110 protein-coding genes and 8 pseudogenes (1 of these 118 cut by a window edge) are annotated in these 113,045 nt (G+C 43.4%); 62 read left to right on the top strand and 56 right to left on the bottom strand.

What is annotated here, in order from left to right; genetic code table 11:
• The 4 genes from LEPTO7376_RS24865 to LEPTO7376_RS14230 form a co-directional block, all read right to left on the bottom strand.
• Nucleotides 1-391: the 5' end (the start) of a M48 family metallopeptidase gene (locus LEPTO7376_RS24865; RefSeq protein WP_015134867.1), read on the bottom strand. The gene continues 485 nt to the left of window position 1, outside the view; the window shows 391 of its 876 coding nt (coding positions 1-391); its start codon is at nt 389-391; its stop codon lies beyond the left edge, outside the window.
• A gap of 39 nt (nt 392-430) precedes the next feature.
• Complete coding sequence (locus LEPTO7376_RS14240; protein WP_015134866.1) at nt 431-853, bottom strand: M48 family metallopeptidase; 423 nt, start codon at nt 851-853, stop codon at nt 431-433.
• An 86-nt stretch (nt 854-939) separates the two neighbouring features.
• The gene (locus tag LEPTO7376_RS14235) at nt 940-1,293 is read right to left on the bottom strand and encodes an iron-sulfur cluster assembly accessory protein (RefSeq protein WP_015134865.1); all 354 of its coding nucleotides are present in this window, start codon (nt 1,291-1,293) and stop codon (nt 940-942) included.
• Between the two features lie 104 nt (nt 1,294-1,397).
• A complete protein-coding gene (locus LEPTO7376_RS14230) occupies nt 1,398-3,323 on the bottom strand; it encodes a sodium:proton antiporter (RefSeq protein ID WP_015134864.1) in 1,926 nt (641 codons plus the stop codon).
• Nucleotides 3,324-3,585: 262 nt separating this feature from the next.
• Here LEPTO7376_RS14230 and LEPTO7376_RS14225 point away from each other — a divergent pair, with 262 nt between their 5' ends.
• The 7 genes from LEPTO7376_RS14225 (at nt 3,586) to LEPTO7376_RS14205 (ending at nt 7,852) form a co-directional block, all read left to right on the top strand.
• Entirely contained in the window at nt 3,586-3,933 is a 348-nt protein-coding gene (locus LEPTO7376_RS14225) for a rubredoxin (RefSeq protein ID WP_015134863.1), read from the top strand.
• Nucleotides 3,934-4,008: 75 nt separating this feature from the next.
• Nucleotides 4,009-5,034 (top strand): photosynthesis system II assembly factor Ycf48, encoded by a 1,026-nt coding sequence (locus LEPTO7376_RS14220; protein WP_015134862.1) that lies wholly within the window; start codon nt 4,009-4,011, stop codon nt 5,032-5,034.
• A gap of 99 nt (nt 5,035-5,133) precedes the next feature.
• Entirely contained in the window at nt 5,134-5,379 is a 246-nt protein-coding gene (psbE, locus tag LEPTO7376_RS14215; protein WP_015134861.1) for a cytochrome b559 subunit alpha, read from the top strand.
• A 43-nt stretch (nt 5,380-5,422) separates the two neighbouring features.
• The gene (gene psbF, locus LEPTO7376_RS24860) at nt 5,423-5,557 is read left to right on the top strand and encodes a cytochrome b559 subunit beta (RefSeq protein WP_015134860.1); all 135 of its coding nucleotides are present in this window, start codon (nt 5,423-5,425) and stop codon (nt 5,555-5,557) included.
• A 9-nt stretch (nt 5,558-5,566) separates the two neighbouring features.
• Nucleotides 5,567-5,686, top strand: coding sequence for a photosystem II reaction center protein L (locus LEPTO7376_RS24855; RefSeq protein WP_015134859.1), 120 nt, complete (start codon nt 5,567-5,569; stop codon nt 5,684-5,686).
• A gap of 67 nt (nt 5,687-5,753) precedes the next feature.
• A complete protein-coding gene (locus tag LEPTO7376_RS14210; protein WP_015134858.1) occupies nt 5,754-5,873 on the top strand; it encodes a photosystem II reaction center protein J in 120 nt (39 codons plus the stop codon).
• A 245-nt stretch (nt 5,874-6,118) separates the two neighbouring features.
• Nucleotides 6,119-7,852, top strand: coding sequence for a ShlB/FhaC/HecB family hemolysin secretion/activation protein (locus tag LEPTO7376_RS14205; protein WP_015134857.1), 1,734 nt, complete (start codon nt 6,119-6,121; stop codon nt 7,850-7,852).
• Between the two features lie 102 nt (nt 7,853-7,954).
• On the opposite strand, the gene LEPTO7376_RS14200 is transcribed toward LEPTO7376_RS14205, so the two are convergent.
• The 3 genes and pseudogenes from LEPTO7376_RS14200 to LEPTO7376_RS24850 all read right to left on the bottom strand — a co-directional run.
• The gene (locus LEPTO7376_RS14200; protein ID WP_015134856.1) at nt 7,955-8,098 is read right to left on the bottom strand and encodes a high intensity light-inducible lhc-like protein; all 144 of its coding nucleotides are present in this window, start codon (nt 8,096-8,098) and stop codon (nt 7,955-7,957) included.
• Between the two features lie 171 nt (nt 8,099-8,269).
• A complete protein-coding gene (locus LEPTO7376_RS14195; protein ID WP_015134855.1) occupies nt 8,270-8,899 on the bottom strand; it encodes a precorrin-8X methylmutase in 630 nt (209 codons plus the stop codon).
• A gap of 388 nt (nt 8,900-9,287) precedes the next feature.
• Nucleotides 9,288-9,578 (bottom strand): annotated as a pseudogene (locus LEPTO7376_RS24850) (transposase family protein); the annotation flags it as partial.
• Between the two features lie 78 nt (nt 9,579-9,656).
• Between LEPTO7376_RS24850 and LEPTO7376_RS14185 the strand changes: the two are divergent.
• Complete coding sequence (locus LEPTO7376_RS14185; RefSeq protein WP_015134854.1) at nt 9,657-10,514, top strand: IS982 family transposase; 858 nt, start codon at nt 9,657-9,659, stop codon at nt 10,512-10,514.
• A gap of 23 nt (nt 10,515-10,537) precedes the next feature.
• Here the strand turns inward: LEPTO7376_RS14185 and LEPTO7376_RS29115 are convergent, their stop codons facing one another.
• Nucleotides 10,538-10,684 carry a transposase gene (locus tag LEPTO7376_RS29115; RefSeq protein WP_398337978.1) on the bottom strand — a complete coding sequence of 49 codons (147 nt, stop codon included), beginning with the start codon at nt 10,682-10,684 and terminating at the stop codon, nt 10,538-10,540.
• Nucleotides 10,636-10,881, bottom strand: coding sequence for a transposase (locus tag LEPTO7376_RS14180; protein WP_398339571.1), 246 nt, complete (start codon nt 10,879-10,881; stop codon nt 10,636-10,638). Before LEPTO7376_RS14180 ends, LEPTO7376_RS29115 begins: the two co-directional genes overlap by 49 nt.
• Nucleotides 10,882-11,045: 164 nt before the next feature.
• Between LEPTO7376_RS14180 and LEPTO7376_RS24845 the strand changes: the two genes are divergently transcribed.
• The 10 genes from LEPTO7376_RS24845 (at nt 11,046) to bchI (ending at nt 19,077) form a co-directional block, all read left to right on the top strand.
• Nucleotides 11,046-11,755, top strand: a protein-coding gene (locus LEPTO7376_RS24845) for an IS1 family transposase (RefSeq protein ID WP_225901104.1) whose coding sequence is annotated in 2 segments (ribosomal slippage) — nt 11,046-11,325 and nt 11,325-11,755 — 711 coding nt in all. Because the reading frame shifts where the segments join, the coding sequence is not laid out codon by codon here.
• Nucleotides 11,756-11,762: 7 nt separating this feature from the next.
• On the top strand, nt 11,763-12,620 hold the full coding sequence (locus LEPTO7376_RS14165; RefSeq protein ID WP_015134853.1) for an IS982 family transposase: 858 nt from the start codon (nt 11,763-11,765) through the stop codon (nt 12,618-12,620).
• A 367-nt stretch (nt 12,621-12,987) separates the two neighbouring features.
• Nucleotides 12,988-13,497, top strand: coding sequence for a bifunctional nuclease family protein (locus LEPTO7376_RS14160; RefSeq protein ID WP_015134852.1), 510 nt, complete (start codon nt 12,988-12,990; stop codon nt 13,495-13,497).
• A gap of 38 nt (nt 13,498-13,535) precedes the next feature.
• Complete coding sequence (locus tag LEPTO7376_RS14155; RefSeq protein WP_015134851.1) at nt 13,536-14,831, top strand: recombinase family protein; 1,296 nt, start codon at nt 13,536-13,538, stop codon at nt 14,829-14,831.
• A gap of 62 nt (nt 14,832-14,893) precedes the next feature.
• Nucleotides 14,894-15,088 carry a DUF2862 domain-containing protein gene (locus tag LEPTO7376_RS14150; RefSeq protein ID WP_015134850.1) on the top strand — a complete coding sequence of 65 codons (195 nt, stop codon included), beginning with the start codon at nt 14,894-14,896 and terminating at the stop codon, nt 15,086-15,088.
• A 244-nt stretch (nt 15,089-15,332) separates the two neighbouring features.
• The gene (locus tag LEPTO7376_RS14145; RefSeq protein ID WP_015134849.1) at nt 15,333-15,689 is read left to right on the top strand and encodes a hypothetical protein; all 357 of its coding nucleotides are present in this window, start codon (nt 15,333-15,335) and stop codon (nt 15,687-15,689) included.
• Between the two features lie 158 nt (nt 15,690-15,847).
• Entirely contained in the window at nt 15,848-16,219 is a 372-nt protein-coding gene (locus tag LEPTO7376_RS14140) for a hypothetical protein (RefSeq protein ID WP_015134848.1), read from the top strand.
• 129 nt (nt 16,220-16,348) lie between these two features.
• The gene (locus LEPTO7376_RS14135; protein ID WP_015134847.1) at nt 16,349-17,194 is read left to right on the top strand and encodes a pentapeptide repeat-containing protein; all 846 of its coding nucleotides are present in this window, start codon (nt 16,349-16,351) and stop codon (nt 17,192-17,194) included.
• Nucleotides 17,191-17,952, top strand: a complete 762-nt coding sequence (locus LEPTO7376_RS14130) for a DUF429 domain-containing protein (RefSeq protein WP_015134846.1) — start codon at nt 17,191-17,193, stop codon at nt 17,950-17,952. Before LEPTO7376_RS14135 ends, LEPTO7376_RS14130 begins: the two co-directional genes overlap by 4 nt.
• 45 nt (nt 17,953-17,997) lie before the next feature.
• Complete coding sequence (gene bchI / locus LEPTO7376_RS14125) at nt 17,998-19,077, top strand: magnesium chelatase ATPase subunit I (protein WP_015134845.1); 1,080 nt, start codon at nt 17,998-18,000, stop codon at nt 19,075-19,077.
• A 368-nt stretch (nt 19,078-19,445) separates the two neighbouring features.
• Here the strand turns inward: bchI and LEPTO7376_RS14120 are convergent.
• The 3 genes and pseudogenes from LEPTO7376_RS14120 to LEPTO7376_RS14110 form a co-directional block, all read right to left on the bottom strand.
• Nucleotides 19,446-20,395 (bottom strand): annotated as a pseudogene (locus tag LEPTO7376_RS14120) (IS982 family transposase).
• A 611-nt stretch (nt 20,396-21,006) separates the two neighbouring features.
• Complete coding sequence (gene mltG, locus LEPTO7376_RS14115; RefSeq protein ID WP_015134844.1) at nt 21,007-22,071, bottom strand: endolytic transglycosylase MltG; 1,065 nt, start codon at nt 22,069-22,071, stop codon at nt 21,007-21,009.
• Between the two features lies 1 nt (nt 22,072).
• A complete protein-coding gene (locus tag LEPTO7376_RS14110; protein ID WP_041765599.1) occupies nt 22,073-22,654 on the bottom strand; it encodes a DUF3727 domain-containing protein in 582 nt (193 codons plus the stop codon).
• A 136-nt stretch (nt 22,655-22,790) separates the two neighbouring features.
• Between LEPTO7376_RS14110 and LEPTO7376_RS14105 the strand changes: the two genes are divergently transcribed.
• The 7 genes and pseudogenes from LEPTO7376_RS14105 (at nt 22,791) to metK (ending at nt 28,123) form a co-directional block, all read left to right on the top strand.
• Nucleotides 22,791-23,141: a hypothetical protein gene (locus LEPTO7376_RS14105; protein WP_015134842.1), complete on the top strand. Its 351-nt coding sequence runs from the start codon at nt 22,791-22,793 to the stop codon at nt 23,139-23,141.
• A gap of 61 nt (nt 23,142-23,202) precedes the next feature.
• Entirely contained in the window at nt 23,203-24,204 is a 1,002-nt protein-coding gene (gene galE / locus LEPTO7376_RS14100) for a UDP-glucose 4-epimerase GalE (protein WP_041765598.1), read from the top strand.
• Nucleotides 24,205-24,268: 64 nt separating this feature from the next.
• Nucleotides 24,269-24,949, top strand: coding sequence for a hypothetical protein (locus LEPTO7376_RS14095; protein ID WP_015134840.1), 681 nt, complete (start codon nt 24,269-24,271; stop codon nt 24,947-24,949).
• A 220-nt stretch (nt 24,950-25,169) separates the two neighbouring features.
• Nucleotides 25,170-25,448, top strand: a pseudogene (locus LEPTO7376_RS26470) (IS982 family transposase); the annotation flags it as partial.
• A gap of 57 nt (nt 25,449-25,505) precedes the next feature.
• Nucleotides 25,506-26,377 (top strand): annotated as a pseudogene (locus LEPTO7376_RS29110) (IS630 family transposase).
• A 23-nt stretch (nt 26,378-26,400) separates the two neighbouring features.
• Nucleotides 26,401-26,715 (top strand): annotated as a pseudogene (locus tag LEPTO7376_RS14080) (transposase); the annotation flags it as partial.
• A 166-nt stretch (nt 26,716-26,881) separates the two neighbouring features.
• On the top strand, nt 26,882-28,123 hold the full coding sequence (gene metK / locus LEPTO7376_RS14075; protein ID WP_015134839.1) for a methionine adenosyltransferase: 1,242 nt from the start codon (nt 26,882-26,884) through the stop codon (nt 28,121-28,123).
• 60 nt (nt 28,124-28,183) lie between these two features.
• On the opposite strand, the gene LEPTO7376_RS14070 is transcribed toward metK, so the two are convergent.
• Entirely contained in the window at nt 28,184-29,503 is a 1,320-nt protein-coding gene (locus LEPTO7376_RS14070; protein ID WP_015134838.1) for a YihY/virulence factor BrkB family protein, read from the bottom strand.
• A 146-nt stretch (nt 29,504-29,649) separates the two neighbouring features.
• Here LEPTO7376_RS14070 and LEPTO7376_RS14065 point away from each other — a divergent pair, with 146 nt between their 5' ends.
• Nucleotides 29,650-30,102, top strand: a complete 453-nt coding sequence (locus LEPTO7376_RS14065; protein ID WP_015134837.1) for a hypothetical protein — start codon at nt 29,650-29,652, stop codon at nt 30,100-30,102.
• Between the two features lie 72 nt (nt 30,103-30,174).
• Nucleotides 30,175-30,486 carry a DUF2499 domain-containing protein gene (locus LEPTO7376_RS14060; protein WP_015134836.1) on the top strand — a complete coding sequence of 104 codons (312 nt, stop codon included), beginning with the start codon at nt 30,175-30,177 and terminating at the stop codon, nt 30,484-30,486.
• 17 nt (nt 30,487-30,503) lie between these two features.
• On the opposite strand, the gene LEPTO7376_RS14055 is transcribed toward LEPTO7376_RS14060, so the two are convergent.
• Nucleotides 30,504-31,985 carry a carotenoid oxygenase family protein gene (locus LEPTO7376_RS14055; RefSeq protein ID WP_015134835.1) on the bottom strand — a complete coding sequence of 494 codons (1,482 nt, stop codon included), beginning with the start codon at nt 31,983-31,985 and terminating at the stop codon, nt 30,504-30,506.
• A 259-nt stretch (nt 31,986-32,244) separates the two neighbouring features.
• On the opposite strand from LEPTO7376_RS14055, the gene LEPTO7376_RS14050 reads away from it, so the two are divergent.
• Nucleotides 32,245-33,747, top strand: coding sequence for an adenosylcobyric acid synthase (locus tag LEPTO7376_RS14050; RefSeq protein WP_015134834.1), 1,503 nt, complete (start codon nt 32,245-32,247; stop codon nt 33,745-33,747).
• Here the strand turns inward: LEPTO7376_RS14050 and LEPTO7376_RS14045 are convergent.
• The 6 genes from LEPTO7376_RS14045 to LEPTO7376_RS14020 form a co-directional block, all read right to left on the bottom strand.
• On the bottom strand, nt 33,744-34,205 hold the full coding sequence (locus LEPTO7376_RS14045; RefSeq protein WP_015134833.1) for a rhodanese-like domain-containing protein: 462 nt from the start codon (nt 34,203-34,205) through the stop codon (nt 33,744-33,746). The genes LEPTO7376_RS14050 and LEPTO7376_RS14045 overlap by 4 nt on opposite strands.
• 12 nt (nt 34,206-34,217) lie before the next feature.
• Nucleotides 34,218-34,982, bottom strand: coding sequence for a sterol desaturase family protein (locus tag LEPTO7376_RS14040; protein WP_015134832.1), 765 nt, complete (start codon nt 34,980-34,982; stop codon nt 34,218-34,220).
• A 1-nt stretch (nt 34,983) separates the two neighbouring features.
• Entirely contained in the window at nt 34,984-35,634 is a 651-nt protein-coding gene (locus LEPTO7376_RS23645; RefSeq protein WP_015134831.1) for a type IV pilin-like G/H family protein, read from the bottom strand.
• Between the two features lie 114 nt (nt 35,635-35,748).
• On the bottom strand, nt 35,749-37,110 hold the full coding sequence (locus LEPTO7376_RS14030; protein WP_015134830.1) for a hypothetical protein: 1,362 nt from the start codon (nt 37,108-37,110) through the stop codon (nt 35,749-35,751).
• A 513-nt stretch (nt 37,111-37,623) separates the two neighbouring features.
• Nucleotides 37,624-38,016 carry a hypothetical protein gene (locus tag LEPTO7376_RS14025; protein WP_015134829.1) on the bottom strand — a complete coding sequence of 131 codons (393 nt, stop codon included), beginning with the start codon at nt 38,014-38,016 and terminating at the stop codon, nt 37,624-37,626.
• Between the two features lie 88 nt (nt 38,017-38,104).
• Nucleotides 38,105-38,668 (bottom strand): hypothetical protein, encoded by a 564-nt coding sequence (locus LEPTO7376_RS14020; protein WP_015134828.1) that lies wholly within the window; start codon nt 38,666-38,668, stop codon nt 38,105-38,107.
• A gap of 145 nt (nt 38,669-38,813) precedes the next feature.
• On the opposite strand from LEPTO7376_RS14020, the gene LEPTO7376_RS14015 reads away from it, so the two are divergent.
• The 3 genes from LEPTO7376_RS14015 to LEPTO7376_RS14005 are packed head-to-tail and all read left to right on the top strand — an operon-like array spanning nt 38,814 to nt 43,090.
• A complete protein-coding gene (locus LEPTO7376_RS14015; RefSeq protein ID WP_015134827.1) occupies nt 38,814-39,749 on the top strand; it encodes a MoxR family ATPase in 936 nt (311 codons plus the stop codon).
• Between the two features lie 9 nt (nt 39,750-39,758).
• Nucleotides 39,759-41,084: a DUF58 domain-containing protein gene (locus tag LEPTO7376_RS14010; protein ID WP_160148463.1), complete on the top strand. Its 1,326-nt coding sequence runs from the start codon at nt 39,759-39,761 to the stop codon at nt 41,082-41,084.
• Nucleotides 41,081-43,090 carry a transglutaminase family protein gene (locus LEPTO7376_RS14005; RefSeq protein WP_015134825.1) on the top strand — a complete coding sequence of 670 codons (2,010 nt, stop codon included), beginning with the start codon at nt 41,081-41,083 and terminating at the stop codon, nt 43,088-43,090. The genes LEPTO7376_RS14010 and LEPTO7376_RS14005 overlap by 4 nt, the downstream gene beginning before the upstream one ends.
• 13 nt (nt 43,091-43,103) lie before the next feature.
• Here the strand turns inward: LEPTO7376_RS14005 and LEPTO7376_RS23640 are convergent, their stop codons facing one another.
• Nucleotides 43,104-48,230 (bottom strand): CHAT domain-containing protein, encoded by a 5,127-nt coding sequence (locus tag LEPTO7376_RS23640; protein WP_015134824.1) that lies wholly within the window; start codon nt 48,228-48,230, stop codon nt 43,104-43,106.
• A gap of 497 nt (nt 48,231-48,727) precedes the next feature.
• Here LEPTO7376_RS23640 and LEPTO7376_RS13995 point away from each other — a divergent pair, with 497 nt between their 5' ends.
• From LEPTO7376_RS13995 to LEPTO7376_RS13985, 3 genes are all read left to right on the top strand, one after another.
• A complete protein-coding gene (locus LEPTO7376_RS13995) occupies nt 48,728-50,179 on the top strand; it encodes a phosphoglucomutase/phosphomannomutase family protein (protein WP_015134823.1) in 1,452 nt (483 codons plus the stop codon).
• Nucleotides 50,180-50,316: 137 nt separating this feature from the next.
• Nucleotides 50,317-50,979 carry a peroxiredoxin-like family protein gene (locus tag LEPTO7376_RS13990; RefSeq protein ID WP_015134822.1) on the top strand — a complete coding sequence of 221 codons (663 nt, stop codon included), beginning with the start codon at nt 50,317-50,319 and terminating at the stop codon, nt 50,977-50,979.
• A gap of 197 nt (nt 50,980-51,176) precedes the next feature.
• A complete protein-coding gene (locus LEPTO7376_RS13985) occupies nt 51,177-52,139 on the top strand; it encodes a glycosyltransferase family 2 protein (protein WP_015134821.1) in 963 nt (320 codons plus the stop codon).
• 1 nt (nt 52,140) lies between these two features.
• On the opposite strand, the gene LEPTO7376_RS13980 is transcribed toward LEPTO7376_RS13985, so the two are convergent.
• Entirely contained in the window at nt 52,141-53,082 is a 942-nt protein-coding gene (locus LEPTO7376_RS13980) for a putative selenate ABC transporter substrate-binding protein (RefSeq protein ID WP_015134820.1), read from the bottom strand.
• Between the two features lie 95 nt (nt 53,083-53,177).
• On the opposite strand from LEPTO7376_RS13980, the gene LEPTO7376_RS13975 reads away from it, so the two are divergent.
• Entirely contained in the window at nt 53,178-54,848 is a 1,671-nt protein-coding gene (locus LEPTO7376_RS13975; protein WP_015134819.1) for a rhomboid family intramembrane serine protease, read from the top strand.
• A 13-nt stretch (nt 54,849-54,861) separates the two neighbouring features.
• Here the strand turns inward: LEPTO7376_RS13975 and LEPTO7376_RS13970 are convergent, their stop codons facing one another.
• The 3 genes from LEPTO7376_RS13970 to rsfS all read right to left on the bottom strand — a co-directional run bounded on the left by LEPTO7376_RS13970 (nt 54,862) and on the right by rsfS (nt 57,005).
• Entirely contained in the window at nt 54,862-55,293 is a 432-nt protein-coding gene (locus LEPTO7376_RS13970; protein WP_015134818.1) for a VOC family protein, read from the bottom strand.
• 112 nt (nt 55,294-55,405) lie between these two features.
• Entirely contained in the window at nt 55,406-56,176 is a 771-nt protein-coding gene (locus LEPTO7376_RS13965) for a pentapeptide repeat-containing protein (RefSeq protein ID WP_015134817.1), read from the bottom strand.
• A gap of 445 nt (nt 56,177-56,621) precedes the next feature.
• On the bottom strand, nt 56,622-57,005 hold the full coding sequence (rsfS, locus tag LEPTO7376_RS13960; protein WP_015134816.1) for a ribosome silencing factor: 384 nt from the start codon (nt 57,003-57,005) through the stop codon (nt 56,622-56,624).
• A 280-nt stretch (nt 57,006-57,285) separates the two neighbouring features.
• Here rsfS and LEPTO7376_RS13955 point away from each other — a divergent pair, with 280 nt between their 5' ends.
• Nucleotides 57,286-58,353: an ABC transporter ATP-binding protein gene (locus LEPTO7376_RS13955; protein WP_015134815.1), complete on the top strand. Its 1,068-nt coding sequence runs from the start codon at nt 57,286-57,288 to the stop codon at nt 58,351-58,353.
• Nucleotides 58,354-58,357: 4 nt separating this feature from the next.
• On the opposite strand, the gene LEPTO7376_RS13950 is transcribed toward LEPTO7376_RS13955, so the two are convergent.
• Complete coding sequence (locus LEPTO7376_RS13950; RefSeq protein ID WP_041763624.1) at nt 58,358-58,711, bottom strand: hypothetical protein; 354 nt, start codon at nt 58,709-58,711, stop codon at nt 58,358-58,360.
• Between the two features lie 125 nt (nt 58,712-58,836).
• Nucleotides 58,837-60,594, bottom strand: coding sequence for an adenylate/guanylate cyclase domain-containing protein (locus tag LEPTO7376_RS13945; protein ID WP_015134813.1), 1,758 nt, complete (start codon nt 60,592-60,594; stop codon nt 58,837-58,839).
• Nucleotides 60,595-60,808: 214 nt separating this feature from the next.
• On the opposite strand from LEPTO7376_RS13945, the gene LEPTO7376_RS13940 reads away from it, so the two are divergent.
• The 4 genes from LEPTO7376_RS13940 (at nt 60,809) to LEPTO7376_RS13925 (ending at nt 63,646) form a co-directional block, all read left to right on the top strand.
• Entirely contained in the window at nt 60,809-61,060 is a 252-nt protein-coding gene (locus LEPTO7376_RS13940) for a DUF3146 family protein (protein ID WP_015134812.1), read from the top strand.
• 230 nt (nt 61,061-61,290) lie between these two features.
• The gene (locus LEPTO7376_RS13935) at nt 61,291-61,854 is read left to right on the top strand and encodes a cyclic nucleotide-binding domain-containing protein (RefSeq protein WP_015134811.1); all 564 of its coding nucleotides are present in this window, start codon (nt 61,291-61,293) and stop codon (nt 61,852-61,854) included.
• A 5-nt stretch (nt 61,855-61,859) separates the two neighbouring features.
• Nucleotides 61,860-62,666 carry an aminotransferase class IV gene (locus LEPTO7376_RS13930; RefSeq protein WP_015134810.1) on the top strand — a complete coding sequence of 269 codons (807 nt, stop codon included), beginning with the start codon at nt 61,860-61,862 and terminating at the stop codon, nt 62,664-62,666.
• Nucleotides 62,667-62,833: 167 nt separating this feature from the next.
• Nucleotides 62,834-63,646: a TPM domain-containing protein gene (locus LEPTO7376_RS13925; RefSeq protein WP_015134809.1), complete on the top strand. Its 813-nt coding sequence runs from the start codon at nt 62,834-62,836 to the stop codon at nt 63,644-63,646.
• Between the two features lie 72 nt (nt 63,647-63,718).
• On the opposite strand, the gene LEPTO7376_RS13920 is transcribed toward LEPTO7376_RS13925, so the two are convergent.
• Nucleotides 63,719-64,168, bottom strand: a complete 450-nt coding sequence (locus LEPTO7376_RS13920) for an MOSC domain-containing protein (RefSeq protein WP_015134808.1) — start codon at nt 64,166-64,168, stop codon at nt 63,719-63,721.
• Nucleotides 64,169-64,369: 201 nt separating this feature from the next.
• Here LEPTO7376_RS13920 and LEPTO7376_RS13915 point away from each other — a divergent pair, with 201 nt between their 5' ends.
• The 3 genes from LEPTO7376_RS13915 to LEPTO7376_RS13905 all read left to right on the top strand — a co-directional run bounded on the left by LEPTO7376_RS13915 (nt 64,370) and on the right by LEPTO7376_RS13905 (nt 66,902).
• On the top strand, nt 64,370-65,020 hold the full coding sequence (locus LEPTO7376_RS13915) for a hypothetical protein (RefSeq protein ID WP_015134807.1): 651 nt from the start codon (nt 64,370-64,372) through the stop codon (nt 65,018-65,020).
• A gap of 121 nt (nt 65,021-65,141) precedes the next feature.
• Nucleotides 65,142-66,107, top strand: coding sequence for a cysteine synthase A (gene cysK, locus LEPTO7376_RS13910; RefSeq protein ID WP_015134806.1), 966 nt, complete (start codon nt 65,142-65,144; stop codon nt 66,105-66,107).
• A gap of 27 nt (nt 66,108-66,134) precedes the next feature.
• Complete coding sequence (locus LEPTO7376_RS13905) at nt 66,135-66,902, top strand: hypothetical protein (RefSeq protein ID WP_015134805.1); 768 nt, start codon at nt 66,135-66,137, stop codon at nt 66,900-66,902.
• Nucleotides 66,903-66,928: 26 nt separating this feature from the next.
• Here LEPTO7376_RS13905 and LEPTO7376_RS23635 read toward each other — a convergent pair whose 3' ends face one another.
• The 3 genes from LEPTO7376_RS23635 to LEPTO7376_RS23630 are packed head-to-tail and all read right to left on the bottom strand — an operon-like array spanning nt 66,929 to nt 70,745.
• Nucleotides 66,929-68,431, bottom strand: a complete 1,503-nt coding sequence (locus tag LEPTO7376_RS23635; RefSeq protein WP_015134804.1) for a serine/threonine-protein kinase — start codon at nt 68,429-68,431, stop codon at nt 66,929-66,931.
• Nucleotides 68,432-68,474: 43 nt separating this feature from the next.
• Nucleotides 68,475-69,434: an ankyrin repeat domain-containing protein gene (locus LEPTO7376_RS13895; protein ID WP_071880693.1), complete on the bottom strand. Its 960-nt coding sequence runs from the start codon at nt 69,432-69,434 to the stop codon at nt 68,475-68,477.
• 42 nt (nt 69,435-69,476) lie between these two features.
• A complete protein-coding gene (locus LEPTO7376_RS23630) occupies nt 69,477-70,745 on the bottom strand; it encodes a serine/threonine-protein kinase (protein WP_015134802.1) in 1,269 nt (422 codons plus the stop codon).
• Between the two features lie 440 nt (nt 70,746-71,185).
• Between LEPTO7376_RS23630 and LEPTO7376_RS13885 the strand changes: the two genes are divergently transcribed.
• A complete protein-coding gene (locus LEPTO7376_RS13885; RefSeq protein ID WP_015134799.1) occupies nt 71,186-72,076 on the top strand; it encodes an alpha/beta hydrolase in 891 nt (296 codons plus the stop codon).
• 11 nt (nt 72,077-72,087) lie between these two features.
• Here the strand turns inward: LEPTO7376_RS13885 and rimK are convergent, their stop codons facing one another.
• The 9 genes from rimK to LEPTO7376_RS13840 all read right to left on the bottom strand — a co-directional run bounded on the left by rimK (nt 72,088) and on the right by LEPTO7376_RS13840 (nt 80,845).
• Nucleotides 72,088-72,993 carry a 30S ribosomal protein S6--L-glutamate ligase gene (rimK, locus tag LEPTO7376_RS13880; RefSeq protein WP_015134798.1) on the bottom strand — a complete coding sequence of 302 codons (906 nt, stop codon included), beginning with the start codon at nt 72,991-72,993 and terminating at the stop codon, nt 72,088-72,090.
• Nucleotides 72,990-73,448 (bottom strand): RimK/LysX family protein, encoded by a 459-nt coding sequence (locus LEPTO7376_RS13875; RefSeq protein WP_015134797.1) that lies wholly within the window; start codon nt 73,446-73,448, stop codon nt 72,990-72,992. Before LEPTO7376_RS13875 ends, rimK begins: the two co-directional genes overlap by 4 nt.
• 26 nt (nt 73,449-73,474) lie before the next feature.
• Nucleotides 73,475-74,257, bottom strand: coding sequence for an ABC transporter permease (locus LEPTO7376_RS13870; protein ID WP_015134796.1), 783 nt, complete (start codon nt 74,255-74,257; stop codon nt 73,475-73,477).
• Between the two features lie 21 nt (nt 74,258-74,278).
• On the bottom strand, nt 74,279-74,812 hold the full coding sequence (locus tag LEPTO7376_RS13865) for a DUF4330 domain-containing protein (protein WP_015134795.1): 534 nt from the start codon (nt 74,810-74,812) through the stop codon (nt 74,279-74,281).
• Between the two features lie 91 nt (nt 74,813-74,903).
• Entirely contained in the window at nt 74,904-75,722 is an 819-nt protein-coding gene (locus LEPTO7376_RS13860) for a hypothetical protein (RefSeq protein ID WP_015134794.1), read from the bottom strand.
• Between the two features lie 199 nt (nt 75,723-75,921).
• Nucleotides 75,922-76,512 carry a DUF4126 domain-containing protein gene (locus LEPTO7376_RS13855; RefSeq protein WP_015134793.1) on the bottom strand — a complete coding sequence of 197 codons (591 nt, stop codon included), beginning with the start codon at nt 76,510-76,512 and terminating at the stop codon, nt 75,922-75,924.
• A 361-nt stretch (nt 76,513-76,873) separates the two neighbouring features.
• Nucleotides 76,874-77,671 carry a hypothetical protein gene (locus LEPTO7376_RS13850; protein ID WP_160148462.1) on the bottom strand — a complete coding sequence of 266 codons (798 nt, stop codon included), beginning with the start codon at nt 77,669-77,671 and terminating at the stop codon, nt 76,874-76,876.
• Nucleotides 77,672-77,968: 297 nt separating this feature from the next.
• Nucleotides 77,969-79,090 carry a heterocyst differentiation protein HetZ gene (gene hetZ / locus LEPTO7376_RS13845; RefSeq protein ID WP_264308901.1) on the bottom strand — a complete coding sequence of 374 codons (1,122 nt, stop codon included), beginning with the start codon at nt 79,088-79,090 and terminating at the stop codon, nt 77,969-77,971.
• 495 nt (nt 79,091-79,585) lie between these two features.
• Entirely contained in the window at nt 79,586-80,845 is a 1,260-nt protein-coding gene (locus LEPTO7376_RS13840) for an aspartate aminotransferase family protein (protein WP_015134790.1), read from the bottom strand.
• A 192-nt stretch (nt 80,846-81,037) separates the two neighbouring features.
• Here LEPTO7376_RS13840 and LEPTO7376_RS13835 point away from each other — a divergent pair, with 192 nt between their 5' ends.
• A complete protein-coding gene (locus LEPTO7376_RS13835; RefSeq protein ID WP_015134789.1) occupies nt 81,038-82,117 on the top strand; it encodes a TrkA family potassium uptake protein in 1,080 nt (359 codons plus the stop codon).
• A 162-nt stretch (nt 82,118-82,279) separates the two neighbouring features.
• Nucleotides 82,280-82,969 (top strand): ribulose-phosphate 3-epimerase, encoded by a 690-nt coding sequence (rpe, locus tag LEPTO7376_RS13830; protein WP_015134788.1) that lies wholly within the window; start codon nt 82,280-82,282, stop codon nt 82,967-82,969.
• Between the two features lie 124 nt (nt 82,970-83,093).
• Here rpe and LEPTO7376_RS13825 read toward each other — a convergent pair whose 3' ends face one another.
• Nucleotides 83,094-83,975: an ABC transporter permease gene (locus LEPTO7376_RS13825; RefSeq protein ID WP_015134787.1), complete on the bottom strand. Its 882-nt coding sequence runs from the start codon at nt 83,973-83,975 to the stop codon at nt 83,094-83,096.
• Between the two features lie 1,036 nt (nt 83,976-85,011).
• Between LEPTO7376_RS13825 and LEPTO7376_RS13820 the strand changes: the two genes are divergently transcribed.
• On the top strand, nt 85,012-85,842 hold the full coding sequence (locus LEPTO7376_RS13820) for a PTPA-CTERM sorting domain-containing protein (protein WP_015134786.1): 831 nt from the start codon (nt 85,012-85,014) through the stop codon (nt 85,840-85,842).
• Nucleotides 85,843-86,263: 421 nt separating this feature from the next.
• Here LEPTO7376_RS13820 and LEPTO7376_RS25760 read toward each other — a convergent pair.
• Nucleotides 86,264-87,143: pseudogene (locus LEPTO7376_RS25760) on the bottom strand (IS630 family transposase).
• Between the two features lie 117 nt (nt 87,144-87,260).
• On the opposite strand from LEPTO7376_RS25760, the gene rlmN reads away from it, so the two are divergent.
• Entirely contained in the window at nt 87,261-88,295 is a 1,035-nt protein-coding gene (gene rlmN / locus LEPTO7376_RS13805; RefSeq protein ID WP_015134785.1) for a 23S rRNA (adenine(2503)-C(2))-methyltransferase RlmN, read from the top strand.
• Nucleotides 88,296-88,558: 263 nt separating this feature from the next.
• On the opposite strand, the gene glmU is transcribed toward rlmN, so the two are convergent.
• Together glmU and LEPTO7376_RS13795 are read right to left on the bottom strand one after the other, a co-directional pair.
• On the bottom strand, nt 88,559-89,908 hold the full coding sequence (gene glmU, locus LEPTO7376_RS13800) for a bifunctional UDP-N-acetylglucosamine diphosphorylase/glucosamine-1-phosphate N-acetyltransferase GlmU (protein ID WP_015134784.1): 1,350 nt from the start codon (nt 89,906-89,908) through the stop codon (nt 88,559-88,561).
• A gap of 162 nt (nt 89,909-90,070) precedes the next feature.
• The gene (locus LEPTO7376_RS13795) at nt 90,071-90,973 is read right to left on the bottom strand and encodes a lipase family protein (RefSeq protein WP_015134783.1); all 903 of its coding nucleotides are present in this window, start codon (nt 90,971-90,973) and stop codon (nt 90,071-90,073) included.
• A 142-nt stretch (nt 90,974-91,115) separates the two neighbouring features.
• Between LEPTO7376_RS13795 and LEPTO7376_RS13790 the strand changes: the two genes are divergently transcribed.
• Both LEPTO7376_RS13790 and LEPTO7376_RS13785 read left to right on the top strand, forming a co-directional pair.
• The gene (locus tag LEPTO7376_RS13790; protein WP_015134782.1) at nt 91,116-92,189 is read left to right on the top strand and encodes a DUF3326 domain-containing protein; all 1,074 of its coding nucleotides are present in this window, start codon (nt 91,116-91,118) and stop codon (nt 92,187-92,189) included.
• Nucleotides 92,190-92,200: 11 nt separating this feature from the next.
• Complete coding sequence (locus tag LEPTO7376_RS13785) at nt 92,201-92,785, top strand: CPBP family intramembrane glutamic endopeptidase (RefSeq protein WP_015134781.1); 585 nt, start codon at nt 92,201-92,203, stop codon at nt 92,783-92,785.
• A gap of 47 nt (nt 92,786-92,832) precedes the next feature.
• On the opposite strand, the gene LEPTO7376_RS13780 is transcribed toward LEPTO7376_RS13785, so the two are convergent.
• On the bottom strand, nt 92,833-93,666 hold the full coding sequence (locus tag LEPTO7376_RS13780) for a DNA-formamidopyrimidine glycosylase (protein ID WP_015134780.1): 834 nt from the start codon (nt 93,664-93,666) through the stop codon (nt 92,833-92,835).
• 51 nt (nt 93,667-93,717) lie between these two features.
• A pseudogene (locus LEPTO7376_RS25755) lies at nt 93,718-94,227 on the bottom strand (IS1 family transposase); the annotation flags it as partial.
• On the opposite strand from LEPTO7376_RS25755, the gene LEPTO7376_RS13770 reads away from it, so the two are divergent.
• Complete coding sequence (locus LEPTO7376_RS13770) at nt 94,228-94,434, top strand: transposase (protein ID WP_041765580.1); 207 nt, start codon at nt 94,228-94,230, stop codon at nt 94,432-94,434.
• Between the two features lie 163 nt (nt 94,435-94,597).
• Here LEPTO7376_RS13770 and LEPTO7376_RS23625 read toward each other — a convergent pair whose 3' ends face one another.
• Entirely contained in the window at nt 94,598-95,560 is a 963-nt protein-coding gene (locus tag LEPTO7376_RS23625) for a RodZ family helix-turn-helix domain-containing protein (protein WP_015134779.1), read from the bottom strand.
• Between the two features lie 335 nt (nt 95,561-95,895).
• On the opposite strand from LEPTO7376_RS23625, the gene LEPTO7376_RS13760 reads away from it, so the two are divergent.
• The 7 genes from LEPTO7376_RS13760 to LEPTO7376_RS13730 are packed head-to-tail and all read left to right on the top strand — an operon-like array spanning nt 95,896 to nt 101,823.
• Nucleotides 95,896-96,741, top strand: coding sequence for an alpha/beta hydrolase (locus LEPTO7376_RS13760; protein WP_015134778.1), 846 nt, complete (start codon nt 95,896-95,898; stop codon nt 96,739-96,741).
• Between the two features lie 9 nt (nt 96,742-96,750).
• Nucleotides 96,751-97,653 (top strand): methyltransferase FkbM, encoded by a 903-nt coding sequence (locus tag LEPTO7376_RS13755; protein ID WP_015134777.1) that lies wholly within the window; start codon nt 96,751-96,753, stop codon nt 97,651-97,653.
• 9 nt (nt 97,654-97,662) lie between these two features.
• Nucleotides 97,663-98,772 (top strand): glycosyltransferase family 4 protein, encoded by a 1,110-nt coding sequence (locus LEPTO7376_RS13750; protein ID WP_015134776.1) that lies wholly within the window; start codon nt 97,663-97,665, stop codon nt 98,770-98,772.
• A 9-nt stretch (nt 98,773-98,781) separates the two neighbouring features.
• Complete coding sequence (locus tag LEPTO7376_RS13745) at nt 98,782-100,026, top strand: folylpolyglutamate synthase/dihydrofolate synthase family protein (protein WP_015134775.1); 1,245 nt, start codon at nt 98,782-98,784, stop codon at nt 100,024-100,026.
• Complete coding sequence (locus LEPTO7376_RS13740; RefSeq protein WP_015134774.1) at nt 100,010-100,396, top strand: hypothetical protein; 387 nt, start codon at nt 100,010-100,012, stop codon at nt 100,394-100,396. Before LEPTO7376_RS13745 ends, LEPTO7376_RS13740 begins: the two co-directional genes overlap by 17 nt.
• Entirely contained in the window at nt 100,397-101,356 is a 960-nt protein-coding gene (locus LEPTO7376_RS13735) for an ADP-ribosylglycohydrolase family protein (protein WP_015134773.1), read from the top strand. It begins immediately after the preceding gene.
• Nucleotides 101,275-101,823 (top strand): hypothetical protein, encoded by a 549-nt coding sequence (locus LEPTO7376_RS13730; protein WP_160148461.1) that lies wholly within the window; start codon nt 101,275-101,277, stop codon nt 101,821-101,823. The genes LEPTO7376_RS13735 and LEPTO7376_RS13730 overlap by 82 nt, the downstream gene beginning before the upstream one ends.
• Before the next feature lie 33 nt (nt 101,824-101,856).
• Here the strand turns inward: LEPTO7376_RS13730 and LEPTO7376_RS23620 are convergent, their stop codons facing one another.
• From LEPTO7376_RS23620 to LEPTO7376_RS13715, 3 genes are all read right to left on the bottom strand, one after another.
• A complete protein-coding gene (locus LEPTO7376_RS23620; RefSeq protein WP_015134771.1) occupies nt 101,857-102,858 on the bottom strand; it encodes a D-Ala-D-Ala carboxypeptidase family metallohydrolase in 1,002 nt (333 codons plus the stop codon).
• A 122-nt stretch (nt 102,859-102,980) separates the two neighbouring features.
• A complete protein-coding gene (locus LEPTO7376_RS13720; protein WP_015134770.1) occupies nt 102,981-103,238 on the bottom strand; it encodes a hypothetical protein in 258 nt (85 codons plus the stop codon).
• A 113-nt stretch (nt 103,239-103,351) separates the two neighbouring features.
• Nucleotides 103,352-103,609: a VOC family protein gene (locus tag LEPTO7376_RS13715; protein ID WP_015134769.1), complete on the bottom strand. Its 258-nt coding sequence runs from the start codon at nt 103,607-103,609 to the stop codon at nt 103,352-103,354.
• 97 nt (nt 103,610-103,706) lie between these two features.
• On the opposite strand from LEPTO7376_RS13715, the pseudogene LEPTO7376_RS24825 reads away from it, so the two are divergent.
• Nucleotides 103,707-103,850 (top strand): annotated as a pseudogene (locus LEPTO7376_RS24825) (PHP domain-containing protein); the annotation flags it as partial.
• A 91-nt stretch (nt 103,851-103,941) separates the two neighbouring features.
• Here LEPTO7376_RS24825 and LEPTO7376_RS23615 read toward each other — a convergent pair.
• Nucleotides 103,942-104,859 carry a PTPA-CTERM sorting domain-containing protein gene (locus LEPTO7376_RS23615; RefSeq protein WP_015134767.1) on the bottom strand — a complete coding sequence of 306 codons (918 nt, stop codon included), beginning with the start codon at nt 104,857-104,859 and terminating at the stop codon, nt 103,942-103,944.
• A gap of 385 nt (nt 104,860-105,244) precedes the next feature.
• Between LEPTO7376_RS23615 and LEPTO7376_RS13705 the strand changes: the two genes are divergently transcribed.
• Nucleotides 105,245-107,917: a trans-splicing intein-formed DNA polymerase III subunit alpha N-terminal partner DnaE-N gene (locus tag LEPTO7376_RS13705; RefSeq protein ID WP_015134766.1), complete on the top strand. Its 2,673-nt coding sequence runs from the start codon at nt 105,245-105,247 to the stop codon at nt 107,915-107,917.
• Nucleotides 107,918-107,944: 27 nt separating this feature from the next.
• On the opposite strand, the gene LEPTO7376_RS13700 is transcribed toward LEPTO7376_RS13705, so the two are convergent.
• The 3 genes from LEPTO7376_RS13700 to LEPTO7376_RS13690 all read right to left on the bottom strand — a co-directional run bounded on the left by LEPTO7376_RS13700 (nt 107,945) and on the right by LEPTO7376_RS13690 (nt 110,623).
• On the bottom strand, nt 107,945-109,078 hold the full coding sequence (locus LEPTO7376_RS13700) for a hypothetical protein (RefSeq protein WP_015134765.1): 1,134 nt from the start codon (nt 109,076-109,078) through the stop codon (nt 107,945-107,947).
• 3 nt (nt 109,079-109,081) lie between these two features.
• Nucleotides 109,082-110,008, bottom strand: a complete 927-nt coding sequence (locus LEPTO7376_RS13695; RefSeq protein WP_015134764.1) for a hypothetical protein — start codon at nt 110,006-110,008, stop codon at nt 109,082-109,084.
• 63 nt (nt 110,009-110,071) lie between these two features.
• The gene (locus tag LEPTO7376_RS13690; protein ID WP_264308899.1) at nt 110,072-110,623 is read right to left on the bottom strand and encodes a Uma2 family endonuclease; all 552 of its coding nucleotides are present in this window, start codon (nt 110,621-110,623) and stop codon (nt 110,072-110,074) included.
• A gap of 149 nt (nt 110,624-110,772) precedes the next feature.
• Between LEPTO7376_RS13690 and LEPTO7376_RS26465 the strand changes: the two genes are divergently transcribed.
• Complete coding sequence (locus tag LEPTO7376_RS26465; protein ID WP_160148460.1) at nt 110,773-110,946, top strand: hypothetical protein; 174 nt, start codon at nt 110,773-110,775, stop codon at nt 110,944-110,946.
• A gap of 166 nt (nt 110,947-111,112) precedes the next feature.
• Here LEPTO7376_RS26465 and psbH read toward each other — a convergent pair whose 3' ends face one another.
• The gene (gene psbH, locus LEPTO7376_RS13685; protein WP_015134762.1) at nt 111,113-111,316 is read right to left on the bottom strand and encodes a photosystem II reaction center phosphoprotein PsbH; all 204 of its coding nucleotides are present in this window, start codon (nt 111,314-111,316) and stop codon (nt 111,113-111,115) included.
• An 80-nt stretch (nt 111,317-111,396) separates the two neighbouring features.
• Here psbH and psbN point away from each other — a divergent pair, with 80 nt between their 5' ends.
• Nucleotides 111,397-111,528, top strand: a complete 132-nt coding sequence (gene psbN / locus LEPTO7376_RS13680) for a photosystem II reaction center protein PsbN (RefSeq protein WP_015134761.1) — start codon at nt 111,397-111,399, stop codon at nt 111,526-111,528.
• Nucleotides 111,529-111,715: 187 nt separating this feature from the next.
• Here the strand turns inward: psbN and LEPTO7376_RS13675 are convergent, their stop codons facing one another.
• Complete coding sequence (locus LEPTO7376_RS13675; RefSeq protein WP_015134760.1) at nt 111,716-112,876, bottom strand: cupin-like domain-containing protein; 1,161 nt, start codon at nt 112,874-112,876, stop codon at nt 111,716-111,718.
• Between the last annotated feature and the right edge of the window lie 169 nt (nt 112,877-113,045).

The following is a 113,045-nucleotide window of genomic DNA, read 5'->3' as shown; positions in this document are numbered from 1 at the left end:
CATGCGCCATTACCGCCTGAATTTCTTTGTCATCCAACATCTCCACCAAGGAAGTGTGAATCACCATAAATGGCTTTTCTCCACGCATCGCAAAGGTGTAAGCATTGGGAACAGGATTTTGCTGGATATATAAGTCTGGTGCCTCAAGATCTAGAATGTCGCAGGCTTCTTTTAGAAGATTATGGAGGTGAGGCAGTTGGCGATCGCCCACCAGAATACTCGACGCAAGATTATTAAACTGGAACACCTGTTCAGCAGTAGAACCCAGCACCGAACGGATTAACAGATCTAACCCCGGCAATTGCCGCAAATTATTCGTCGCTTCACGGTCAAGGGGATGACGAAACTGATCTGCATTTAAACCGACAAAATAGTACTTTGTCCCAGTCATAATCTTAAATTAAGTTCAGAGTAAAAGTTGTTGGAGAGCTTACTCAGAAAGCCACTTTTTCACTTTCTGTAATTCCTTCCAATCTGGCTTGCGCTTTAGACCATCTTCAATATTTTCGTTAATATCAACCTTCACTTCATCGCTAAAGTCCATCACCTTTTGCACGAGCTCAATATGCTTGCGTACTCCTTTACCGCCAGTGCTAAGTAAAGCGATCGCCAAATTGACATGGGCTTGGGGATTACGGTGATCAATCTTCACACTACGTTGGGCTGCAGGGAGCGCAAGATCTGGCTTATCCCTTAAAAGATGCAACCATGCGACACAACTCCAAGCTGCGGCATTTTTCGGATCGAGACGACAAATCTCTAAAAATTCAGGCAATAAAACTTCAGGAGCTTCCCCTGCATCGTAACGTTCAAAGCCTTTTTCAAAACGCTGTTCAATAGTGAGTTCAGTCATAACCAAATATGCGGAATATTAAATAGAAATCGCGATCGCCTGCAAAAAACTAGCCATTACAATCGCGACTCTCTATTAAACCAAAATTAAACCCCAAAGGATTTACCGCAACCACAGGTTTGGTTTGCATTAGGGTTTGTGAATTGAAAACCACCACCAATCATCGCTGTGCTGTAGTCGAGCACCATGCCATAGAGATAGAGCAGGCTTTTCTTATCGCAGATGATCTTAAAACCATCGGCATAGTCAAACACATCATCATGCTCATTAACACTCTCAGGAGAGTCAAAATCCATCATATAGGACATGCCAGAGCAGCCGCCTTGACGTACACCGACACGGAGCCAGAGATCTTTGCCTTGTTGTTCACGCAGTGCTAAGACGTGTTGTAAGGCAGTGTCAGTCAGTTGAATGCCGGGAGTAGTAGTCGCTTGAGTCATAGTTTTATAGGTATTAAACGCGTTTACGAAACTCAGTTCTTAAATAGAATTAATTTCCATCACAGGGCGATCGCCCCAACATTGGTATTTTACGTGCCTTTATTTTAGCTGTTCTCTTCCGACTCTGAAGAGGATTCGGGAGTCAATTGATGTTTAAAATTTTCGACTTCCGGCAATTCTTCTAAAACCAACCTTGAAGATTGCATTCCACCAGAAAGACGTTTTAGGAGCTGAGGACGCGGATCATGGAGCAAATAAATCAACTCATCCGCCGTCTGCAACTCATCCAGCGATCGCATCACCATCAAAGTATCTTCCCGCCTAATCAATAAAGGCAATAATTCGCCTGAATCGATGAGTGATTGAAAATAAAATGTTTTCTTTTCAGCTTTTTCGGTTTCTCCAATTGTTGATTTACCCAATTTCACTTGCTGATCACGAATGTATTGGTTCCAAGTTTTAACGGAAAAACCACTAGTAAATGCCCGATCGATTTTTGAGGTGTTGGCGATCGCATTATTTCCGTCACCTTCTTCAAAAAACGCCACAACCCTAGGCGGCTGAAACTCTTCTACAGCACGCTGTGCGAGCACTAAATTCACTTCGCCATTGCTCGTTAGAGATAAAAACGTTCCCATTGAGCTAATCCCAATCTCTTCTAAAACCTCAGCATTTAGAGCACTACTTTGGTACACCTCTAATTTCTGAGCCTTCGCTTCCTCACAAGCTTTGGCATCCGTATCAACAATAACGACGGATTCCCCTTGGTCTTGGAAAATCCTTGCCACAACCCGGCTCAAGGGATTGGAACCAACAATTACAGCACCCTTCGCACTCGAAGACGTAATTTGTAATTGTCGCGCCATCCACTTGGCTGTTAAACCCTGAATAAATACCGTCATCAAAATTGTCAGAAAGACCAATGCTTTAATTGAAGCACCACCGTTAAATCCTTGTTCCGTCAAAATAATTGCGAACAAAGATGCGATAGAAGCAGAGACAATCCCTCTCGGTGCAACCCATGCAACGAAAAACTTTTGGCGCCAGTTCAAATCGCTATTTGCAGTGCAAAGCGCAACACTGATTGGCCGCACCACAAACATTAATGCGGCCACCGCCAAAAAACTTCCCCAGCCCAAGGCAACGATACTTGCTAACGATAAATCTGCGGCCAACAAAATAAATAGAACCGATACACAAAGAATCGTTAATTGACCTTTAAATCGCAGTAAGAGACGTTCTTCTGGCAGTGAGAGGGTGCGTAATACAATCCCTGCAACCACGACAGCCATCAAACCAGACTCTCGGCTAATGTACTGGGCAAAACCAAAAAGTCCCCAAGTACTCGCTAAAACCAATAAATTCTTTAGATCTTCAGATAGAAAAGTGGTTAATCGAATGAACTGACCCAGTAACCAACCACCTATAGCACCGATTAAGGTACCAATCCCGAGACGCACCATCAAACCACTGGCAATTTCGAGGAGTCCAGCGTCAACATTCAAAATGGTATCTAGCACCACAACGGCGAGGATGGCTCCCACCGGATCAATTAGTACACCTTCGCCTTCAAGTAATGTGGCAACTTTCTTTTCAACGGCAACTTGTTTTAATAATGGTCCCACGACAGTCGGGCCAGTAACGACTACCAATGCGGCATATAGGAAGGCGATCGCCCAAGGAAATTCCGCGAGATAGTGGGCTGCGATACCACCGCCAGCCAAAGTAATTAACGTACCAAAAGTCACGAGATTTCGGAGGCTACCGGACACCTCACTCAATTCTTTGAGACGGAGATTTAATCCCCCTTCAAACAAAATAATCGCAACGGCGAGGGAAACTAAGACCTCTAAACCAGCCCCAAATTCACTGGGATGCAATACCGCAAAGCCGTCAACACCGAGGGTAATCCCAAAAATCAAAAGCAGAACAATACCAGGAACCTTCAGGAATTCGCCTAGCACTTGCGCGGAAATCCCGGCAAAAACCGCAATGATAATTTGCAACGTGAGGTTAAATGAATCTGCCATGCGAAAGTCTAAAAAAGAGATAGCAAGTTGACGCCAAAATAAGGCTGCTATCTTACAAATTAATCAAAGTATAGCCTTTTGCCTGTAGCGGCCTTCAATCTAACCTGCGAGTTAGATTGCCACCCCAAAAGAATCAAATTTGGCTTCGTTTGATGAAGAGAAAGGAGCGATCGCCGCGTCGATTTAAAGAAAGTTTACAGTTTGTGTCATAATTTTTCATATTCCCTAAATATTGATTAGCAAGTTCACCCCCCACCGAACGATGAGCGATCGCCCGATAGAAAAGACATTAGCTGAACTCGCCCCCGCCAGCTACGAATGCCCCAGTTGCGGTTACATTTATAACCCTACCCAGGGCGAAAGCCGGACGAAAACCGAGCCAGGCACGGCATTTGAAGACTTGCCTCTCATCTGGAATTGTCCCGTATGTAGCGTCGATAAAAGCCAGTTCCGCAACATTGGTGCTGCGGATGCCCCATCAGGTTTTGAAGAAAATCTTAAATATGGCTTCGGCTTCAATACCATGAGCTCAAACCAAAAAAATCTCATAATCTTTGGAACATTAGGGCTATTTATTCTCTTTTTCCTCAGTTTGTACGGCTTGGATTAATAGACAGTTTGCTGTTGTCGCATCCCATTGCCTCAACACATCCCCATTATTTTTACTGCTTTAACCCTTTAACCTATGTCTTTATTTTCAAAATTATTTAAACCCTTACGAACCATCATTTTGGCGATCGCCGTCTTGTCCCTATGTATGGGTTGCGTCGAAGCACCAACCATGGTTAGTGAAAATCCTTGGCAAGAAATCGACCTTGACACAGATGCCACCTTTGCAAACATCGCCTTTACCGATGACCTCAACCACGGTTGGCTCGTCGGCACAAAAGAAACCCTATTTGAAACAACCGATGGTGGAGAAACATGGGAAGAACGCATTATTAATCTCGGCGAAGAAAAAGAAAGCTTCACTGGCGTAAGTTTTAATGGCGAAGAAGGCTGGATTACAGGTCGTCCATCCATTCTGCTCCACACCAATGACGGTGGTGCAAACTGGTCACGCATCGCCCTTAGCAATAAGCTGCCTGGCGCGCCTTACAACATCACAGCCCTTGCCCCTAATACCGCTGAGATGGTTACAGACCTAGGTGCAATCTACAAAACAACCGATGGCGGCAAACACTGGAAAGCCCTTGTTGAAGGCGCAGTAGGCGTCGCGAGAACCATTGAACGTTCCGACGATGGCAAATACGTTGCAGTATCTGCCCGTGGTAACTTCTACTCCACATGGTCCCCTGGCGATAGCGAATGGACACCCCATAACCGCAACTCTTCACGTCGACTACAGAGTATGGGTTTCGATGGTAATGATCATCTCTGGTTGCTCGCTCGTGGTGGTGTTGTTCAATTTAGCGATAGCACTAACCCTGACAATGCAGAAGCTTGGGGCGATGCAATAACCCCTCAATACCGTAATAGCGTTGGCTTATTACACATTGGTTACCGCACTCCTGATGAACTTTGGGCTGTCGGCGGTAGTGGTAGCTTAGTTGTCAGTGAAGATGGTGGAGAAACTTGGTTTCGCGATGCTGAGATCGAAGATGTCCCCACAAATTTCTATCGTGTCGTCTTTTTGAATGAAGAAAAAGGCTTCATCCTTGGTCAACAAGGGGTGATTTTACGGTACGATAATTCCACTAAAGCGGCTTGATTCCCACTTTCTGGTTGTGGTAATGCCTGTTCATTTTTTATGATATAGGCTAGCTTATTTAACAATATTTTTTTCATCAAACACTAGAGGAGAACTCGCATGGCAGGTACTACCGGAGAACGCCCGTTTTCTGACATCGTCACCAGTATTCGTTACTGGGTAATTCACAGTATTACAATCCCAATGTTGTTCATTGCAGGTTGGTTATTTGTAAGTACTGGCTTGGCTTACGATGCTTTTGGCACACCCCGTCCTGACCAATATTTCACGGACAGTCGCCAAGAAATTCCGATCGTCACTGATCGCTACGATGCGGTTAACGAAATTTCTGATTTTAATAAGTAAGTTTTAATTACTGTTTTTACTCTATTTTGCAAGGTTTTAAATCATGACAACCGGCCCAAATAATCAACCTATTTCCTACCCCATTTTTACTGTCCGTTGGTTGGCAGTTCACACCCTCGCTGTTCCTTCGACTTTCTTCGTCGGAGCGATCGCCGCTATGCAGTTCATTCAACGATAGGTATTGTCAATGGAAAGAAAGCAAAATCCCAACCGACAGCCCGTTGAGCTAAACCGTACTTCTTTGTACTTAGGTCTACTCCTCATCGCTGTACTCGGTATCCTTTTCTCGAGTTACTTCTTTAACTAAATCTTATTTGGTTAGAAGTTTTAGTATTACCCATTTATTCAGTCGTTATTAATCGGAGGTTGTTTCCATGTCTGAAGGCGGAAGAATTCCCCTGTGGATCGTTGCAGTTGTTGCTGGTATGGGCGTTATCGCTGTTGTCGGTATCTTTTTCTACGGCGCTTACGCTGGTGTTGGATCAGCAGTCTAGACTAAAGATAATCTGAGGCAAAATACTACTATTTTTTGATTCTCAAATCTTTTTAATGATTGAAGCCATCTGCAATTTATGTGGGTGGCTTTGTCATTAGATATTCATTTAGGCATCCGTAAATGATTATTGGACAGGTATTCCTGCTGCATTTTTGTAAAAAAAGTTGGTTTACACGGAAATCTTATATAGGATGTGAAAGAAAAATATAACCTTGTTATTTAGAAAACGCACGAGTGGCTTTTATGGTTCTTTCCTATCGACATTTCCATGATCTTGCCCCCTATAAGCGCGGCGTTTTTTCTCTCCTAATCATTTGTGGAGGGCTGATACTAGGACAAACAGTCCTAGCACAAACCAACTTAAATGAACAGGAAAGGCTGCCAGAACCGGAGTTAAGAGAGTCACTCCCTCCCTTAGATGAACTTTTACCTGAGCTAGATACGCCAAGTAGCTCGCCAGACACAGATGCTTTTGATGTCCCAGAAACAATTGTTGTACAAAAATTTCGCGTTGTTGGCAGCACAGTCTTTGAGTCAGAAGAATTTGATGAACTCTTAGCTGAATTTACAGGCGAGCCGATTTCATTTGCGCAGTTACTTCAAGCGCAAGAAGCAATCACTCAAAAATATGTTGAAGCTGGCTACATCACCTCTGGGGCTTACATCCCACCACAAACTTTGGAGAATGATGTTGTAGAGATTCAGGTTATCGAAGGATCAGTCGAAGAAATTAACATCAGTGGTTTGCAACGGTTGCGTCCTGGTTATGTGCGTAATCGTTTGGCGATCGCCGCCAAGACACCCGTTAATCGCGATCGCCTTTTAGAGGATTTACAGGTTTTACAGCTTGATCCGTTAATTCAGAATTTATCAGTTGAGCTGGCCGCTGGGATTCGTCCAGGGTCTAGTATTTTAGATGTGACCGTTGTTGAGGCGGATGCTTTCAATGCGATCGCCCGTATCGATAACCAACGATCACCAAGTGTTGGTTCCGTTCGTCGTCAAGTCGGCTTTACCCACCGCAATTTACTCGGATTTGGTGATCGCCTCAATTTTTCCTACATCAACACAGAAGGCAGCGATTCTCTAGATAACCTCGGTTATACCTTTCCAATCAATGCCCGCAATGGCACCCTCGGCTTCCGCCATAGCCGCACCGACAGCAGCATTATCGAAGATCCCTTTACTCTGATTGATATCGTCTCTGAATCGCAACTCTACGAAGTAAGCTTTCGTCAGCCAGTCCGGCAAACCCCAACGGAAGAAATTGCCCTAGGGTTAAATTTCACCCACCAAAATTCTCAGACTTTTATTTTGGGTGATATTGGTTTCCCATTGTCTAACGGCGCAAATGACGATGGCATCACAAAAGTATCAGCCCTACGTTTCGTACAGGAATATACCAAGCGTAATGACCGACAAGTTTTTGCGCTGCGTTCTCAATTCAATGTAGGTGTTGATGTTTTTAACGCAACGATCAATAGTGGCAACGAGCCTGATAGTCAGTTTTTATCTTGGCGGGGTCAAAGCCAGTATTTACGTTTGCTAGCGCCGGATACGACTTTATTGGTGCGAGGTGATGTCCAATTTGCAGGGGAGCCTCTAGTTCCTTTAGAGCAATTTAGTATTGGTGGGGCAGCCAGTGTGCGGGGCTATAGACAGGATGCCCTCCTCGCTGACAATGGCGTGTTTGCCTCTGTGGAACTCCGTAAGGCGATCGCCACCATCCCCAACTGGGATACGACCCTTGAACTGACACCTTTCCTTGATTTTGGCTCCGTCTGGAATCACGACGACAATGAAGCTACGGTAACAACCAATCAGCTCTGGTCAGTAGGTGTCGGCTTACGGCTCCTCGTTGGGGATGACCTCAATGCCCGCATCGATTGGGGTATTCCATTAAACGACCTCGAGACGACGGGCAATACTCTCCAAGAAGACGGCGTATACTTTTCTGTCGAATACAATTTCCTATAAATCCAATCAAAACTTTTACGCACAAAAAAAGAGGGCGATCACCCTCTTGAAATACCATTATTTACAATATGACCTCATAGCGTTATAAAGTCTTTGAAACGATTACATTAAGCCCAACTGAGCAAGAATTCCCTTACCAGTTAAAACTTCAGTCAAAATACCAATAACGAAACCGAGCATTGCGAGGCGGCCATTCCAGTTTTCAGCGAAGAGACTGAAACCAAATTTGCTGTCTTGATTTTCCATGATGATAAAACTCCCAGTTGAGATGAGATGTGTATAGCTGCGTTCTGGTCAACCAGTCGATACTTAACGTAACAAAAGTCCCCGAGGAATTGCAACGTTTTGTAAACAACCAAGAGTATTTCTCTATCTAAAGATAGAGCTGAGGCTTTGAATTTAGCAGAAAACCAGGTGTTATGGCGTTGCTGTCATGTCTTGTCCATAGGCTTGCCAAGACAAATCAATTAAAGCGTTTGTAATCGCCACAGCAACAACACAACTCCCTTTGCGACCATTGATATAGATGTAGGGAATTGAGGAATCATGAAGTTGCAAACGAAACTCATCCCCAGTCAAGAAATTTGCAGGAGTAATAATCACCAAAGCAGGCCGAATTTCCTCTGCATTGATCAAAGAAACGAGGCTTGATAGAGAAGTTTGGGATTGCCCAACGACAAAAATAGCTTCAGGGTAGCGCTTTGCAAGGGTTTCAATGCCCCATGCTGTTCTCGTTTTTCCTTTTTGAGGGCGAGTTAACGTTTCGGAGCTGCAATAAACGGGGTTTGCAAAAGTCTTTTGTAAATTACTAACAACGCCAACTTGTACCATCGGTACATCGACAACAATAGTGCTGCGGGCAGCAAGGGCAGCGGCTCCAGCCTGAAGAGCGCGATCGGAAAAACGAATCAGATTGCGATAGTCAAAATCAGCAGTTTCGTAAATCACACGACGCACAATTTCGTATTCTGCAGGGGAAAAGGAATGTTCTCCGACCTCTTGGTCAATAATGGATAAGCTTTGGGCGTCTGTGATGTGCCATTCCATGGTGCTTGGGATACTCGCTGAATCGGTAGGGAAACCTGCGAAATAGAGTCAGATTGCTCTCATTTTGGCATATTCTGAATTTTTCAAGATGATTCTTGTTCAAATTTAATCGTTGTACAAAGAATTGATATTAATTACCTGAGATTAGGACAATTTAAGGAATTAGGCGATCACATCGAAGAAGACTTTGAGCCCTCAGGACTCATGTAAAATAGACAAGGTCGAAGTGCTGGGATGAGACCATTGGATTGTTTGGATTACTTTTAATATATGCTCAACAGCCCAATGAATTACACATGAGCGAATCTAGCAGAGTATCTTGAGGGAAGCGCGGTCATAACTGACTCCTTCGAGCGCAACCTGTAAGGATTTGACCTCTTGCAAAAGGTTATGGCAATTCAAAATTGTAGAGACCAGCAATGAGATTAAATCTTAATCCCCATCTCCGACGGCGGTTACGATATCGACTGGATAAGATGCGGAATCTTTTGAGCATTCTGAATACCATCTCAATGATGATTCTTTGAGCTGCTAAGAGCTGATTCTCCTGTTTCTGTTCCGCAGTCAACTCTCCTCCTCTAGGCTTCTTGTGAGGAGTGTGACTCCGCTGATGCCGCTTGTGTAGACCTTGATATCCAGCGTCGGCAAGGCAGAGTTGTCCCTGCTGAAAATGCACTCTAACGTGAGTTCTGGATAAGGAAGAAAAAGGAGAAAGTGCATATCGTGGAAGTTGATAAACAGCCCACCATCTTCTCCCATGACCAGTCTAGAGGCTCTGTTTTGCCATGTTGATGATTTCTGCCAAGTCTTTGAACCCTTATGGCATCAAGCGTTACTCAGCTCTGGCAAAAAATACCGTCGCCGTCAGAGAAGCCTCAGTCTGAGTGAGGTGATGACTATTCTCATTGCTTTCCATCAATCTCACTATCGAAATTTCAAGCATTTCTATCTCATCAAGGTGAAATGCGATTGGCAACAAGAGTTTCCTCTAGCTGTGAGCTATCAACGCTTTGTGACATGGATACCTTCGAGCTTGATTCCTCTCTGTACATATCTGCGACGATGCTTCGGACAATGCACTGGTATTAGCTTCATTGATGCCACCAGCATCAAGGTTTGCCATAATCGCCGTATCTCTCAACACCGTGTTTTTGAAGGTTGCGCGGCAAGGGGCAAGACTTCGGTGGGATGGTTCTTCGGCTTCAAACTACACCTGGTCATCAATGAGCGAGGAGAATTACTCAACGTCCAAGTGACGCCCGGAAATACCGATGACCGCCAACCTGTAGTGGAGTTATGGCAAGACTTATGGGGTAAAGTCTTTGCCGATAAAGGCTATGTCTCACAATCTTTAGCCCAGCATCTTCAAGAGGAACATGAGGTGACCCTAATGGCTAAACCTCGTCGAAATATGAAGCATCATTTGATGGTTTATCAAGATAAACTTTTTGCTCGTAAGCGGGCTTTGATTGAGACAGTTATTGACCAACTGAAGAACATCTCACAGATTGAACATTCCCGACATCGCAGTCCCACAAACTTTTGTGTGAACTTGCTGTGTGGGCTGATTGCTTACTGCCATCAACCCAAAAAACCTTCTTTACAGCTTGATTAGACCTATCATTCCTTATCCAGAACTCACGTTAAATAAGGAGGTAGATACCATAGCTCAAACTTCGCCTGTGCCAGAATGTCTGCGATTCTTCCCCCCTTATGAAAAGTAGCATTATCCAAAATTAAGACCTGATGAGGTTTTGTTCTGACAGTAAACAATTCTCTAGCCACAGTTCAAACACATTATGGTTACAGGAGCCTTCTACTGTAAAGGGTGCAAACAGTTTGCCCTGACTCCATGCCGCAATCATATTGACTCTGCCGCGACGATTTCCGGACTTGAGGTCATAGAGCCGTTCACCTTCGGGGCTATAGCCATAATCGTAGTTTCCATCTCGCTCATCCATTCCCGACTCATCGCAATAAATAACGTGAGTTCGGGATAAGGAAGAAAAAGGAGAAAGTGCATATTGTGGAAGTTAATAAGCAATCCACCACTTTCTCCCATGACCAGTCTAGAACCTTTGTTGGTAGTGGTGCACTAGTAATGGTTGTGGAAGAATAGGGGCAAGATTAAACGTCAAGTCTCACCGTGCTCACTTGCCCTCAATGTCAGTCTCCCAGCACCATTAAATATGGTCACACCCATTCGGGAAAGCAGCGCTATCGTTGCCATGAATGTGGTCGCCAGTTTGTGGAACATCCTGCCCACCCTCCCATTGCAACTGACACTCGTCAATTGATTGACCGTCTCCTATTAGAACGTCTCTCTCTCGCTGGTATCACTCGTGCCACAGGGGTCTCTCTGCGCTGGCTACAGTACTATGTCAATGCCAAATTAGAGACTGTGCCTCACGAGTTACCTGTGACTCAAAAAAAAGAGGGCAACTGACCATCGAAATGGATGAATTGTGGTCTTTTGTCGGTAGTAAAGGTGAGAAAGCATGGATTTGGCTGGCTCTTGACCGAGACACCCGAGAGGTGGTGGGATATGCCATCGGAGACCGTAGTCAAAAGACTGCGAAACAATTATGGGATTCTCTGCCTCCTGTGTATCGTCAGTGTGCGCTGGTCTACACCGATTATTGGGATGCCTATGGCTGTGTCTTACCGAGTAAACGTCATCGAGTTGTGGGCAAGGAGACTGGACAAACAAATCATATTGAGAGATTCAACAACACTCTACGTCAGAGAACGTCCCGCTTAGTCCGTCAGGCACTTTCCTTCTCGAAGAAGTGGGAAAACCACATTGGAGCAGTGGTCTATTTTCTCAGACACTATAATCTCTCTCTTCAGTTATGACCATTACTTGTGCATCACTACCCCTTTGTTTTGTTCCATTGATGATTTCTGCCAAGTCTTTGAACCTCAATGGCAACAACAATTACTGGCCTCGAAACAACGGCGGCGACGTCGCCCTAGAAGCCTTAGTCTCAGCGAGATAATGACGATATTGATTGCATTTCATCAATCTCACTATCGTCACTTCAAGTATTTCTATCTCATCAATGTGCGTCATCACTGGCGAGGAGCCTTTCCCAGAGCCGTGAGTGACCAACGTTTTGTGGAGTGGATGCCTTCAACATTAGTACCGCTGTGTGTCTATTTGCGTCACTGTTATGGTCAATGCACAGGAATCAGTTTCATTGATGCCACCAGTATCAAGGTTTGTCACAATCGCCGCATCTCTCCACATCGCGTTTTTGAAGGTCATGCTGCTCGAGGTAAAATCTCTGTGGGTTGGTTCTTTGGTTTCAAACTACATCTGGTTATCAATGACCATGGCGAATTACTCAATGTTAAAATCACGCCTGGCAACACCAATGATAGAAAGCCGGTAGTGGAGCTTTTGAAAGGGTTATCGGGAAAAGTCTTTGCCGATAAAGGTTACGTCTCTCAAGCTCTGGCACAGTATTTACAAGAAGAATATGATGTGAGGCTTCTAGCTAAGCCTCGTCGCAATATGAAGAATCACCTGATGCTTTGGCGTGACAAAGTGCTGGCTCGTAAGCGAGCTTTAATTGAGACCGTCATTGACCAACTGAAGAATATTTCTCAGATTGAACACTCTCGCCATCGCAGTCCAGCGAACTTTTGTGTCAACTTGCTTTGCGGTCTCATTGCCTACTGTCATCAGCCTAAGAAACCCTCTCTTCAGCTTGATTAGAACCTCATTTCCTTATCCCGAACTCACGTTAAATAGATTCATGAATTTCGAATATTTGGCGATCGCCAAATATCCAAACCATAGCTATTCGTTCATATCGATGGCGGTCAGATTGCGATTGATTCTTAATCTTGATGTCTTTTTCAGCTGAACTATGAAAAAGACAGATTAGATTTTGAAAATTTCATGGAAAACACATGGAACTTGAGCAGGAGATTTTTCAGACTTGTAGGATACTGGTAAGAGACGAAATACCAGTGCAGCTATGTTGTTGGGTGTTTGTACTTAGTAGCCTCTATGATCAAAAGAACTTGATAACTTTCTTTCTTGATCCATCGCCAAATCACTAACTTCCTAGGTCAGAGCCATGATTGAAATGAACGTTGCAGGCATCGCCCTTGATGCGATTACGCGCAGTCCGATTGTTCTTTTAAAGGATGCCACTGAGCGTCGTGCTCTACCTATTTATATCGGTCAGGATCAAGCTCGTTCGATCATGAATGTGATTGACAATAAAACACCGCCACGTCCTCTAACTCATGACCTTCTGGCAAATTTTGTCGATGTTTGGGATATTGTGCTGGAAAAAGTAATCATTCATGCCTTAGAAGACAATACATTTTATGCGGTGCTCTGTACGAAGCAAGGCACTGTCACAAAAGAAATTGACTGCCGTCCAAGTGATGCGATCGCCCTAGCTTTGAGGACAAATAGCCCGATTTGGGTCTTAGAGGAAGTGATTTCAGAAGCCTCGATTCCCGTTGACCGTGATGCTGATGAGGAAGAACGCCAAGCATTTCGTGAGTTTGTCGATAATCTCAGCCCCGATGAATTAATTCGCAACAGTAATTATTCGGCGAATCCTGAAGAAAGCTAATATTGCACCTTCTGACCTGATCCTCAATTTTTTTGTGCATGGCGATTTTTGCTTATACCTACACAGATCCCCTTTTAGATGAACCTGTGGATACGGCAATTTGGGGAGTAGAGGTTGATCGCATCTATACAGATATTGGGCAACGTCGCGAACTCAATAGGTTTCTGCAAACTTTGCCCCATAAATCACCAAGTTATTTGTTGCTCCGGAAGTTAGATGAGCTGGGAGATACTCTCACAGAGATTGGCGATCGCCTCCAGCAGTTAGAAGATTCTGGGCTGATTATCATTACGACAGAGCAGGATTACCATTCGAGTCAGTGTGAAAAGCCACAATATTTAAGTCAACTGTTGCAAGGGATCGGCGATCGCCAAAGAAGCCGCAAACTTCAGCAAGGACACGCCAAAAACCGCCACAACTGTTTACCCCCACCCGGACGTGCACCCTACGGCTATAAACGCGGCCAAGACAGATATCTTCTCGATCGGAGCACTGCCCCCATCGTGCAATCTTTTTGCGAATATTTTTTGCTCTATGGCTCTTTGCGAGGAGCTGTTCGACATCTTGAGCGGCGCTTTGGCAAAAAAATTGCGGTGTCCACCGGACGGAATTGGCTAACAAATCCCACTTATCGCGGCAATCTCCAGTACAAAGACGGTACAACTATTCCCCAGACCCACGCTGCCATCCTCAATGAAAGTGAAGGTGCGCAAATTGATCGTCTCCTCCGCCGTAATCGTCGCCTTGCACCCCGCAGTGCCAGTGCACCCCGTTGTCTTGCTGGCTTAGTATCTTGCGAGCAGTGCCAGCAACCGCTAACCGTTTCTCGTGTCACTCAACGGCGCAAAACCCAAGAGTATCTTTACTTGCGATCGCCCCGTTGCCCTCAAGAAAATAAATGCCCGGCGATCGCCTACCAAAAAGTCTTTGAAACAACAATTGAAGCCATCTGCCAAGAATTCCCCAAACTGATCGCTCAGCAACAAGCTCCTCCTCTAGCGGCAATCCAAGCGCAACTAAAACAGACCATCGCCCAAAAACAAGACCTAATCGCCACGTTACCGAGCCTTATTGACCAAGGTATTTTCGACCCAGAAACCGCCAAGCTCCGCCGCTATACTCTCCAGAACGATATTGCCCAGCTCCAACAAAAACAGAACCAATTGCCTCCCGCCGACCTAGAGGCGATCGCCAAAACAATTACCCTTAAACAATTTTGGTATGACCTCTCCGAAGCCGAACGACGCTTTTATCTGAGAGAATTTTTGGCCCAGATCCAAATCACCCCAAACCCCAATAAACCGTGGAAAATCCAGCTAAAATTCATTTTTTAGACCAGTTTCCGATAAACTGAGGAATGATTTAAACCCCTATAAGTACAACACAAATAAACGGCATGGAAATTGGGCAAAAAGTACAAATATATCGCTTACGTGACCGCGTGGAAAAAGAGGTCGCAGACAAACTCGGCAAAGTCGGTACAATCAAAGACTTTCGCGTTACAGACGGCAGTGGCATCGGTGCATTCGTAGCTTTCGATGACAGCACGACCGCATGGTTTTTCGGCGATGAAATCCGTCCAGCATCCTAAACCTTGCCACAGACAAGATTTTTATTTTTCTAGATTTATATCCAAGCGTCTCAATATTAGGGACGTTTTTTTATTTCTCAAATTTTTTTCAGTGCATCAACAAAATTGCAGTAGTCATTAGAGATTAAGTATCCAAGCATTGAAATTCGTTCTCTACCACAACCAGAAACTTTTTTAAGGCACAATAGTCATCAAGTACGAAGGATGAAGTTGCAAACATTTAGAGAAGCAAACTTAGAAAACCATGACTAGATTTCCAAAAATTTCTTTTGCTATTGGTCTTAGCTTGGCGATCGCCAGTAGCCTTACTCTACCGAGTTTGGCTCAAACCAGTGACGATGACGTTTACCAAGACAACGAGAATTCAACTATTTTCGGAGGCGATGACAACTTTAACCCCTTCGACCTCATCCACAACTCGCGGTTGAACAGTGGCCAAAGCTCCGAGCAATTTCAAGCCGCATCCGATGAAAAGATTGATGATGCTGCCGCAAACTATAGAGAATCCCTCTTACAATATTTCCAACAACAAAAAGCAAACAGCGCACCAGATGCCGAAGTAAATAGCGACAATGTTGAAGTAGATGTGGATAAACCATAACAACAACGCATCAATCCTTTGATTTTCTAAATCTACAAAGAAATAAAAAACCGAGATAAAAGCCTTTTAAGAAACATTTCAGTTTCATAAATATCGCCTCTATCTCCAATCACTGCCCATACACTCGAAGCAACGTCAACTACGGTAATCCTTGAGTGATGGGTAAATTTATTTTGGGCAGTGTGTTGCTGAGTTTAACGCTGCTCACGGCCTGTGGCAAAAAGACAAAACTAGAAGCCTGTACCTTTATCGAAATCGAGAAACCAGAAGCTGAAGTAGAAGTCGGTGATGTGGATATTGAGGGTGGTGAAGTAGAAATGGTTTGTGGTGACAAAATCATTGATGTGCCTTGGCCAGAATTTAAAAAACACATGAATCTTGACCCCGAAGAGTACCTTGGTAATATCGAAGGATTTAGGGAGCAAGTTAGCTGTCTGCGTGACGAAAATGCAGATGGCAAACAGGTTTCATGTAATACGCCCTCTAATCCGAATGACTATGTTTCACTAAAGTTTAACTACGATGATTAGGTCAAATGGCTAAATTTTTTTTTGGATCACTCCTAAGTGTTGAGAGTCTGTTTATGATAAAAGGGTGATCTAACAGTCATCTATCGCGGAATCACAGGTGTCATAGAGAGGGCAGCAACATTGAAACGTATGGACGCAGGGGAACTACTAGAACGTTATGCAGCGGGAGAGCGCGATTTTCGTGAAGTCGATCTTGAGGGAGCATTTTTAGGCGGTGCTCGCTTGAATGGGATTAATCTCCGTGAAAGCAGCCTATCCCGTGTCATTTTTACTGGTGCGACCCTCGACCAAGCGAATCTCCGTGAGGCAGATCTAAGCTACGCGAGTTTGCAGGGCAATCTGAGCCAAGCAAACCTTATTTCCAGTAATCTAACCGAAGCAAATCTGACCGCTGCCAAAATGGCGTATAGCGGCATGCGGGCCGCAAATTTAACCCGTGCCAAGCTGACTTCTGCGGATTTATCCTATTGCATCCTCAATGAAGCAATTATGCGGGAAGCTAATCTGAGTAAGGCAACCCTCGTTGATGCCTTTATTGGGCGGGCAAATCTCACCCAAGCAAATCTTGAAGGAGCCAATCTCCAGGGAGCCAATCTGACGAGTGCCATTTTGATTGGGGCTAATCTCCGAGGTGCAAATTTAGCAAATGCGACGTTACACGGCATTAATGCAACAGGTTCGACAGCGGATGATGCGGATTTAAGTAAGAGTAAACTGAATAGTGCCAACTTAACGAATGTGAAATTGCGGGGGACAAACCTCCGGGAAGCGCAATTAGCATGGACAACTATGCGAGGGGCTGACTTAACTGAAGCAAAGTTATTTCGGGCCAAGCTTTATTGGTCTAACTTTACTGGAGCCAATCTAACGCGCACGATGTTGATGGATGCGACGATGGATCAGGTTAACTTCCGGAACGCGATCCTAGACGGTACAATCTTCCCCAGCAATATGGATATGGCTAAGGCAACGTGAAGTTTGCTGGTATTGATTTTGGCTGGACTTCTGGTGCAAGTGGTCTATGCCTTTTAGATTTGTCACAACCAAATAAAAGTTTGGCGATCGCCGCCTTTGATCTCATTCTTGACCCGGATGAGATTGTGTCATGGGTAGATCAAGTTTTGCCGAATCCAGAGGTAGGTTTAATTGCAGTTGATGCGCCAACAATTATTCCTAATGAAACAGGAACAAGATTGCCGGATCGTCTTACCCACAAGTATTTTGGGAAATATCATGCGGGCTGTTATCCTGCGAATTTGAATCGTCCTTTTGCACCACGCACAACTAAACTGGGCTTTGATCTAGAGGCACAGGATTTTATCCATGCACCGGAGATAATGGCAAAGAAACTGGGACGCTATCAAATTGAAGTGTTTCCCCATCCAGCAATGGTGCAGCTTTTTGGGCTGGACAGAATTATTAAATACAAAAAAGGGCGATTGGGCGATCGCCGCAAGGAATTGCAGAGGTTAATTGGGTACATCGAAACCATTTTGCCGAATTTAGAACCGAGCCTTGAGATAAATGAGCTGTGGCGAGAATTGATTGCCGATGTAAAAACCGTTAAAGGCACTGTACTCAAAGAAATCGAAGATCGGATTGATGCCCTTGTCTGTGCGTATGTGGGTGCTTATTGGTGGTATTGGGGAAGTGAGAAAAACCAGACCCTCGGCGATCGCCATTCCGGTTACATTATCGTGCCTGCACCTGTTACGATAAATGACCAGCAATGATTGTGAATTTATAAAAAAATTTCTAAATAAATCCCTATTAACAACATGACAGTGGCAGAAGCTCCTACAACGACAAAACTGAAGCGACGTGTTGTCTTTCCGTTTACCGCAGTGATCGGTCAGGACGAGATGAAGCTTGCCCTTAAACTCAATATTATCGACCCAAAAATCGGTGGTGTGATGATTATGGGCGATCGCGGCACAGGTAAATCCACCACAATCCGTGCTCTGGCAGATCTCCTCCCCGATATCGATGTTGTTGCCAATGACCCTTTCAACAGCGACCCAAAAAATCCTGAGCTCATGGGTGACGAAGTTCGTCAAAAAATCGAGAATAACGAACCCATCGAAATCGCAAAAATGAAGGTTCCGATGATTGACCTTCCCCTCGGTGCAACAGAAGACCGCGTTTGCGGCACAATCGATATCGAGAAAGCATTATCCGATGGCGTAAAAGCATTTGAACCTGGCCTCCTCGCCAAAGCTAATCGTGGTGTGCTTTACGTTGACGAGGTTAACCTCCTTGATGACCACCTCGTAGATGTTCTCCTTGACTCCGCAGCAGGTGGTTGGAACACTGTAGAGCGCGAAGGTATTTCGATCCGCCACCCAGCTAATTTTGTTCTTGTTGGTTCCGGTAACCCTGAGGAAGGGGAACTTCGTCCTCAGCTTCTTGACCGTTTCGGTATGCATGCAGAAATTCGTACCGAGCGTAATCCAGAACAACGCGTTCAAATAGTTGAACGTCGTTCAGAGTTTGACCAAAGCCCCAACGAATTTTTAACCCAATACGATTCTGAACAGAAAGCAGAGCAAGAGCGTTTGGTTAAAGCCCAACAACTTTTGCCTCAAGTCACGATTGATCGCGATTTAAAAGTGAAAATTTCTGAGGTTTGCTCCGAAGCAGATGTTGACGGTTTGCGAGGTGATATCGTCACTAACCGTGCAGCCAAAGCATTAGCTGCTTATGAAGGTCGCACTGAAGCTACTGTTGATGATATTCGTCGCGTTGTAACTCTCTGTCTTCGTCACCGTCTCCGCAAAGACCCTCTTGAATCCATTGATTCTGGCTATAAAGTTCAAAAGATTGTAGCTCGTGTCTTTGGTCTTGAAGAAGAAGAGTAAAATTTAGAAGAATAAATCATTTGATTAGTAGAGGTGTTTTAGAGGATATCGGAAAAGAGACTGACCGTAACTTTTGTCGAAATGAGTTGCACGTAAAAATAAGCACTTCAGGCGATCAACCTGGCGGAATTTACGCAGCATTTATCGAACATAAAGACTTTTCAGACATCCTCTTAGATAACGCCTTTACTTTTTTAGTATTTTAAGTCACTTTATTGATTCTACCCAGATTGCATATCGTGGTAGTGGCCCAGAACATGGGGGACAAAGGTAACGCTGAGACTGATCTGCTTTCTTCATTAGTTTAAGAGAATCTGTATCAATTTCTTCACTAAGATAACGTGAGTTCGGGATAAGGAAATGAGGTTCTAATCAAGCTGAAGAGAGGGTTTCTTAGGCTGATGACAGTAGGCAATGAGACCGCAAAGCAAGTTGACACAAAAGTTCGCTGGACTGCGATGGCGAGAGTGTTCAATCTGAGAAATATTCTTCAGTTGGTCAATGACGGTCTCAATTAAAGCTCGCTTACGAGCCAGCACTTTGTCACGCCAAAGCATCAGGTGATTCTTCATATTGCGACGAGGCTTAGCTAAATGACGGTCTCAATTAAAGCTCGCTTACGAGCCAGCACTTTGTCACGCCAAAGCATCAGGTGATTCTTCATATTGCGACGAGGCTTAGCTAGAAGCCTCACATCATATTCTTCTTGTAAATACTGTGCCAGAGCTTGAGAGACGTAACCTTTATCAGCAAAGACTTTTCCCGATAACTCTTTCAATAGCTCTACCACAGGCTTTCTATCATCAGTGTTGCCAGGCGTGATTTTAACATTGAGTAATTCGCCATGGTCATTGATAACCAGATGTAGTTTGAAACCAAAGAACCAACCCACAGAGGTTTTACCTCGAGCGGCATGACCTTCAAAAACGCGATGTTGAGAGATGCGGCGATTGTGACAAACCTTGATACTGGTGGCATCAATGAAACTAATTCCTGTGCATTGACCATAACAGTGCTGTAGGTAGACACATAGAGGTACTAACGTCGAAGGCATCCACTCCACAAAACGTTGGTCACTCACGGCTCTGGGAAAGGCTCCTCGCCAGTGATGACGCACATTGATGAGATAGAAATACTTGAAGTGACGATAGTGAGATTGATGAAATGCAATCAATATCGTCATTATCTCGCTGAGACTAAGGCTTCTAGGGCGACGTCGCCGCCGTTGTTTCGAGGCCAGTAATTGTTGTTGCCATTGAGGTTCAAAGACTTGGCAGAAATCATCAATGGAACAAAACAAAGGTTCTAGACTGGTCATGGGAGAAAGTGGTGGATTGCTTATTAACTTCCACAATATGCACTTTCTCCTTTTTCTTCCTTATCCCGAACTCACGTTATATTATCCAGTCGATATCGTAACCGCCGTCGGAGATAGGGATTAAGACTTAATCTCATTGCTGGTCTTTACAATTTTGAATTGCCATAACCTTTTGCAAGAGGTCAACTCCATAATGGTTTTGCAGACAGGCTCAGAATTGAGGTTCACATGACGTATCAAACTAAATGACCACTGCTATATCATTAATCGTCGCTAAAAATACCGGTAGAAAAAATACCGAAAAAGTCACTTTTGGTCATGTTTGAGATGGAAAACATGACCTCTCAAAAAAAGCTTTGTGTTCTGTCGTTGGTCATATGCTCAAATCAATTGGAGCGATCGCAAAATATCTTCTCCCTCTCGATCATTGTCAATGGAGGAAATTAAAGAGAGGTGTTTCCCCACAAGCCTGTGTAAATGCCAAGCAACATTAAAAGACGATCCTCCAAGGACTTGATTGCTATCCGGACAACAATCCTAAAGAACTACCCCAAAGATGGTACTTGTTTGAGGTGGCATTGATGATGTAGTACTGGATATGATCGTCAAAGCTAAGGAATAGAAGCACGAATTTCTTTAGTTGCAGACTCATGTTCAGCGAGGGTTTTGCTGAAAACATGGGTGCCATCATACCGTGCAACAAAAAATAAATAATCTGTGGCAGCTGGTTCGAGGGTTGCTTTGAGACTGGCTAAACCTGGTGCGGCGATCGCCGTGGGGGGCAAGCCCGTATAGCGATAAGTATTGTAGGGAGAATCAACCTTAATTTGTTCAAAGGTTAAAGGTTGCTCTTTAGTCTGACGAATATTGAGAGCATATTCAACTGTCGGATCCGTTTCGAGTTTCATACCCCGTTGGAGACGATTCGCAAAAACGCCGGAAATAGTCGTGCGTTCATCAGCCACTACCGCTTCTTTCTCAACAATACTAGCCAGGGTGACCCATTCATTCAAAGATAAATCGAGAGGAACATCTGCGTTGTTATAGAGCGGCAAAGCCACCTCTTCAAAGCGAGTCAGCATTTGTTCGATAATCGCTTGGGGTTCTGGATCGTCTTTATTGAGAAAATATGTGTCAGGATACAGAAATCCTTCTAAATAGGGGATATTTGGAGGGAGCCATCCAAACTGATCACGGGGAATTTGTTTGGTGGCGGCAAGAAAATCTTCGGCAGCAAATAAACCTTCACCTTCGAAGTATTCAGCCATCTGTTGCAATGACCACCCTTCAGGAATAGTGATACTCGTCTGTACTACGTTTCCCTGCCAAATCGTTGCGGCGATCGCCGGCAAATCATCATTAAAATCGAGCAGATAAGTACCAGCCTTAAAACTGCCACCCTGCTGCGAAAACCTTAACCATAGTGACCAGATCTTCCATGCTTTTTGTGAGCGAATGAGACCGAGACTCTCTAGATTCTGACCAATTTTTTGAGATGAAGTCCCCTGCGGAATCTGTAATTGTACAGACTTATCTAGAGCAGTGGTCGGTGAAATACTCCAGCGCCACCAAGCCCAACTCTGCCAAAAACTCACACCAGTCACCACAATTAACCAAAAGAAAAACCATGGAACGCGGCGACGGCGACGACGGACTGGGGTTGTTTTCGGGGGCATTTTATTCGTCATCTTGAATAATTAAAAGATCAACCAAGTTCTTTACCTTGGGGTCACTGAGATCAAGCATCTCTAACTCGTCATTCGCAGTAGTGTGGGCAAAAAAGAGATAGGGATCAATCGGCGTATAAATACTATAGTGCTGCTCTAAATGGTAAAAATCTGTCAGCAGTTGTAATTCTTCTGGTTCGAGGCGAGACTCTTCATCATCTTCAATCTCGAGGGATAAAATATCTTCTTCCTGCAAAGGAGGAATTTCACCACTGATTGTCATCACATAAGCCGTATCTTTGAGAGTCAATTCTCGCTCACTCAGAACTGCTTTTGCATCAAGGAAAATCTCAGCTAACTCTTCTGGATCTTCCACCATCTCAGTTTCTGGGATTTCTGCATCCTCTTCATCGTCATCCCAAGCCAAAATTACAATGGGTAAATCAACAGGTTGCAGTAAAACATAGTCCACTCCATCGCTGGCGACTTCATTCTCGACATAACAATCTAGCGATCGCCCAGTGGAGTCGGTCAAGGTCACAATTTCCTGAGCATCAAGCTCCCGTCCGGAATCAAAAGAAGGCGAAGACATAGACAGTTTTTTTATGGAAAAAGAACAAGACAAAACAATGATTTTCAGAATATCACGCTGGGGAGTCATGTTTTGCAGTACCTTTGCTCACGAACTACTTCTATGATGTTTTTATGGCAACGTTTTTCTAATCCACATGTCTAAAGCTCCCATTACCGTCAAATCTGAAGATGCTTCAGGCCCTTTAGCAAAAACTGCCGAAGAGTTACAGGCAGAAGAAAAACGCTTACAAGATTTGTTTTTGTTAATTGAGACAATGTTTTTGCGGGAAGAGACTACTGTCAAATTAATTTTGGATTGTCTCTACGATATTGGCTCCGTTAACCTCATCAACAAAAAGGTCCGCACACGCCCCCTCAACGGCATCATGAAATCTATCGCCCGGCTCTCGAAACCGGTCTTTCGTCTTGTCGCTTGGCGTTGGTTTATGAAAAACTGCCCCAAACTCCTCGTTAATTGGCTCCATGGTAAAGTCTCAAAAATTTGAGATTTTCAGATACTCTTATGCTGGACAGTTTCGTGATGCTAGTGGTCTAAGCATAAAGTTGATGGCAAATTCCCAAAAAACGATTTTAGTGAGTGGTGGCGCTGGTTATATCGGCTCCCATGCAGTGCTAAGCCTGCAGCAGCAAGGCTATAAGGTCATTATTCTCGATAATTTGGTTTATGGTCATCAAGATTTAGTTGATTCAGTTCTCAACGTAAAGTTGATTGTCGGTGACACTGGCGATCGCCCTTTATTAGACAAGATTTTTCGCGAGTATAGTATCGATGCAGTAATGCACTTCGCCGCCTATACCTATGTCGGTGAATCCGTTACTCAACCGGATAAGTACTATCGCAATAATTTTATTGGCACTTTTACCCTCCTCGAAGCAATGGTGGCCGCAGGCATTAAATCATTTGTTTTCTCCTCCACTTGTGCGACCTACGGTGAACCCCAAACTATTCCCATCCCAGAAGATCATCCCCAAAATCCCATTAATCCTTATGGCATGAGCAAATTAATGGTGGAGCATGTCCTCAAGGATTTCGACAAAGCCTATGATTTTCGCTCCGTCATGTTCCGATATTTCAATGCCGCTGGTGCAGATCCTCAAGGACGACTTGGCGAAGATCACGATCCAGAAACTCATCTCATTCCATTAGTGCTCATGACAGCTCTGGGTAAACGGGAAAGTATTTCTATGTTTGGCACAGACTATCCAACCCCCGACGGCACCTGCGTGCGAGATTATATTCACGTCAATGACCTAGCCGATGCTCATGTGCTCGGTATTGAATATCTCCTCAATGGCGGCAAAACCGATGCCTTCAACCTCGGCAATGGCAATGGATTTTCAGTAAAAGAGGTCATCGAAGCCGCGCGGGAAGTCACAGGGAAACAGATTAAGGCGATCGCCGCCGATCGTCGAGAAGGAGATCCCCCAGCTCTCGTGGGTAGTAGCGAGAAAGCGCGCAAGCTTCTGTGCTGGCAACCCAAATACGCGGATCTTAAGACGATTTTGACCCATGCATGGCAATGGCACCAAAAACGACACCAAGCCTAACTCAATTCAGTTATGATTAGCGGGAAAGTGATTATTTTGCCTTATCTCTACAGGCAAGTTTCTTATGCAATGGCCACCCTATCTCCCATACCCAATTGCATTTATCAGAACACTTTTTCAGCTTTCGGCGATCGCCGTGGCTACTCAACTAATCATTGGTAGCAGCGATCTAGATAACTTGTTCCCGATCCTCTTTCTGAGTCCATTTGGCCTCGTTTCTTTCCTTCTCATTCCCGTCGTAATGATGACGGCCTTGCACTGGATTTTTCAGAATATTCTACACCAGCTCAAAGGCGTTCCCAAGCCAAAAGTGATTCACAGCTTATGGGAAGGTATTTATGGTTGGATGGTCGCAATTTTTGCCTGTACCCTAACAACATTTTTATTTGTAGTACCCACATTTGTGGCAGTCGGATTTGACCCCATCTATGAGCAATACACAGGATACATTGACTACATTGACGAAGACGAATTTTTATTGTCTTGTCTGATTATTTATACGGCGATCGCCCTTTACCTCTACCATCTCGAACATTTAATTCGGTTTCCCATTGCCGGAACAAAAAATATTAGACGCTCACAAAAAACATCCCAACCACCAGCAGAAAAAAAACAAACATCATCTCAATCACCCCAACAAAAAGCATCTACTCAGAAAAAAGCTGTACCAGTTACTCCTGATGAAATCGAGTTAGAGCTAGAACGATTGAAGAAAAATCATCGTAATAATACTGGTTTACATTAAGCTTGTCGCGGTGACTAAAAATTTTCGGAAGCCGCGACCTTAAATAACGTGAGTTCTGGATAAGGAAAGAAAAGAAGAAAGCTCATATCGTGGAATTTGAAACCAATCCACAGCTTTCTCCTATGCTTAGTTTAGACGCTTTAACGTGAGTTCGGGATAAGGAAGAAAAAGGAGAAAGTGCATATTGTGGAAGTTGATAAGCAATCCACCACTTTCTCTCATGACCAGTCTAGAATCTTTGTTTTGTTCCATTGATGATTTCTGCCAAGTCTTTGAACCTCAATGGCAACAACAATTACTGGCCTCGAAACAACGGCGGCGACGTCGCCCTAGAAGCCTTAGTCTCAGCGAGATAATGACGATATTGATTGCATTTCATCAATCTCACTATCGTCACTTCAAGTATTTCTATCTCATCAATGTGCGTCATCACTGGCGAGGAGCCTTTCCCAGAGCCGTGAGTTACCAACGTTTTGTGGAGTGGATGCCTTCAACATTATAGCAGGCAAGGAGTGGGTTAAGACAGAATAGGATAGAAGCAATAAACATAGATGCCATGCCTGCTCCCCATAGTCTTGATTTACGCCTAAAAGCTGTTGCCGCCTTCGATAAAGGTGAACGAAAAAGTGATATCTGTCGCTTCTTTGGTATTAGCCGAAATACGCTAGACCTGTGGCTGAAACGACGAGAGAAAATCGGTTCAGTCGCTCCGAAGACAGATTACCGTCGAGGCCCTCAACCGAAGATTAATGATCTAGATGCTTTTCGTGCTTTTGCAGAGGAATATGGGCATCTAACCCAGAAGGAAATGGCGGAGAAATGGCCAGAGTCTATTAGTGATGCATCCAGACGTGAAGCTCTACGGAAAATTGAATTTACTCGAAAAAAAAGACCTATCGATATCAAGAGAGAGATAAAGAATTAGAAAAAGCATTTGTGGCACAACTGAAGCAGTATGGCCAAGAACGACTCGTATATATCGATGAAAGTGGATTTGATAATACCTTAGATTATGGGTATGGCTACTGCCATAAGTCAGAGAGGTTTATCGCAGAGAAGTTAGGTCATCGTACAGAACGAGTTAGCGTGATTGGAGGATGGCGAGAGGGAGAGCAGATAGCACCGATGGTATTTGAGGGCTATGCCAACAGCGCCTTAGTTTGCCAATGGGTAGAGGATTGCTTAGTGCCAGAGTTGATTCCGGGTCAAATTATTATTCTGGATAATGCCAGTGTTCATCCAAAGGAAAGAATACAAACATTGGTGGCGAAGGCAGGATGTGAAGTGATATTTTTGCCACCCTACTCACCACACCTGAACAAGATAGAGAAGTTTTGGGGGAGGTTAAAGAAGGAGGTAAGTAAGCTCATCAAGAAGACTGAGGATTTGTTCGATGCCATCAGAATAGCCTTCTGTTCTATGTCCTAACCTTCTCCTTCGCTGCTATATTGCAGAATTTATTTGGCAAGGTTTTTGCAGATAAAGGCTATATCTCTCAACCTCTGGCACAGCATTTACAAGAAGAGCATAATGTGACGTTGATGGCTAAGCCTCGGCGCAATATGAAGAATCACTTGATGCTTTGGCATGACAAAATCCTTGCCCGTAAGCGAGCTTTAATTGAGACGGTCATTGACCAGCTGAAGAATATTTCTCAGATTGAGCACTCTAGACATCGTAGTCCAGCGAACTTCTGCGTCAATTTGCTCTGTGGCTTGATTGCCTCTTGTCATCAGCCTAAGACACCTTCTCTCCAACTCAATTAGAGTCTCTTTTCCTTATCCAGAACTCACGTTCCTTATTAACGAGTTTCCACTTGAACAAGAATCCAGAGAATTTCGAGACATTTTCAAAGGACGGAACTTGAGCAGATAGAATGGGGAACTACGTCTTTTACTATGTAAATCTATATATTTAAGAGGATCAACAACATTGTCTCGTCGTTATCTTTTTACGTCTGAATCAGTCACGGAAGGACATCCCGACAAAATCTGTGATCAAATCTCAGATGCTATTCTCGACGCTGTGCTCGCAGAGGATCCTGCTAGCCGTGTTGCCGCAGAAGTTGTCACAAACACGGGTTTAGTCGTGGTTACGGGTGAAATTACAACTCAAGCGAATATCAACTTTATTAAGGTTGCCCGCGAGAAAATTGCGGAGATTGGCTACACTAATGCTGATAATGGTTTCTCGGCTAACAGTTGCTCGGTATTAATTGCCCTTGATGAACAGTCGCCTGATATTGCCCAGGGTGTTACAAGTGCCCAAGAGCAACGCGAAAAGCTGAGTGATGATCAGCTTGATCAGATTGGTGCAGGTGATCAGGGTTTGATGTTTGGTTTTGCCTGCAACGAAACGCCGGAATTGATGCCTTTACCGATTAGTTTGGCACATCGTTTATCTCTGAAGCTCAGTCAAGTTCGTAAAAGTGGTGAGCTAAGTTATCTGGGTCCCGATGGCAAAACACAGGTTACGGTTGCTTATGAAGATGGTAAACCTGTGGCGATCGACACTATTTTGATTTCAACACAGCACGCCGCAACGATTGGTGAACTCACAAATAATGAGGATGTCCAAGCCAAAATCAAAGCTGACCTTATGGCCAGTGTTGTTGAGCCCATTTTTGCTGATGCGGTTGTAGGCTTGACTGAAGACACCAAGTTTTTGGTGAACCCGACTGGTAAGTTTGTGATCGGTGGCCCTCAAGGGGATTGTGGATTGACAGGTCGCAAAATCATTATTGATACCTACGGTGGTTATTCTCGCCATGGTGGTGGTGCGTTCTCTGGAAAAGACCCTACAAAGGTTGACCGTAGTGCGTCCTATGCTTGCCGTTATGTTGCGAAAAATATTGTGGCAGCTGGTCTCGCAGATAAGTGTGAGGTTCAGGTCAGTTACGCGATTGGTGTAGCTCGCCCCGTCAGTGTCTTGGTCGAAACATTTGGTACGGGCAAAGTGGATGAGGAAAATCTCCTCGCAGCAGTCCAGAAGCATTTCGAACTACGTCCTGCGGGCATTATCCAAGCGTTTGATCTGCGCAATCTCCCTGGCGATCGCAATGGTCGTTTTTATCAAGAAGTAGCGGCCTATGGCCACTTCGGACGGGATGATCTCGATTTACCTTGGGAACGTCTCGATAAGGTTGATGTTCTTAAGCAGGAATTCGCAACTTAGGCGATCGCCTAAGTTTTGCTCCTGAACAGACTCAATTGAATTGATTAAAAAAATTTCCCCTTATGCTTCTTCTTGCAGAGGGGAATTTTTGTAGTCATTAGTATCACCAGATTTATCGATTGAGCCAGTATTATTCGAGCGTTTCAATGTATCTGCCAACATCGCCTCACCAATCACTACATTCAACTGATCACCAATAAGCATGACTAACGCACTGAGCTGAAGCCACAACATCAAAATAATGACCGTTCCCACTGCGCCATAAACGTAGTTATAACGACCAAAATTCAGCACATAAGTTCGAAATAGCGACGAAATAATTGCCCAGGAAATAGCTCCCAATACCGCACCTGGAAGAATTGGCATTCCTTTCACCATCCGGCTTGACCCCATGCTGTAGATGAACGCGAACGCAATCGAGACTATCCCAAGAGCAACAGGCATACTCAAAAATCGCCAAATTGTCACGATTAGGTACGCGATGTCGTAGTCAATTTTGAGGTTAATAATGATGTTCTGAATGAAGATAATCAGAAAGCACAGAAGCAATAGGGTCGAGATCCCAATCGCCAAGCCAATGGACATTTTTTTGAGCTTGCGCAATGGGTATCGCTGATCAGCGGGGCTCATCAAAATATTGACGAGAATGGATACAATTCCAGCACCGAGACTAAGAGCAAGCGGAAAGCTGACTAATCGCCACAAAATCACTAACACACTTAAGCCTGTGGAGTTGAAAGGGAGTTGCGCTGCAAGCTCTAGGGCGATTTTGACCATACTATCCCCCAACAGGACAAGAAAAGAAGCAAAAGCTAAAAGGGCGATCGCTCCGATGGTGATAAAAATCGACATCAACTTCGCTTTCCAGAAAGGGCGGCGTTGCTTCGGCGGAATCTCATGGATCACATCCAATGCATTCATTGTCGCGCTCAATGCTCCTGACGAGACCCAAATTGTCGCGATAAAACTAACTGAAAATAATCCCTTACTCGGCGACTCACTAATCTCTTGAGTAAACTCTCTCAATAAATCCCAAATGGAGGGAGGAATCACTTCTTGGTAGTAGCTCGCGAGCTGGATTACTGTGTCATCAATCTGTTCTGTAAATAACCCTAATGCTGTCAACATCATGATGATGATCGGAAACAGCGACAGCATCACGTTAAAGGCAATCTCGGAAGACAATCCGACTAAACGACGCCTTAAAGCCTGCCGGATAGTGTAGTAAATTGTCTGGTGATTAACATACAGAAAGAAGCGGAAAAAACGTTTCATAGCTGGATGATAAGGGGCTAACGCGAAACTCTGAGAGGATTTTGCATGATGGTTAGCGGGCGATCGCCCTAGATCTTTTGTTGTAAAGTGACCACACCATAGCATCTGATTTTTCGGAACCCCTTGTCTACCGTCGCGAGTGTAATAAATGAACGTGAGTGTCAGTAATCACCGACCCAAAATTCCATGTTCAGATCAAGAAAGGCAGATTACTATAGGTTATGTAGCACCTACCTCAGGAGTTTAAGTCGATGAGCGAAGCGGTTGTGCAATGGCTCGGCGAAATTAACCGTCTAAAACAACAACTTGCCACCCTCCAACAAGAGCTGCAAACGAGCCAGAAAAACGAAGCGAGCTGGCGACAACGCTACACCGAGGAAGCGCAGCAACGACGCACAGAAGCCCGTTTAGCAAAGGAGCAGTTTGAGCAGATTCAGCTGACGATGCGTACTCTCCAACAGGATGCTCAGCTCACCCCTGGTCAACTGGATAATCCAGAACTGGAGCAGGAGATCAAGGCGATCGCCGACCTAGAAGAATTACAAGAACGGTTGATCAGCACTGAAAAGGAACGTCACCAAGCTCTTGCCGATTTAGCAGCTGAGCAGGAAGCTCACGAACAAACCCGCAAAAGTTTAACCTCTGTGATTAATGACACGATTGAACAATTGGGCAAAGTGAAAAAAGAGTCTCCCACACCCTAATCAGGATATGCTGACGATTGCCCTTATATAGATGTCTTCAAAGACTAAAATTCATTCCCTGAAGTTTCTTTTATGAATGCCCTTTCCTTCCCCACATGGATCGTTCATGTGTCCAGTGTCCTCGAATGGGTCATGGCAATTTGGCTAATTTATACGTATGGTCAGCTTACTAAAGATAAGAGTTGGTCGGCGTTGTCCTGGGGAATGTTGCCGTCCCTTGTGAGCGCGATGTGTGCTTGCACCTGGCATTTTTTTGATAATGCCGAATCTCTCGAATGGCTCGTCACCACCCAAGCAGCAACCACTGTCATCGGTAATATTACGCTCTGTCTGGGGGCATGGTGGGTCTGGCGATCGCCCAAACTTGGAAGCCCCACAGAATAGATTTTGTGCGAAAGATTTTAGAAGTTGACGAAGGTTTTTGGAGTCCAGCTCCCATGTAAGCCATAGGGAATATGCTGTTTGATATGCACCGTGGCGATCGCCCCTCGATCAATCTGCTTCGCATCAAAAATTACCACATCAGATCCATGGCGAGCCGCATCATAGGTCATTAATAAAACCCAACCGTCATCTTCTGCTTTGCCATCAGGATAAGGCACAAAAATAGGCTCCCCAGCAAAGCCATCCGGCGCAAAAGAATGCAACTGTTGCTCACCAGACTCCACATCGAGTTTCCAGAGTGCCTGTAACGGTGCATTACCAATATTTGAATGGGTCGCACCAATGTAGGCATAACGATAATCACGGCCTACATAATCAGGATGCACCACTGGAAACTCACAGCAGCGACTATCTAACAATTCGCGTGTAACTTTTTTACTTTCAAGGTTCAGCTCAAATCGCCAAAGTTGGCCTGGGTCGAGCTGGTCAAAATCAACATTTTTATAATCCACATCCGACTGCACTTGCGGAATCGATTGATAACAGACCGAATCCACAAAAATTTTGTTATCCCGTTCAAAAGCATTGGCATGGTGAAATACAAACCCGGCCTCAGCCTTTAAAACCTGCACATCATTTCTCTCAGGGTCGCGGGGAATCACAACCATCTGAGTGGGTTTATCTGCCTGAAAATTCACACATTCACCAGCACCTTTTAGTCCGAAAGCATAGGGCAATGGATTAAAACTGACCGTTGCTTGGAAGAAAATGACGTAATTTGGCGTGATCACAAAGTCATGGATAAAAGCAAAGCCATCAGCTTGGTGCTCTTTATAACGGCGCAATTCGCCATTAGGACTAATTTCATACACAGCGAGGGTCGTATTTAGACCAGGTTTCACTGCAAAATTCACGAGACAGCGATCGCCATCATCCCAAATACAAGCGGGGTCAATGCGAGGGTGAGCTGAAAACCCATCCCCAGACTTTAAAATCCCCTTCAAATAATCAATCCCTTTTGTTTCAAGGGTTTCTGGATCAAGGCTATGGGGTTCTGCGGCTTCCCAGAGCGCCAATAATTTCTCTCCCCAATAAAGCACATTCGTATTGGCAATATTTTTGAGTCTGAGGTCGAACATATTACTGAAAAGACCACCGGGCTTTTCTGTGCCAAAAACCCCACGGTAAAGCGGCTTACCAGCTTTCTCTTCCGCAACAAACCCTTCCGTACGCACAAAACGATTTTGGAAATAGGCTCTACCGCCCTCAAAGGTCATCGCAACAATCATGCCATCGCCATCAAATGGATGCTTAATCGGTGTCCCCCCAATGTCCAGTAGTCCAGGCCCATTCCGAAATAAAGTGCCTTGCAACGCCTGAGGAATCTCACCCTCAATGTCAGTCACTTCATAAGAAAGTTCACAGCGCTGCGACTCATAGCCTCGCTGCCAAGCCGTCTGATCGTAAGACTTTTCTGTACTGGGGAAGGTCGCAGTCATTTGATGTGAATTTTTGTAAAGTGATTCGTCAAGTTTAGCATCGTTTTTTGGGAAGCGAGCTTGTAAGTCTTGCAGAGAAAGGTCTGGCTATGGTTTTAGCACTCTAAGATCCAGCCTAAAGACAGGGCTCATTTTGGGTGACGCTACATTTCGGTGATCGGACGGAGACAGGCATTTGATTTGTTTGTCGCTGTTCCGGATGTTTGGCTATATTGTGGAAAGTGACTAACAGTCTTTCTAGATAGTTTGAGGAGTATCAATGCGGGCGATCGCTGTTTTCAGTCCCACCTGTGGTGCCGGAAAATCATGGTTTGCAACGGCTCTTTGTCGGTGGTTAACGCGAGAAGACTGGAACGTGACCCCCATCCAAGCGCAGGTTGATGTGAATAAAGGCTATACCATCGACCATAACGTGATGGTGAGTTATTCGATCGCATGGCAGGCATGGGCAGCAAAAGTATCCATGTCGGCGAATCTAAATCCGGTTGTTTTAAGACCTTTAGATAGTCCGAGTTTGCAATATCAATTGTTCATTCAGGGGCGAGGCATCGGTACTGTTAGCCGTTCGGATTATTATCAAAATTATTACGGCATTGCGAAACCTTTAATTCAAGAATGTCTCGACAAGATTTATCAGTCGAAGCACAACTTAGCGGTTTTCGATACCTATCAACATGGTCTTTATAATCCTTTCCAGGACGACACAGACGAAAATTTTGAACTTCTCAAAGCATCTTCGTTTCACCCTGCTGGGGTAATTATTATTGATTGCCGTCAAGGTGGCGCAATTAATCAATTATGTGGATTTTGGGAACGGCTATCGGAAGAAAATCGTAAGCTTATCCGCGGCGTGATTTTTAATCAATGGGAGGGAGATCGCCGCATTAGCGATGTCCAAACACGCTGGGTACAAGAACATCTAAATTTGCCTGTACTTGGCCATTTGCCAACTCTCTCAGGCCAATATTTTCATCCTGAAAGCCCTCTAACCTTTGAAAGCGGTTCGCAACAGACCTCTCAAAATCGCCTCAAAATCGTTATTTTGCGTCTGCCGAATCTTTCTCAGCATACCGATCTTGATGCTCTAGAAAGTGAGCCCAGCGTTGAGCTAAGTTACTTCGACCCAGCGAATCAGCTCGGCTATCCTGATGCCGTGATTATTCCCCATAGCTCAGCGGCGATCGAAGATCTTGATTATCTCCATAAATACAAATTCCATACTCAGCTCCAAAACTATGCAGCAGCAGGAGGCACAATCCTCGGGCTCGGTAATGGTGCCTCAATGCTTGGCAAACAAATAAATCAGAAAACAAACTTGATCAATTCTGCATTGCTCGAACAGCCAGGGCTTGGATTACTCCCCACAAAAACTGATTTGCGGACAACGCCTCTCGCCTGCGAATCGATTCAAACTCTCTCAGAAACCTTGTTTGCTAATCTGCCTATTAGTGGTGAAGCATGCAAATACGGCAAAGTGACAGTATTTGCCCGTGATGCTGTCGCGCAACTATTCCGAGATAACGATCTGGGCTTAATTAACCAAGGTCGTAATATTTGGGCTGTTAATCTCCATGAACTTTTCAATAATGGTCCATGGCGACGGTTCTGGCTGAATCAACTTCGTCAAAAACGTGGTCTGTCGTCCCTCGCCACAGGTATTGCCGACTTCACAGAAAGACGTGAAGTGATTATTGATAATTTGGCGAATCACATTGATCAGCACCTCAAATTAGCGCCTCTATTAACTGATTACGACTATTAAATCCCCGCATTCCAAGCTCTCATCCCACCAGTTAAAACAAGAATTTCAATATCAAATTCTGTTTGTAATGTCTCAAAGGCTCGAATCGATCTAGGCCCAGTTTGACAATACAAAATTATTTTGGGGGACTGATTTTTATTAGCCTGAAACTTTATGATTTCTGTTTCAATCTTTTTGAGACCAAACCCTGCTTCAATATCTTGAATTGGGATCAAAATACTATTGGGAATATATTCTGCTGCATATTCATCCGGAGTACGCACATCAATAATCAGAAGGTCATCTTGCGGTAGCTGTTTCAGTTCAGGGACAGTAAGCCTCTCTGTCTTCAAACTCCTTAGGTAGTAGGGCACAGATAAACCTGTTTTTAGATATACAGCTCCAGCGATTCCACAGCTTGATGCGATGGATAAAAAAATAGTTAATCCAACTATAAGGAGTTTTCTTTTATTAATCATGACTCTGAATTTTTAGGCTTTTCCAAATGGATAGAAAACTTGCTTTAAATAGGTGTTGGGAAGTCTCTCTGATATGCCGTAGTGATCTTGATGTTTAGTTTGGGGACAATAATACGTACCAAATAACCAATCAATACAAGCAAGCTGTGCCGAAAAGTTTGTATTAGATAATGCTCGATTTCGATTGTGATGCCAATGATGGGTTTCTGGAGTGACAATAATTCGTCTCAGAATTGGGAGTTTAATTCGTAAGTTGGCATGGATAAAAAAGGCGATCGCCGATGACCAGAGAAAATAAATCCCCATTGCTTTCGGGGAAAAATCTAGACAGAGTAGCGGTACTAGCTGAAAGAATTTTGTAAAGAGCTGATCGACTGGATGCACCCTAGTGGTGGTGAGCCAATCCATTTTTTCGGCGCTGTGATGTATCGCATGAAATCTCCACAAGAATGGTATCTGATGCAATAGTCGATGGGCGAAATAATAACCCAATTCGGAAAGAATTAAGATCTCAATTAATTGGAAAAATAAAGATTGTTGGGTAATCCAATTCAGACTTATTTCAGGGTTGATTTGATACTTAATTAAAATAGCTAAACTTAAACATAGCCAAATCCCAAACTTATTAATGACATAGCCAGTAAAGTAATAAATTGTATCGAGCTGCCATTGAAAGCGATTGACTTTTTGGCGATGTAAATAAAACTGTTTCTCTAGTAAGCTAAATGTCAGTCCTAATCCGATAAAAGAAATAAGCGCCACCAAAAGATTATTCATCTCAATTTAGTCCTTGAGAAATCACCTCAGGATCAGGTGATCGCTGCATTAGATTTGTTTCGGGATGACAGATTGGAATATTGTCTTCGAGGCTAGGCAAAACTGTTTGGGGAGAAACTTGGGTGTCAACATTTTCAATATTGATGGCGCAGGTTATTGTTGCAAACTCAGGGATTTCTTCGCCAGTTTCTGGGACTATAACTGTTGACTCTAGTTGAAAAACTGCACCAATATAACTATTTTCTACATCTCCACGGGCAACAGCATAATTAAAAACATGATCGCCTCGATGATCCACGCTGAAAGTATAGTTATCTGTTTCGCGGCGAATACCCAGATCTAGCTCATCAAGGCTAGAAGCAAATTGATTATTCTCTAGGAAAAAAGCTTGCTGTCCTCGACCCATTGTACCGACAGCAATTCTTCCTTCCATCTCTTTTGCCATGCCGCCGCATCCAACAATTTGAGGTGCCATCCACCAAATCACACCACCAATAATCGCGATTAATATTCCCAATGAACGCCAACCATACTGGGATTTGTCATTTTCCTGCCTACGTAGCATCGCCTCATCACCCAAAGGTTCGACTATAACTTCAAGTGCTGAAGGTGTCGTTACAACTGGTTTAGCAATTGGTAGATTGGTGGTCATAGCAAATCATGTTTTTCTCTCACCTTATCTCCCAGTGTAAGTAGAGAAGGCGATCGCCTTTTAGCTGTAACAAAAACGAAAACAACATTTGTCCTATCGCAATTTATTCATGGCTCAAAGAGATTGAAAAATACCCTGTTCGATCTGGGCGATCGCCGACATCACCCCAGTCTCTGGATCATGGAGCAATGAATGCTCTACCCCTTGGAGATAGTCCATCAAATTAGCTTTCAGCAAAGGTCGTTCGAGTTTCACCGTGTGCTGATAATCCCACAGATCCCAAATGAAGATCCCGACACCCACAATTGGGTCAACAAAACTAGTTCCTAATTCCGCAGCTACAGTGCCCCCAGTTTTTGCTGCGACTTTTGCGGCGGCTGTTCCTGCAAATTTCGAGCTAAATTTACTGCCAATTTTCGCTACACTCGATATCACCAAAGGCTTAGTGAGCATATAGCCACTACCTCCCACCAAAACCTTGAGAGAAACGTTTGATAGATTGCCTTCCGTATCCTGAATCGTGGTGGAAATATCAGACAAATAGCGTTCCCATTGACCTTGGGGAATGTGATATTTAACCTTTACCTGGTCAATATTTTGGCGCAACGCCAGTAAATAATGCTCAACAGTTTCTGTGGTGACATTTTCCAATTGGATTTGAGCCGTTTGCGGCACTAAAACCTGTTTAGCAAATTGTTTTTGGAATTCCCCAGTAAACTTTGCGATGACCGCATCACCAGCTTCGACTCGATTCGGATCAATTTTATGGAGTGCAGCAGAAGATCCCCAAACCAAAGGTGTCATAAACTCCATCTTTTTTTGAGTGAAATAGCCAAAATACCAATCGAGAAAATTCTCAACTCGCCCTTCCAACTGCATCTCCCAATCATCTAGTTCTGCTTTAGCAAATACCTGAGCACTTTCATGGGCAGTGAGTACAGCATCAATCAAAGCTTGGTCGACATTCTCTCCTGCCGGAATCGCAGGCACTATTATCTCTGTGCGGGGCTGAAGTGAAGACTGAGAATATTGCTCTGGGGTTATTGAAGCAGAACGAAATAGGATGATTTTCCCAATTAAGGGGACTACAACGACTAAAATGATTGCTCCCCAAATAAAAGGCTGGAGCGATCGCAATAGATTACTCCACGCCATAATGCGCTGAGTTTTCTCGGTATAGGGATTCTTGTCTGAATCTGATGCTGAAGTTTTTACCGCTAAAGTTGAGGACTGAGAAGTTGATGTTTCTTCTGTATCGATGGGCTTAGAGTGAGAACTGGAATCGGATGTAGAGGCGATCACTTTACTCGCAGAATTATTCACCTTTAACGAGATTAGATATTCAATTGCTGAAGTGAGTTTTTTGGGGAAATATCGAGATTGTGGTGGCGCAGAATTTTGGGCACTTGAAAGAGATGGATTTTGACTCTGGGATTTTTCTAATGGCTCTTGCTGGTTCTCTAATGATTCTGCCATGGCTGCTCCTTCATCCTCCATATCTATACTGTCTGGTATCCTAAGCTACTTCCAAATTTTATGATGAACAAGGAAAAGCCCCAATTATCCATCGGAGATCACAAGAACGGCCCATAAGAGACTGACAGATTTTTCTCAAACAAACTATTTTTGGGACTTTCTATGTCGATTAATAATAATGGGGACAACATACATCCCAATGCCTAGCCCTAGAAAAAGACACGACAAAGGCATTGTTAGTTCTCCTCGATAAAAAGGACTCACATAGCGTTCATCTAACAGTTCTAATTTGGTTAGAAATGCATTCGCTGTTCCAGGGAAAAAGGCAAAGAATAGAACCGAGCCAACTATTTGTATCCATTTCGGCTGAAGGTCTGTATATATCAAGCTTAAATCCTCTCAAATCATCTAGCTTCTCTATTCTAAATTCAGATTTTTTGTGGAGGACACGCTGAAGCTTCCGAACTCCGTTGATGAGAAGATAAATATTTTTTCTCCCTAAACAGATAACATTTAGCCTTTTATTTTAGGGCTACCGTGAAACGCGATATACAAAGTCTTCAAGGTATTTGGCATCATTTCCCAAGCCCAAGCGCAATTTGATTTTGGGGATGGAGTGAATTCTAATTCTTCAACGAAAGAGACATCTATTGCATCTTTTAGAGTTGCATTACCTTCCCGATACGCGGCTTCGGCTAGCTGCAAACATTTTAAGAATTTCTCTCTATCTCTATCATAAATTGCTCGCTGAGCATACTTCTTGAGTACTCCGACTTCAAAATGCAGCAGTCCTTGTCCTGCATTCACATCATTAGTCAGTTCTGGAAACTCATGCTTTAACAACTTTAAAAACTCACTTCTATGCATTTTTTTTAGAGAGATATCTAAAGTCCTAGATAATTTCATTAAACTAAGTAGCTACGCCATCTTAAGCAAGTCTTTCAAAAATACGAACGAGGCGTTTCTGTTAGTTCTTTTCATATTAAGTCTATTTTCAAGCAAGTCCAACTGTGTCCCATGTAATTCTAAGTTGATTCGTAGTGACGCGAATGAATAGGATTACTTCTGAGGAATTATTTTTATAATCAGGATCTAATAAATGATCTGTTTCAACACTTAAACGTGTAATTAGACTGTCATCTTTGAGTAAGCAAAAGAAAGGCTCTTCTCCCTTACTAGGCGAAGTTCCTAGTGGCAATGCCGTAGGTTCGGAAGGAACTTTAAGAGCATCAAACAGAGTTTTAAGCCGATTATCGATATCTCCACCATTTGTAATAATCTCTCCTCGCTTTTGAGGCCATAGTATCTGAATATCTAATTCTGCGATGAGAGAAATCTTGTCACTAACTAAAGGTACAAATGTAAACAGTTCAACTTCTTCACAAAGAGATATCTTGTCACTATCAGCGGTATTAGCATAAAGAAATGCGAAATCTCTCAATGGAAGTTGTTTCCATAACTCTTTAAGTTGAGGATGAAAATATTGTCTTATTTTATGCTTATGAGCAGGCTTACCATTAGATTTTAGATCACCACGATAATATAAAGTGAACTGCATTAATTAGATAAATAGAAATAAATTGGCTTGTAGATCCTAACGAGTTTCATGATAACTCTCTGATTACTCGTAACAAAAACGCAAACAAGGAAAAATTTCGCTAGAAACTGCCTAATCTAGAGGAAATGGTACAGATTTAGAGTCTATGGCAGTCGGGCAGCAGATTTATCAAGAAATTGCAGCGAATATCGCGACGGTAATTCGAGGGCAGGATGGGGCAATTCGGCGATTACTAGCGGCTTTTTTTTCTGGGGGTCATGTGCTGTTAGAGGATTTTCCGGGGACGGGGAAAACGACTCTAGCTAAGGCTTTGGCGTTGTCGGTGGCGGCGAATTTTAAACGGATTCAGTTTACGCCGGATTTGTTGCCGTCGGATATTGTGGGTATTTCGATTTTTGAGCAGCAAACTCAAAAGTTTCGGTTCCATGAAGGGCCTATTTTCGGCAATATTATTCTTGCGGATGAGATTAATCGGGCTTCTCCTCGTACACAATCAGCATTGCTAGAAGCCATGGCAGAGGGTCAGGTGAGTATCGATGGCAAGTTGCGATCGCTGCAAGAGCTTTTCTTTGTCATCGCCACCCAAAATCCTGTGGAATCGCGCGGGACTTATCCATTGCCAGAAGCCCAGATGGATCGCTTTGCGTTGCAGTTTAGTTTGGGGTATGTGTCGCCGGAGGAAGAGGTGAATATTTTGGCGGCGCAGTTGGCAGGGCATCCCATTAAATCGGTGCAATCCTGTGTGTCGGTAGAAGATGTGTTGGCGGCGCGAGCAGAAATGCAACAGGTGCGCATCAGTACGGAGATTCAGCGGTATATCGTCGATATTGTGGGGGCAACGCGGTCGGCTCCAGAGGTTTTGTTGGGGGCGAGTCCAAGGGCTTCGTTGGCAGTGATGAAGTTGGCGCAGGCTTTGGCGATTTTTGATGGGTTGGAATTTGTGACCCCTGACCAAATTCAAGAAGTGGCTGTGGCGGCGATCGCCCATCGGTTAGTGATGAATCCGCAGGCGAGATTTTCAGGGATGACAGCGGCGGAAGTAGTGGAAAAAATCTTAAAAACATTGCCTGTGCCAGCCTAGGAGAAAAGGATGATGCTTGAAAAATTTTTCTATCGTTTCCTCCGTAAAAGTTGGTCCGTGCAATGGTGGTTTCAGCGACTATTACCGCAACCAAGTTTTGTGGTTTGCTTAGCCGTTGCAACCACTGCTGGCCTCAATACCGATCAAACTTTGGCCTATCAAATTGCAGCTTTTTTAATGGCACTAATGATAGTGGCGATCGCCGGAAGTCGATTTGTGCGCATTCGAGTCACGGTGGAACGCATTTTGCCAAGATTTGGTTCTGTGGGTATCCCGTTAAAATATCGCGTCATCATTCACAATCCCACAAATAAACCCCAAGCTGGCCTGAAATTATTTGAAAATATCAAAAATCCTAGCCCTAGTTTTAGAGCATTTCAGGATCATCTCAATACCTTCCCAAAGCGTGCTTTTGCAGATGTGATTTTGGCAGTGAAGCAATGGTTTTGGCTACTCGACCGTCGGCAACTCGCAACCATTAAGGCGATCGCCATTCCACCGATTCCACCCCATAGCAATATTGAAGTCACCCTCACCCTAAATCCCTTGCACCGTGGCTCTTTACACCTGACTGGCTATACCCTCGCAGTGGCTGATCCGATTGGACTATTTCATCGCCTCAAAACAAGAGCGTTACCCCAAACCCTATGGCTATTGCCAAGACGATATAATGTGCCGCCCATTTCGTTGCCGGGAACGCGTCGCTATCAATCAGGGGGCGTTGCTTTTGCTTCGTCGGTGGGGGATTCGGAGGAATTTCGTGCATTGCGAGAATATCGGGCGGGCGATCCGTTGCGGAAAATTCACTGGAAAAGTTGGGCAAAAACAGGCAAACCTATCGTCAAAGAAGAACAAGACGAATTCTTTGTGCGCCATGCTCTCATCCTCGACACCTTTCTTGATGCGCCCTACAGCGAAAAACTAGAAGAGGCGATCGCCGTGGCTGCGTCCTTTGCCTGCGAATTTGAAACGAAGGAAGCACTGCTGGATTTAATGTTTGTGGGTGCAGAGGCCTACTGTTTTACAGCGGGTCGAGGTGTCGGCAACACTGACCAAATCCTCGAAATTTTGGCCTCGGTGCAGCCTTGTCGCGATCGCCAATTTGACTATCTCAGTCCAGTCGTGATGGAACGTTCGAGTTTACTGAGTGGCTGTATTTGTATTTTTCTAGAGTGGGATAATTCCCGCAAGAAACTAATTCAATATCTCCAAAAGATTCAGATTCCATTAATGGTTTACGTGCTGTGCGATCGCCCATTAATGGTTGCCCCAGAAGAACAAATTTTCCAGCCTCTTCAGCTCGGTCAAATTCAGGAGGATTTATTACCATCATGAATCGCCTTAAAATGTATCCTTTGCTATTAGGATTAGCGATGATTTTTTGGGGTTGGCACAATGGACAACAAATCTTTTTTGCCATACCGATGGCGATCACCTACGAAGCCCATCACTTAATTCGCACTCGCTGGAATTTTTCTGATGTTGATATTCGACGGGCTGCGAGTGTGGCGACTGTGGCACTAATCGGAATTTATACCTTTATCGCCGTCACTGGCAGCTGGCTGCAAGCTCTAAGCATCTTTTTTCAATGGCTACCCCTCACCGTATTCCCAATTGTTTTATTACAAACCTATTCTGATAGCAAAAAAATCAACTTTCGTAGCCTCTTACTTTTCGTAAAATTCGATCCGAAAATAGCAAAGAAAAAACGTAATTTTGACGTTATTTATCCATTTTTTGTTGTCTGTATTCTTTGTGCTAGTGGTCGGACAGAGCATGGCTTATCGTTTTACTTTGCCTTACTTTTCATCAGTCTCTTTCCGCTATGGCAGTTACGATCAAATCGCTTTAAACTCGTACCGTGGCTTTGTGCCATGGTTATTGCGGCCAATCTCGGTTTTGTTAGTCAATTAGGTATAAGAGCAGCCCATAAATATACAGAACAGCAAGCAATTTCATGGCTCAGCAAGTTTTATCAAGGAGAAGCCGATCCCTTTCAGCAAAATACTTCCCTCGGCGAAATTGGTGCAATTAAACAATCTAATGCTATTGCTTTCCGCGTCAAATCTCCGAACAATGAAACGGTACCTCGGTTATTGCGGGAAGCAGCATACAACAAATATCAGGGTGGGCTTTGGATCACGACTGAAAATGAATTCCAAGCGGCCAATTCTGCCGACGATGAAACGACTTGGCAATGGCAACAGACTCCCGAGCAACATGACAGCATTATTATCACTGACCAAACAATAAAAGATAAGGCGATCGCCAAATTACCGTCAGGCAGTTTTCGCTTACAAAATTTCCCCGCAGAAACCGCTGAATACAATCAATATGGCGTGGTTCGTTTAGAGTCAGAAAAGAAAAATCTGCAATATCAAGTGGACTTTAATGCAGATCAAAATTTTGATGTTGCACCCATTCCAGACGATCTCGATGTCCCAAATAGTGAGGCTGAAACCCTAGATCAAATTATTCAGGACAATAACCTTAAAAGCGAAAACTCAACAAAATCTCTCTCAAATTTAGAAGGCTTTTTCCTCAAGGATTTTAGTTACACCCTCAACCTCACTGGTGACGGCGATCGCCCCACTCCCCTAGCCAGTTTTCTGCTCGACCAAAAACAAGGTCATTGCGAATATTTTGCGACGGCGACCACCCTGTTACTCCGGGAGATGGGGATTCCTGCTCGGTATGCAGTAGGTTATTCTGTTCATGATTTTAGTGAACTAGAACAGCAATATATTGTCCGCGATCGCCATGCCCATGCCTGGACTTTGGTTTATGTTGATGGCCAATGGCAAAACTTTGATACCACACCATCAAACTGGGCAGATATCGAAGACCAAGAAGCTAAGGGATTTACGTTGGTTGGTGACTTTTTCTCTTGGGGATGGCTACAAATTAAAACTATTTTTGGCAGTATTTTTACACCAGAAAATATCCAAAGATGGTGGTGGGTGATTTTGCCAATCTTACTCCTACGGTTATGGTTTAGCACCTCTGGCGATAAAGAAAGCCTAGGTCGAAAAATTCTGCAACGTCGCAAAAAAAATCAGAGTTCGACTTTGGTTAAATCTAAGTTTAAAGCCATTGAAGAGATATTTAATCAACTGGGTTTTCCTCGTTCTTCTTCACAACCTCTAAAAGAATGGCTACAGGAATTGCGACAAAACCAAGTCACGGCAGAAATGGCAACTGACCTTGATGAGATCTTACGTTGGTATTATCGTGATCGCTTTGACCCTCAAGGGCTAGATCCAAACGATATCCAGAGCCTTGATAATGCAATTAAAAAATGGTTAAAACGTTGGCATTATAAGACTTTAGCACTGAAATAAATCAACGAGATTCTTACCAAGGATTACCGACGAGATTAAACGAACTCCAGTAATAGGGGTGAGAGAAGTCCCGAATCTTGACAGCTGCTAATTCAGGTGGAACGTGGGGCAATGGCCGAGGTTTAAAGTCACCACGGCGGGTCACACTATAGGTACTCTTCTTAAAAGTGATATCACCCCGCAACATCGCGAGTTGAGCTTTTCGTAGGGCATCGGCTTTAATCGGTGCCGTTTTCAGAGCGCTATAAAATTCTGTCATCAATCCCAACGTCCCTTCATCACTCACATACCAGAGACTCCCCAAAACTGATTTCGCACCAGAGGCGATCGCCAAGCCAGCAAATCCTAATTCCGCATCCTGATTCCCCAGAGCAGTACGACAAGCAGAGAGCACCAACAAATTCACCACAGGGTTACCCAGTTCTAACTTCGACAAATCATCCAAGGTTAGTCGTTCATCCCAAAACTGAATATAAGAATTATCCAGACTACCCGGCAAAAATTCGCCGTGGGTCGCTAAGTGCACAATGTTGTGGGGCTTATCGCGGCGGGCAGCTAAAAGATTTTCAACCGTAAAATTCTCATTCAGAAAAATTTGCCCCTCGCCCACTTGATCACGTACTCGATTTAGCTCTAGAGGTACTGCTGGTAAATCGAGGGTTTCCTCAAACTTTGATGAGCCCATCGCCAAGACAGAACTGCCTTGAAGATTCACATATCGGGTATCTGTCAACTCAAAACTCGGCATCGTACCAACACTATATTTTTCGATAAGAAACTGCTTCCCATCATGGAGTGCGGCGAGAGGCAATACCCGCAAACCCGAATCCATAATATATGTGAGATTATCAACCCCTGCCGCTTCCAGCTCAGCCTCTAAAGGTTCAACTAAAATCTTGTGCAATTCCCGCGCTGAATATAAATAGGCATTTTTGAGGCGGAGATTAGTCACATGGCTAAAAAATCGATTAGCCAGGAAGACAACTTCTTGACGAGTCGCACCGCCAATTCGTTTACGTACTTTCGTGCCATCCGCCGTCACCATCACTAATTCCAAAACATCACTACCTTTTCCTAAAGGTTCATCCTGGAAATCCCAACGACCATTCGGTTTAAAGCGCCATTCAACATCTCCCTCTTCTTCGATCTGCTCATCGGCCTCTGACGAAGGTCGGAAAAAAGCATAAACGACGGCTGGCTCTGCCTTAGTTTGATCTCGAATAGTTTTAAGGGTTTTATCTACTTTTGCACTAGGACTACTACCTTGATCTTTTAGGTTGAATCGTTTGATGTAAGCATCAGCCAATTGACTCTCTAGATCCACTAACTCTTCGCCACTAATGGCAAGATCTTCGATGGTGATGTCATTAAAGAAATCAACAGAAAGTCCTTCAGCTCGCAACTCATTGCTGGTGGGTAGTGTGCGAGGAAATTCTTCGGCTCGGAATTCTTTAATATCAACAGTATCAATTTCTGCCTCGAATGCAGCCCCTTCTGGAATTGTGATGTCGCCCTGTACTAAAGCACCTGCACTACCATTGATACTGCTGTCACCCACCTGGAATTTTTGAGCTTCACCGCCGCCATGGGATAAATTGATTTCGCCATTTTCTGTGCCACCAATCGTTGAAATACTTGCGTCATCGCCACTTGCGGCAGTAAAGGTTTCGGTGAGTCGAATATGTTGACCTGCTGTCATATCGACATTACCTGCACGCCCGAATAAAGATTCTGCATTGATATAGCCTGTCTCAATATCGCCAATGGGATCGATGGAAACATTGCCTGCATCTCCCACAACTGAACTGCTATCAATATTGCCTGTGGTGATCTCTTGAATGGCTTGCACTGTGATGTCGCCACCATTATCCAGAGTTGATTTACTCGTGAGGTTTCCGGCTTGGATTGTATTGCCTGCATTGAGGGCGATCGCCTGACCTTCTGTTGTGATGTCTCCAGTCGTAAGGTTGCCGCGAGTAGCGGTTGCAGAAACTTGACCGTTATCGCTAGTCATCTGACCTACATCGAGATTGGTATCTGCAAGGAGGGTAACAGCACCATTATTTGCTGTGATGTCTGCGGTGGCGATCGCCTCAGTTTGACTCGTTAAATTAACATCCGTTTCTGCGACTAAATTGTCGGTTGTAATATTTTTCTCAGCACCAATATTCACAGAGCCATTCGTTGTCGTAATGCTACCCGTTTGAATGGATTCTGATTCACTTTGTATGGTGAGATCTTGAGCTGTAATATTTGCAGCACTGACATTATTTTTTGCAGAGATAGTAGCTTGATTAGCAACAGTGACACCACCAATATCTACAGTCCCTAAATCACCTTCTAGATTTAGATTTCCTCCAATATTTAGGCTGGCTACATTCAGATTATTCGCAGCAAAAAGATCAGCATCACCACCTACTGTTATTCCATTAAATCTGATATTACCTAAATTACTTCTGGCATCCAAAGCACCGGCGATCGCCAGAGTTTGAGCGGATAAATTATCTGCAGTAATAATCTCAACATTGCCGCCACTACTAGAAATATTTTGACTTTCTAATGTCCCAGTTTGGCTAAGTATATTAATCGTATTTGTGGCATTAATATTCCCAGTCTGAATATTATTTGCAGCGAATAAATCAATATTGCCATTCAGCGCAGTCAGGTTTTCTGTTTGAATATTGGTGTTATTACTTCTGAGAGTAATATTTTGGCCAGCAGTCAGATCACGAGCTGTAATGGTATCCGTCGTCTCAAATTCAATGGAGCCATCGGCTTGCAAAAATTCTGAGGCTTCGATAGAAGTTGCAAAAGCCTGTAAATTGCCAGAAATATCACTTCCAGTAAAAGTCAAATGATTTTTATCTTGGATGGAAACATTCGTTGCTTGTACTAAATTGACTTGATTAAAGTCATTGTCAAGATTATCAAAAGTGACATCTGCACTATTATTAATCGTTAATAAGCCTGAAATTGTAAGAGGATTTGTGTCTGTAATATTGCCAAAAGTTTCGAGAGTAAGATTGTCTGTTTCTATATTTCCTAAAACTAAATCCACTCCTGAAACCAAACTGATTTCTGGAGCATTCAATGCAAAATCATTAAATTGAATTGCTCCAGAAGTTGTTTCTAAACGCAGGGCATCACTAAAGGTTAGGTTGCCAAGAATATCAATATCCTGTGCCGTAAAACTCAACTGACTAAACCCATCTTGCAAATGACTGAGTTCCAAGGCAGACAGATTTAAGCGGGTATCATTAGTATTGGAACCGAGCGTTATAGCAAGATTATTAGTCTGTGGTGAAATACTTAGTTCGCCTATCGCAAAAACATTGTCCTTAATATCAATTTCATCGGCATTCAATGTAATGTTATTGAGGCTAAGCGTCCCACCAACGGCTTGATTGAAATCTATTTCTGAAGCATTTACAGTGAGGTTACTATTTCCGTCAATAGTTCCTTGGAAATCAACTTTTTCAGTACTTGCACTACCTAAAGTAATATCACCAATATTAAGGTTAGACACAAAAACAAGTTGTCCGGTACCTACATCGATATCTGCGTTCACTGAGGTGCTAGCAGTCGACTCAAAAGTGGCATCACCTCCTCCAGTTTGGATGGCTTGATTAATTGTTAATTCGCCATTTGAAGTAAAGTCGAGGGCTAATTGGCCTGTTTGATTTAGGCTGGGGGCGATCGCCCCATCGAGCGTTATATTTTGAGCCGAATCTAAAGTTAGTTTTCCGACTGAAATCCCATCTGTAACAAGATTCGCGCTAAGGGTAATATCACCAACTTTACTGAGAATTGCACCATTGTTGGTAATCAGGGAATCCTTTAGCGAAGAACTATCTATAAATCCTGTGGTCAGATCATTTCCGAAAGGTGCAGTTAAATCAAGAACCGGAGCCGTTCGAGTTTCGCCAATTTCAATTTCGTCGACAGATATCGCCCAGTTCTCAACGTTTAAAGGTGCAGCGATTTCAATACCAGTGGTCGTGTCTAAGGTTAATTTAACAGCAGCAATATCACCATAAATCCCAGCTTGTGGCGCGGTGATCGTCACCTCTCCATTATCAAAATCGATATTGCCAGAAGATAAAAGCACAAATGAATCATCGGCATTGATATTGAGGGTATCGCCTGTCGTAAAGCCATTAATTCCAACCTGTGATCCGGCGATCGCCACATCGCCAACCCCTGCATTAATTTCATTGTCAGAAAATAAAAGACCAGAGGTTTGTGGCAACGAAATCCCAGAATTTGTTTGGAGGATCCCATTCTCAATCGTTAGTCCAAGGGCAAACTCAATGGGATCTAGATCAAGATCATCGCCAGTGAGCAACTCCGCAAAATCAAGGGGAGTTACAGAGCCCATCATCTGATCGGGCATGAATTCTAAATTCAGTAAACTACCGGCTTGGGACAGTTTGACCGTACCTGTTTCTGGAAGAGCTGTTAGGGTAATCGCTCCGCCTGGAGCATTCAATTCACCTGTGCTGAGCGTGCCTGTATTGACGATGCCACTCGCTAGAAAATTTAAAGCTTTTCCATCTCCAACAGCGAGGTCTGCACCATTAATAATGACGCCTGTTGCCGAGAGAAAATCAAAACCAGTGGGTAAACCATTAAAGTCGCTATAGTCCGATGCTGCACTTGTTTCAAGCCAACTAGCGTCTTCAAATTGAACTGCATCAGCAGTTGTCGCGGTGAAATCGCCGGGGATATTTAGGCTAGCGTTTTGCCCAAAAACAACGCCTGCGGGATTAATTAAAAATAGATTGGGATTATTACCACCGAGAATTTCAAGCGCTCCATTAATTTCGGAGGGGTTATCACCCAAAACTCGATTGAGAATATTGGTGATCGCCGGGGTAGTTTGTAGATCGAATACAGCTGTGTCGCCTGTTGGCAAATCAAATTGGCTGAAATGATGGAATAAATTTGTGCCATCGCCGGAAATTATTCCTTCATCAATCGTGTGGCGATCGCCTGCATCATTTGGCGTTACTCTCGTCTGGGTGGTAGTCGCAGGGTCTGTATCCGGAACGATTTGCGCTGAGCCAAGGGTTGGCAGCACCAGAATAAATGAAGAGCAAACCCAAATCCACACCCGATAGAAACGAGAGCTAAGAAACATAAAGCAAACAAATGGTAGTGCCTCAGAGATACTTTATCGAATCCCTTGGGGTTTTGGACAGAGCCACACAAAATAGGCTCGCTTTAGTATTCCCTTATTCACAACAAATCCAATCAGTTAGCAGTAAAAATACTTAAGGAAATCTCTTTTTTTATTAAATTTTGATTTTCAGTTAAAAAGTCAACATATTGGCTAGAATCATTGCACCAAAAGCTTTATTTTGACTAGATTTCTCATAAATCTATTTAACGATTTATTGATTAGCGTTAGCTTTCAGGCAAAAATTATCATCACTTAAGGTGAGCTTAATATTGGTACTTTATCTCAACTTGATATTGCATGGAAATCCCCAAAAGATCTAACCAGATCTTCTATTTTAAGCTGCTTTCAAGAGAAGTTTAAATTATCATTGCTCTACAGTAAATTGACAATCTGAATCAACCTTTGGCATCCTTGGGGCAGATTTTCAGATTTGTTTATTAGGAGCCGCGAGCGTAATGTCTATTCCGAGTAAGAAACCAATTAAATTTGGAACAGATGGTTGGCGCGGGATTATTGCGGCAGACTTCACGTTTGAACGGGTACAGCGTGTGGCGATCGCCGCAGCTTATGTCCTGAAAGAAAATTACTCAGACCAGGCAACCTCGAATACGGTAATCGTAGGTTATGACCGCCGTTTCCTCGCAGATGAATTTGCGTTGGCTGCCGCTGAGGCAATCCAAGGGGAAGGGTTTACAGTGCAGCTAGCAAACTGTTTTTCTCCAACGCCAGCCCTCAGTTTTGCGGCTCACCATCAGAAAGCATTAGGAGCGATCGCCTTAACCGCAAGCCACAATCCTGCTGGATATTTAGGCTTAAAAGTGAAAGGAGCATTTGGTGGCTCCGTCTCCGGAGATATTACCGAGCAGATCGAAGCGAAATTAGATGCAGGTATCACGCCGAGCAATGCGACAAATGCCTCTCTCGATTATTTCGACCCTTGGGCAGATTACTGTGAAGGCTTACAAAAGTTGGTGGATATTGAACCAATTCGGGAGGCGATCGCCGCAGGTGAATTAGAGGTCTTTGCGGACGTTATGTATGGCGCAGCGTCTGGTGGTTTAACCCAGCTCTTAAACGGCACAATTCAAGAAGTCCATTGCGACCCCGATCCATTGTTTGGTGGACGTGCCCCAGAACCTCTAGAGAAAAATTTATCCCAACTCAAACGTGTGATTCGTGCTGCGAAAGCCAACAACCCTGATGCTATCCAAGTGGGTTTTGTTTTTGATGGAGATAGTGATCGCATCGCGGCAATGGACAGCAATGGCAATTTTCTCAGCTCCCAAAAACTTATTCCGGTTCTCCTTGCCCATCTATCCCAAAATCGCGGCTATGGCGGTGAAGTCGTTAAAACAGTGAGTGGCTCAGACCTAATTCCATTACTCAGCAAAAGCTTTGGGCTACCACTCTTTGAAACCCCCATTGGCTATAAATATATTGCTGAGCGAATGCTGAGTGAAAAGGTCCTCCTCGGTGGTGAAGAATCTGGTGGCATTGGCTATGGTCATCATATTCCTGAGCGGGATGCACTTTTGGCAGCTCTCTATGTCCTAGAGGCGATCGCCACCTCTGGTAAAGACTTGGGCGATATTTACCAAGGACTCTTAGATCAAGTTGGGTTTTCGTCGGTATATGACCGCATCGATCTGCACCTAAAAGATTTTTCGATTCGCGATCGCCTCCTAAGTGAACTTAAAGACAACACACCCACAAACATTGCCGGAAAAACTGTCGAAAATTGCGACACAAAAGATGGTTATAAATTTCGCCTCGCCGACCAAAGTTGGTTATTAATTCGCTTTAGCGGCACGGAGCCTGTTCTCAGACTTTACTGTGAGGCTCCAACCATCGAAGAAGTTCACGCGACTCTCAATTGGGCAAAAACTTGGGCAGAATCCTTCGAGTAATCGAATACGGTTTTCCGTACAGACCTCATTCTTGACCATCCAGTCCAAATATTCCATAATTCAAAGTGTGGGAAGTAAATCCCGCATTTTTATTGAATTATTTTTGACCATAAAGTCAAATATAGGAGAAGCTTTTTATGTCTGCGATCGCCCTGGACTCCTTACAAGACCAAATCAGCCAATTCATGGAATCTTTTCGTGCCAATGTCCCCGAAGAGGTTCAGGCATTAATGGCAGAAAAAACAGCCGAGCTACGAGCCCAGCATCTTGTAGAGAAAGCTCTCAAAGTGGGCGATCGCATTCCTGATTTCAAATTACCCGACGCTACGGGGAAAACAGTCAAACTCAGTGAGCTTTTACAATCTGGGTCAGTCGTAATTAACTTTTATCGTGGTGGTTGGTGTCCCTACTGCAACCTCGAATTACGAGCTCTCCAGCAAGCTCTACCTGAATTTCAGAAGCGTGGCGCACAGCTCGTCGCTATTTCCCCAGAAACTCCGGATAACTCTTTGTCCACCCAAGAGAAAAATGAATTAGAGTTTCCTGTGCTCAGTGATGTCGATAATGTTGTCGCGAAAAAACTCGGTTTAGTCTTTGAGCTTTCAGAAGCTTTGCGGCCCATTTACAAAGGGTTTGGCATTGATGTGGCCACCCACAATGGCAATGAAAAATATGAGCTACCTATGCCAGCCACCTATGTTATCGATTCCACTGGCATTATCCGTTATGCTTTTGTCGACGAAGACTATACGAAACGAGCTGAACCTAGCGATATTATTGCGGCGATCGCCAAACTTTAGACCAAGTCGTCCTCCAAGCAAATCGGAAGAACCAACTAAGACGTTCTCTGGAGCGTCTTTTTTATTGCCTAATATCTGTTTCTCATACCGATAAGTGCCGTCACATTTCACGGTAGACTGTGCTCACTAATGCAATCTCTACACAAACATTACATCAGGCGATCGCCTAAAGACTGTCTCAAATCATCGCTTTTCTTATGACTTTTAATGCAACATATTCCGTTGTAATTCCCGTCTTTAATGAAGAAGAAAATCTTCATGAACTCTACAAAAGACTGGCACAGGTTTTCGAACAACTAGATAGTAAAGCAGAAGTTATTTTTGTTGATGACGGGAGCAAAGATAGTTCTCTTAAAATCCTCGATGAATTAAATCAAAAAGACCCTCGGATTCACTACGTTAGTCTGGCACGAAACTTTGGTCATCAGATCGCTGTAACCGCAGGCTTGAATTATGCTCAAGGAGATGCAGTAATCATTATGGACTCTGACTTGCAGGATCCACCCGAATTAATCTCAGAACTAATCGGGCAGTGGCGTCAGGGTTACCATGTTGTCTATGCTCAACGTATTAGCCGAAGCCAAGAAAATTGGTTTAAAAAGTTAATGGCCTTCGGTTTTTATCGCATTCTAAATCGCTTTACTGATGTTGCAATTCCGACAGATACGGGTGATTTTTGTTTAATGTCTCGCGAGGTCGTCAATATTATCAATTCTATGCCGGAACGTAACCGTTATATCCGTGGCTTACGGGCTTGGGTGGGTTTCCCGCAAACATCTGTTAAATTCCATCGAGATCCGCGTTTTGCTGGAGAAGTTAAATACACGTTCCGCAAATCCCTTAGCCTCGCCATTGACGGGATTATTTCTCTCTCCAGAAAGCCGTTAAAAATGGCAACTTATCTTGGCCTAACGACAGCTGTCATCGCGATGATCATGATGGTGTTGGTGCTATTTTGGCGACTGACAGATGCTCCGAACCAGTTAATTGGCTACACGATGATTACGATCGCCATCTTTTTCCTCGGGGCAGTACAGCTCATTTGCCTTGGCATTTTGGGCGAATATGTTGGCCGCATTTACGACGAAGTAAAGCAGCGCCCCATCTACACTGTGAAAAAACAAGTGGGTTTTCAAAAGATGGAGCGCCAATCTAAATGACCTATTGAACTTTGCCGATTTTACGACCAACGGTTTCGATACCGATGTAATTCTCATTGGTGGTTGGAATAAAGGATTCCGCACTAAATAAATCAAGAATTTCTGCATGGTCAGGATTTTTAGGATCAAGGGCGAATAATGCAGCCTGTACTTTTTCGCTGAAGCCTTCGCCATAACGTTCATCCACTGCGGGGGAAATAACCCAGTGGTAGTTGAAATATGCAGGTGTGCGCCAGATTTCTTTAACTTTATTGGTATCGAATTCGCCAGCTTCAAGGCGACTTTCCCAAACCTCTTCGCTCAACATGCCCACATCATAGGTGCCTGCTTCGACAAGTTGGATTGTCACGTCATGGGAACCAGAAAAGCCAACTTCTCCCTGAAAATCTTCGAGGTTTACCCCTGCTTGCTCTAGGAAATATTGGGGCATCAAACGACCCGACGTAGAGGATTCACTACCGAAGGTCAATGTTTTGCCTTTGAGTTGGGTGAGTTCCTCAGCACTTGCCAATCCATCTAAACCACTATTTACGTTAGCAATCAATACAGAATGGAACTCTGTGTCAATATTCCGTTGGGCGATCGCCTGGGCACCATCTACTTGCAAGCGAGCCTGAACACCCGTTAGGCCACCAAACCAAACTAAATCGAGGTCACCCACTTTAAACGCGGTCACTGCTGCCCGGTAATCTGTCACAGGCTTATATTCGACAGGAACCTCTAGAGTTTCGCTGAGATAATCCGCAAGCAATCCATAGAGACGTTGTAATTTTTCGGGGTCTTGGTCAGGAATGGCACCAGCGATGAGAGGCTCTACAGCAGTGGTTTCAGTGTCAGCAGTGGATTGCGTCGCATCTGTGTCCTGGGCAGGAGGTTGAAGCGTTGTACAGCTAAATAAAGATATAGCAAGCAGACAACAGGTAGAACGCAACAGGTTTTTCATCGTTTAAATTCAGGTTCGTTTAATCAGTCACAAAATATATTCACTTAAGATAACAGATAGCTTTGCTCGCTCCTTTGCCCAAAAAATCGGATTTTATGGCGTTCCTGAACTGGTATTTTTTACTGTTTTATTGCATTTCTCTATCCTGCGGTTTATTGATTTTTCGGACGCTGCGATTACCGGCTCCACGACCAAAAGGATGGCTCTACAAAGCAATTATTGTGCTGTTGGTGACATGGGGAACAAATATCCTATCGATGCGGCTGGCGGTGTTTGTCGGGTTGGCAACTTGGTCACTTTTAATCGTCATTCCATCCCTTGGTATCAGAAAGATTCAAGGATTAATTTATCGGAAAGACTATCAGAAGGCTTATTACCTATCCTTTGGTTTACGGTATCTGCATCCTTTTGATGACTGGTGGGATCAACCAAAAATCATCCAATGTTTGATGTTGGCAAAGCAGGGAGATATTGCTGGCTCGCAAGCCCTTTTAGCAAAATATGACAAGAGCCCTGGTTACGTTGCACAGCAGGCGATCGCCACTGTCTATGTGATGCAATACGATTGGTCTGGTTTATTGCAATGGTTGCAAACAAAACCTCGGCAAAGTCATGACCCGCTGATGGCGATGTATTACTGCCGTGCTTTAGGGGAAACAGGCCACCTTCACGAGCTTTTACTCCAACTCAAACCCTTTGAAAAAGCATTGTCACAAGGTGGCGATCGTACCAACTATTATCTCGTGCAATTATTTGCAGCAGCATTTTGCGGCGAAGTTAAACTCGTCGAAAAATTATTGTCCGGTTGTCTCGCCATTTATCCATCGGAAATTCAAGAATTTTGGCGGGCGATCGCTTGGTATGGCGCTGGGGAAAGACGTATTGCAGATAAACAACTGAAAGCCTTAGTCGAAAATCCTGCTGCAACGGACTTTGAACAGGCGATCGCCTTCCGCCTTAAACATCCACCTCAACCTGCCGAAAAACTTTTAAAGCCAGAATCCTATCCCTTAATTGCAGAGCTGACCCGCAATATCAATCAGGCGAACATTGACAGATCCTATCAAGAGCTTTTAGAACGTCGCCCAATTTATAAACAAGGATTTTCGATTAACTTATTCCTTGTTTTTGTGAATATTGCTGTTTTTATTTCGGGGATTGTCCTTAATTTCAAAGTCAACAGAGGCGCATTACTCGATCTCGCTGGCTTTGTCCCATCAGAAGTAATTAATGGCGAATGGTGGCGGATTATCACAGCCACATTTATTCATATCGATTGGGGTCATTTACTCACTAATATTTTGACCCTTTATTTGTTAGGAGGATTTGTCGAGAGAAACCTCGGAAAAACACGCTACCTCTTTATTTATATTGCTAGTGGAGTGGGAGCGATGCTGATGTTATTGGGATTAGTATTCTTCGCACAAGGGTTGGATTTTTCAGGATTCCCTCGCTGGCTCCTATTCCTCACGGATGAAATTCGTTCAACCTATCGCCTATGGGTTGGGGCTTCTGGCTCAATTATGGGAATGATTGGGGCGATCGCCGTCATCTTATTTCAAGGTTGGCAGCAAGAAAAATCAAAATCAGCATTGCGACAATTTCGCCTCATTTCAGGAATTATCATTCTACAATTTGCGATTGATTTAAGCTCAACAAATGTTAGTTTTTATAGCCATTTCCTAGGATTGGTCTTGGGCATTCTTTTGACAACTTTAGTAACGAGTAAAAAATTCAATCCCACACGCAAGCGCCTCAAATCATAAGGTGATTAGACCACTAGCGATCGCCAACTTCTGCCACTTCCTGCCCACCAAAAATTGCTTCCTGATGACGATACCATTTGAATTCAAGGAGATTGAAAAAGGGATCTTCCAGGAAAAAAGTACGATGTTCTGTGAGCTTCCCTTCAAATCTCAAACGCGGGCGATCGCGAAAAATCAGTTTATGTTTTTCGGCTCGTTCTAAGGTTGTCTGCCAATCCTCTTCGTCTAAAAAAGTGATGCCAAAATGCCGAGGATAAATACCTTTTTGGGGCGTCAACGGTTCCTGTGTGACGTGAGCAACAAGCTGATGGCCGTAAAAATTGAGAATGACAGCGCTTTTATTTTCTCGTCCGACAACACTCCCCAAAGCCTCCGCATAAAATGTCTTTGCTTTCTCTGTGTCATTAATCGGAATAGCAAGATGAAAAAAGAGGCGATCGCTCATAAGTATTGCAGCACAATCAGGGTCACTTCAATCATTGTAAAACCCTTTATTAGCAGATGATTGTCTCTTTCCCTACACGATTTATGAGCAATCCCAAACTGAAGTTCAATCCCTAGGAAGGTACATAAAAATCTGTATTAGCGAAGTTTGCATGCTCCATTAAAGTTCCGTCGAGCTCAACATCCTCTAGCTTTGCATCAGAAAAATTCGCGTGCCGCAAATCGGCCTGATTCAGATAGGACTGGCACATATGGACATTGCTAAAATTGCAATAGCGCAAATTTGCATTAATAAAGCTTGAACCTTGGATGGTTGCGGCCGAAAAATTCAACCCCTCTAAATCCATCCCTTCAAAATTCACATCTCGCAAAAAAGCAGCACTAAAATCAGAATCTTGCAGCGACGCCCCATAAAGCTTGGCATGGCTAAAGCGAGCTTCTTTACAATTTGTCCACTTCATATTTGCGCCATTGAGATTTGATTGACGCAGATTAATGCCAACAAGATCGCTGCCGCAAAGATTGGCTCCCCAGAAGTTTGCACCACGCGAATTAGCATAGTTCAGCTTGGCTCCACACAATCTTCCTCTTGGAAATTTGGTATTTACCATAAATGCGCCTTGCAGATTTGCCTTTGTCAGATCTGCATCAGCAAATTTCGCATCATTTAGCTTCGCATGGGACAAATTCGCCCAATTCATCAAGGCACCAGAAAGATTCGCTCGAATCAAAAAAGTTCGCTGGAAGTTTACGCCAACAAGGTTTGCACCTCGGAAATCAACAGCAACGAGAGTCTCACCACTAAGGTCTTCGCCTTGTAGATTAACGCCAGCAAAATCTCTCTCGCCATGCTCGTAAGCCCTTAACAATTGCTGAACATCCATGAACTGTCTCCACTCCCGATGAAGTGCCTTGTGACGGTGAAAGTCACTGGTAAGACAAAGGTCTTACTTGACTGGTTATTTTTTGCTTTTTACTGACTCTAATACTATATCTTAAAAAAATATTAAATTGTATAAATGATGGCGATCGCCAAAAAAGTTCATCAAAGTTCTTGTTATGTAAATTACTCTAATAGAGAGCATACTTCTGCAAACTTATGCTGTTTGTATCAAAAGCACCTGATTTTCACTACATGAAGAATGATCTCTATCTAAAGACAGAGATGCAGCAGATTCGAGATCATCAAGTTTTATAAACAGAATTTCATCAAAAAAAACGTCCCCTGATATCAGAGAACGCTTTACCTTTATTGTTTTTCGAGTTTTTTAGATAGCTGAGAAAATCCTAATACAAATGAGTTGTTAGAACATATTCTGTTACAAACAATTAGGAGAGGGCTGGCTGATATTCAATTCGTTCAGCGTGACCCCAAAAAGCTTCAAGGTTATAGAATTCGCGCTCCTGGGGCAAAAAGACATGAACAATCACTTCACCATAATCTTGCAAAATCCAGGTGCCATCTTTGCGACCTTCTGTTCTCAGGGGAGTTTTGTCAAATTCTTTTTCTAGTTTGTCTTCAATAGAGTCGGCGATCGCCCGGACCTGAGTCCGAGAGAAACCTGTCGCCACTACGAAAAAATCTGCGAGATACGATACTTCATTCACCTGCAGCAGCACAATATTCTCAGCTTTGCGATCATCTGCCGCCTCAGCAATACTCCAGACCAAATTCCCGCTCTCATGTGCCTCAAGATTTTTAGGTAGATTCATTAATGTTCGTTATCACTTTCATTCTCTATTTTACCCTCCTAGCTTACCGCGTAATTTTTGCGTAAGAGACTTTCGAAATAGCGATCGCCGACCCAACTCAAGCAAGCTAAAGCAACCCAGCCAGGTTACAAAAAATCAAAAAGTAAACGGCCTACTCTCTTCATCTCGGGTAAGCTTGTGTTATGATCCGCCTATTGCGAAATATTTGTATTAATCTATCCGCAAGTATTCCAGCAAGCGTACGCAGCCTAACCTCTCAGTAGCCTATAAGCCCTTGACTATGAATCAAGCTTCCATCCTACAGATTGAAGACCTTTGCAAAGTTTTTGCGACAAATCAGACACCTGCTCTCAGTCACATCAACTTCAGACTTCAACAAGGGGAGATTCTCGGTTTATTAGGGCCATCCGGTTGTGGCAAAACAACATTACTCAGACTCATTGCAGGTTTTGAAACACCAACAGAAGGACATATCGCTCTAAACAACCAGATTGTGAGTGCTCCAGACTGTAATACCCCCCCCGAACGACGCAACACAGGCATGGTATTTCAGGATTATGCCCTTTTCCCTCACTTCAACATTGCCGATAATATTGCCTTTGGCCTCCGCCACCGCCATCAAAAATTATCAAAACCCGCCATCAAGCAACGCATTGAAGAAACGTTAGCGTTGGTTGGCCTTGCCGGTTTAGAAAAGCGATATCCCCACGAGCTTTCTGGCGGCCAGCAGCAACGTATTGCCTTGGCTCGTGCCCTCGCCCCACGACCCGCTTTAATTCTGCTAGATGAGCCATTAAGTAATCTTGACGTTCAAGTGCGCCATCACCTGCGCCAGGAAATTCGCCAAATTATTAAAGCCTCAGGAATCTCTGCGATTTTCGTGACCCATGATCAAGAAGAAGCCCTTGCTATCTCAGACCGCATTGCTGTGATGCGTGCCGGAAAGATGGAGCAGTTAGGTACCCCCGAAGAAATTTATACGCGACCGAGTTCTCGTTTTGTTGCAGAGTTTGTTACCCAAGCGAATTTTCTGCCAGCTAAAATTTGCGGCGATACTTGGGAAACAGAAATTGGAAAGTTTCGAGTTGCAGCAGTTGTACCTCACACAAATGATGCAGAAGGCGAATTAATGGTACGAGAAGAGGAACTGGACTTAATTCCTCACGAAGAAGCGCCAGTTGTGGTTAGAGAACGACAGTTTTTAGGGCGAGAATATCGCTATTGTCTTCAGACAGACTCTGGCAAATATCTTCATGCCCGCACAGGAATTCAAACGATGGTACCTGTAGGTTCACGCGTTGAAGTGAAGGTGCAAAATGAAAAGCCACATTTTTTCCTTGCCAGATAATTGGTTAGACACTGTAATAAATCTCTTTGAGCCAACTTTTGTAATAGGCAAATTGTTCACTAAGAGTGCCTAAAAATTTAGAATCTGTTTCTTCAAAGATCCAATGTAAATCGCTCAGTTCATTGACTTTTCCTGTTTTTAATAAGTAGAGTTTTGCGCCTCCAGCCATATTTCGTGATAAGCCGAATGAATATGAGTCAACGCGAGCTCCATAACAGGCAATTGACAAATCTTTCTCTTCAAGAATCTTGCGTAGTTCACATAGACAACCAAAAATATCTACGTTAGAAACACTTATATCGTCAATATCAGCACTTTTGCAGGCTAACTCGCATAGAGGGTAACCCGGATATGACATCGTCCGATTATACGAAAGCTCACAAGAACTGAAAGCTTGTTTATCTGACAGTTTGACTAATGGCAAGCTTACAGAATACATAGGCTGTCTGTTAGTCCCAGATAAAACAATTACAAAATAAATTATTAACGGCGAGTTGCAGCTAGACCAGCTTTCACACGCACTCTTGCCTTTGTTTGGCGTTTGCGGCCGAGAAGCCAATAGGTATCCATTTCGCCTTTCCCCTTCACCTTCACTTGACCACGGTGCTTGAGAACATATTTTTTGCGGAGTAGCTCATAGGTTGAAGCGGTGACTTGAATGCTACCAGGTTCGCCAGAAGACTCCATACGGCTAGCTACATTCACAGAATCTCCCCAGAGGTCATAAATGAATTTTCTGGTGCCGATTACACCTGCAACGACAACGCCTGTATTGATACCAATCCGGATTTTGACGTCTTCATTGAGTTCATTTTGAAGTTCGGTTACAGCCTGCTGCATCGCTAAAGCCATTTCGGCGATCGCCTCGGCATGATCTCGTCGGGGTAGAGGTAGACCAGCTGCCACCATATAGGCATCACCAATGGTTTTGATTTTTTCGAGGCCGAGTCGCTCTGCATAGTGATCAAAAGTTGAGAAGACACGATTCAGAAGATTTACCAATTCAATCGGGCCAAGCTTTGCAGATAACGGCGTAAAACCAACAATGTCAGCAAAGAGGATCGTCACTTCATCAAAATGTTCGGCGATCGCATCCTGACTGTGTTTAAGTTGTTCGGCGATTGGTTCCGGCAAAATATTGAGCAGTAATCTTTCGGCTTTTTCTTGCTCGACTGCCAACTGTTTAGCACCAACTTCAATTTGCTCCAACATGATATTGATGCTGCTTGCTAGAGCACTAATCTCATCTTTCCCTGACTCTTTCACTCGCAAGGCGAGATTGTTTTGGCTGCCGATGGTTTCGACTTCAGCACTGAGATTGGTAACCCGTTTGAGAATGAATTTTTCGAGGACAATCAAAATCACAACCCCAAAGATAATGCCAACGCCACTCAGGGATACGACGAGATAAAAAAGACTTTTTTGGCCTTGTTGATGGATATCTCTCGGAATAATCACCTTAAGTAACAGGGCAGGTTGCCCATTAAGATCTCGGATCAGACCATAGCCATGAATGGTGTCACCGTCGACAGGACGAATTTCAATGCCATCATCAGACGCTGTCAGGCGCTCAGTAATAGTGGTCAAAGTTTCATCAAGAGGAGCGGCTGCCCCAAGGGGATAAAATTTAAGTTCGAGTTTGGTTCGAGTTGATAAAGCCTCAATGCGATCGCCATCAAGAAAGCGCCCGAGGAGAAATGTTCCGCGACCAGGGCCTGTTCCTTCACTAGTTAAAATGGGCTGTGATGCTACCAAAATCGCTTTATCCTTGAGCATCAAAATCCCGGTAACTTCACTCTCATCATTGGCATGAGTGACTAGGGGATTGCCTTTAGTAAATTGATTTTTTAGTCCTGGTGGTAATTCCGTTTTCTCTTCTGATTCGCGATTAAATCCTGTGCCAAAAATCACTTTGGCGTTGTTATCCAAGAGGGCGATCGCATTAATTTTCAGACCGGCAAAGGACTCCTCAATCAAATTCACCTCAGGATATTCAGGATTCTCGCCAATCACATAATCGTAAGTATCATCCCAAGCCGCGTAATCATAGACAGAAACACTCAGCTGCTCAATTTCTTCGTAGAGTGCTTCCTTAACTCGTTGGACATTGCGCTCCGTATCTTTTTCTTCTAATTCTGCAAAACTACCGCCAAGAATTGCGGAGAGACTACCATAGAGCACCGCGATGAGACTGACTAGCAGCGTACTAATGAGAAGCAGAGTTTTCTGACGGATACGCATAGTAGATGCTCAATGAATAATGGGCAAATGATAGATGAAAACGCTTTTTGATAGGGCACAAATTTTCTCTATGCTACCTCGACTTTTTCGTTTGGCGATCGCCTGCAATGCGCTGTGATTTGTTATGAAAACTTGGCGAAGAGTATGCAATTTGTAAGCAAAGGATTCACAATAAAAATCATTATCAAATGTAACGGAGCCTTGAGCAGCCCCTGTGTTACCTGAAACGACCGCCCATGTCCGTATTTTGCAACAGTCTTGGCAACAAGGGAAAATCATCGGTGAAGTCCGTGCTGGCGCCTATGAGTGGACTTTCCACTGGCATTTTCGGCAAGGAAAATTGCGGGTGCATCCTTCCTTAGGACGCGCATTAATCTTTGAGCCTCTCGGGCGTTTTTTAGAGCATAGTGATTATCACTTAGAGCCAGGAGGAGATTATCAGTTTATGCTGCGGACTCGTCTGTAAGCCTCGAATTTAGAGTATTTCTAGCTAAGATAAAAACACTTATCTCTATACGCTTACTTTTAGGGCGATTATGAAAGTGTTAAGGTGATCGCCTTGAGATGCAACTAGAGTCTTATGAATATCAGTCATTGAGAAATATAAATCCTTCGCTTGTCCAGATGAGGGGAGGCAGATTCCGTATCCAAGATAAAATAGCGATATGAAGTGCCGAGAGTGCCAAGGAAGCCATTATGCAGAAGGTCTTATTTCTGTTCGGAGAGTTGAATGATGATGATATTGATTGGTTAATCACAGCAGGAAACATCGCACGGGTTCAGCCCAACAAGGCACTCATTCAAGAAAACCAACCCTTAGAAAATCTCTACATTCTGCTCGAAGGGTCTGTTTCTGTGTCTATTTTGGCGGTAGATCAGGTACGAGAAATCGCTGTTTTAAATAATGGTGAAATCTTTGGGGAATTATCGTTTATGGATAATCGTCTCCCCACAGCCAGTGTTGAAACTCTGGAGGAATGTTTAATTCTCTCCATCCCCCGCCAACAAATCTCCAACCGTCTTCAGCAAGATATTGGGTTCTCGGCTCGTTTTTATCGGGCGATCGCCACATTTTTAGCTAATCGCCTTCGGAATACTGTCAGCACTTTGGGACAAGATAAAGATTTTGTCTTCAATCAGAGCATTAGTGTCGATGAGCTGCCCGATAGTGCCCTTGAAAATTTTGAATTAGCTTCGACACGTTTTGATTGGCTACTACGGCGCGTTAAATCCCAAACAATGCTCAAACAAAAAAGCTAGATGATATGGGCTATTGGTTTGCAGGCGATTGGTACAACCACGCAGAGATAACTCTGTCGGTAACCGATCCGAGTTTTTTGTATGGGGCAACAATTTTCACAACACTGCGAGTCTTTAAACAAGATTTAGAACACCCTGATTCCCATTGGCAAGCTCATGGCGATCGCCTCCGATACACCATAAAAAAACTGCAATGGTCAGAACCCAATTGGCAGAATATCGAAATTGGTGCCGCACGGATTGCTGAAGATTATCCAGTATTGCGTGTGACCCTTTTTAGTGATGGACGAGAATTAATTATTGGGCGGCAGCTCCCGGCTCAATTAGCGAAAAAGCAACAGTCTGGCATTACGGCTTGGGTCGCAACAGAATCGATTTATCGACGACCGATGGCCGATTTTAAAACGGGCAACTATATGGGGGCTTGGCAGGCCAGACAACGGGCGATCGCCGCAGGGTCAGGAGAAGCTATTTTGATCGATACTCAGGGGCATTGGCTCGAAACAACCACAGGTAATCTTTGGGGCTTCGACGGCAAGCAATGGCATACGCCACCAACCCAAGGGATTTTGCCGGGAGTAATGCGCTCGCACCTCATCCAACAGCTCCAACGCAGCGAACAATCTGTTTCCGAGGCACATTGGACTATTGGCTTGCTCAAAACATTTGAGGCGATCGCCTATAGCAACAGCGTCGTGGGCGTTATCCCAATCACAACAATCAAGAATATCACCTTGCAATATTCTGGTGCTGCCGACCATAAAGCGGTTCGTTCCCTACAAAATTTGAGTGGCTGCTGCAAATCTGTCTAAGCGCGACAAAACATTATCTGAGAAGATGAGTAGCAGGATTTCCTCGAAAAATTGCGAGAAAAACCTTAAAATACTTAAGACAAAGTAATAAACCGTAATAAAGTGACCATCGATTTTCATAATTGGATGGTTAAAGCCGCTGACTAAACGATATTAATCAATCCCCTATGAATCTTCTTTTTCCCCGTAAATGGCTCCGTAGTCTACTTGCTATTTGCTTTGCGGTCATGGTTTGGGCGATCGCCTCCCCTGCCGAAGCTGTTAATAATCCTGAGTTGTTGCCAGACTATCAAACGCCTGTTGTTGACTTAGCAAACTTCTTGCCCAAATTACAAGAAGAAAATCTAGTTGATGATCTCCTCAAGTTTGAGAAAGATACCGGCTGGAAAGTGCGTGTTCTGACACAATTTGAGAAATCGCCAGGCCGAGCCGTAAAGGAATATTGGGGACTAGATGACAAGAGTGTTTTGTTAGTAGCTGATGGTCGCGGCGGTAATTTATTAGCTTTCAGTATTGGTGATGAGGTATATGAATTGATGCCTCGCACTTTCTGGATCGAGCTCCAAACTCGTTTCGGCAATATGTATTATGTCCGCGACAACGGTGAGAATCGGGCGATCGCCGATGCCCTCGAAACAGCAAAGGGATGTCTCGTCAAAGAAGGTGGTTGTATTGTTGTGCCCGGTTTGCCACGGGAACAGTGGATTTTGACTTTAGTTAGCTCAGTCTTAGGCGGCGTTATTTGTGGTTTTGCAGCAGTTCCTCGCAAAGAAGATCAAGTTTTTGCATGGCAGTGGGCATTAATTCTGTCGCCGCTATGGGGTATCTTGTTCCTCGCATTTGGTGTTGGTCCTGTCGTGACCAGAACGTCTGAATGGTTACCTCTTTTCCGAAATGTTATGGGTTTCTTGATGGGCGGTTTAGCGGCCTTTATCGCGCCTATGTTTAACCAAGCAACGCCTTCTGAATCCGAATCTTAAAACTTCAAATATCAAATAAATTCAGAAATTTCTCTCCCTTGTTGGCTCTGGCCACGAGGGATTTTTATTGACTTAATCTTCCAACCATTGAGCTGACGCACCAACCCACACATCGCCACCTGTCATAACACACCCAAAGGCACCACCACCCCAATTGTCGTAGAGTGCAGACTTTAAACCCGGTAATGCTTCATCCATCCTCTCGCAGGGTTTTGTTTCATTGAGAATTTTGAGGATGCCATCATCAATTTTCAGCTGTTTACCTCGACAGTCTTTTTTGAGCTTCAGTCCTCGCACCAAAATATTTGCCCGCCGCACTGAGGGATCAAGATCTGCATTTAGTTTTGCCATCACTCGTTCCCAAACTTCGGCTTCTAATAGCGTCACCTGTCGCCAACCGCCTTGGTTAGCATTATTTTTCAAGCCTTTATTTTGGATCAGTTCGGCCCTTTCAAGGGCATCCATCGGCGCACGTTTACCGCGCTTAATCCAAATTTTCTCGATGATGCCGACCTGTGTCATAACTGTCTGTCTGAATTTACCGTTGAGCCCATTTTAAAGTCTTTGTTTCAGGTGGGATGGGGGCGATCGCCCAACAACTCTTCACAAAAACGACCAATGTGAACTTTATGAGCAAACAATCCGGATATCATCGTATCCTCGGTCTATAGGTTGAACAACAGCCATCATCATCTCAGGGAAATCTCGACTACTACACCGCTAATGCCCATTAACAGCTTTGAATTTTTAATTCTCATTTTGTATGCCTGGATCCTTTGGTATGTCTACCAGAGCATCGTTGAAGAGCTAGACCAGTTAACGGCGATCAAAATGAACCAGGGTCAACTCACAGAGCAACTTCAGCAACTGGGTTTAGAGGGGCAATTGATGATCCAATGTGGTTTTTCTCGGACACCACTTGCCGAAGAAATGCGAACCTTTACTCTCATTGTGGTAAATGGATTACCGGAGGGCAATTATCTTTACCTTGATTGGCAGCGCAGTACTTTTCGGACATTCAAAAATGAGGTGAAACGATTATTTCGGATACCTCAAGGCCAAAATCTTGATTTATTTGAAGGCCAGTCCATCAGCATAGTCGCGCCAGGTGAAACCTTAGTCGAAATCGTCACCCTCGAAAATTGTTTGATGTTTGATAAAGAGGCAGGCTATTCGATTGTCAAACCAATTTTTAGTATCCCAGAGCTAAAAATGGCCCGTGGCAAAGGTTTGCAGTTTGGTGTCAATATCTTTTTTCAGGAGCCAGCTCGGCCAGAATATGAAAAAATAGAGCGTTTTTATGCCATCACTTGTCCATTTAATGTGGTGAAATTGCCTTGGCAAAATGCAGTCTACTGGAAACCGAAACGCTGATAATGGGGCGATCGCCCTTTGATGACAATCTGAGAGTGGGAGCAAACAGCGTCGGTGGTAGGTGACACCTATAATAAAGAGCATTACTTTTTCACCCTACGTCCGGCATTAACCCGACACTATGAGAATCGCCAAGAATATCACCGAGTTAGTGGGAAGAACTCCCCTTGTGCAGTTAAACCGCATTGCAACGCAGGAGAATTGTCTTGCCCAAATCGTTGTGAAGCTTGAGGGGATGAATCCGGCAGCCTCTGTGAAAGATCGCATTGGTGTCAATATGATCGAAACAGCAGAAGCGGCAGGGGAAATTACGCCAGGTAAAACGATTTTGGTGGAGCCCACCTCAGGCAATACGGGCATTGCGTTAGCCATGGCAGCGGCGGCAAAGGGGTACAAATTAATCCTCACAATGCCAGAGACGATGAGCACAGAACGGCGGGCAATGCTTTTAGCTTATGGGGCACAGTTGGAGCTGACCTCTGGGGATGCGGGCATGAGTGCTTGTATTACGCGAGCGCAAGAAATTGTGGATAGTTTGCCCGATGCCTATATGTTGCAGCAGTTTAATAACAATGCGAACCCAGATGCCCACCGCAAAACAACGGCAGTGGAGATTTGGGAAGATACGGCTGGCAAAGTGGATATTGTGGTGGCGGGTGTTGGTACAGGCGGGACGATTACGGGAATTGCGGATGTCCTCAAAACCATTAAGCCGGAATGTCAGGCGATCGCCGTCGAACCAGCAAATAGTCCCGTACTTTCTGGCGGTAAACCGGGGCCTCACAAAATTCAGGGGATTGGCGCAGGATTTATTCCGAGTGTTTTAAAGCAAGAATTAATCGATGAAGTGGTTACGGTAACTGATGATGAGGCGATCGATTATGCTCGTCGGTTAGCGCGAGAAGAAGGGATTTTATCTGGTATTTCGACCGGAGCGGCAATTTGTGCAGGGATTAAGGTCGCGCAACGGCCCGAGAATGAAGGAAAATTAATTGTGGTGATTCAGCCGAGCTATGGTGAGCGTTATCTCAGTACGCCGCTTTATCAAGATTTACCAGCCAATGTAATTTCAACAACAGTACACTAACTTTTCTCTCCAGATTTAAGGAAAATCATGTCAGGCGATCGCCAAATTATTCCCATTCATGAAGGCTTTTTCAATGATGGTTATTGGTATGTTCTCGGTTCCACTAGCCTCGGCGGAAGTGGTTTAACAGCAAAAGAAATTGGCGATCGCCTCCAGAGCCACGAACCTGATGTTTTGCAAAATTTATTAGAAAAAGGGATTTGCTTACCGCTGTATTTCCCTGCGGATTGTTGCCTTGATGATGCGCTGATTGTTGTGGGTGATTTAACGGAAAAAGAAGAGCAAGAATGGATTGGACGACTACAAGGAAAGCTGCATATTCCTTGTGGCGAATTTATGGTGATGGGTGGTGGTTTGCCCGAGGATTTTGAGGAAGCCCTCACGCAGTTTTCGCCATCAGATCCTTATAATCAAGCGTTTCAAAAAGTGAAAGTCACACCGGGAACTTATCTTGTTGAAATCTATGCTTTCGCGTCGAGCATTAATGCAGATGAGCTCTGGGAAGATGCAGAGATTGATGAGGATGACATTCTCACTTGGTGGGATGAGACTCACCCGAATCAGCCGATTCCTCTATGGCTGAAATTCTACGTGGGGCAAGAGGACGAGGGAGATTTTGATTTGGAAGAAGATTTGGTTGATTACATTATTCGCTTAGAGCGTCTCGATGATGAGTCAATAGAGGTGCCTATGCCTAAATTGGATGAGGATGTTTTGTGGTGCGGGGTATACGACATGCGTCAACACAAAATTTGCCCAGAGGGATTAAGTCGCGCCACATTATTACAACAGTAAAAAATAAATGGGCGATCGCCGTATTTTTAGCTCAACTCAGTGGGCGCAGTCTGGGGCTCAGAAATGATTGTTTTAGCAGTCTCATGATTTGGTTCTGAAATTGGGACTGTCGGAGCATTAAGCGAGGGAGGTACCGTCATAGGCATTGTGTCGATATCTCGCTGATTGACAGAAAAATCGGCCTCTTTAGTTTGAGTGCTTTGTGGTTGTAGAAAAGTCTTGATTTCATGCAGAAGCATATTTTTATCTTCTTTATTGAGACCAATTAAAAGCTTCCGAAATTGTTCAACTGAATTATTATTTTCAACCGTCTTATTTCGATAGGTTATTCCCATTAATCTTCGCTTGATATGATAGGAATCATGATTTATTTTTAATTCAACTCGACTTCTAAAGCGTCTGAGATAATCGACTAAAACAATGCTAATAAAACTGGTATAACCCAGCCACATCAAGATATGGAAGATAGCATTGCCTGGTGTATAGACGAGATAAGAAGCGAGTCGCAGCAATACCCCCGGCACAAAAATCGAAATGATGCAGGCAATTACTGATAGAAGAATGTAGTTTTTAAAGAGGAATGCAACGGCTCGGAGAATTTTATCGAGGAGTGTTCCAGATAGCTTTGGGGAAATTTGTAGAAATAGGTTTTCCTTATTCTTGACAAGAATAACTGTATGGCGCTTTTTGTGATAGTTTTCAAAATTCTTATTCGTGAGAAATGTCTGGATTTTTTGGAGTTCGGCGAATGCTTCTTTGGCGCAGTAGTAACGATCTGAACTATTGGGTTCGATGAGGACATTAATCCAATTAAAAAAATCTTCTGAAATATCAACGTAATCTTTAAATTGGATTTTGTGTTTCTTCTGAGGGAAATTGGCAGGCGATCGCCCAGTCAATAAAGAAATAAGAGTTGTGCCAAGGCCATAGAGATCAGTGGAAAGTCTCGATTGTCCACGGAATTGTTCGGGTGCCATATAGCCAATCGTGCCAATGACAGTGCTACCACCTGTAATCGTCTTGTGATAAACATGCTGTACTGCACCAAAGTCCACAAGGTAAACCTTATTTTCAGAGAGAATAATATTTGCGGGTTTAATATCGCGGTGAATAACTGGTGGTGTGAGTTGCTGAAGATAAATCAGAATATCTAAAAGTTGTATCGCAATATTTTTGACTTCTTTTTCACTAGGTCGCCAACCTTCTTCAATTAATGTATCTAAAGATTTGCCTGTAACAAGTTCTTGAACTAAATAGAAAAAAGTATTGTTTTCTTCTTCGACTTGAAAAAAATCCACATAATCAGGAATTCCAGAGTGTTCCAGCTGTCGCAGGATATTAGCTTCTCTCTCAAAAAGGGAAATAACTTTAAAATTCTCGGTATGCCTTAAGGAAATTCTTTTAATCGCGACCTCTCGATTCGACTCCAAATCTTGGGCTCTAAAGGTAGTGGCCATACCTCCTTGACCTAAAATAGAGTCGATCTGATAACGATTTTGTATCAAATCATCTTTTAAAGAAGGTTTCATCTTTATTTTCTAACTACACTCAATATAAAAATCAATAAAGCTATTATTCACTATCTATAGTTTTAAATAATTTCAACATTTCTCTGTATTCGGAACCAAACCTTTCAAAATTATATTGCACCATCTCAAATGGAGTTTCACCTTGATTATTTCCATGATGAATATCGATACCTTTCTCAATTAAAATCTCTGCGCAGTTCAACCAATTTTCAAATACTGCCTTATGTAATAGTGTATTGCCTTCCTCATCTAAAACATTCGGAACGGCTCCCAGATTCAGTAAGAAAACCGCCATTTTTTCATTCACCATGAGTGGACTAAATACCAAAGACAAAGCTGTTTCATTTTCAAAGTTTTCAACATTAATATCAACACCATTCTCAATCCAAAAATCAATTATCTCCTCGTTGTCAATCAGTACACCTTCATGAATTAAACTATTTCCAAGATGGTCTCGATGATTGACATCAGCACCCCTTTTAATTAAGAATTTTGCTGTATTTACGTCCTTAACTTTAAAGAGAATAGACTGACCTTTATTATCTATTGCATTAATATCGCTACCATACTCTAATAACAATGTCAGAATATTGTTAGTTGTATCGAGATCATTATTCTTTTTGACTTCTGTAACAGCGCGATGTAATGCAATTTCTCCATTTGAGTTTACTTCATCAACATCTGCGCCATTTTCCAAAAGAACCTTAATTGTTTGATATTTTTGTTCTTGAGTAGACCAGCAGGACGCAGCTAAATGAAGTGGTGTTGTGGCGTATTCATCACTATTTTGTGGTTTATGTCTCTGATTGATATCAATATCCTGCTGAAGAAGTAATGCTGCCATTTCGTGATTGCATAGTTTTGCAGCTGTGTGAAGTGAAGTATACCCTAGAAAATTTTTTGCATTGATATCAGCACCATTGCTAATTAAAATCTGCAACACTTCTATTGATGGATTGAAATGTAGAGGAGTGCCAAGTCGAAAAAACAAAGCATTAGGCAAAGTGACTGTTGAATTAATGATTGGTTCTTTAAGCCTTGGCTCTCAGTCATCACCTGTAAAAGTGAAAGTCGCTTGCATATTTAGATCTGCACCATTGTCGATCAATAATTGTGCAACTTCTGGAGAACTCGTCAGATGCAAAGGTGTAAAACCATCTTCCGTTTGGGCATTTATATTAGCTCCATAATCAATGAGAAGTTGAGCAACTTCGGGTGTATTTGCAGCATGAAGCGGGGTTAGCGATTGCCAAGCACCTTTAATATGAGGAGCAAAACTTGTATGGGAGCCTAAACCATTTGGACTACCACCCTTTTTTAAATAATTTTGAATAGTTTTAATATCCCCTTCACTAGCTGCAATGTAGATCTCTTTAGGGGTTATCTCAAGTATATTGAGAATTGGGTATTTGAAATAATTACTAATCGTAATGATAGCAATAATTCCTCCTATTAATGGGAGTATATATTTCCAATTTTTCTGTTTTGCTGGAGCAGAAAAAATAAAGTTTTTTTTGCCTAATATTTCTATTGCCTCTGTTGCTGATTTAAAACGTTCTTCTAGATCTGGTTTTAGCATTTTTTCTAACCAAATCATAAATTGGTTGGAAATTTTGAGATGATGGTAAAAATTGAGCTGAAAATTTTCTAAGATAATTTCAGAGGGCTGGCGATGGGTCAATAAATAAATTAGCGTTGCACCAAGCGCATATAAATCAGTAGCAGGAACACATTGACCAATATATTGTTCCGGAGCCATATATCCAAATGTCCCCACAACAGTATTACTACTCGAACTTGCAGTTTGGTCGATATCTTGTACCGCCCCAAAATCAATCAAATAAACTTGATTGTCTTTCCCTAAAATCAAGTTCTGCGGCTTGATATCCCGATGCAAAACTGACGGATTTTGGCTGTGTAAATACTCTAAAATCTCTAGAATTTGACTGGCGATTTCCTTGATGCCAGATTCATTGCTTCGCCACCCACTTTCTACTAGCTCAGCAAAAGATTTCCCATCAGCTAGCTCCTGCACCAAATAAAACAATTGATCATCCGACAAATCAACGGTGAAGTATTCCAGATAACGCGGAATTCTTGGGTGATTCAGTTTTTTGAGTATTTCTGCTTCTCGTTCAAATAATTCGAGTTGTTTCCAACCTTTCAAATATCGCAGTGACATTGCCTTTAGAGCGACGGGGCGATCGCCCTCTAGATCATGAGCTTTATAAACAATGGCATTCCCACCTTGCCCAAGGACAGATTCAATCCGGTAGCGATTTTGAATAAGTTTCCCTTGAAGATGTTGTCGCATTGGCTGCACCCATTAATCCCTGAACAGAAAATGATTAAAGCTAATTGCTGAAAATTAAGTCGTTTCTCTTCTCTCCATTTTCACCATTAAACATTTCGGAATTATAGGCAATATTTCCTATAAAAATATTTATCTGAGGGATTTTCCGATGAGACAAAACCTCTTTTGGGGCGATCGCCAAACTATTTTCTTTTCTTTGCTTTCCAAGTGCCACCATATCGGTATAACGGACTTTCTTTTTTCAATTGCTTTTGGCAAGACGGACAAACAAGATGCCATTTTTGGGTTTCGTCATACTGGATGCGATAACAAACTTCAGTGAGTTTTTGACAGTGGGCGCAGTTTTTTTCGCGATGTCTCATTGGCTCATTTTGTCGGGCGATCGCCTGCAAAGTAACGAAATAATATACCTTGGATAGCTAATCCTATAGATCACAGCGATGGCAGAAGCATTTGAGCGAGGCGGACAGCAGGCATGGTTCCATGACCATGGACATTGGGGTGTTTTTTTCCATACCTACGATAATTTTCAGCTATCTGGTTTCGGTGAACATTTTGACCAGCCGCGCAAAATTCATGTCTTTATTCCCCGCGATTATGAAGTGAGTCCAGACCGTTATTCTGTGCTCTACTGCAACGATGGCGATGATATTTTCTTTGGGGATGGCGAAACTGAGCAAAGTTGGCAAGTCGCTGAAAAACTCAGTCAACTTTATCTACGAGACCAACTCAAAAAAATTATTGTGGTGGCTATCTGTTCAGGCGATCGCCACTATGAATATTCCCATATCCCAGAAGATGACGGCGGTCTAGAAGAATATAGCCGTTATCTAGCGAAGGGACTCAAACCTTTTATCGACGAAAACTACCGAACAATTCCCCACTCAACCGTCATTTTGGGGGCATCTCGCGGGGGACTAGCCGCCTTCTACACCGCCTGCAAACATCCCCGCCAATTTCCACAAGTCGCTACCCTATCACCTTCCTTTTGGTTGGGTTTAGATAGTCCAAGCTATTCAATGAGCAATTTAGACAAGGCCTTTAAAATTAAGCTCCAGAATTCGGCGTTAATGTTTGCTCTCACTTCTACGCTACTCGAACCAGATCTACGTCCTAAAATTTATTTGGATTGGGGTTTACGCGATGACCCAGGGAATGAATATGAAATTCGTTCTCAATGTCGTTGTATGGAAATGATTCAGGTTTTAACCACAGAATTTGACTATCAAGAAGACCATAATTTATTCATCGTTGAAGATCCCAATGGTAGTCACAGCATCAATTCTTGGGGCGATCGCCTGCCCAATATTTTGCAACTATTTTTCGACTAAAAAATCAAAGCCTAATATTTAATGCGGTCAGTATTTTTAGAAGGCGAAGCATTCTTTTCGAGATATTCAATAATCTTGCTAGCAACATCAACCCCTGATGTTTTTTCGATCCCTTCCAAACCCGGTGAAGAATTAATTTCCATCACCACAGGGCCATGATTTGACCGCAATAAATCCACTCCTGCAACTCGCAATCCCATTGCCTTTGCTGCTCGCACCGCGGTACGCCGTTCCTCAGGAGTCAATTTGATTTTTGAAGCACTACCGCCCCGGTGTAAATTTGAACGAAACTCTCCCTCTGCTCCCTGACGTTTCATCGACGCTACGACTTTATCGCCAATCACGAAACAGCGGATATCCATTCCATTCGCTTCTTTAATAAATTCTTGCACCAAAATATTGGCATCTAAGCCCCGAAATGCCTCAATAACCGAGGTCGCAGCCTGTTTCGTTTCCGCTAAAACCACTCCAATGCCTTGAGTCCCTTCGAGCAACTTAATCACAACAGGTGCGCCACCCACCGTTTCGAGAAGACCTTCAATATCTTCGGTGGCATGGGCAAACCCTGTAACCGGTAAACCAATCCCTTTTTGCGCCAAAATCTGGAGCGATCGCAGCTTATCTCGGGAGCGTGAAATAGCCTGGGAAGTATTCGCCGCAAATACCCCCATAATTTCAAACTGACGTACAACCGCAGTTCCGTAAAAGGTTACAGATGCTGCGATTCGCGGAATGATGGCATCAAAGTTATTTAGCTGTTGCCCTTTATAGATAATGATGGGTTTGTGGGAAGTGATATTCATGTAGCAACGTAAAAAGTCGATCACCTGAACTTGATGACCTCGCTTGGCTGCAGCTTCCTTGAGACGACTGGTGGAATAAAGCTTCGCGTTTTGGGAGAGAATCGCAATTTTCATAGGAACTGCGGCTGCCCAGAATGACTCTGAACAAAAGATTTGTTGACATCAACGATAAAGCGCTCACGTAAAGCTTGCCGTCCGATCAGCATACGATAGCCCATTAATGATCGATTCGTGAGATTGAGCTCAATTTGCCACAGATATTTGCCGAGCTCGATAGACGTTGTGATCACGGGACGGCTTTGTTTATGACCGTTGGAGCTTTTAATAGTGCGGTGTTCGACGAGGGGAGCAACAAGGGTGACGGTGTCGTGGATGTGGCGTTGGTGAGGATGAATTGTAAAGCGAATCATTTGGCGATCGCCCTCTTGAAAATATTCGATATTGGTCGCATGGATCGACGAAGATGCTGCACCAGTATCAATTTTTGCGCAAATTAGAGGGAGATTAAATCCTGGCAGAGAAACATATTCACGCCAGCCAATCACTGTCAAAGGCGAGGATTTTTTCATAGACTTTCTAGCAGAAAAAATGAGAATCAGCTCGATGCACTGGTATAAAACCGCAACGCAAAACGCCACACCAAATTAGATAAACATAATAGGATTGCTCCTAAAAAACCTGCTCCAATTATCCAGCCAATTGGCGATCGCCCAAGCATTGTTTCTGCGGGGACGGTGGTCAAGAAAGTGACTGGCACAACGAACGTAAAGAAAAAGCGATAAACCGCAGGATAGGCAGTAATTGGATAACGTCCTGCATCAAGAAAACCCTGGAGCACAGCCGTCACGTTATAGATTTTGACAAACCAAATACTGGTTGCCCCCAACATGAACCAGAGGCTATAGAGGATTAAAATGCCACAGGCGATCGGCAGCAGGCTTAATCCAAAACTCAACGGCGTTAAACCTAATTGAGTGCCTATATAAAGCAAAATCAAACAGCCAAGCAGCAAATTTGGGAGTCCCCATGGCGACACCATACGAGTCGATAACCAAAATTGACTACTGATCGGTTTGAGTAAGACGTAATCGAGAGTCCCTTGTTGGACTTGATCGACGATGCGATTCAGGTTTGGCGACAGAAAGGTTTGGGAAATGCCTTGCAAAAAGGTAAACATCCCGACAACGAGCATTGCTTCCTGCCATGTCCAGCCAGCAAACTGGTAGCCTGTCCGATAAAACAAAAACAGGCTAAAAAGACTTCCAGCTAAATTTCCAACGCTACTAATTGCTGCAATCACAAAATTGAGGCGATATTCCAATTCTGCGGCGATCGCCGTTGACCAAAAAAGCTTTAAAATTCGCCAATATTTCTGCATTGGTCACCCAAACTTAAAAGATTATTCTTCCACTGCACGGATATCAATCACGCTGCCGTTAAAGTCATAGCTATAGCCTTCTAAGCGGAGTGTATGACCCACTTTTACTTTGTTATTACCGAATACAAAACCGTTATCGGTTAGCTCAGCATCGCTAGTTAAAATAATTTTCAGATCAGTAATATCTTCAACTTCAGGACGAGGGTCTGGCAAGGCTTCCACTGTGCCATCGGGTTGAGGAACAGGGGTGGTGCGGGGCAATCTTTCAATAGATTTGATCCCTATATTCGCGAAAGGCTGGTTCCGGATTACAACCGAAGTTGTTTCAGAGTCGCGGAATTCTTGGACAAAACGGTCAGGGTTTTTAACGCTTAAGCCGCGCACCAATAGTTCCACTTCGACAGTTTTTACGTTGGCACCAATCTGCGCCACTGAACCTGAATTTCCTGGCAAGAAAAAGATGCCGATGATCACCGCAAGCACAATGGCGATCGCCCCGACATCGAGAACACTAATTTTGCCGAACAAACGTCCTTTAGAATCCAGCAGAGCCATAACTTAAGGGAAAAAGATTAACGCAGCCATTATAGAGCTTTGCGGTGGATACAATGTTCCCGCCCTTGGAATTCATTCGCTTTCAACACCCTTAAGAAAAAGGCGCGAGGTGATTGCGACGACGGATATCCATCATTTCCACCAAGCTCTGCGGGGATTGTTGTTTCGCGTTTTGAGCAAGTCTTGCAAGATATTCAGCGCGAGAATGTTTTGGAGTAGCTGCGGGTTCTGGATCGACAATAGGCTCGATTTTTAGTTGAGGGGGGGCAACAGCTTTTGGTGTCGAAATTTTCAGGGGGGCGATCGCCGGTACATTTACCACCGGGATTTTCACTCGATTTGCTTGAGCTACACGAGAATGAGGAGATTTCCGGGCTCGCTTTTGAGATTTAGTAGCCTTTGCCGCCGTCAATTTGTAGAGCAACAGCGTCAAAATCGAAGAACCTGAAATGCAGCTCCCTGTAATTGCGAGATACATCCAAGTGGGGACATTATCCCGAGGTGTTGCAGGCACAGGAGGTACTGATTGAGAGGCACTTTCTGAGATTGGCTCTACTATGCCATCAGCAATCGAAAGCACATCTGATTGAGACTCTACTGCATCCGTGAAATAATCTTGAGCCAAAGTTACAGGCGACACAAGGTCGAGTGTTTTATCCGCTCTTTTTGCTTCTTTATAGTGCTTCTTGACTGGTGTAAATACTGATTCCCGTTGTTTCGCAGCAGCGATCATCTCTAGCAAAGGATCAATGACCGGTAAACGCTTATCAGGATTCACGATGGCAGAACCACCCATGACTGCCATTGTCATCATTATCAGCCAAGCCCCACCTAACAGAAAAAATCTTTCAGGATGAGCTTTGGGACTCAGCTCAATATTTCCTTTTCCCAACTGCTTACCAGACAACATGAATCAAACTCCTCAGCCTCTCAATAAATATTCAAAACAGTTCAAAAGTATTGTTTTCCACAAATAACTAATTACAGAATCAATCATTTAAAAGTAGAAAATATGAACTAAATAAATTATTTTATTGACGAACAAATGTACTTTTTTACGTCGTTTTTATGGCGTTTCAAAGTACATATTCACAGCATACCGAAGAAACTTAAAGTTGAGAATTGTTCGATGTAGATTTTCTTTTAAATAGACGACTTAATCGTTGTAACGCTAATCCTAAAACTGCAAAAACCACAAAAATGGCAAGTAATGGCACAAATAGTGCCAACAGAGATAGAACCCCAGCGCTAAGGACTTCGGCGGTGGACATAATCGGGTTTGCTGTCCCTCCAGTCATTGCGGTGGAGGCTCCCCGCGTAACCACTGTAAAGCTTTCGATAATTCCGGCTGTGCTACCGCCCGCAGCAATGGCGATCGCCCACTGAAGCAATGGTTCAAGCTCAGTTACGGCCCCAAGACTTGCTGACATGATTAAAGAACCGATGGCGATCGCCGTAGGAATTTCAATCGCGTCTAGCAAATTGTCCACAACCGGGACGTAATAGGCCATCACCTCTGCACCTGTTGCCACAGCAAAAGCAATTAAAGCTGGATAAGTGCCCATCCAAGCAAAGCTCTCGCCCAATGCAAAGTCACCATAGATTGCCCCCGCACTCATGATTAGTGGTGGCACAAAAATCCGGAACCCACAGGCCGCACTGAGGGTTACACCAATACATAAAGCAAGCAGAATATCCATATTGAAGCCATCAGTTTTTATCCGTGGCTAAAAATACAACGCAGTTTCTAAAATTATATTGTGCGCTTTTCAAGTCTTTAATTGACCCGATTGAAATGGACATTCTGCCAAACTCAGTGCAGATGTTCTATTTAGTTTCAAAACACAAAGATTCAGTCTGAGCGTCGATCAATATCAGCACTATTTGTTGAGAGTAGAACGGCTGATATCTAAGGGTGATCGCCTCAGAGTTTTATTGAAAATACAAGAGAAAGTAGCCCTTATTCTCGAAGAAATGAAGTGTAGATTTGACTGTCATATCTAGAATGCAATGTCTGAAAAAAGAACGAGAAGCACCCAAAAATTATGACTCGTTCTTTTCTTAGGCAGATTGAAGGGCGATCGCGATTGTAAGAGGCTCCTGATCAGCCTGATTTAATGCAATCGTTACTGGGTAGATGCCATTTGGTTGACAGTCAACCAATGTTAAACAAAGATCTCCAGGATACATCCGTGATGCACTGGCTGAACCTTGAGCACTTTCCCAAGTGACCTGTCCACCTTGGGGCAAACGCACTAATACACGAATTGTTTGACCTAAAGTAGATTCAGACTCTGTGGCATATTGCGCTTCGACGGCGATCGCCCCAGCAGTCGTTTCAAACTTAGTAGACTTCACCGCAGCATCAGGCGATAGAGAAATTACTAATTGCTCCATAATCTTTTGAGCTGCGAGCATCGACATTACAATCTGTTGCTGCTCATTTGCCGTATCATAATTGCCTTCAAGCACAGCCGTTGCATCAGAACGATTAGGTTGAGGCGTTGCCACGACCCAATTCGCCATCTTGTGGAGCATCATGGGGTCGACATCAAATAAAGATTCCACAGCTTGCACCAACTTAATACCCTGAGGATTAAGAGATTGCATTGCTTTAGAACAAGATTGAATCAGTTCCTTTAAAACCGATTGCGGCACATTAAAAGGAATCTCAAAGGCAGTCAATTGAGGTTGCCACAGAAAGTTGTGATCAGACTGTAACGCTTGCTGTTCCTCAATCAAATAGGCTTCAGTACCTGTTTCCCAAGGAAAACGGGGTGGGTTATTTTCAGTTTCTTGAAGCAGACGATCCTTGAGCAAACTCTGGAAGCGCGCTTCAATCGCGTTGAAATTGGTCATATGTGTTGATAATTCCTCGTCGATAACATTATTCGGCAGAAGCTCTGATGAAAATGATCCAGCCCCTATTGCATCCCTCTCAAGTTCTAAGACCGAATCAGGACAATTGTTGATTAAGGGCTGATGTTCTTCCTCATTCATATCCGACCAATCCTCCGATGAGATCGAAGTCTCAACCGAATTTTGCAGAGGTCGTTTTTGTCCATCCATGTCAGTATTCACGGCACAAAATCCAATATCAGGACTATTACTTACGTATTTTTCAAAAAAGTTTTAGAGCAACTCCCGTAAATCCAACTAGGTAAGCGGTTTATTACGAAGATCCCAAGCCAATTCGAGCAGCTTTCCCCATAGTTTATCGGTTTGTGATGACGTTAAAGTTAGTTCTTTCGCAATCTCTTTATGCTCCCAGCCTAACTGCTTCAGCTCTAATAATTTCTGCTGGGGTTCACTAATTTCTGCGAGGAGATGCTCCCATTGACTCGGTGTTAAACCGAGATTTTGTTCCAAGGTTGCCCCAAGCCATTGGTGAACGAGCTCCCAATTATTGGAAAGGGCAAAGCGAATTAGATGATATTTAAAGCGCTGCTGTAGATAATCTCGTTGGCGGGGAGTTAAGCCGAGTACAGATTCAATTTCAGATGTCGCACAATCTCGCAGCCGCAGCACAAAGTAATCAATACAATCGAGTTGTTGCTTCTCTTCTAAGTATCGAATGAGTTCTTGGGCAACAGTTTCCCGGAGATTACGGTCAGTCAGTTCATGATCATCTCCTTGAGCAGCCATATAGGTGCGGAGCTGCTGCATAGCAACTCCTTCCCATTCTTTATCGTCACGGTTAAAGGAGCCTTCAGCCGCGGTGATATCAACAGATGTTTCGAGGGGCTGCTGCTGAGAAAAGGTTTGGGCTCTCAGGATAACGAGTTGCTGCGATCGCCCCCTTGAGAAGGTAATACGACGTTTCGCATAGCGTTCTGTAAACGCCATATATTCAGACAGCTCTAGCAAACTTCGAGGGCTATAGGTCGGCAAGACATCTGCCTCTCGTCGAAATGCATTCAAGGTTTCGGCATAAAATCCCTGCAAAAAATCCTCGATCAGATTCACTTTCGCTTGATAGCTAGAAATACCTTGCCGGAGTGAAATGTATCGATAAACGATGGCACTCAGGGTACTTTGCAGTTCTACCCTGCCGCGTTTAGAGCCGAGCTGATAATAATTTAGGCATTGACGGATACGGTGTTCAGAAAGGTTTTTTTGCCATTTCCCGACTTCCCCAGTGCGTTGGATGCGATCGCTCTCTCGGCAAATCCGATTCACCTCTTCCACAATTCGTTCGGCAACCTTCTCACATTGTGATTCAGAAGCTTTCGTTGATTGTTCTAGTTGTTTTTGGGTGAATTGGACAAGTGACTCCACGGTTGACTCCACGTTTGCGACACAGACCCCTCTTAAGTTGCTATTGACCATTTTAAGTGACTTATTAAAATGAGATTCACAATCTCCTCCATCCTGTGGGCTTCGGGGATCGTACGCTAAGCGTATATAAGTTCACAAAGGTTTTTTCACTAATCCTGATAAAAGAAAAAAGTTTATGTCAAAATGACCCTCTCCAGGTATCAATTAATCATAACAATCCCGTAAATGCCCTTAGCCAAAGCTTTCGAGGATTAAAATAAGTCACTTGATTCACGTAAGTGCTAGCTGATTTAAGGCAAAACTATGGATGAAGATCGTTGAGAGCCCAGGTTGATCAGTAGGTTTGCGGAGTCATAAACAAACGATCAAAATGACGACTTAATTGTCAGCTATTCGTCTAGAAATCAGAAAATCCGGAGTAGTTCCTTTCAATAAAAAAGATGAATGATTTCACTCATCCATCCTTCTATGACAATTTTTCTGGAGTGATTTTATTTAGCCGATATCCAAATTTGCCAATGTTTTGTCGAGAAGGGCGATCGCCTCATCAATTTCAGCAGCGGAAACAATAAGTGGTGGCACAAAACGTAAAACCTTCGGGCCAGCGGGTGCAAGGAATAAGCCATGATCCATCGCAGCTTTAACCACCTGAATCGACGTCAAATCGAGGTCAGCTTTAATTTCCATGCCGTTAATTAAGCCCCAACCTCGTACCTCAGTGAAGTAGGGATATTTCTGAGCTAATCCTTCTAAGCCAGTGCGTAGCTGTTGGCCACGAGCGTTTGTATTTTCGAGAAGATTGTCCGATTCGAGAGTATCAATGACGGCAAGGGCAGAAGCACAGGAAAAGGGATTGCCGCCAAATGTGCTGGCGTGTTCACCAGGATTGAGTACGGCACAAGAGTCTTTGCAGAGCATTGCACCGATGGGGATACCACCAGCAAGACCTTTCGCACTGGTAAAGATATCGGGTTCAATACCGAGGTTTTCATAGCCCCAATATTTGCCTGTTCTGCCAACACCCACTTGGACTTCATCAAGCACCAATAAAATATTGTTTTCGTCACAAATCTGACGCACTGCTTTGAAGTATTCTAATTCGCCTGGACGCACACCACCTTCACCCTGGAGTGGTTCAAGCATCACCGCAGCAACACGACGATTCCCTTCATCAATGTCAACGATCGCCTCTTTTAGCGCCTGAATATCGTTATAGGGAACGTAGGCAAAACCATCGGGGAGTGGATGAAAATGCTTTTGATATTTTGGCTGACCAGTTGCCGTGATTGTCGCCAATGTCCGGCCATGAAAACTGGCTTTTGCGGAGAGAATAACTGGTTGCTCAAGAAAATCAGAAACCGTATGAGCATATTTGCGAACAAGTTTGATCGCCGCTTCATTCGCCTCAGCGCCAGAATTACAGAAAAACACTTTATCCGCGCAGGAATGTTCAACTAGCCATTTTGCAAGCTGACCTTGTTCGGGGATGTAGTATAAGTTCGAAACGTGATGATATTTTTTAATCTGCTCACTAGTTGCATTAATCAATGCAGGGTGAGCATGACCCAACGTGCAAGTCGCGATCCCAGCCACAAAGTCGAGGTAGCTCTTTCCCTCGGTATCCCACAAACGGCATCCTTCTCCACGGGCGATCGCCACAGGGAAACGTCCATAAGTACCCATGACATACTGGTCAAACTCTGTTTGATCAAACGTTTGGGTCGGGGCCTGGTCAAGGATCGTTTGTGGACTCACGAGCTACTCCTCTTAATTTTTTATTGACAACAAGGAATCCGAATCAAGGCCTCAAGTTACCGCACAGCAGACCCATCGAATTAACTCCTGCAGGGTGCGATAGCCTCAAGGCAAAATGTATTTTATTGAGTTTAATCGAAATCATGGACTAACGAGTGCCCAAGGTCATGATTACTTGAGGTAAGGAACACAGTGTATAGCGTCGAACAACAATATCTACGGCTTAAAAAACAATTACTGCTTGGCGTATTTTCGCTCCTAGGTCTCTGCCTCTGTGGCGTAACTTGGTACAAATTGGTTGAACAGTGGTCTCTGTCTGATGCTATTTATATGACCTTCATCTCCATTTCCACCGTTGGTTTTGGAGAAGTGCGTCCCCTTGATAGCGATCGCCTGCGGTTTTTTACCATCACCCTGATTGTCTTGGGGGTGATTAACATTGGACATATCGTCAACCGCTTTACCGAAGCGATTATTGGTGGCTACGTACAGGAGTGGCGGAAATTGCAAGAACAACAAAAACGCATTAATAGTCTCAAAAATCACTATATTGTTTGTGGTCTCGGCAGAACAGGTCTGCAAGTGGCACAGGAATTTACCGAAGAAAATATTCCGTTTGTAGTGATCGATTCCAAGCCAGAGCAGATTGTGGCTGCCCGCAAAATGGGTTACATCTGTATTGAAGGGGATGCGACCCTTGATGAATCCCTCTACGCCGCCAAAATAGATGATGCCGCTTGCCTTGTCGCTGCATTACGGTCTGATGCCGAAAATCTTTATACTGTTCTTTCAGCAAAAGCACTCAAAAAAGAGATTCGTGCCGTTGCCCGCGCGAGCACAGAGGAAGGCTTACTAAAATTGCGACGCGCTGGTGCTGATTCGGTCGTGTCGCCATACATTACAGGAGGGCGTAGATTGGCGGCATCTGCTCTCCGTCCCCAAGTAATGGATTTTGTTGATGGATTATTTACGGGCAGTGAGAAATCTTATTACCTTGAAGAAGTGCGGCTGGATAGAGAATGTGGTGAATATATCGGAAAAACGCTCAGTCAAGCTCGTCTAAGGGTACAGTCTGGCGCTTTAGTCCTTGCGATTCGTCGCAGTGACAAAGGGGTATTTAAAGGGAAATTAATTCCTGGGCCCACAGGCGACACTATTTTAATGGTTGATGATTCGCTGATCTGTATGGGCACACCCGATCAACTCCGTGATCTGAATAAAATCTTGTTGCCAAGGGGTTCTGAAAACCAGCTCCGTCCCCCTGAACGCTAATCTAAATCTTTCTTTCTCTGGGGCGATCGCCTGTCATCCTTGCAAAAAATCAGTATTTCCTAAAAAAGATCATCAAAAAAGTCAAGGTTACCTAAAAGAATTGATACAAACTTTTGTTAATATTGTTACCACTTAAGAATTCTTGAGAGGAACCGACCTACCATGACCGATAAAAAAATTGCGATTTCCCCGTCCATTTTATCTGCTGACTTCAGCCGCCTCGGTGAAGAAATCAAAGCCGTTGACGAAGCTGGCGCAGATTGGATCCACGTCGATGTTATGGATGGTCGTTTCGTTCCTAATATCACCATTGGCCCATTAATCGTTGAAGCGATTCGTCCTTACACAAAGAAGCCTCTTGATGTACATCTCATGATCGTTGAGCCTGAGAAGTATGTCGCAAACTTCGCAAAAGCTGGCGCAGACATCATTTCTGTCCATGCAGAGCACACTGCTTCTCCCCACCTTCACCGCACTCTCTGCCAAATTCGTGAACTCGGCAAGAAGTCTGGTGTTGTTCTCAACCCTTCTACTCCTCTCGATATCATTGAGCATGTTCTCGATGTTTGTGACCTTATCCTCATCATGAGTGTTAACCCTGGGTTTGGTGGTCAGAGCTTTATTCCTTCTATGGTTTCTAAGATCGAAAAGCTCCGTGCAATGTGTGATGAGCGTGGCCTCGATCCTTGGATTGAAGTTGATGGCGGCATTAAGCCTAATAATGCTTGGCAAGTTATTGATGCTGGTGCAAACGCAATCGTTGCTGGCTCTGCGGTATTTAAAGCTGATGATTATGCTGATGCAATTGAAGGTATTCGTAACAGTAAGAAGCCTGAAGCAGTTGCAGCATAAGCTTTTGAGCTATTAATAAGGATTAAATCTTTTTTGTATCCTTAAAATAAAAAAAAGGAGGCAGTTTATGCTTCCCTTTTTTCTATTTAATTTAATTGATTCACTAATCTCAGTGGTTGAAGCATTAGCCTAGACGACGTTTGAGCAAAGGCTGAATTAGAGTGAGGGCGATCGCACTGAATGCGGTTAACAAACCTAATACAGTGACAAAATTCAACTCTGCCCAAGGCGAATTAAAAACAATACTTTGCAGCGACCAATCAGCATTCATATATAAGTAACGAATTGGTTCAATCGCGTAGGTTAGAGGATTTAGGCTTGCGACAATCTGGAGCCAGTTCGCCATGAAATCAAGAGGAGCAAGGGCGGTACTCGCAAAAAGGAGAGGCAAATTTGTCACAAATATGACAGCGATTAATTCGATATGACCTGGTAACGCAAAAGCAAGACCAAGGCTGAGAGCAGTAACACTGAGCACAATTAAAAACACAACTGCGGCGATCGCCCCTAGACCAGCGAGAGACGGTAAACCTGCACCGAGCAATGCACTTGCTCCAACAATTACGGCTGTTTGAATCAAAGTCAGCCCCATAATATAGACAGTCGAAGCCGCAACAATAGAGTAACGAGTTGACAGTGGCGCAACCAAAAGACGATTGAGGAAGCCAAACTCACGGTCGAACATGATAGGGAGGCCAGCATTCAGAGCTCCTGAAAAAGCCGTGAACACGATAATGCCGGGCGCGAGAAACTGAGCATAGTTAATGTCGCTGCCAAATAATCCCTGTGGTGCCTTATAAAATAGAGCCCCAAATAAAACGAGCCACATAAACGGCTGAATAATCCCAGCAATCAGCGTTGATGGTCGACGTTGTAGTTGAATTACTAGGCGTTTAGTCAAAGCAACTGTTTCTTGAACAAAGTCAGCAAGATTACTGCTCGGCTCCGTGGTGAGCTTGGCATCTGGCGAAAATATAGTATCTGCTTTAAAAACGGATTGGCTCATGGAACTCTCAAAACCCTGTAATAATAAGTGTTTTGTGGTATTTCTTCTCTTTAGATTAACGTATTTTGAGAAGCCCTGAGAGTCTACTAGGGATAGTGATCGATTCAAATAACCCACGCGTCACAAAAGCAAAAATTACAGCTCAATATGTTGATAGATAGAGATAGATGGAGGCGATCGCCAACGCAACAAGCATGAAGCTAAGTCAAAATCATGAGGTGCCAGTCTTTATAATTCACTGAAGGTAAGAGAAAAACGCTAAATATTAGCAACTGCAAGAATATTGCAATGACAGCGCTGAAAAAAATATCTGCGAATCGCTCAATAAATAACCAATTGAAATAGCGACACTACTCCAATACTTTTCAGAAATCAATATTCTAAACCCATAGCAATAGAAATTAAAGTGCGAAACAATATTCATTGTTTGAACAATTTCAACATCACATATAGCGACACAGCATATTTGAAATAATGTAATATGAAATAGAGAAGTAAATACTAACTTTCTTTGCCAAGTACTAGCGTCTAAACACATCTTTCAACGATTGTGGAATAATGCAGCAAAAAATGTAAAAGCTAAATAGGATAGGCATCCTGGCAATTTGAATTTAAGCCAAGATCGAACTTCATCAAAACTTCATAATAGCTTTATTGAAATGACATACAAATCCACCCTTTTTTCCGAGTGAACACGCAAGGATATTAGATGGCATAGCACTATAATAAGTGGTGAGATTTGAAAAAGTTACTTTCTCAATTAAGTTCTTACTCAAGTTCTCGACACTATTTGATTCCTATTCACAAAGCGATTAAGTAGAAGTAGCCAGTAGATTTTAGTTAACGTTGGCTCTGAAATTAATCAAGAGGTCTGAATAGTCGTCTGCTTTTTAGCAAAGTTGAGTCAATAAGGGTGTATTGAGTTCTGTGAATTTTCAACCTTACTGAACTCGACTTTCTCAAGGGTCTGATACCTATTAGAAATTAAACTGTTCACTGCCACTTAAGCTAAGCTCTCAAATTTTGGAGAATCCCAATGAAAAAATTATTAGTTAACGCTGGAATAGCTGCTGCTACTTCTGTTGCATTTACGGCTCTTGTTCCCGCTCAAGAAGCGCAAGCTCTTGTCCTTGAGTCTACCTATCAAACGACCCTGACTAATGGAGTGGTTATTGTTGGAGATGCTCCAACTGTCCGTGTAAGTTCTCCTGGAACTGGTCTCGTAGAAGTCGGTGAATTTTCGCTCAATGAAAGTCGTGGCTTTGTTGGCTTTGATCTTGCTCCTCTATTAGCTTTAGAAGAAAATGAGCGTTCAAGTTTAACATTGAACTTTAATGTTGCTGATTTTACCGGTGGTCTCGGTACTGGTGGTCTAGGCGATGGAAGTAATGCCGACAACCGTTTCGAAGGTGTACTACAACTTAGTCGTAATATTTTAGGTGATGGTTCTACTGCACCTGCGCCATTGGGTCTTCCTGGTTTTGGACCTGATCAATTACTATTTGATCCCTTCCTCACCGCAGGCTTTCCCGATGGTGGTCTAGGCGTTCCCTTTGAATTCTCTGCTTCGAGCATTGGAGATAGCGTTAGCCTTGATGTAACATCCATTGTCACGGAATTACTAGACACCGGTAACCCTATGAACTACAGCCTTGCCCTTGTTCTTAAGGGTGACTTTGAGGGAGGTACTCCCGGCTCCTGTGGTGGATTTGTTGGTACAGAGAGAGATGTTTGTTCTGGTATTGTCTTTGATGACTTCACAATCAAAGCTGTTCCTACTCCCGCTGCTATCCTCCCCGCTCTATTGGGCATGGGTTCTGCTGCAGTCCGAAAGAAGAAAGAAGATGAAGAATCTGATGATGCATAGGTCTTTTTCTTAAATCTCTTTCGTTCTATTACTCCATAGCTTGGAATTACTAAAGAGCTAAGAAATAATTCTTTTAAAAGTACTCGTAACTTGTTTTACGAGTACTTTTTTATATACTGAATACTCAGCAAAGTTGAAAGAATCTCATTATTTGAATTTGTTCTTAGAGGATATCTGAAAAGGGTCTGACCGTAACTTTTGTCGAAATGAGTTGCATGTAAAAATAAGCACTTCAGGCGATCAACCTGGCGGAATTTACGCAGCATTTATCGAACATAAAGACTTTTCAGACAACCTCTTATAGCAATGGTCATTTAGTTTGATACGTCATGTGAACCTCAATCCTGAGCCTGTCTTCAAAACCATTATGGAGTGTCTTAATCTATCTAGCGACTGATATATATGGCAGTGCTCAAAAGGGCTAAGGAGTTGCTGTACGCAGAGTCATATCCATGGCATCTCTGAGGGATGGACTATGTCTGAGCTGCTTCCAAATACGACTTTTTAGCCAAGATCAGCATTGTGCAATCTTGTTTAAGTCTGGTGAATAGGGAGGCAGATACCACACCTCACATTTCGCCTTTGCCAGGATTTCTGCAACCCTTCCTCCCTTATGGAAAGTGGCATTATCCAAAATCAATATCTGATTGGGCTTTAATTCCGGTAGCAAACAGTTCTCTAACCACACCTCAAACACATGGGGGTTACAAGAGCCTTCCACAATAAAAGGTGCAAACAGTTTGCCTGGACTCCATGCGGCAATCATATTGACTCTGCCGCGACGGCTTCCTGACTTGAGGTCATAAACTCTTTCCTCTTCAGGGCCATAGCCATAGTCATACTGACCGTCTCTCTCATCCATTCCTGACTCATCACAGTAGATGATTTGTTCAGGTTTTAATCTTGCTAGTTCTTGCCTCAATGCTTCCCGCTTCTGTTCATCCCTTTCCTGATACCCATAGGCCTTTTTTGCGAGTAAAACCTATCTTCTTCAACATTCTCGATATGGTGCGACGACTCACATCATCCGACCACAACTCTGCCATTTCTGTCGGGGTTTTATCTGGATGCTGTTGCACAAAGCTTTTGAATGCTTCCCAGTCTGTGATTTTGTGACCATAGCCTTTCTGATACCCTGTTTTGGCTCTGTAAAACTTCCTGTTTGCTCTAGTCTGTTGTATCCAGAGATAAAGGCTATTAAGACCAATACTGAACATTTCACAGACATCTTTTTTCAGGATACCTAGTGCTATCGTAGCAAGGGCTTGACATTGTAGGTCATCACTATCAGCAACTGGCATTTTTAATCTAGATACAGACTTCCCTCCTCATTCTAAAACTATCCGGCCACTGCTATAGCTATGCCAGAATAGTAAGGTTAATACGCTTTTTACGGGGCGATCGCCTTTTTTATTGCCATGACCACGACCGAATCAGCGCTGTTGGGTAAAAGTTTGCCGGAACTCACAGAATGGATTGAGAGTACAGGTCAACCTAAATATCGCGGTAAGCAACTTTACCAATGGCTCTACCAAAAAGGTATTCGTAATCTAGAGGAAATCACCGTTTTCCCAAAGGCATGGCGCGCAGAAATGGCCGACTATCCCGTGGGGCGATCGCAAATCCATCACTACAAAACTGCCCCCGATGGCACCCGCAAATATCTTCTCAAACTTGATGATGGCTTAATCATTGAAACTGTTGGCATCCCGACAGAAAAGCGTTTAACAGTTTGCGTGTCATCGCAAGTGGGTTGCGCTATGGCTTGCGAATTTTGCGCCACAGGAAAAATGGGTTTTACTCGGCATCTAGAAGCCTACGAAATTCTCGATCAGGTTTTAACAGTACAAGAAGACTTTGGGCAACGAGTCAGTAATGTCGTTTTTATGGGGATGGGTGAACCTTTAGCGAATCTTGAACAAGTCATTAAATCTGTCCACAGTCTCAATAAAGATGTGGGTATTGGCCAGCGCTTACTGACCATTTCGACGGTTGGTGTGCCCAATCAAATTCGTGCTCTTGCCGCAGAAAATTTGCAAGTTACCTTTGCCATTAGTCTCCATGCCCCTAACCAACAATTACGCGAAACATTAATTCCTACCGCCAAGAATTATCATTTCGACCAGCTCCTTGATGAATGTCGCGAGTATGTGGATATGACCCACCGTCGCATCAGTTTTGAATATATTTTGTTAGCAAGGGTAAATGATTTACCGGAGCACGCCACCGAACTCGCCAAACATCTCAAAGGCTTTCAAAGTCATGTGAATTTAATTCCTTACAATCCCATTAGTGAAGAAGAATTTCAGCGTCCGGGAAAGAAACGAATCAATGTATTTAAGCAAATTCTTCAAGATCATAAAATTGCGGTAAGTGTTCGTTATTCCAAAGGTTTGGAAGCCGATGCAGCCTGTGGTCAGTTACGTACAAACTTAATAAAAACAGCGGGTTGAAAAATATTTATTCATACAAAACCTGACTTTAGGGAAAGAGCTATCTTTATGATTTATTCAGGATATCTAGAGCGTATGGGTTTGGTGTTGACTCCAAGCAAAATAAGCTTAGAGGATGTCTGAAAAGGGTCTGACCGTAACTTTTGTCGAAATGAGTTGCACGTAAAAATAAGTACTTCAGGCGATCAACCTGGCGGAATTTACGCAGTATTTATCGAACATAAAGACTTTTCAGACATCCTCTTAGACAAGATGCAACGATTTTAGGATTTTAGTTTCCAGCCTTCGATCTCTTTTTGACGTGCCCGCGCAACTGTCAGACAATCATCAGCCACATCACGGGTAATCGTCGAACCAGCCGCAATTGTTACCCCTTCACCAATATTAATCGGCGCAACGAGAACACTATTTGCACCAGTCTTACTGCGATCGCCGATCACAGTTTTATGCTTATTGACGCCATCATAATTCGCCGTGATTGTACCCGCGCCAATATTCACCTTTTGACCAAGTTCCGCATCGCCGATGTAGGAGAGATGCGCCATGTTGGTACCATCACCAATTGCCGATTTTTTCACTTCTACGAAATTCCCGATGCGGCAGCCATCACCCACGACGGCTTTACCGCGAAGATGTGCAAAAGGCCCAATGCGAGTATTTGCACCAATTTCACTATCGATCACATAGCTCGACATAATCTTGCAATTTGCGGCGATCGCACTATTTTCGATAAAGCTACCAGGGCCAATATGACAACCTCCTTGAACCGTGGTGGTTCCGCGCAGATGACATTGCGGTTCGATAATTGTGTCCGGCTCTAAATGCACAGTGTCGTCAATGGTGATCGTTTCCGGCTGGAGCATCATTACCCCAGATTTCATCCACTTTTCTTTTATCCTTGTTTGCAAAATCGAATAAGCATTGGATAGTTGCAAACGGTCATTAATGCCGCTAATTTCCTGAAAATCATCCACATCCATCGCCATCACCTTGTCGCAATGGAGCACAACATCTGTCAAATAATATTCTTGTTGGTCGTTGTTGGTGGTGAGTTGCGGTAAAGCTTTCGCCAATGTCTCCCACTTAAAGCAATAAACCCCAGCATTAATCCGAGTATTTTTGCGTTGCTCTTCGGTACAGTCGCGGTGCTCAATAATCTGGCTGACTAAAAGGTTTTCATCACAGAAAATTCGACCATAGCCCGTCGGGTCAGGAAGCTGAGCGGTAAGGATGGTTGCGTCATTTTGATTGTCTTGGTGGACTTTCACAAAGTCGGCGATCGTCTCAGGGCGCAGTAACGGCACATCACCATTGAGAACGATTACATCTCCAGAAAAATCTTTTAATGGCTCCAACAGTTGCTGAACGGCGTGACCCGTACCGAGCTGTTCTTTTTGTTCGACAAATTCTAATTCTGGACGATGGGCTAAAGCTGTTTTTACTTCGTCCGCACGGTAACCAACAATGGCGCAAACTCTTTCGGGTTCGATCAAAGCACAACTCTCAATCACCCGTTCCACCAGCGATCGCCCACCGAGGAGATGGAGCACCTTCGGCAAATCCGATTTCATGCGAGTGCCTTTTCCTGCCGCCAAAATTGCTACCGCTACCATGATGCTTTGCCACTAAACTGTCGAGATTTCCAGTCAGGAGTATATCGCACTTATCTCTTACTGCTGACAAATTCCTACCAGAAGACCCAGAAAGGTTTCACGCTCCCGGCGATCGCCCCTCTGAGTCTCAGGAAAGAAATAAACTAAACCCGAACCGTCGCGTTACATCCCGTCAGGCTTTTGATTAATACTAATTTCTAGTGCCTCGATATATTCAACAATGTCATGGTCACGGAAGATTCCACCGGCAGCCCTTTGCGCCAGAAATTCTTTCAGCCCTTCAAAGCGGTCAGTAAATTGATACCAAGCACCTAAATCTGACGTTAGTCCTTGCTCATGATTGATATAAACAAAGGTACCAACATGACTATAACCAGCTAACCGTTGAGGCACCCGAGACACCACATCATTATTATTTTGGAATCGGAAATAGCGGCCTTTCGCCTCTGCATCGAAGTGACGCTTTAAATTGCGCTTACAAGCCCGTGGTTGACCATAGGTATAGGTGCCATAAAACGGCGTGTCATCATAAGCAAACTGACAAGAACAGACCGTGGCCAAAGCACCACCCAAGCTGTGCCCTGTCACCCAGAAAGGCTTGCGCTTGTAGTCTTCTCGCTCTAGCACTTCCTTCATCGTGAACTGATCCTCAGGCCCTTTATTGTCCCAAACATCGAGGAATGCTTTATAAAACCCACTATGAATTTTTCCAAGGGGAGTCAGATCGCGACCAGCTGGAAAATCAATACTAGATAACCGGAGATTATCCGCCCAATCTATCGCTTCATCTGTACCTCGAAACGCAATAATCACAAAACCAGGCGAACCGATCAGTCCACCACCATCATTTTTCGCCACAAAAGCTTGGGTACTTTTGTTATTGAAGGTAATCACTTCAGAAAAACCAGGATGCCATTGTTTAAGCTCTCGGAGAATGATGTCGCCATCAGGAGCCGGACTGTCTGCTTTGCGGAGATAAGCAAGTTGAGATGCACGGGCTAACCAATAAGCATTATGAGGTTTGTAGAACGTGGTATAGGGTTCAAATCTAAATTCGGGAGGCATAGTGTATGTTGTCGAGAGTATATGATCTTATCCCATTCTAAGGTTCTCTATTCTGGGAAAAATAACGATTTTCAACTGATTGTGAAAGTTTTTTGCCACCGTTGGTGTTAAGTTTCTGGTTGGCTGTTTTGTGGGTTCGTTTATGTTGCAAGTCGCTGGTACATCGCCTTATACAACGATGTTGATTATCCCAACGGGAATCGGTGCAAAAATTGGAGGTTATGCAGGGGATGGTTTACCGACAGCACGGCTTGTTTCTCAAGTATGCGATCGCCTGATCACCCATCCCAATGTCTTAAATGGGGCTCAACTCTTTTGGAATATGTCCAATGCTCTTTACGTTGAGGGCTATGGCTTAGATCAGTTTGCAGCAGGGAATTGGGGGTTACGTCCAGTTCGCCAAAATCGAGTGGGCATGATCCTTGATCAAGGTATCGAAGAAGAGCTGCGATTACGTCATATCCAAGCAGCTGATGCCTGTCGCGCCACTTTAGGTTTATCTGTGACGGATTATGTGGTGACCGATGCGCCTCTCAATGTCAACCTCAAACTTTCGGAGACGGGAGCCAGTTGGGGCACGATTGACAATGTTGGCAGTCTTTTACGAGCAGCAGAGAAGCTAATTACTCAGGCAAAGGTCGAGGCGATCGCCGTGGTGGCACGTTTTCCTGACGATGAAGATAGTGAACTATTGGCACAATACCGACAGGGGGAAGGCGTGGATGGCCTCGCTGGTGCTGAAGCTGTCATTTCCCATCTCCTGGTCAAAAAATTTCAGATTCCCTGTGCCCATGCCCCAGCCCTTGCACCGATCCCCATTGAACCAGATTTATCCCCGAAAACTGCTGCGGAGGAATTGGGTTATACTTTTTTACCCTGTGTGCTCGCAGGTTTAAGCCATGCTCCCCAATTTGTTGTGGATCGCAAGACACCAACTTTACAAAATCATGGGATTTGGTCAGACACAGTGGATAGCCTTGTGATCCCCGCCAGCGCTTGCGGTGGGAGTGCTGTACTGAGCCTTAGCCATACCAAAACATTAATCATTGCTGTAAACGAAAATGACACCGCATTAAGCATTTTTCCAGAAACTATCGGGGTTCAAGCTTGTCGAGTAGACTCTTACCTAGAGGCAATTGGTATGATTGTTGCCCACCGTGCAGGACTGGATCTTCAGAGCCTAACGCCGTCTGTTCCATCCATTAACGCAATCTAGGTATTTTTTCTGTGAACGAGTCTAATCAACCTCAACTTGAGCCCTTATCTCGTCAACAAGTTTTGTTGTTAATGGGAATCACTGCCCTCTTTATGTTCATCGTCGGCAATCTCTGGCGCATGATCGGGAATGTAGCACTACTTCCCTGGGAAATTACACCAACAGCGTTTCTACAGGGTGGGGCGATCGCCGCAGGGATTATAACAACCAGTAGTCTGTTGTATGCGTTGTGGGAAGACTATCGTAATAGCGTTGATATTTACTTAGAGTTTGTGCTTAAGCCTTTGGAGTTACCAGATGTCGTGTGGCTCGGTTTATTGCCAGGTTTAAGTGAAGAGTTTTTGTTTCGGGGCATTATGCTACCGGGTTTAGGGTTGGGATGGATTGCCTTGGCTTTATCGAGTGTATTATTTGGTGTTTTACACATTAGCGGCGCTCAGCAATGGTCTTACGCGCTTTGGGCAACTGTCATTGGATTTGTTCTGGGATTTAGTGCACTCGCCACCGGAAACTTATTTGTGCCAGTCATTGCCCATATCATCACAAATCTAACCTCTAGTCTCATCTGGAAACTTCGTAACCCACTAACTACTTAAAATAGCTTTCCTCACACACCGTTATTGCTCGTTTAAAGACTCAGAATTTATGTTTGGCAAACAGAACAAAAATGCGTGGAGCGTCCTGCCATTTTGATGCGCTCGATTAGATTTCCACACACTCGACAAGGTTCTCCTGTACGCCCATAAGTTAAAGCCATACCACCGTAGTTTCCATTAGTACCAGTTGTACTCACAAAATCACTAAAGGTCGTACCCCCTTGAGCAATTGATATTTCAAGAATATCAATAATTGCAGCGTGGAGTTTTTTGAGTTCTTTGGGTTTCAAGCTCTTAGCTGATCGAGTTGGTAAGATACCCGATTTAAACAAAGATTCATCTGCATAGATGTTGCCTAATCCCGCAATGATCGCCTGATCAAGCAAAAATGTTTTCATCGGACGCTGGCGATTCTTACATTTATCCCGCAGATAATCCACAGTAAAATCATCCGACAATGGCTCAACACCAAGACGTGTTAAACCCGTAATTACAGTTCTTACTTCAACATTCGCTGGAACCCACCAGATTTGACCGAAGGTTCGCATATCAACAAATCTGAGTTCGCGATCGCCCTCAATAAAGAACCGCAATCGAGTGTGTTTGTGTAGCTCCTCATCGGGAGATGTCCAGAGAAATTTGCCTGTCATCCTTAGATGAATTCCAAGGTGAGAACCATCAGATAATTCACCTAAAAGATATTTGCCATACCGTTGCCAAGCCTGAATTTTTAGACCATGAATACTACCAAGAAAATAATCTGGATCTTCAGGTGAAGCCAACGTTTTGGATAAAAAAATTTCGGCTCCAGTGATGGTTTTACCGATGGTGATTTGCTCTAAACCTCGGCGAACGGTTTCGACTTCTGGCAATTCTGGCATTGATGACCTCAATTTCGATCTTGAGACAAGATATATCAGAGAATAAGAGTTTTAAGAGAGTAAGGATAAGCGCCAATTACGCAGCAAATCCAAGCTGCCGTTGACCCTAAACTTAGCAAATAGTCCCATTGTCAGCTCCACCATCTGTTTTGATTTCGACACCACTTTTCCTCAACGATGAAATCGTGCAAACTAATAACGATTATCTGAATTATTTCTCTCAATAGCGACAGTCTCCTTCTTGCTGATGACATAAAAAAGGATCAGGGTGATTCTCCCTCCCATAGCTGTTAATAAGGCTTCCAATCATCTGTGCAATAGACAGTGCTTGCCATGTTGATAATCGTTCTAGTAAGCAACTCAAGGTTTGACTATCACGATTTCCCAGTTCCCAGTCGATGAGTCTCCCAGTAAGATGGTCATATGCTTTCCACATTTATAACTTGTTTTTTTCTCTTGGATAAAGTGCCATAGTTCATCCAGCTCTACAACAACGGCTGATTCTGGGACTGGTTTCTCATAATTAACTTCACCAAAATCTCTCACCCAGATGAGTCGGGAATGGATGAGCGAGATGGAAACTACGATTATGGCTATAGTCCCAAAGGTGGACGGCTCTACGACCTCAAGTCCGAAAATCGTCGCGGCAGAGTCAATATGATTGCGGCATGGAGTCAAGGCAAACTGTTTGCTCCCTTTACAGTAGAAGGCTCCTGTAACCGTAATGTGTTTGAACTGTGGCTAGAGACTTGTTTACTGCCAGAATAAAACCTCATCAGGTCTTATAGCAGTCGCCAGATAGATTAAGACACTTCATAATGGTTTTGCAGACAGGCTCAGGATTGAGGTTCACATGACGTATCAAACTAAATGACCACTGCTATATTTCGCGAATTGGGATGGCGATCACCTGACGTGAGAATCCAAAAACTTAAGGCATGCGCATCATCTCTGGTGGAGAGATTTTTGCATCGGTTTGCACAATTTGGGGCGCCACTTCATCAGCTGCTTGATTATTTGATGGAGGTGTAACAGGCTGCGGCGCGGGTTGAACTGACTTTTGAGCCTGTTGAAGACTCCAAGATAAACCGCTGACAGCACCCATCATTAGCGCTGTATAGCCCATATATCGACCCGCTTCCGTTGTCCAAGTATCTTGTGCTTTTTTTGCAGTTTTGTAACGGGATTCGGGAGGCTTTGGCATGGGGAATGTCGCAGCGATCGCCTTCCCATTAAGCCCGAGAGCATCCCCTAAACGATGAATAAACCCTTTAACGTAGAGAGGCTCTGGCAGAGATTTAAAATCACCTGCTTCGATCGCTACGATATGCGATGTCAAAATATGGGTGAGATGATTGAGTTGATTATGGGAGAGGCCACGCTTTTCACGGGTGCGCTTTAATAATTGACCAATTTTCTGAAATTTAATAAGACGATCTTTCTCAAAAGATGCCACTTCTGGGTCTGGCGTCTTCTCAAGTAGAGGAGCCGTCAATTGCTTTAGGTAGCCAGGTAACCAAGGAGACTTTGGATAGTCCAGTTGGAATTTTTCAGGAGCAGTTTGGACTTCGGTGATTGTAGCTCTGACCGTTGCCGCAACGACATTTCTGAGGAGTTCTGCCTGTTTCTTCGCATCTATTTTTCCTGTCCCAATTTGGGCGATCGCCGCAATATAGGATTCATCAGAATTTAAAGCTTCATGGATTCGGGGTGTCAGTTTTGCTGCCGTCATTCTTCCTGCTGAAGTACGAGCCTGGGCTTCCGCGTCTTCTAGCTCTGGAAAATAGCGAATTACCGTCTCTTCTTTTTTCGCCTTACGCTTGAGAGGAAGCACCGTAGACTTGGCGTCCGAAGGCTGGGTCATTTCAGGAAAGTAGCAGAGCTGGCTAGTCATAATGAAATCTATGTATGAAATAACGACTGAACGCTTACAGAAAGACTGACCCTGACATAAATTGCCATGAATTTAGTGAGCCACCCCTCGGTAATTACTTATACTTCGTCAATATTTGGTAAACATCAGGATAAAGTTGGACGGATTTCAGTAACCTTATGGGCAGAGTGATTTAACGCTGTGATCGTCAGGTGATTGGCCTCAGTCCAGATTTATATTTACAGTGAAAATTGCTCAAAAGTTGCGGTGATCTGGACGCTTATCAAACTGTCCGTCAGCTTGCGGTCAGGGAAAGATGAGTGTTTATGATACATGCGTCGTTTGGAATTGCTGATATGCTTTTGTTTGCTGAATTCGGCCTGAGTTTGGGACTGCTCTATCTGGGAATCTGTTTACTGTTATTTGTGGTGCAACGACGCATTATTTTTGAACCACAGTTTCAGCCTGAAAATCCCATTCCAGATGATTTGGCGATCGCCTACGAAACGAAAAGATTAGCGACGGGCAGCTCCGATACAGAAGATGTTGTGTCGTGGTGGTTTCCTGGTGAACACAGCAATGGCAAAACCATTTTATTTTTGCATGGCAATAGTGGCTACGAAGATTGCAATTTTGAAACTTTAAAACTGCTCAACCAGCTCGGTTTTAATGTCTTAATGCTGAACTATCGGGGCTATGGCGCGAGCACTCCAGTGTTTCCAAATGAAGCCAGGGTCTATGAAGACGCGGCGGTAGGCTACCATTTCCTTCTCCAGCAGAAGCAGGTTGAACCCAAAAATTTGTTGATTTATGGGCATTCCCTCGGCGGGGCGATCGCCACAGAACTCGCAACACGCTATGATTGCGCTGGACTATTTTTAGAGTCGACGTTTGCCTCAATGGTAGAAATGTCCATCACCAAAGCCTATATGCAGGTTTTTCCGATTAACTGGATTTTGAACCAACGTTTTGATTCGCGTCGAAAATTACCGTTGCTCAATATCCCCATTTTTCTCTGTCATGGCACTGTGGATGACACCGTTCCGAGCTTCATGAGTGAAAGATTGATGGCGATCGCCAATGAACCAAAGCGTCTGGAATTGATTGAAGGTGCAGGCCATCATGACCTGATCTGTGTTGATACCAATACAGTTTCCACAGGGATTCAATGGCTTTGTCAGCAACTCCAGTGGCAGATTTAGAAGAGCATTATGAAAACGCCCGTCGCCTTCATCATCTTTAATCGCCCTGACACCACTCGCCGTGTTTTTGAAGCTATTCGACAAGCCCAGCCGCCGAAACTTCTTGTTATTGCAGACGGGCCTCGGGGCGATCGCCCGGACGAAGCAGACAAATGTATTGCCACCAGAAACATCATTAAAGAAGTCGATTGGGATTGCGAAGTTCTCACCAACTATTCAGATACAAATCTTGGCTGCAAAAAACGCGTTTCATCCGGTATCAATTGGGTTTTTGATCAAGTTGAAGAAGCGATTATTTTAGAAGACGATTGTTTGCCAGATCCTAGCTTTTTCCCATTTTGCGAAGAACTACTCGAAAAATATCGCCATGACACTCGTATCATGATGATTTCAGGTGATAATTTTCAATTTGGTAAAGCCCGGACGCAAGATAGCTATTACTTTTCCAAGTACTATCATATTTGGGGGTGGGCCACATGGAGAAGAGCTTGGCAACATTACGATGTTGATTTGAAGCAATGGCCAAAGATCCGAGACGGTGGCTGGTTAAAAGATATTTTTAATAACGATTGGCTGACAATTAAATACCGCTCTAAAATCTTTCAGAAAATGTATGAGAAAGCTGTAGACACATGGGACTATCAATGGTCTTTCACTTGTTGGACTCAGAGTGGACTCTCCATCATGCCCAATGTTAATTTGATTTCTAACATTGGTTTTGGAGAAGCAGCAAGTCGTACAAAAAATAACAAAAGTATATTTGCTAATATGGCAGTTTCTTCTGTGGATTTTCCATTACTACATCCAGACTTTGTGATTCGGGATCTCGAAACAGATCAAAAAACAGCACGTTTAGTATTTGGATATCCGGCACGTATTCAACGGAAACTAAAGCAGATATTAGGTCTTTAAAAGATTGGAATGGAAAAGAACAAGAAAATTTCAATCATTACACCTATTTTTTTTGGTAGCGGGACAGGTGCTGCAACCTATTATCAATTGCTGTTGCAGTCACTGCAACAATACCCACTTGATTTTCGTGTTTTTAGTGAGAAAGCTAAAGAACAGCAGTGTTCTCAAGAGAAATGGCAAAATTTTGAGTATGTAAGTTTATTGCCACAGCGTTCTGGAAAAGATAAACAGCTGTTACGAGATATCTGGAAATATATCCTTCAAAACATTAAATATTTCCAGTTAAGGAAAGAGATTAAACCTCAAAAATGCAATATTTTTTTAGTTCATACCAGCTTCTATAATCAGATTAATTTTTTCTATCTAGTGATTAATCGACTAACCAGTTTATACAAAGATATTAATTTCATTGCTGATGTTAGAGATGTACTGCTTCCACAGAAAGAAATTCCTCAGCTGAACAAATATAAGCTCGTCATTTCTTGTTCTAAAAATATTACTCAATATCTAATTTCTGGAGGGATAAAATCAAAAAAGATACGATATATTCCAATTCCTCAAGAGAAAATTTTTGTTGCAGATAGATTTACAGATGAAACCTTAGAGAAATTTCTGCTGACAGATCAGCCTTATATTTTCTATGCTGGGATGCTGAAAGAATCAAAAGGTGTTGATCTTTTACTGAAAATATTTATTGAAGAGATTTCGCCGAAATATCCACAGCTTAAGCTTGTACTTTCTGGGTTTCTAAAGACACAAAATCCAGTAGTTCTTGAAGGTCTCAAAGCAAGAAATGTAGTGTATTTGGGGAATGCGCCACGCTCAGAAGTTTTAGCTTTAATTAAAGGGGCAAGCTTGTGTGTGAATTTGTCGCCTGTGGAATCGATTTCAAGGTTTGCTTTGGAGGCGATCGCCCTGAAACGACCAGTAGTTTTACCGCCGAATATCCCAGAATATATGGAACACTGCCCTGAATTTGTGGCGACAAGTCGAGACCCAAAGGTTTTGGCGACGCAGATGATTCGGATTATGGAAGCGGAACAAACAGCAGATTATCCGATCGAGATCCATGAGCCTGAACGGGTTGCAGCGCAGTATTATGAACTCTTCTGTGAATAGTGAATTTCCATGTCTTACGCTGCGGTTTCGGATTTATTAGGGCAATTTCAGCACTTTGGGATCAATCTGGGTTTAAGTCGGATTCAAACGTTATTGAATAATCTCAGAAATCCTCAAAATTCTGTGGTGATCGCCCATGTTGCGGGTACGAATGGGAAGGGTTCGGTATGTGCATATTTATCATCGATTTTGAAGGCGGCAGACTATAAGGTTGGTCGATTTACGTCGCCTCATTTAGTGAGCTGGACTGAACGGATGTGCATCAATAATCAACAAATTTCTGCTGAACGATTACTCGCTATTTTAGAAACAGTGAAAGCGGCGATCGCCCCAGAAGATGAAACACCTACCCAATTTGAGATTATTACTGCAGCCGCATTTGTGTATTTTGCGCAAGAAAAAGTAGACATTGCAGTGATTGAAGTGGGATTAGGAGGGCGGCTAGATTCGACGAATGTCTGCGATCGCCCCCTAGTGTCTGTGATCACCTCGATTGGGATGGATCATTGGCAACGATTGGGAAAGACCCTCGACAAAATTGCTGGCGAGAAAGCGGGTGTTTTGAAACAAGATTGTCCGGCGGTAATTGGGGAAGTGCCAGAAATTGCGGCAAAGGTAATTCAGGAAAAGGCGGAATCAGTAAATTGTCCGGCCACATGGATTCAAGCGGCGACCAGAACAGAAGCTGGATTGGCTAATTACCAAGGATTTGAGTATGATTTGCCGCTACTTGGGGATATTCAGCTCCATAATTCGGCGATCGCCATCGAAGCAATTTATTCGTTACGAAAGCAAGGGTGGCAGATTTCTGATGCCCAGCTCCGAGAAGGGATTGCGCAAACAAGTTGGGCTGGGCGAATTGAATGGCGACAATGGAAAGGTCAGAAAATATTGATTGATGGTGCTCACAATGGTGTTGCAGCAGAAGCTTTACGAGATTATGTTGATGGATTATCGCAGCCTGTTACTTGGGTGATGGGAATGCTCTCGACAAAGGATCATCAAAATGTTTTTCGCGCGTTGTTGAGAGAGAAAGATACATTACATCTTGTACCTGTGGGCGGTCATAGCAGCGCCAAACCGAGTGAGTTGGGGATGTTAGCCCAGCTAATTTGTCCAGGGCTGAAACAATGTCTTACCCACAAAACTTTACCGGAAGCCCTTGATTCGGCGATCGCCACCGGAGAAACTGTAGTGTTATGCGGTTCACTGTATTTGTTAGGGGAATTCTTGGGCTATGAAGCCAAAATTTAAAACCCATTCGGCATGGGAGCAAGCGCAATTGTTGATGCAACCAGCGTTTATTCGGGTTGTGGATAATTTTCGAGATCAACTGGAAGATTCTGACTGGGAAGGAGAATACGAAGAAATTCAAGATCCTTACCCTGGCTATGTGTTGCACCTCAAATGTGAGGAAGCGGAGCACGATATTAACCTCTGGGATTTGTGTTATCAGGTCTGTTTTGTGCAATATCCGAGTGAGTCAGTAAATGGAGAAAGTTGCGAAGTTGATATCGACACGAACCTTTTTGAAGCATCAGGTGCTGTAGATTGGCAGAAGCTCGAAAATAAAACGCAAATGCTGATCAAACAAATTTTTGCGACATTACCAGAGGCAAAGTAGATGGTTACAGCAGCTCAGATTAAAGGCGGTTTAATGGGGGTCTGTGTCGCAGATGCGCTGGGGGTTCCGGTGGAATTTTCAACGCGGGAAGAACGGCATAGTGATCCGGTTATTTCGATGCGAGGTTTCGGGACTTATAATCAACCGCCTGGCACTTGGTCTGATGATAGCTCTTTGACGTTTTGTCTTGCGGAGGCGATCGCCGAAGTAGGTTTAGGAGATGAGCTGCCAGAACATCTAGGCCGAAAAATGGGGCTATGGCTAGAGCAATCCTATTGGACTCCTCACGGCGAAACATTTGATGTGGGCCAAACTACGGCGATCGCCATTCGCAAAATTTTGTCTGGGGTCAGTCCCTTAGAAGCGGGTGGAAGTGATGAACGCAGTAATGGCAATGGTTCTCTGATGCGAATTTTGCCCCTTGCTTTTTTCGCTGACATGTTGCCCTATGCAGAGTTGCTGGATCTCACCCACAATATTTCATCTCTCACCCACCGCCATCCCCGTTCATTAGTCGCTTGTGGCATTTATCTGAGTATTGCCATTGAGCTTCTAAAAAATCAGGATTTGACGACAGCCTATGAATTAGGAATTAGGCGATCACAGGAATTTTATAGCAACTCCATTTACCACAACGAACTCGAACATTACGAGGATGTCTTACTCGGTTCTGTGGGCAATTTATCGATTGAAGAAATTGAATCCAGTGGTTATGTTGTCCATACACTCGAAGCCTCTCTGTGGTGCTGCCTCAATAATGGCAACTATGCGGACACAGTTTTAGCTGCCGTAAACCTCGGTGACGACACAGACACAACTGCGGCGATCGCCGGTGGATTGGCGGGTATTTATTATGGCCTAGACAATATTCCCGACGAATGGCAAAAACTGATTCACCATCACGACGAAATTCTGACGTTAGGCGATCGCCTATTTTTGAGTATGGCAACTACTGTATAACGGTGGCGGATAGTTCATCATTGATTGAATTTCAAAGCGAGCATCTCCTCAGTAAATGGGGTTTTGACGACGGTGATCTACTCATCCCAACTTTAAAAAATAACGGCTTTCCAAATATTGATACAGACAACGATTTTTGGATTTTCTTTAATCGTTTGGTGTTATGCGAAGTCGTTGAACGTTTTGTCTGTACCCAGATTGAAAATCAAATCAAACCCTATCGATGTTTGTCTTCCCATAACCCTATTCGCATCTACGAAATCGACGGCCATCATGTGAGTAATTTGCCCATAAATGACCTGATATTAAGACCTTGGGCGATCGCCGTGAAAAAGACACAGATTATCGCCACAGCCAAGCAACTCTATCAAGAACGCCGTCAATTTAAAGATTCCAATGGAGATTGGAGTTATTTAATCTCCTCAGAGGTCGCTAAAATTACGCGAGTACAACAAGGTTGGGAATAATGGGGCGATCGCCTTTTCTAAGCAAAATATCAATTAATAACCGAACGTAATTCGTCTGGCGATGGGTCGAATATCCATATGCCAAAATCCCTTGCGAGGCCCAGCAATACCAACCCCTTTAATCTCAGGCACAGCCTTAATCGCATTTAATAAGCCCTGATAATTACCATTCATCGGCTGCACATCTAGAGCCCGTGCATATTTATGTTGGGATCTTGATGCTCCAATTTTCAGATTCGGTGGACGATAAGCACTGGTAATTCGAATTGGTGAACCAAATTTTTGTCGTACTTTCCCAAAAGCTTTGGCCGTTGCCATCATATTTCTGACAATTTGTTCTTGGCTACCAAACTGACTTGTAGACATTGGCAATCGCGAAAAACCCCGGGTCATTTCACCCCAAGTAATGTTGCTGTTGGGCACAATCATCTGATTTTCATAGACGAGACCTACCACAGGTAAGGTTCTGGATTTACCTGTTTTGGGGCCAGTACTACCGCTGGAGCTCGATTGAACAACTTGGCCTTGCTCAGAAACCTGGTGTTTCGGTGTCAACTCATCTAACGCATCAATCGTACTAGCACCAAGGGCTTCAGGATAGGCTAAAAAACCTTCTTCTTTAAATTTTCGTAGGGCAGCAATAGTTTTTTGCCCCACTTTTCCATCAACATCACTCTGGCTCAAATAGGCACCATTAACAAGCTTCGATTGCACCCACTTCACCGTTTCAGCATCAGTGACATCTTTAAGTAAAATAGCCTTGGTGATTTTCGGAATAAATTCTCCGGCCTCTGGTTTTGGTGATAATTTCGCGAGGGCATCAATCGTTCCTGCTCCAATTGCTTCGGGATAGGCCAAAAGCATTTCTTCTTTAAATTCTCGCAAAGCGCCAATGCTTTTCGGCCCCACTAAACCATCAACATCGCTAGTCTTCAAATAATCACCACTTGCCAACTGGGATTGCACCCACTTAACCGTATCTTTATCGGTGACATCTTTGAGGAGAATTGCCTTTGTTACTTGGGGTTTAGCCATGATGTGACCCTCTAGAGCTTCGCTATTTCGATGGTAGCGAAAAGAATCGAAATGAAAACACAACGTAAATACAACACTACATAAACATGAGCTCTGACATCATGAATGGCGATCGCCTCTTTTTAGCGACTGAGACCATATGCCCAATGCATAAAAAAGATCGAAATCGCGAGTAACAAACCGATAATGCCCCACTTCCACCAAGTTGTTTTTTGTGATCTAATAAGCACCAAAGATATACTCAAAGGTAATAGCACACCCATTTCAATACCTAAGTTGTAATAGAAAAAATAGTTACTGAGACTTGGTTTTCCGGCACTGGGAAGTAGTCCAAAAGGTAATTTGAAGGCTGTTTTATCCAGTGGCCATGCGATCGCCATTTGCAGTGGTTACCGAGAAAAATCAGAGGCTATTTGTTGGGTTTAAATACCGAAAAAAATAGTTATCAAGTGGGTTCCCCTCTGCTCAAGAAAACTTGTAATGCCACGGTTGATTATTTTCTTAACCCCGAAAATCTCAAAGATCCGTCCCACCCATTCACATTGATATCTACTTCAATGCCCAATCGCATATGAGAAACAGCATTATTTTTGGCTAGATAAATCTCAAAGATGACATTGCCAACTGGGAAAGAATAATGCTTTGGTCCTTCGCCGTGTTGCTCTGCTGTTAACTCAAACCCTAGTTCGCTGTAAAACTCAAAGGACTTTTGAAGATTGTCGACATAGAGAACGACATAATTTAGCTGCATAGGACATGTTTTTCTGATCAAATATTCTGCGTGGTGATCGCCAATCCCTATCCTATAAATGATAACTACCCACTACATATAGAGTTGGCTAGCCTTTATGTCCTTCGTCGGTCTGCATATCCACAGCGATTATTCTCTCCTTGATGGCGCGTCCCAGATTAAGCCTCTCGTTAAGCGTGCCCAAGAACTGAATATGCCGGCGATCACCTTGATGGATCTCAGGATCTTGTATGAGGTGATCGCCTGATTGATAAAAGATGTCTCTTTACTAAGATTGAAGTATGGAGCATTATCTGTTCCTTCATTCTCAAGGAGAGATCTTGGCAAGAAAACTAACTCCTGCTGCGATGGCGTGCCGATCCAAATATCCCAAGCCAAATTGGCAGAACAAAAGTTGGAGTGGGTACAACGGCAGTTGGTTCAGTCATTACAACGGTAGTTGGTTTTGTCGCGACAATAGCAGTTGGTTCGGTCATTACAACGGCAGTTGGTTTCTTAGCGACAACGGTAGTTGGTTTTGTCGTTACAATGGCAGTCGGGGAAAAGATGTCGTCCCATCCAAGGACGACATCTTTTCCTAAGAATCCAATAAAAGACTGAAAAGAATTATCTGCTTCAAAAGTACTATCGAAATCGAATAAGTTTGCTACGCTCCCGATTGAAAGGCCATGATGATTGTACATAGTATCGCTCTGGCTATCACTGAAAGCAATGGCTTCCCCGCAGACAGCTACTGCAACCTCAGGTTGATAAAAACCATCATCAAACAAACATGCCTCAAAAACGATAGAGGTATTGGAGTCAAAGTAAGTTAGATGAGCCACTAAAGGATTTCTCGTCTCAGAAGATTCAGAAGATTCAGAAGATTCAGAAGATTCAGAAGATTCAGAAGATTCAGAAGATTCAGAAGATTCAGAAGATTCAGAAGATTCAGAAGATTCAGAAGATTCAGAAGATTCAGAAGATTCAGAAGATTCAGAGGATTCAGACTGTTGTAGAAGAGAATGATTCGTGTTGAGAACAACAGCTAGAAAGCCGCCAAGAAAAAAGCTAACAAGTGCAATCTGCACGATATTGATCGTAATCTTGAACGGAGTAAGATTGAAATTGATTTGTGGATTATTAAGTGTGATTTTCCATGTTAAGTTTGACGTTTTTTTTGATGAAATCTTAACTTTTGAGTTTATCAATAGGTAGATGAGATCTAAGTAACCTTGAGGGTCATCTCTTCTCTCTGAATCATTAGGCATATCGTTAAGCACCTGTATGGGGGAGAACTAAATTGTTATCGTGTTTTTTTAGTCTCTAAAGTGGAATTACCATCTTCTATTCCACAATTTTAAATACTTTAATTCCGTAATTTCCCGGAGAACATTAAAGATGCCGTGAAAATTGTATCTTTGCCAAGATAAATTCTAAGAAAAGTCTAAAATTGTACTTTGGCCATTTCGTTCGACTGTTGGCTCAAATACGGGGTCATCATAAAACATTGCATTTGTTGGATATTGATCACTTAAGGAACAGAACACTAGGTTGCGTAAGACCTGTTTTTTTTCACAATATTTATGTGTGGCGATCGCCAAACCCTACCCTAAAATGATAACTACCCACTACATATAGAGTTGGTTAGCCTTTATGTCCTTTGTCGGTCTGCATATTCACAGCGATTATTCTCTCCTTGATGGCGCGTCCCAGATTAAGCCTCTCGTTAAGCGTGCCCAAGAACTGAATATGCCAGCGATCGCCCTGACGGATCATGGCGTTATGTATGGCGCAATTGAACTACTGAAAACCTGTCGTGGCAAGGGTATCAAGCCGATTATTGGCAATGAGATGTATGTGATTAATGCAGACATCCACGACAAAATGCAGAGCAACGGTAAATTAAAACGCCACAAAAAATATCATCAAGTTGTCCTCGCCAAAAATACTCAAGGCTACAAAAATCTCGTTAAACTCACCACGATTTCTCACCTTGAGGGTTACCAAGGCCGAGGGATTTTCGCGCGTCCCTGTATCAACAAAGAACTGATCGAAAAGCACCATGAAGGTCTAATTATGACTAGTGCTTGCCTTGGCGGTGAAGTGCCTCAGTGCATCCTTAAGGGCGAATATCAGAGAGCGTTGGATGTGGCTAAATGGTACAAAGATTTATTGGGTGATGACTATTACCTCGAAATCCAAGACCATGGCTCCCAGGAAGACCGCATTGTTAATGTGGCGATCGTCAAAATTGCCCGCAAGCTTGGCATTAAAATCATCGCGACGAATGACTCCCACTACATTTCTTGCTACGACGTAGAAGCCCACGATGCCCTACTTTGCATCCAAACTGCCAAACTGATTACCGAAGATAAACGCCTACGGTATAGCGGCACAGAATATATTAAATCTGCGGAAGAGATGCGTATGCTCTTTCAGGATCACCTAGACCCCGAAGTTATCGAAGAGGCGATCGCTAACACCCTAGAAGTCGCTGAAAAAGTCCAACCTTACAAAATTTTGGGAGAACCCCGCATTCCCGATTATCCAATCCCTAGCGGCCACACTGCTGATAGTTATCTCGAAGAAGTGACATGGGAAGGACTCAAGGAGCGCATGAAATGCAAAACTCGCGGCGAAGTTGACCCTACCTATAAAGAACGCCTCGAATATGAACTGAAAATGATGCAGCGGATGGGTTTCTCTACCTATTTTTTGGTGGTGTGGGACTACATCAAATATGCTCGCGACCATAACATTCCCGTTGGCCCTGGACGTGGCTCAGCCGCGGGGTCTCTTGTCGCCTATGCCCTCGGTATTACTAATATTGATCCCATTCACCACACCTTATTATTTGAACGTTTCCTAAATCCCGAACGGAAATCAATGCCTGATGTTGATACAGATTTTTGTATTGAGCGGCGACAGGAAATGATCGAATATGTCACCGAAAAATATGGCAAAGAGCGAGTAGCGCAGATTATTACCTTTAATAAAATGACGTCGAAAGCAGTGCTCAAAGACGTTGCGCGGGTGCTGGATATTCCCTATGCCGAATCCGATGAAATGGCAAAAATGATTCCTGTTGCCAGAGGTAAGCCCGCCAAGCTTAAGGTAATGATCTCGGACGACACACCAGAGCCCGAATTTAAGCGTCGTTATGATACCGATCCGGGTGTGCGACGTTGGCTGGATATGGCGATCCGTATTGAAGGAACCAATAAAACCTTTGGTGTACACGCTGCCGGAGTCGTAATTTCCTCTGATCCCCTCGATGAAGCTGTGCCATTGCAGCGCAACAATGAGGGTGCTGTGATCACGCAGTACTACATGGAAGATGTGGAGGCGATGGGCCTCCTCAAGATGGACTTTTTGGGGCTGCGTAACCTCACCACCATTCAGAAAACTGCTGACCTCGTCCAAAAACATCGCGATGTCGAATTAGATCTAGATCAGTTGCCTCTCGATGAACGGAGAGCTTTAGAAATTTTGGCGAAGGGTACAGCGAAAAAACTACCCCCAGATATCAAAAATACCCATGGTCTGTTTGAAGAAGGCCAACTGGCAGGAATTTTCCAGCTAGAGTCCGATGGTATGAAAAAGATTGTGCAAGATCTGAAGCCTTCGGGCATTGAGGATATTTCGTCTATTTTGGCGCTCTACCGTCCGGGCCCACTAGATGCTGGTCTGATCCCTATTTTTATCGACCGTAAGCATGGCCGCGAAGAAATTCGGTATCAACATGAACTGCTCCGTCCCATTCTCAAAGAAACCTATGGCGTGCTCGTTTACCAAGAGCAAATCATGAAAATGGCGCAGGATTTGGCGGGCTATTCCCTTGGGGAAGCGGATCTATTGCGCCGAGCGATGGGTAAAAAGAAAATCGCCGAAATGAAAAAGCATGAGGTGAAATTTATTGATGGTGCGGCAAAAAATGGTGTACCTCAGGAAGTTTCAAAGGATCTGTTTGATCAAATGGTGAAGTTTGCGGAGTATTGCCTCGATGGTGAAACGCCCATTGTGACAGTTGAATATGGTGTGTTGCCCATTCGAGAGATTGTGGAGAAAGAATTACTTTGCAGTGTTTACAGTATTGATGAGAATGGGTTTGTTTATACCCAACCTGTTGAACAGTGGCATCAAAGGGGCGATCGCCAGATGTTCGAATACCAACTCGATAATGGTGGGGTTATTCGAGCGACACCAGATCATAAATTCCTGACGACAGAAGGGGAGATGGTGGCGATCGATGAGATCTTTGAAAAGGGTTTAAACCTCGCTGAGTTTGCCCCTGCGGATTTACCCAGTTCCCAATTAGTTGCTTAGAAATGGTAAGTTCATAATTGAAATTCTCTATTTATTGCTTCTGTATTTCTCGAATAAAGTCATTTTTTTCTGCTCAATTTCTCTTAAAATAAAACCTCTCAACTCGTTCTGACTAATTCCTCTTAAGGGAGAAACAGAAGAAATCCGGGTGACATCTACTTCTAACTCAGATTCTCTGTCTTGCTTCTTTTGAAAGTCTCTAAAAAGAAATGAAATAACACATTCCCCAGAAATTCCTTTGATATCTAACATTTTAAATCGAGCATCTAATTGATATATTTCGAGACACTTATGATTGTCTTTTCTGGAAACAAAAAAAGTTTTATGAAGATTCTCTCCATTTAATTTCATTTTTTTGATTTCAGATTGAATCCAGTTTAAATCCCGTGATAGCTCAACCTTGGGATCTGGAGAAATTCCCAAATCAACAATCCCTAAAAAGTCGAGCATAGGAGAATCTAGATTCTTTGTAATATCCAGTAAGTATGCAATTCTATTTTCATTCGAGAATGAAGAAAATAATATTTTCTCTAAACTTTTTTGATCGTCAATATGTCCATCTTCCTTAAATTCTTTTATTAGAATTCGTGATATTTTTGAACTGATCACCTTAGTCTCTTGAGAAGTGTGATGATGTGTTATTAGAATCTGAATATTTTCATCAACCTCATTTTTTTTTATTTCCAAAGAGCCCGAAAAAACTTTTTTCTCATTTGCCCAGCTTTTTGATAAATCTGTTCTCTCAACTTGAAAGTTCATTTTAATGTGATCTAAATTATCTTGAACAGGGATGAATTTTGGTTCTCCCTTAACTCTATATGGGGCATATTCTAAATCCAAACAATCATGAAGACTGAAAGTTTCTGGTATACAGTCTATTAATGACTCATTACTTGAAAAAGCGATACTTTGTGTGATTATTTTTGGATTGTCTTCTCGAATATTTTGACAATCGCATAGCTGATCAAATTCTTCAGGACTCAGAAGAAGACTCGACAAGACTGGTATCGTATCTCTCTTTTCTGTATTTTTAATAAAAATGCCTCTGCTTTTCAAAATATTATTTAAGTCTCCACGACTGACATAAGATTGAACCATGAGTTCACGCAGCTTTTCTCCAAATGGAAGCATTTGATCAAGATTAGGAGGCTGTTCATTCATGATTTATATATTTCTCAGATTTTGTTTATACGATTTGACTTCAAGAAAATTTGTGAAACTTTGATCTACAAAGCTAAGCTTGACCTCATTTACTTGATTGGAATGTAGTAAAGGATCATAGTCAGGGAATAAAATCAATGTTTTTGCTGTCAACCCTTGCCCTATTTCTAGGGCAAGACCCATCATTCGTTTTAAATTCTTAGAACTAAACTTGTCCAGTATTGTCAGCACAAGAATCTGCGTATTATTTTCTGTATATGTAATGCGAAATAAAAGTATATTAGAATTAACACATTCAACTGGCAAAGTGTTTCCAGAAACCCGACGGCTAGTATAGTTAAAGTTTTTGCCCGTATTTTGATAGAAAAACTCTATTTTTTCATTTGAATACTGTGATTCTAGAAAAGACTTTACTTCACGTATAAATTCAGCCTTGAGGTTATCAACGACATATGTTGTGTCAAAGTTGTATTTCGTTAATTCACGTGCATTACAAATTTTTGATATTAAGTCATTATTGTCTTCCGTACTATCATTGCTTAGCCAAAAAAGAACTCCGATATCCCTCGTATTAGATATGTTTTGAACTTGAAAATTGCGAATAAGAGATTCTCTAATAGAAGATCTTTTAAAGCACTCAATAGTCTTCGAAAGATCATAAAAATGAGACTTGAATGTACTGTTTGGGGAAGTTGGATAGCCGTTAGCCGTGTATTTGACTGATACTATCAAGTTGTCAAGGGTATCATCAATCAAAGGAGATGGATAAGAAAATAATAAATCTATTCCATGAGTTTCTGCTTTATGTATTGTTTTTCTTAAGCACGTCAGTTCAATATTCTCTTGGCAATTATTCCAGCCTAGATGACGAAGAAATGCACGGACAATTTCCTCTCCCCGTTCACCAACTTTTTTTGACCATTCACCCATAATTGGCTGTGAAAAATATATTTATTTGTATCCTACTTAATTAAGCACTTATTGACAACTCGACTATATCTTTCGATTAAGCCAATTACGCAATTCTCGAATTAATGAATTTTCTCCTTGCTGGTTACGTCTCCCCAAAAGTTCTAAGAGTTTAGATCGATTGAGGATTGGTAATACTTTTGATTGAGTTTGAATTTGATATCCTTCATTCTCTAAAACATAAATTGTCAGTCTCTTACCATCAAAACGCCAGACTTCTGTAATGCCCAAGCTCGCGTAAATTGCTAATCGATCTAGCGAACTACTGGTGGTATCAATCTCAATTGCTAAATCAGGCGGTGGATCTCTCATCAGATCGATGTGAGTTTTGCCCCGAACCTGCGCCTCAGAAGTAATGTAATAACATTCATCCGGTTCGAAACCTCCCTGCAAATCCTCCCGACCCCAAGTCGTCGAACCCAAACTATATATCTCTAACCCTAATTCTTCCGTTGTTGCCTCGACAATCTGCCCTAATAACCGCTTATTTGCCTCATGCTCTGGTAAAAGGGTCATAATCTCTAGCCATTTATTATCGTAGGTTAAACGCTTGTTCGGTTTTCCGCGAGATCCCACACTAGAGCCTGATAGGTAGACCAACTGACCCCCCACAAAAGTACCCGCTGTTCATGAATCGGTATAAGCGTTGTAACCATTAGCCCTGACTATAATTTTCTCTGATTTCATATGATACTCATCCCTATTTGATGTAGGGCGATCGCCAGATGTTTGAGTACCAACTCGATAATGGCGGGATTATTCGAGCGACACCAGACCATAAATTCCTCACTGCTGATGGTCGAATGTTGGCGATCGACACCATTTTCCAAGAGGATTTGGAGTTAGCAGATTACGCGAACTTACAGTCCAGCTCCTATCAGTTCTTCTCTGTCGCTTAGCAATCCAATCCTTATAACCCTAAACCGATCACTAACTTCAGCAGAATGATGATTGGTTGATTCGGGCTGTCGGCTTAAACTTTGCTGACTGCTAAAAATGGACAAAAAAAATCTGGGTAGACCCAGACTTAAATTTATTTTTTATAAAGGTTTTAAATTTAATGATTTAGAGACCAAGAGCTGTCCAATCAACCTCAAAGCCATCGAGGATCAAGGAAGAGTTGTAGATTTGGAGAATGATTAAAAGAAATACCAAAAACAAAGCCATGAATACGCCCATCAAAGGAGTTGTACCCCAACCGGGGGAAACTTTACCGTATTCGGAATTCAAAGGCTTGAGGATGTCTCCCAGTCGAGTACGCTGTGCCATAGGATTCAGAGATCGTAAAGGATTTTTGTAATGTTCCGTAATATTATAGGGGAAGAGTAATCATAATCTGAGATATAAACATGGATTCTGCAACAGTTCTTAGCATCGGTATCGCTGCGGTCGTGATCGCAGTAACTGGCTTTTCAGTGTACACAGCCTTTGGCCCGCCTTCTGTTGAGCTTGATGACCCCTTCGAGGATCATGAGGACTAATCGTCATTTTCTCGATGGCTAATTTTTTCGGTTTATGAGTATTTTTTTGAAAAATAACGTTTAAATTTCAATTATTTTGGGGCAGTCTTACGAGACTGCTCTTTTTTTTCTGTTGGCGATCGCCCTAATCACGCTCAGAAATATTGATTTTGTTGAAATCTGAGAATTCAGAGCATCATTTCTGAGGCTAAGGAAACTTAGTGCGTATATTCCGGAAGCAGAGTTGTCCGCTGGTCTCGATAGCACGGCATTGCTGCCACCATAAGGCTGGGATAAAGAGTGCTTGGCCTTGGGTGAGGGTGAGTGAGTAAAACTTCGCCTCGGGGCAGAGTGGATAACGCTGTTCGTTGTAGTCTTCAAGATCGATTGAGCTAATCCAGTTTTCATCGCCATAAAGAAATTCGCTTTGCCAAGGTGCTGCTAGATGCCAATGACTTTCTCCCCAAAGTTGCACAATCAATAAATCCTCGACTTTCGCTTGGAGTGGAAAAGCTGAGAATGTTGATTGCAGCCACAAGAAGATTTGGTTTTCGGCAGGAATCTCACTGTTTAGATAAGTCTTTAATCGTGGGTAAGTAGCGTAAGCGTTGGCGATCGCCTCTGTGCCAAGCTCTATTAGATCGAAATTTATATAGACCTGTGGTTCGGCGATCGCCAAATAATCTCCCACGGTATCGGGCAGTGGACGCTCCGAAAGTGTGGTGAGATTGGCGGAAGAAGATAATTCAGGGAACTTCAGAGGAGTAATGGGATGTGCACCAAAGGTTTGCGCCAAACTTTCTGCTGTCTGCCAGGGGCGATCGCCACCTAAATCAGTCAGTACAACAGGGCGATTTGCTTGATAGTAATGCCGTTTAAAATCATCGATGGCAAGTTGGTTACGATAGTCAATATCAAGATCCGCGGTCTGCTCTTTCTCTCGATATAACTCTGCAATCAATTTTTGCTGTTGGAGCGATCGCCATTGTGGCTGAATATAAGCAAAACTAACTTCCTGAGGCAAAGCAAATACAACGTGATTCGCTGTTTCCTGCGTAATACCTTGCCCCGTTAAAATCTCTACTAAACTCTGATCCGAGACTCCCCTAAGCTTGTTTTCGATTAGCCATGTTTGCCAGCTTTCACTGAGAGTATATAGTTCTGGAATTGGGAGCGTTCCAGACAGTTCTTCTCCTGAAGCATGATTCCTCGCGATGGATGAATTCACTTCATTAGGCTGGAGAGATTGAAGCTTTAGAATTCCGAGGGCAATATCAACTTTTTCTTGCTCAGAGACGTCGGGATTTGTGAGTCGCTGTTGTAAAAAATCTAAAGCAAAGTTTTGGAGTTCTGTTACATCTATAGTCATTTGCAAAAAGATAATTTAAACAATCTAAAACACATCAAACTTGATTACAGAAAATATTGAGATTTCAACGAGGATTCATGATCAACTAAATCATTCTCCCTAGAGAATATTAACCTTTAACTCAAAGTATGAATCTAGAAAATCGCTTCACACTAGACTTTAAAAAATT

The sequence above is a fragment of the [Leptolyngbya] sp. PCC 7376 genome, from assembly GCF_000316605.1.
Lineage (GTDB): Bacteria > Cyanobacteriota > Cyanobacteriia > Cyanobacteriales > MRBY01 > MRBY01.
This window is presented reverse-complemented; position numbering and strand designations above follow the sequence as displayed.

What these genes read in the sequence shown, in the direction of transcription:
- LEPTO7376_RS14240 (WP_015134866.1), bottom strand. Translation starts at nt 853, where the DNA reads ATGACTGAACTCACTATTGAACAGCGTTTTGAAAAAGGCTTTGAACGT.
- LEPTO7376_RS14235 (WP_015134865.1), bottom strand. Translation starts at nt 1,293, where the DNA reads ATGACTCAAGCGACTACTACTCCCGGCATTCAACTGACTGACACTGCC.
- LEPTO7376_RS14230 (WP_015134864.1), bottom strand. Translation starts at nt 3,323, where the DNA reads ATGGCAGATTCATTTAACCTCACGTTGCAAATTATCATTGCGGTTTTT.
- LEPTO7376_RS14225 (WP_015134863.1), top strand. Translation starts at nt 3,586, where the DNA reads ATGAGCGATCGCCCGATAGAAAAGACATTAGCTGAACTCGCCCCCGCC.
- LEPTO7376_RS14220 (WP_015134862.1), top strand. Translation starts at nt 4,009, where the DNA reads ATGTCTTTATTTTCAAAATTATTTAAACCCTTACGAACCATCATTTTG.
- psbE (WP_015134861.1), top strand. Translation starts at nt 5,134, where the DNA reads ATGGCAGGTACTACCGGAGAACGCCCGTTTTCTGACATCGTCACCAGT.
- psbF (WP_015134860.1), top strand. Translation starts at nt 5,423, where the DNA reads ATGACAACCGGCCCAAATAATCAACCTATTTCCTACCCCATTTTTACT.
- LEPTO7376_RS24855 (WP_015134859.1), top strand. Translation starts at nt 5,567, where the DNA reads ATGGAAAGAAAGCAAAATCCCAACCGACAGCCCGTTGAGCTAAACCGT.
- LEPTO7376_RS14210 (WP_015134858.1), top strand. Translation starts at nt 5,754, where the DNA reads ATGTCTGAAGGCGGAAGAATTCCCCTGTGGATCGTTGCAGTTGTTGCT.
- LEPTO7376_RS14205 (WP_015134857.1), top strand. Translation starts at nt 6,119, where the DNA reads ATGGTTCTTTCCTATCGACATTTCCATGATCTTGCCCCCTATAAGCGC.
- LEPTO7376_RS14200 (WP_015134856.1), bottom strand. Translation starts at nt 8,098, where the DNA reads ATGGAAAATCAAGACAGCAAATTTGGTTTCAGTCTCTTCGCTGAAAAC.
- LEPTO7376_RS14195 (WP_015134855.1), bottom strand. Translation starts at nt 8,899, where the DNA reads ATGGAATGGCACATCACAGACGCCCAAAGCTTATCCATTATTGACCAA.
- LEPTO7376_RS14185 (WP_015134854.1), top strand. Translation starts at nt 9,657, where the DNA reads ATGACCAGTCTAGAGGCTCTGTTTTGCCATGTTGATGATTTCTGCCAA.
- LEPTO7376_RS14160 (WP_015134852.1), top strand. Translation starts at nt 12,988, where the DNA reads ATGATTGAAATGAACGTTGCAGGCATCGCCCTTGATGCGATTACGCGC.
- LEPTO7376_RS14155 (WP_015134851.1), top strand. Translation starts at nt 13,536, where the DNA reads ATGGCGATTTTTGCTTATACCTACACAGATCCCCTTTTAGATGAACCT.
- LEPTO7376_RS14150 (WP_015134850.1), top strand. Translation starts at nt 14,894, where the DNA reads ATGGAAATTGGGCAAAAAGTACAAATATATCGCTTACGTGACCGCGTG.
- LEPTO7376_RS14145 (WP_015134849.1), top strand. Translation starts at nt 15,333, where the DNA reads ATGACTAGATTTCCAAAAATTTCTTTTGCTATTGGTCTTAGCTTGGCG.
- LEPTO7376_RS14140 (WP_015134848.1), top strand. Translation starts at nt 15,848, where the DNA reads ATGGGTAAATTTATTTTGGGCAGTGTGTTGCTGAGTTTAACGCTGCTC.
- LEPTO7376_RS14135 (WP_015134847.1), top strand. Translation starts at nt 16,349, where the DNA reads ATGGACGCAGGGGAACTACTAGAACGTTATGCAGCGGGAGAGCGCGAT.
- bchI (WP_015134845.1), top strand. Translation starts at nt 17,998, where the DNA reads ATGACAGTGGCAGAAGCTCCTACAACGACAAAACTGAAGCGACGTGTT.
- mltG (WP_015134844.1), bottom strand. Translation starts at nt 22,071, where the DNA reads ATGCCCCCGAAAACAACCCCAGTCCGTCGTCGCCGTCGCCGCGTTCCA.
- LEPTO7376_RS14110 (WP_041765599.1), bottom strand. Translation starts at nt 22,654, where the DNA reads ATGTCTTCGCCTTCTTTTGATTCCGGACGGGAGCTTGATGCTCAGGAA.
- LEPTO7376_RS14105 (WP_015134842.1), top strand. Translation starts at nt 22,791, where the DNA reads ATGTCTAAAGCTCCCATTACCGTCAAATCTGAAGATGCTTCAGGCCCT.
- galE (WP_041765598.1), top strand. Translation starts at nt 23,203, where the DNA reads ATGGCAAATTCCCAAAAAACGATTTTAGTGAGTGGTGGCGCTGGTTAT.
- LEPTO7376_RS14095 (WP_015134840.1), top strand. Translation starts at nt 24,269, where the DNA reads ATGCAATGGCCACCCTATCTCCCATACCCAATTGCATTTATCAGAACA.
- LEPTO7376_RS14070 (WP_015134838.1), bottom strand. Translation starts at nt 29,503, where the DNA reads ATGCTATGGTGTGGTCACTTTACAACAAAAGATCTAGGGCGATCGCCC.
- LEPTO7376_RS14065 (WP_015134837.1), top strand. Translation starts at nt 29,650, where the DNA reads ATGAGCGAAGCGGTTGTGCAATGGCTCGGCGAAATTAACCGTCTAAAA.
- LEPTO7376_RS14060 (WP_015134836.1), top strand. Translation starts at nt 30,175, where the DNA reads ATGAATGCCCTTTCCTTCCCCACATGGATCGTTCATGTGTCCAGTGTC.
- LEPTO7376_RS14055 (WP_015134835.1), bottom strand. Translation starts at nt 31,985, where the DNA reads ATGACTGCGACCTTCCCCAGTACAGAAAAGTCTTACGATCAGACGGCT.
- LEPTO7376_RS14050 (WP_015134834.1), top strand. Translation starts at nt 32,245, where the DNA reads ATGCGGGCGATCGCTGTTTTCAGTCCCACCTGTGGTGCCGGAAAATCA.
- LEPTO7376_RS14045 (WP_015134833.1), bottom strand. Translation starts at nt 34,205, where the DNA reads ATGATTAATAAAAGAAAACTCCTTATAGTTGGATTAACTATTTTTTTA.
- LEPTO7376_RS14040 (WP_015134832.1), bottom strand. Translation starts at nt 34,982, where the DNA reads ATGAATAATCTTTTGGTGGCGCTTATTTCTTTTATCGGATTAGGACTG.
- LEPTO7376_RS23645 (WP_015134831.1), bottom strand. Translation starts at nt 35,634, where the DNA reads ATGACCACCAATCTACCAATTGCTAAACCAGTTGTAACGACACCTTCA.
- LEPTO7376_RS14030 (WP_015134830.1), bottom strand. Translation starts at nt 37,110, where the DNA reads ATGGCAGAATCATTAGAGAACCAGCAAGAGCCATTAGAAAAATCCCAG.
- LEPTO7376_RS14025 (WP_015134829.1), bottom strand. Translation starts at nt 38,016, where the DNA reads ATGAAATTATCTAGGACTTTAGATATCTCTCTAAAAAAAATGCATAGA.
- LEPTO7376_RS14020 (WP_015134828.1), bottom strand. Translation starts at nt 38,668, where the DNA reads ATGCAGTTCACTTTATATTATCGTGGTGATCTAAAATCTAATGGTAAG.
- LEPTO7376_RS14015 (WP_015134827.1), top strand. Translation starts at nt 38,814, where the DNA reads ATGGCAGTCGGGCAGCAGATTTATCAAGAAATTGCAGCGAATATCGCG.
- LEPTO7376_RS14010 (WP_160148463.1), top strand. Translation starts at nt 39,759, where the DNA reads ATGATGCTTGAAAAATTTTTCTATCGTTTCCTCCGTAAAAGTTGGTCC.
- LEPTO7376_RS14005 (WP_015134825.1), top strand. Translation starts at nt 41,081, where the DNA reads ATGAATCGCCTTAAAATGTATCCTTTGCTATTAGGATTAGCGATGATT.
- LEPTO7376_RS23640 (WP_015134824.1), bottom strand. Translation starts at nt 48,230, where the DNA reads ATGTTTCTTAGCTCTCGTTTCTATCGGGTGTGGATTTGGGTTTGCTCT.
- LEPTO7376_RS13995 (WP_015134823.1), top strand. Translation starts at nt 48,728, where the DNA reads ATGTCTATTCCGAGTAAGAAACCAATTAAATTTGGAACAGATGGTTGG.
- LEPTO7376_RS13990 (WP_015134822.1), top strand. Translation starts at nt 50,317, where the DNA reads ATGTCTGCGATCGCCCTGGACTCCTTACAAGACCAAATCAGCCAATTC.
- LEPTO7376_RS13985 (WP_015134821.1), top strand. Translation starts at nt 51,177, where the DNA reads ATGACTTTTAATGCAACATATTCCGTTGTAATTCCCGTCTTTAATGAA.
- LEPTO7376_RS13980 (WP_015134820.1), bottom strand. Translation starts at nt 53,082, where the DNA reads ATGAAAAACCTGTTGCGTTCTACCTGTTGTCTGCTTGCTATATCTTTA.
- LEPTO7376_RS13975 (WP_015134819.1), top strand. Translation starts at nt 53,178, where the DNA reads ATGGCGTTCCTGAACTGGTATTTTTTACTGTTTTATTGCATTTCTCTA.
- LEPTO7376_RS13970 (WP_015134818.1), bottom strand. Translation starts at nt 55,293, where the DNA reads ATGAGCGATCGCCTCTTTTTTCATCTTGCTATTCCGATTAATGACACA.
- LEPTO7376_RS13965 (WP_015134817.1), bottom strand. Translation starts at nt 56,176, where the DNA reads ATGGATGTTCAGCAATTGTTAAGGGCTTACGAGCATGGCGAGAGAGAT.
- rsfS (WP_015134816.1), bottom strand. Translation starts at nt 57,005, where the DNA reads ATGAATCTACCTAAAAATCTTGAGGCACATGAGAGCGGGAATTTGGTC.
- LEPTO7376_RS13955 (WP_015134815.1), top strand. Translation starts at nt 57,286, where the DNA reads ATGAATCAAGCTTCCATCCTACAGATTGAAGACCTTTGCAAAGTTTTT.
- LEPTO7376_RS13950 (WP_041763624.1), bottom strand. Translation starts at nt 58,711, where the DNA reads ATGTCATATCCGGGTTACCCTCTATGCGAGTTAGCCTGCAAAAGTGCT.
- LEPTO7376_RS13945 (WP_015134813.1), bottom strand. Translation starts at nt 60,594, where the DNA reads ATGCGTATCCGTCAGAAAACTCTGCTTCTCATTAGTACGCTGCTAGTC.
- LEPTO7376_RS13935 (WP_015134811.1), top strand. Translation starts at nt 61,291, where the DNA reads ATGCAGAAGGTCTTATTTCTGTTCGGAGAGTTGAATGATGATGATATT.
- LEPTO7376_RS13930 (WP_015134810.1), top strand. Translation starts at nt 61,860, where the DNA reads ATGGGCTATTGGTTTGCAGGCGATTGGTACAACCACGCAGAGATAACT.
- LEPTO7376_RS13925 (WP_015134809.1), top strand. Translation starts at nt 62,834, where the DNA reads ATGAATCTTCTTTTTCCCCGTAAATGGCTCCGTAGTCTACTTGCTATT.
- LEPTO7376_RS13920 (WP_015134808.1), bottom strand. Translation starts at nt 64,168, where the DNA reads ATGACACAGGTCGGCATCATCGAGAAAATTTGGATTAAGCGCGGTAAA.
- LEPTO7376_RS13915 (WP_015134807.1), top strand. Translation starts at nt 64,370, where the DNA reads ATGCCCATTAACAGCTTTGAATTTTTAATTCTCATTTTGTATGCCTGG.
- cysK (WP_015134806.1), top strand. Translation starts at nt 65,142, where the DNA reads ATGAGAATCGCCAAGAATATCACCGAGTTAGTGGGAAGAACTCCCCTT.
- LEPTO7376_RS13905 (WP_015134805.1), top strand. Translation starts at nt 66,135, where the DNA reads ATGTCAGGCGATCGCCAAATTATTCCCATTCATGAAGGCTTTTTCAAT.
- LEPTO7376_RS23635 (WP_015134804.1), bottom strand. Translation starts at nt 68,431, where the DNA reads ATGAAACCTTCTTTAAAAGATGATTTGATACAAAATCGTTATCAGATC.
- LEPTO7376_RS23630 (WP_015134802.1), bottom strand. Translation starts at nt 70,745, where the DNA reads ATGCGACAACATCTTCAAGGGAAACTTATTCAAAATCGCTACCGGATT.
- LEPTO7376_RS13885 (WP_015134799.1), top strand. Translation starts at nt 71,186, where the DNA reads ATGGCAGAAGCATTTGAGCGAGGCGGACAGCAGGCATGGTTCCATGAC.
- rimK (WP_015134798.1), bottom strand. Translation starts at nt 72,993, where the DNA reads ATGAAAATTGCGATTCTCTCCCAAAACGCGAAGCTTTATTCCACCAGT.
- LEPTO7376_RS13875 (WP_015134797.1), bottom strand. Translation starts at nt 73,448, where the DNA reads ATGAAAAAATCCTCGCCTTTGACAGTGATTGGCTGGCGTGAATATGTT.
- LEPTO7376_RS13870 (WP_015134796.1), bottom strand. Translation starts at nt 74,257, where the DNA reads ATGCAGAAATATTGGCGAATTTTAAAGCTTTTTTGGTCAACGGCGATC.
- LEPTO7376_RS13865 (WP_015134795.1), bottom strand. Translation starts at nt 74,812, where the DNA reads ATGGCTCTGCTGGATTCTAAAGGACGTTTGTTCGGCAAAATTAGTGTT.
- LEPTO7376_RS13860 (WP_015134794.1), bottom strand. Translation starts at nt 75,722, where the DNA reads ATGTTGTCTGGTAAGCAGTTGGGAAAAGGAAATATTGAGCTGAGTCCC.
- LEPTO7376_RS13855 (WP_015134793.1), bottom strand. Translation starts at nt 76,512, where the DNA reads ATGGATATTCTGCTTGCTTTATGTATTGGTGTAACCCTCAGTGCGGCC.
- LEPTO7376_RS13850 (WP_160148462.1), bottom strand. Translation starts at nt 77,671, where the DNA reads ATGACCAATTTCAACGCGATTGAAGCGCGCTTCCAGAGTTTGCTCAAG.
- rpe (WP_015134788.1), top strand. Translation starts at nt 82,280, where the DNA reads ATGACCGATAAAAAAATTGCGATTTCCCCGTCCATTTTATCTGCTGAC.
- LEPTO7376_RS13825 (WP_015134787.1), bottom strand. Translation starts at nt 83,975, where the DNA reads ATGAGCCAATCCGTTTTTAAAGCAGATACTATATTTTCGCCAGATGCC.
- LEPTO7376_RS13820 (WP_015134786.1), top strand. Translation starts at nt 85,012, where the DNA reads ATGAAAAAATTATTAGTTAACGCTGGAATAGCTGCTGCTACTTCTGTT.
- rlmN (WP_015134785.1), top strand. Translation starts at nt 87,261, where the DNA reads ATGACCACGACCGAATCAGCGCTGTTGGGTAAAAGTTTGCCGGAACTC.
- glmU (WP_015134784.1), bottom strand. Translation starts at nt 89,908, where the DNA reads ATGGTAGCGGTAGCAATTTTGGCGGCAGGAAAAGGCACTCGCATGAAA.
- LEPTO7376_RS13795 (WP_015134783.1), bottom strand. Translation starts at nt 90,973, where the DNA reads ATGCCTCCCGAATTTAGATTTGAACCCTATACCACGTTCTACAAACCT.
- LEPTO7376_RS13790 (WP_015134782.1), top strand. Translation starts at nt 91,116, where the DNA reads ATGTTGCAAGTCGCTGGTACATCGCCTTATACAACGATGTTGATTATC.
- LEPTO7376_RS13780 (WP_015134780.1), bottom strand. Translation starts at nt 93,666, where the DNA reads ATGCCAGAATTGCCAGAAGTCGAAACCGTTCGCCGAGGTTTAGAGCAA.
- LEPTO7376_RS13770 (WP_041765580.1), top strand. Translation starts at nt 94,228, where the DNA reads ATGGATGAGCGAGATGGAAACTACGATTATGGCTATAGTCCCAAAGGT.
- LEPTO7376_RS23625 (WP_015134779.1), bottom strand. Translation starts at nt 95,560, where the DNA reads ATGACTAGCCAGCTCTGCTACTTTCCTGAAATGACCCAGCCTTCGGAC.
- LEPTO7376_RS13760 (WP_015134778.1), top strand. Translation starts at nt 95,896, where the DNA reads ATGCTTTTGTTTGCTGAATTCGGCCTGAGTTTGGGACTGCTCTATCTG.
- LEPTO7376_RS13755 (WP_015134777.1), top strand. Translation starts at nt 96,751, where the DNA reads ATGAAAACGCCCGTCGCCTTCATCATCTTTAATCGCCCTGACACCACT.
- LEPTO7376_RS13750 (WP_015134776.1), top strand. Translation starts at nt 97,663, where the DNA reads ATGGAAAAGAACAAGAAAATTTCAATCATTACACCTATTTTTTTTGGT.
- LEPTO7376_RS13745 (WP_015134775.1), top strand. Translation starts at nt 98,782, where the DNA reads ATGTCTTACGCTGCGGTTTCGGATTTATTAGGGCAATTTCAGCACTTT.
- LEPTO7376_RS13740 (WP_015134774.1), top strand. Translation starts at nt 100,010, where the DNA reads ATGAAGCCAAAATTTAAAACCCATTCGGCATGGGAGCAAGCGCAATTG.
- LEPTO7376_RS13735 (WP_015134773.1), top strand. Translation starts at nt 100,397, where the DNA reads ATGGTTACAGCAGCTCAGATTAAAGGCGGTTTAATGGGGGTCTGTGTC.
- LEPTO7376_RS13730 (WP_160148461.1), top strand. Translation starts at nt 101,275, where the DNA reads ATGGCAAAAACTGATTCACCATCACGACGAAATTCTGACGTTAGGCGA.
- LEPTO7376_RS23620 (WP_015134771.1), bottom strand. Translation starts at nt 102,858, where the DNA reads ATGGCTAAACCCCAAGTAACAAAGGCAATTCTCCTCAAAGATGTCACC.
- LEPTO7376_RS13720 (WP_015134770.1), bottom strand. Translation starts at nt 103,238, where the DNA reads ATGGCGATCGCATGGCCACTGGATAAAACAGCCTTCAAATTACCTTTT.
- LEPTO7376_RS13715 (WP_015134769.1), bottom strand. Translation starts at nt 103,609, where the DNA reads ATGCAGCTAAATTATGTCGTTCTCTATGTCGACAATCTTCAAAAGTCC.
- LEPTO7376_RS23615 (WP_015134767.1), bottom strand. Translation starts at nt 104,859, where the DNA reads ATGCCTAATGATTCAGAGAGAAGAGATGACCCTCAAGGTTACTTAGAT.
- LEPTO7376_RS13705 (WP_015134766.1), top strand. Translation starts at nt 105,245, where the DNA reads ATGTCCTTTGTCGGTCTGCATATTCACAGCGATTATTCTCTCCTTGAT.
- LEPTO7376_RS13700 (WP_015134765.1), bottom strand. Translation starts at nt 109,078, where the DNA reads ATGAATGAACAGCCTCCTAATCTTGATCAAATGCTTCCATTTGGAGAA.
- LEPTO7376_RS13695 (WP_015134764.1), bottom strand. Translation starts at nt 110,008, where the DNA reads ATGGGTGAATGGTCAAAAAAAGTTGGTGAACGGGGAGAGGAAATTGTC.
- LEPTO7376_RS26465 (WP_160148460.1), top strand. Translation starts at nt 110,773, where the DNA reads ATGTTTGAGTACCAACTCGATAATGGCGGGATTATTCGAGCGACACCA.
- psbH (WP_015134762.1), bottom strand. Translation starts at nt 111,316, where the DNA reads ATGGCACAGCGTACTCGACTGGGAGACATCCTCAAGCCTTTGAATTCC.
- psbN (WP_015134761.1), top strand. Translation starts at nt 111,397, where the DNA reads ATGGATTCTGCAACAGTTCTTAGCATCGGTATCGCTGCGGTCGTGATC.
- LEPTO7376_RS13675 (WP_015134760.1), bottom strand. Translation starts at nt 112,876, where the DNA reads ATGACTATAGATGTAACAGAACTCCAAAACTTTGCTTTAGATTTTTTA.